The 115,343-nt window shown below is 25.4% G+C and carries 101 protein-coding genes, 1 other RNA gene, 1 pseudogene and 1 CRISPR repeat array (2 of these 104 cut by a window edge); of the genes and pseudogenes, 41 read left to right on the top strand and 62 right to left on the bottom strand.

What is annotated here, in order from left to right; all coding sequences use genetic code 4:
- From pyrG to LT335_RS02150, 13 genes are all read right to left on the bottom strand, one after another.
- Nucleotides 1-189 carry the 5' portion of a CTP synthase gene (gene pyrG, locus LT335_RS02210; protein WP_249728334.1) on the bottom strand. The gene continues 1,413 nt to the left of window position 1, outside the view, so the window shows 189 of its 1,602 coding nt (coding positions 1-189); it begins with the start codon at nucleotides 187-189; its stop codon lies beyond the left edge, outside the window.
- 23 nt (nucleotides 190-212) lie between these two features.
- Nucleotides 213-662, bottom strand: coding sequence for a DNA-directed RNA polymerase subunit delta (gene rpoE / locus LT335_RS02205; RefSeq protein ID WP_249728332.1), 450 nt, complete (start codon nucleotides 660-662; stop codon nucleotides 213-215).
- 27 nt (nucleotides 663-689) lie between these two features.
- Nucleotides 690-2,348, bottom strand: a complete 1,659-nt coding sequence (gene argS, locus LT335_RS02200; RefSeq protein ID WP_249728331.1) for an arginine--tRNA ligase — start codon at nucleotides 2,346-2,348, stop codon at nucleotides 690-692.
- 45 nt (nucleotides 2,349-2,393) lie between these two features.
- On the bottom strand, nucleotides 2,394-3,536 hold the full coding sequence (locus tag LT335_RS02195) for a HEPN domain-containing protein (RefSeq protein ID WP_249728330.1): 1,143 nt from the start codon (nucleotides 3,534-3,536) through the stop codon (nucleotides 2,394-2,396).
- Nucleotides 3,537-3,629: 93 nt separating this feature from the next.
- Nucleotides 3,630-4,817: an HD domain-containing protein gene (locus LT335_RS02190; RefSeq protein ID WP_249728328.1), complete on the bottom strand. Its 1,188-nt coding sequence runs from the start codon at nucleotides 4,815-4,817 to the stop codon at nucleotides 3,630-3,632.
- Nucleotides 4,818-4,826: 9 nt separating this feature from the next.
- Nucleotides 4,827-6,278: a glutamate--tRNA ligase gene (gene gltX, locus LT335_RS02185; RefSeq protein ID WP_249728327.1), complete on the bottom strand. Its 1,452-nt coding sequence runs from the start codon at nucleotides 6,276-6,278 to the stop codon at nucleotides 4,827-4,829.
- A gap of 14 nt (nucleotides 6,279-6,292) precedes the next feature.
- Nucleotides 6,293-7,030, bottom strand: a complete 738-nt coding sequence (locus tag LT335_RS02180) for a hypothetical protein (RefSeq protein WP_249728326.1) — start codon at nucleotides 7,028-7,030, stop codon at nucleotides 6,293-6,295.
- Nucleotides 7,031-7,094: 64 nt separating this feature from the next.
- On the bottom strand, nucleotides 7,095-7,712 hold the full coding sequence (locus tag LT335_RS02175; protein WP_249728325.1) for a hypothetical protein: 618 nt from the start codon (nucleotides 7,710-7,712) through the stop codon (nucleotides 7,095-7,097).
- Between the two features lie 11 nt (nucleotides 7,713-7,723).
- A complete protein-coding gene (locus LT335_RS02170) occupies nucleotides 7,724-8,221 on the bottom strand; it encodes a hypothetical protein (RefSeq protein ID WP_249728323.1) in 498 nt (165 codons plus the stop codon).
- A 102-nt stretch (nucleotides 8,222-8,323) separates the two neighbouring features.
- Nucleotides 8,324-9,421, bottom strand: coding sequence for a redox-regulated ATPase YchF (ychF, locus tag LT335_RS02165; protein ID WP_249728321.1), 1,098 nt, complete (start codon nucleotides 9,419-9,421; stop codon nucleotides 8,324-8,326).
- A gap of 235 nt (nucleotides 9,422-9,656) precedes the next feature.
- The gene (locus LT335_RS04535; protein ID WP_249728319.1) at nucleotides 9,657-11,690 is read right to left on the bottom strand and encodes an SNF2-related protein; all 2,034 of its coding nucleotides are present in this window, start codon (nucleotides 11,688-11,690) and stop codon (nucleotides 9,657-9,659) included.
- A 1-nt stretch (nucleotide 11,691) separates the two neighbouring features.
- Nucleotides 11,692-12,984 carry a hypothetical protein gene (locus LT335_RS02155; protein WP_249728317.1) on the bottom strand — a complete coding sequence of 431 codons (1,293 nt, stop codon included), beginning with the start codon at nucleotides 12,982-12,984 and terminating at the stop codon, nucleotides 11,692-11,694.
- 27 nt (nucleotides 12,985-13,011) lie between these two features.
- Nucleotides 13,012-14,412: a Sau3AI family type II restriction endonuclease gene (locus LT335_RS02150; protein ID WP_249728315.1), complete on the bottom strand. Its 1,401-nt coding sequence runs from the start codon at nucleotides 14,410-14,412 to the stop codon at nucleotides 13,012-13,014.
- A gap of 139 nt (nucleotides 14,413-14,551) precedes the next feature.
- Here LT335_RS02150 and dcm point away from each other — a divergent pair, with 139 nt between their 5' ends.
- Nucleotides 14,552-15,838 carry a DNA (cytosine-5-)-methyltransferase gene (gene dcm / locus LT335_RS02145; protein WP_249728314.1) on the top strand — a complete coding sequence of 429 codons (1,287 nt, stop codon included), beginning with the start codon at nucleotides 14,552-14,554 and terminating at the stop codon, nucleotides 15,836-15,838.
- A gap of 2 nt (nucleotides 15,839-15,840) precedes the next feature.
- Here the strand turns inward: dcm and LT335_RS02140 are convergent, their stop codons facing one another.
- From LT335_RS02140 to LT335_RS02000, 29 genes and pseudogenes are all read right to left on the bottom strand, one after another.
- Nucleotides 15,841-16,731, bottom strand: coding sequence for a ParB/RepB/Spo0J family partition protein (locus LT335_RS02140; RefSeq protein ID WP_249728312.1), 891 nt, complete (start codon nucleotides 16,729-16,731; stop codon nucleotides 15,841-15,843).
- Nucleotides 16,724-17,488 (bottom strand): ParA family protein, encoded by a 765-nt coding sequence (locus LT335_RS02135; RefSeq protein WP_249728310.1) that lies wholly within the window; start codon nucleotides 17,486-17,488, stop codon nucleotides 16,724-16,726. Before LT335_RS02135 ends, LT335_RS02140 begins: the two co-directional genes overlap by 8 nt.
- Nucleotides 17,489-17,548: 60 nt before the next feature.
- Nucleotides 17,549-18,244 (bottom strand): 16S rRNA (guanine(527)-N(7))-methyltransferase RsmG, encoded by a 696-nt coding sequence (gene rsmG, locus LT335_RS02130; RefSeq protein ID WP_249728309.1) that lies wholly within the window; start codon nucleotides 18,242-18,244, stop codon nucleotides 17,549-17,551.
- A gap of 346 nt (nucleotides 18,245-18,590) precedes the next feature.
- On the bottom strand, nucleotides 18,591-20,483 hold the full coding sequence (mnmG, locus tag LT335_RS02125; RefSeq protein WP_374982212.1) for a tRNA uridine-5-carboxymethylaminomethyl(34) synthesis enzyme MnmG: 1,893 nt from the start codon (nucleotides 20,481-20,483) through the stop codon (nucleotides 18,591-18,593).
- A 206-nt stretch (nucleotides 20,484-20,689) separates the two neighbouring features.
- A pseudogene (gene secA / locus LT335_RS02120) lies at nucleotides 20,690-22,984 on the bottom strand (preprotein translocase subunit SecA); the annotation flags it as partial.
- 182 nt (nucleotides 22,985-23,166) lie between these two features.
- Entirely contained in the window at nucleotides 23,167-25,251 is a 2,085-nt protein-coding gene (locus tag LT335_RS04530; protein ID WP_249728304.1) for a PTS transporter subunit EIIC, read from the bottom strand.
- Between the two features lie 121 nt (nucleotides 25,252-25,372).
- Entirely contained in the window at nucleotides 25,373-26,554 is a 1,182-nt protein-coding gene (locus LT335_RS02110) for a hypothetical protein (protein ID WP_249728302.1), read from the bottom strand.
- Between the two features lie 370 nt (nucleotides 26,555-26,924).
- The gene (locus LT335_RS02105; RefSeq protein ID WP_249728301.1) at nucleotides 26,925-27,152 is read right to left on the bottom strand and encodes a hypothetical protein; all 228 of its coding nucleotides are present in this window, start codon (nucleotides 27,150-27,152) and stop codon (nucleotides 26,925-26,927) included.
- 11 nt (nucleotides 27,153-27,163) lie between these two features.
- Nucleotides 27,164-27,481 (bottom strand): hypothetical protein, encoded by a 318-nt coding sequence (locus tag LT335_RS02100; RefSeq protein ID WP_249728299.1) that lies wholly within the window; start codon nucleotides 27,479-27,481, stop codon nucleotides 27,164-27,166.
- A 28-nt stretch (nucleotides 27,482-27,509) separates the two neighbouring features.
- Nucleotides 27,510-28,991, bottom strand: a complete 1,482-nt coding sequence (atpD, locus tag LT335_RS02095; RefSeq protein WP_249728298.1) for a F0F1 ATP synthase subunit beta — start codon at nucleotides 28,989-28,991, stop codon at nucleotides 27,510-27,512.
- Between the two features lie 28 nt (nucleotides 28,992-29,019).
- Nucleotides 29,020-29,871, bottom strand: a complete 852-nt coding sequence (atpG, locus tag LT335_RS02090; protein WP_249728296.1) for an ATP synthase F1 subunit gamma — start codon at nucleotides 29,869-29,871, stop codon at nucleotides 29,020-29,022.
- A gap of 59 nt (nucleotides 29,872-29,930) precedes the next feature.
- The gene (gene atpA, locus LT335_RS02085; protein ID WP_249728294.1) at nucleotides 29,931-31,517 is read right to left on the bottom strand and encodes a F0F1 ATP synthase subunit alpha; all 1,587 of its coding nucleotides are present in this window, start codon (nucleotides 31,515-31,517) and stop codon (nucleotides 29,931-29,933) included.
- 10 nt (nucleotides 31,518-31,527) lie between these two features.
- Nucleotides 31,528-32,073 carry a F0F1 ATP synthase subunit delta gene (locus LT335_RS02080; RefSeq protein ID WP_249728293.1) on the bottom strand — a complete coding sequence of 182 codons (546 nt, stop codon included), beginning with the start codon at nucleotides 32,071-32,073 and terminating at the stop codon, nucleotides 31,528-31,530.
- A gap of 26 nt (nucleotides 32,074-32,099) precedes the next feature.
- Complete coding sequence (gene atpF / locus LT335_RS02075) at nucleotides 32,100-32,630, bottom strand: F0F1 ATP synthase subunit B (RefSeq protein WP_249728290.1); 531 nt, start codon at nucleotides 32,628-32,630, stop codon at nucleotides 32,100-32,102.
- A gap of 40 nt (nucleotides 32,631-32,670) precedes the next feature.
- Nucleotides 32,671-32,946: an ATP synthase F0 subunit C gene (atpE, locus tag LT335_RS02070; RefSeq protein WP_349665633.1), complete on the bottom strand. Its 276-nt coding sequence runs from the start codon at nucleotides 32,944-32,946 to the stop codon at nucleotides 32,671-32,673.
- A gap of 129 nt (nucleotides 32,947-33,075) precedes the next feature.
- Nucleotides 33,076-33,894: a F0F1 ATP synthase subunit A gene (locus LT335_RS02065; protein ID WP_249728287.1), complete on the bottom strand. Its 819-nt coding sequence runs from the start codon at nucleotides 33,892-33,894 to the stop codon at nucleotides 33,076-33,078.
- On the bottom strand, nucleotides 33,888-34,337 hold the full coding sequence (locus tag LT335_RS02060) for a hypothetical protein (RefSeq protein WP_249728285.1): 450 nt from the start codon (nucleotides 34,335-34,337) through the stop codon (nucleotides 33,888-33,890). The genes LT335_RS02065 and LT335_RS02060 overlap by 7 nt, the downstream gene beginning before the upstream one ends.
- Nucleotides 34,312-34,974, bottom strand: a complete 663-nt coding sequence (upp, locus tag LT335_RS02055) for a uracil phosphoribosyltransferase (RefSeq protein ID WP_283778544.1) — start codon at nucleotides 34,972-34,974, stop codon at nucleotides 34,312-34,314. Before upp ends, LT335_RS02060 begins: the two co-directional genes overlap by 26 nt.
- A gap of 133 nt (nucleotides 34,975-35,107) precedes the next feature.
- Entirely contained in the window at nucleotides 35,108-35,659 is a 552-nt protein-coding gene (locus LT335_RS02050) for an L-threonylcarbamoyladenylate synthase (protein WP_249728283.1), read from the bottom strand.
- Nucleotides 35,660-35,785: 126 nt separating this feature from the next.
- The gene (locus LT335_RS04525; RefSeq protein ID WP_249728282.1) at nucleotides 35,786-37,693 is read right to left on the bottom strand and encodes an HTH domain-containing protein; all 1,908 of its coding nucleotides are present in this window, start codon (nucleotides 37,691-37,693) and stop codon (nucleotides 35,786-35,788) included.
- A gap of 116 nt (nucleotides 37,694-37,809) precedes the next feature.
- On the bottom strand, nucleotides 37,810-38,652 hold the full coding sequence (prmC, locus tag LT335_RS02040; protein WP_249728280.1) for a peptide chain release factor N(5)-glutamine methyltransferase: 843 nt from the start codon (nucleotides 38,650-38,652) through the stop codon (nucleotides 37,810-37,812).
- 11 nt (nucleotides 38,653-38,663) lie between these two features.
- The gene (locus tag LT335_RS02035; protein WP_249728278.1) at nucleotides 38,664-38,879 is read right to left on the bottom strand and encodes a hypothetical protein; all 216 of its coding nucleotides are present in this window, start codon (nucleotides 38,877-38,879) and stop codon (nucleotides 38,664-38,666) included.
- 44 nt (nucleotides 38,880-38,923) lie between these two features.
- On the bottom strand, nucleotides 38,924-40,027 hold the full coding sequence (gene prfA, locus LT335_RS02030) for a peptide chain release factor 1 (protein WP_249728277.1): 1,104 nt from the start codon (nucleotides 40,025-40,027) through the stop codon (nucleotides 38,924-38,926).
- Nucleotides 40,028-40,046: 19 nt separating this feature from the next.
- A complete protein-coding gene (locus tag LT335_RS02025) occupies nucleotides 40,047-40,640 on the bottom strand; it encodes a thymidine kinase (protein ID WP_249728275.1) in 594 nt (197 codons plus the stop codon).
- 28 nt (nucleotides 40,641-40,668) lie between these two features.
- A complete protein-coding gene (locus LT335_RS02020; protein WP_249728273.1) occupies nucleotides 40,669-41,697 on the bottom strand; it encodes a DHH family phosphoesterase in 1,029 nt (342 codons plus the stop codon).
- 16 nt (nucleotides 41,698-41,713) lie between these two features.
- Nucleotides 41,714-43,678 carry an ATP-binding cassette domain-containing protein gene (locus LT335_RS02015; protein ID WP_249728271.1) on the bottom strand — a complete coding sequence of 655 codons (1,965 nt, stop codon included), beginning with the start codon at nucleotides 43,676-43,678 and terminating at the stop codon, nucleotides 41,714-41,716.
- A 168-nt stretch (nucleotides 43,679-43,846) separates the two neighbouring features.
- The gene (gene rpmE / locus LT335_RS04670; RefSeq protein WP_349665629.1) at nucleotides 43,847-44,185 is read right to left on the bottom strand and encodes a 50S ribosomal protein L31; all 339 of its coding nucleotides are present in this window, start codon (nucleotides 44,183-44,185) and stop codon (nucleotides 43,847-43,849) included.
- Nucleotides 44,186-44,324: 139 nt separating this feature from the next.
- Nucleotides 44,325-45,530, bottom strand: coding sequence for a hypothetical protein (locus tag LT335_RS02005; protein WP_249728269.1), 1,206 nt, complete (start codon nucleotides 45,528-45,530; stop codon nucleotides 44,325-44,327).
- 98 nt (nucleotides 45,531-45,628) lie between these two features.
- The gene (locus LT335_RS02000) at nucleotides 45,629-47,269 is read right to left on the bottom strand and encodes a lysine--tRNA ligase (RefSeq protein ID WP_249728268.1); all 1,641 of its coding nucleotides are present in this window, start codon (nucleotides 47,267-47,269) and stop codon (nucleotides 45,629-45,631) included.
- A gap of 345 nt (nucleotides 47,270-47,614) precedes the next feature.
- Between LT335_RS02000 and cas9 the strand changes: the two genes are divergently transcribed.
- From cas9 to LT335_RS01975, 5 genes are all read left to right on the top strand, one after another.
- Nucleotides 47,615-50,947: a type II CRISPR RNA-guided endonuclease Cas9 gene (cas9, locus tag LT335_RS01995; RefSeq protein WP_249728266.1), complete on the top strand. Its 3,333-nt coding sequence runs from the start codon at nucleotides 47,615-47,617 to the stop codon at nucleotides 50,945-50,947.
- A 108-nt stretch (nucleotides 50,948-51,055) separates the two neighbouring features.
- Nucleotides 51,056-56,380: direct repeats of the CRISPR family, unit length 36 nt; unit sequence GTTTTAGTCCGCTGACATTTTTGTGTAAAATTAAAC.
- A gap of 232 nt (nucleotides 56,381-56,612) precedes the next feature.
- Nucleotides 56,613-57,557, top strand: coding sequence for a type II CRISPR-associated endonuclease Cas1 (gene cas1 / locus LT335_RS01990; RefSeq protein WP_249728264.1), 945 nt, complete (start codon nucleotides 56,613-56,615; stop codon nucleotides 57,555-57,557).
- A complete protein-coding gene (gene cas2 / locus LT335_RS01985; protein WP_249728262.1) occupies nucleotides 57,538-57,870 on the top strand; it encodes a CRISPR-associated endonuclease Cas2 in 333 nt (110 codons plus the stop codon). Before cas1 ends, cas2 begins: the two co-directional genes overlap by 20 nt.
- Nucleotides 57,871-57,888: 18 nt before the next feature.
- Nucleotides 57,889-59,070: an ATP-binding cassette domain-containing protein gene (locus LT335_RS01980; protein ID WP_249728261.1), complete on the top strand. Its 1,182-nt coding sequence runs from the start codon at nucleotides 57,889-57,891 to the stop codon at nucleotides 59,068-59,070.
- 236 nt (nucleotides 59,071-59,306) lie between these two features.
- Nucleotides 59,307-59,705, top strand: coding sequence for a hypothetical protein (locus LT335_RS01975; protein WP_249728259.1), 399 nt, complete (start codon nucleotides 59,307-59,309; stop codon nucleotides 59,703-59,705).
- A 224-nt stretch (nucleotides 59,706-59,929) separates the two neighbouring features.
- Here LT335_RS01975 and LT335_RS04520 read toward each other — a convergent pair whose 3' ends face one another.
- From LT335_RS04520 to LT335_RS04515, 15 genes are all read right to left on the bottom strand, one after another.
- Complete coding sequence (locus tag LT335_RS04520) at nucleotides 59,930-63,121, bottom strand: ABC transporter permease (protein ID WP_249728257.1); 3,192 nt, start codon at nucleotides 63,119-63,121, stop codon at nucleotides 59,930-59,932.
- Between the two features lie 87 nt (nucleotides 63,122-63,208).
- Nucleotides 63,209-63,781 carry a hypoxanthine phosphoribosyltransferase gene (gene hpt, locus LT335_RS01965; RefSeq protein ID WP_249728256.1) on the bottom strand — a complete coding sequence of 191 codons (573 nt, stop codon included), beginning with the start codon at nucleotides 63,779-63,781 and terminating at the stop codon, nucleotides 63,209-63,211.
- Between the two features lie 82 nt (nucleotides 63,782-63,863).
- Complete coding sequence (ftsH, locus tag LT335_RS01960) at nucleotides 63,864-65,867, bottom strand: ATP-dependent zinc metalloprotease FtsH (RefSeq protein ID WP_249728254.1); 2,004 nt, start codon at nucleotides 65,865-65,867, stop codon at nucleotides 63,864-63,866.
- Nucleotides 65,868-66,041: 174 nt separating this feature from the next.
- Complete coding sequence (tilS, locus tag LT335_RS01955) at nucleotides 66,042-67,325, bottom strand: tRNA lysidine(34) synthetase TilS (protein WP_249728253.1); 1,284 nt, start codon at nucleotides 67,323-67,325, stop codon at nucleotides 66,042-66,044.
- An 11-nt stretch (nucleotides 67,326-67,336) separates the two neighbouring features.
- Entirely contained in the window at nucleotides 67,337-68,080 is a 744-nt protein-coding gene (locus tag LT335_RS01950; RefSeq protein ID WP_249728251.1) for a tRNA1(Val) (adenine(37)-N6)-methyltransferase, read from the bottom strand.
- Nucleotides 68,067-68,975, bottom strand: a complete 909-nt coding sequence (locus LT335_RS01945) for a DNA polymerase III delta subunit-related protein (RefSeq protein WP_249728250.1) — start codon at nucleotides 68,973-68,975, stop codon at nucleotides 68,067-68,069. The genes LT335_RS01950 and LT335_RS01945 overlap by 14 nt, the downstream gene beginning before the upstream one ends.
- Nucleotides 68,976-68,996: 21 nt before the next feature.
- Nucleotides 68,997-69,626 carry a dTMP kinase gene (tmk, locus tag LT335_RS01940; protein ID WP_249728248.1) on the bottom strand — a complete coding sequence of 210 codons (630 nt, stop codon included), beginning with the start codon at nucleotides 69,624-69,626 and terminating at the stop codon, nucleotides 68,997-68,999.
- Nucleotides 69,627-69,641: 15 nt separating this feature from the next.
- On the bottom strand, nucleotides 69,642-69,917 hold the full coding sequence (locus LT335_RS01935; RefSeq protein ID WP_249728247.1) for a YbaB/EbfC family nucleoid-associated protein: 276 nt from the start codon (nucleotides 69,915-69,917) through the stop codon (nucleotides 69,642-69,644).
- A 50-nt stretch (nucleotides 69,918-69,967) separates the two neighbouring features.
- Nucleotides 69,968-71,683: a DNA polymerase III subunit gamma/tau gene (dnaX, locus tag LT335_RS01930; RefSeq protein ID WP_249728246.1), complete on the bottom strand. Its 1,716-nt coding sequence runs from the start codon at nucleotides 71,681-71,683 to the stop codon at nucleotides 69,968-69,970.
- An 18-nt stretch (nucleotides 71,684-71,701) separates the two neighbouring features.
- Nucleotides 71,702-72,166: a nucleoside deaminase gene (locus tag LT335_RS01925; RefSeq protein WP_249728244.1), complete on the bottom strand. Its 465-nt coding sequence runs from the start codon at nucleotides 72,164-72,166 to the stop codon at nucleotides 71,702-71,704.
- Nucleotides 72,167-72,256: 90 nt separating this feature from the next.
- An RNA gene (ffs, locus tag LT335_RS01920) (signal recognition particle sRNA small type) lies at nucleotides 72,257-72,353 on the bottom strand.
- A 129-nt stretch (nucleotides 72,354-72,482) separates the two neighbouring features.
- Nucleotides 72,483-73,772, bottom strand: coding sequence for a serine--tRNA ligase (gene serS / locus LT335_RS01915; protein ID WP_249728243.1), 1,290 nt, complete (start codon nucleotides 73,770-73,772; stop codon nucleotides 72,483-72,485).
- A 20-nt stretch (nucleotides 73,773-73,792) separates the two neighbouring features.
- Nucleotides 73,793-76,297, bottom strand: a complete 2,505-nt coding sequence (gyrA, locus tag LT335_RS01910; protein ID WP_249728242.1) for a DNA topoisomerase (ATP-hydrolyzing) subunit A — start codon at nucleotides 76,295-76,297, stop codon at nucleotides 73,793-73,795.
- Nucleotides 76,298-76,314: 17 nt separating this feature from the next.
- Nucleotides 76,315-78,243 carry a DNA topoisomerase (ATP-hydrolyzing) subunit B gene (gene gyrB, locus LT335_RS01905; RefSeq protein ID WP_284069513.1) on the bottom strand — a complete coding sequence of 643 codons (1,929 nt, stop codon included), beginning with the start codon at nucleotides 78,241-78,243 and terminating at the stop codon, nucleotides 76,315-76,317.
- Nucleotides 78,244-78,445: 202 nt separating this feature from the next.
- Complete coding sequence (locus LT335_RS04515) at nucleotides 78,446-79,990, bottom strand: ABC-F family ATP-binding cassette domain-containing protein (RefSeq protein WP_249728239.1); 1,545 nt, start codon at nucleotides 79,988-79,990, stop codon at nucleotides 78,446-78,448.
- A gap of 241 nt (nucleotides 79,991-80,231) precedes the next feature.
- Here LT335_RS04515 and LT335_RS01895 point away from each other — a divergent pair, with 241 nt between their 5' ends.
- A complete protein-coding gene (locus LT335_RS01895) occupies nucleotides 80,232-80,894 on the top strand; it encodes an FMN-dependent NADH-azoreductase (RefSeq protein WP_249728238.1) in 663 nt (220 codons plus the stop codon).
- Nucleotides 80,895-80,985: 91 nt separating this feature from the next.
- Here LT335_RS01895 and dnaN read toward each other — a convergent pair whose 3' ends face one another.
- The 3 genes from dnaN to LT335_RS01880 form a co-directional block, all read right to left on the bottom strand.
- Nucleotides 80,986-82,260, bottom strand: a complete 1,275-nt coding sequence (dnaN, locus tag LT335_RS01890) for a DNA polymerase III subunit beta (RefSeq protein WP_249728236.1) — start codon at nucleotides 82,258-82,260, stop codon at nucleotides 80,986-80,988.
- Between the two features lie 195 nt (nucleotides 82,261-82,455).
- On the bottom strand, nucleotides 82,456-83,817 hold the full coding sequence (gene dnaA, locus LT335_RS01885) for a chromosomal replication initiator protein DnaA (protein WP_249728235.1): 1,362 nt from the start codon (nucleotides 83,815-83,817) through the stop codon (nucleotides 82,456-82,458).
- 150 nt (nucleotides 83,818-83,967) lie between these two features.
- Nucleotides 83,968-84,150 (bottom strand): hypothetical protein, encoded by a 183-nt coding sequence (locus LT335_RS01880; RefSeq protein ID WP_249728234.1) that lies wholly within the window; start codon nucleotides 84,148-84,150, stop codon nucleotides 83,968-83,970.
- Between the two features lie 688 nt (nucleotides 84,151-84,838).
- Here LT335_RS01880 and rpmH point away from each other — a divergent pair.
- The 19 genes from rpmH (at nucleotide 84,839) to LT335_RS01785 (ending at nucleotide 100,447) form a co-directional block, all read left to right on the top strand.
- The gene (gene rpmH, locus LT335_RS01875) at nucleotides 84,839-84,973 is read left to right on the top strand and encodes a 50S ribosomal protein L34 (RefSeq protein WP_249728233.1); all 135 of its coding nucleotides are present in this window, start codon (nucleotides 84,839-84,841) and stop codon (nucleotides 84,971-84,973) included.
- A gap of 17 nt (nucleotides 84,974-84,990) precedes the next feature.
- Nucleotides 84,991-85,329 carry a ribonuclease P protein component gene (gene rnpA, locus LT335_RS01870; RefSeq protein ID WP_249728231.1) on the top strand — a complete coding sequence of 113 codons (339 nt, stop codon included), beginning with the start codon at nucleotides 84,991-84,993 and terminating at the stop codon, nucleotides 85,327-85,329.
- Between the two features lie 16 nt (nucleotides 85,330-85,345).
- Nucleotides 85,346-86,518 (top strand): membrane protein insertase YidC, encoded by a 1,173-nt coding sequence (gene yidC / locus LT335_RS01865; RefSeq protein ID WP_249728230.1) that lies wholly within the window; start codon nucleotides 85,346-85,348, stop codon nucleotides 86,516-86,518.
- Nucleotides 86,519-86,567: 49 nt separating this feature from the next.
- Nucleotides 86,568-87,167 carry a R3H domain-containing nucleic acid-binding protein gene (locus LT335_RS01860; RefSeq protein ID WP_249728229.1) on the top strand — a complete coding sequence of 200 codons (600 nt, stop codon included), beginning with the start codon at nucleotides 86,568-86,570 and terminating at the stop codon, nucleotides 87,165-87,167.
- A 44-nt stretch (nucleotides 87,168-87,211) separates the two neighbouring features.
- Nucleotides 87,212-88,558 (top strand): tRNA uridine-5-carboxymethylaminomethyl(34) synthesis GTPase MnmE, encoded by a 1,347-nt coding sequence (gene mnmE, locus LT335_RS01855; protein WP_249728227.1) that lies wholly within the window; start codon nucleotides 87,212-87,214, stop codon nucleotides 88,556-88,558.
- Between the two features lie 35 nt (nucleotides 88,559-88,593).
- Entirely contained in the window at nucleotides 88,594-89,418 is an 825-nt protein-coding gene (locus LT335_RS01850) for a TatD family hydrolase (protein ID WP_249728226.1), read from the top strand.
- Nucleotides 89,419-89,427: 9 nt separating this feature from the next.
- Nucleotides 89,428-89,982 carry a DJ-1 family glyoxalase III gene (locus LT335_RS01845; protein WP_249728225.1) on the top strand — a complete coding sequence of 185 codons (555 nt, stop codon included), beginning with the start codon at nucleotides 89,428-89,430 and terminating at the stop codon, nucleotides 89,980-89,982.
- Between the two features lie 31 nt (nucleotides 89,983-90,013).
- Nucleotides 90,014-90,331 (top strand): hypothetical protein, encoded by a 318-nt coding sequence (locus LT335_RS01840; RefSeq protein WP_249728223.1) that lies wholly within the window; start codon nucleotides 90,014-90,016, stop codon nucleotides 90,329-90,331.
- A gap of 97 nt (nucleotides 90,332-90,428) precedes the next feature.
- Nucleotides 90,429-91,268, top strand: a complete 840-nt coding sequence (gene rsmA, locus LT335_RS01835) for a 16S rRNA (adenine(1518)-N(6)/adenine(1519)-N(6))-dimethyltransferase RsmA (protein ID WP_249728222.1) — start codon at nucleotides 90,429-90,431, stop codon at nucleotides 91,266-91,268.
- Nucleotides 91,269-91,382: 114 nt separating this feature from the next.
- Nucleotides 91,383-92,384, top strand: coding sequence for a ribose-phosphate diphosphokinase (locus tag LT335_RS01830; protein WP_374982211.1), 1,002 nt, complete (start codon nucleotides 91,383-91,385; stop codon nucleotides 92,382-92,384).
- A 13-nt stretch (nucleotides 92,385-92,397) separates the two neighbouring features.
- The gene (pth, locus tag LT335_RS01825) at nucleotides 92,398-92,967 is read left to right on the top strand and encodes an aminoacyl-tRNA hydrolase (RefSeq protein WP_249728220.1); all 570 of its coding nucleotides are present in this window, start codon (nucleotides 92,398-92,400) and stop codon (nucleotides 92,965-92,967) included.
- A 36-nt stretch (nucleotides 92,968-93,003) separates the two neighbouring features.
- Nucleotides 93,004-94,311 carry an adenylosuccinate synthase gene (locus tag LT335_RS01820; protein WP_249728218.1) on the top strand — a complete coding sequence of 436 codons (1,308 nt, stop codon included), beginning with the start codon at nucleotides 93,004-93,006 and terminating at the stop codon, nucleotides 94,309-94,311.
- A 5-nt stretch (nucleotides 94,312-94,316) separates the two neighbouring features.
- A complete protein-coding gene (gene purB, locus LT335_RS04510; RefSeq protein ID WP_249728215.1) occupies nucleotides 94,317-95,612 on the top strand; it encodes an adenylosuccinate lyase in 1,296 nt (431 codons plus the stop codon).
- Nucleotides 95,613-95,626: 14 nt separating this feature from the next.
- Nucleotides 95,627-97,213, top strand: a complete 1,587-nt coding sequence (gene metG / locus LT335_RS01810; RefSeq protein WP_249728213.1) for a methionine--tRNA ligase — start codon at nucleotides 95,627-95,629, stop codon at nucleotides 97,211-97,213.
- Nucleotides 97,214-97,321: 108 nt separating this feature from the next.
- Nucleotides 97,322-97,849, top strand: coding sequence for a Panacea domain-containing protein (locus LT335_RS01805; RefSeq protein ID WP_249728211.1), 528 nt, complete (start codon nucleotides 97,322-97,324; stop codon nucleotides 97,847-97,849).
- Between the two features lie 202 nt (nucleotides 97,850-98,051).
- Nucleotides 98,052-98,591: a Panacea domain-containing protein gene (locus LT335_RS01800; RefSeq protein ID WP_249728209.1), complete on the top strand. Its 540-nt coding sequence runs from the start codon at nucleotides 98,052-98,054 to the stop codon at nucleotides 98,589-98,591.
- The gene (locus LT335_RS01795; RefSeq protein ID WP_249728207.1) at nucleotides 98,584-99,186 is read left to right on the top strand and encodes a hypothetical protein; all 603 of its coding nucleotides are present in this window, start codon (nucleotides 98,584-98,586) and stop codon (nucleotides 99,184-99,186) included. Before LT335_RS01800 ends, LT335_RS01795 begins: the two co-directional genes overlap by 8 nt.
- A gap of 131 nt (nucleotides 99,187-99,317) precedes the next feature.
- On the top strand, nucleotides 99,318-99,845 hold the full coding sequence (locus LT335_RS01790; RefSeq protein ID WP_249728205.1) for a Panacea domain-containing protein: 528 nt from the start codon (nucleotides 99,318-99,320) through the stop codon (nucleotides 99,843-99,845).
- Between the two features lie 2 nt (nucleotides 99,846-99,847).
- A complete protein-coding gene (locus tag LT335_RS01785) occupies nucleotides 99,848-100,447 on the top strand; it encodes a hypothetical protein (protein WP_249728203.1) in 600 nt (199 codons plus the stop codon).
- 64 nt (nucleotides 100,448-100,511) lie between these two features.
- On the opposite strand, the gene LT335_RS01780 is transcribed toward LT335_RS01785, so the two are convergent.
- Nucleotides 100,512-103,043: a vitamin B12-dependent ribonucleotide reductase gene (locus tag LT335_RS01780; RefSeq protein WP_249728202.1), complete on the bottom strand. Its 2,532-nt coding sequence runs from the start codon at nucleotides 103,041-103,043 to the stop codon at nucleotides 100,512-100,514.
- Between the two features lie 201 nt (nucleotides 103,044-103,244).
- Between LT335_RS01780 and LT335_RS01775 the strand changes: the two genes are divergently transcribed.
- From LT335_RS01775 to rpsR, 5 genes are all read left to right on the top strand, one after another.
- Nucleotides 103,245-103,847: a deoxynucleoside kinase gene (locus LT335_RS01775; protein WP_249728200.1), complete on the top strand. Its 603-nt coding sequence runs from the start codon at nucleotides 103,245-103,247 to the stop codon at nucleotides 103,845-103,847.
- Between the two features lie 114 nt (nucleotides 103,848-103,961).
- The gene (locus tag LT335_RS01770; protein ID WP_249728198.1) at nucleotides 103,962-104,375 is read left to right on the top strand and encodes a hypothetical protein; all 414 of its coding nucleotides are present in this window, start codon (nucleotides 103,962-103,964) and stop codon (nucleotides 104,373-104,375) included.
- Between the two features lie 198 nt (nucleotides 104,376-104,573).
- On the top strand, nucleotides 104,574-105,095 hold the full coding sequence (gene rpsF, locus LT335_RS01765) for a 30S ribosomal protein S6 (protein WP_249728197.1): 522 nt from the start codon (nucleotides 104,574-104,576) through the stop codon (nucleotides 105,093-105,095).
- A 9-nt stretch (nucleotides 105,096-105,104) separates the two neighbouring features.
- Entirely contained in the window at nucleotides 105,105-105,611 is a 507-nt protein-coding gene (locus LT335_RS01760; protein ID WP_249728195.1) for a single-stranded DNA-binding protein, read from the top strand.
- A gap of 16 nt (nucleotides 105,612-105,627) precedes the next feature.
- A complete protein-coding gene (gene rpsR, locus LT335_RS01755; RefSeq protein ID WP_249728193.1) occupies nucleotides 105,628-105,852 on the top strand; it encodes a 30S ribosomal protein S18 in 225 nt (74 codons plus the stop codon).
- Between the two features lie 72 nt (nucleotides 105,853-105,924).
- Here the strand turns inward: rpsR and LT335_RS01750 are convergent, their stop codons facing one another.
- Nucleotides 105,925-106,389, bottom strand: a complete 465-nt coding sequence (locus tag LT335_RS01750) for a hypothetical protein (protein WP_249728190.1) — start codon at nucleotides 106,387-106,389, stop codon at nucleotides 105,925-105,927.
- 510 nt (nucleotides 106,390-106,899) lie between these two features.
- Here LT335_RS01750 and LT335_RS04505 point away from each other — a divergent pair.
- The 10 genes from LT335_RS04505 to LT335_RS01700 form a co-directional block, all read left to right on the top strand.
- Nucleotides 106,900-108,897 (top strand): GGDEF domain-containing protein, encoded by a 1,998-nt coding sequence (locus LT335_RS04505; RefSeq protein ID WP_249728188.1) that lies wholly within the window; start codon nucleotides 106,900-106,902, stop codon nucleotides 108,895-108,897.
- A complete protein-coding gene (gene rplI, locus LT335_RS01740; protein WP_249728187.1) occupies nucleotides 108,869-109,312 on the top strand; it encodes a 50S ribosomal protein L9 in 444 nt (147 codons plus the stop codon). Before LT335_RS04505 ends, rplI begins: the two co-directional genes overlap by 29 nt.
- A gap of 11 nt (nucleotides 109,313-109,323) precedes the next feature.
- Nucleotides 109,324-110,676, top strand: a complete 1,353-nt coding sequence (dnaB, locus tag LT335_RS01735; protein WP_249728185.1) for a replicative DNA helicase — start codon at nucleotides 109,324-109,326, stop codon at nucleotides 110,674-110,676.
- Nucleotides 110,677-110,781: 105 nt separating this feature from the next.
- Nucleotides 110,782-111,585 carry a hypothetical protein gene (locus LT335_RS01730; protein WP_249728183.1) on the top strand — a complete coding sequence of 268 codons (804 nt, stop codon included), beginning with the start codon at nucleotides 110,782-110,784 and terminating at the stop codon, nucleotides 111,583-111,585.
- Between the two features lie 5 nt (nucleotides 111,586-111,590).
- The gene (locus LT335_RS01725) at nucleotides 111,591-112,067 is read left to right on the top strand and encodes a 23S rRNA (pseudouridine(1915)-N(3))-methyltransferase RlmH (RefSeq protein WP_249728182.1); all 477 of its coding nucleotides are present in this window, start codon (nucleotides 111,591-111,593) and stop codon (nucleotides 112,065-112,067) included.
- 27 nt (nucleotides 112,068-112,094) lie between these two features.
- Complete coding sequence (locus LT335_RS01720; protein WP_249728180.1) at nucleotides 112,095-112,319, top strand: hypothetical protein; 225 nt, start codon at nucleotides 112,095-112,097, stop codon at nucleotides 112,317-112,319.
- A 53-nt stretch (nucleotides 112,320-112,372) separates the two neighbouring features.
- Entirely contained in the window at nucleotides 112,373-113,065 is a 693-nt protein-coding gene (locus tag LT335_RS01715; protein WP_249728178.1) for a uracil-DNA glycosylase, read from the top strand.
- A gap of 90 nt (nucleotides 113,066-113,155) precedes the next feature.
- The gene (locus tag LT335_RS01710) at nucleotides 113,156-114,082 is read left to right on the top strand and encodes a hypothetical protein (RefSeq protein WP_249728177.1); all 927 of its coding nucleotides are present in this window, start codon (nucleotides 113,156-113,158) and stop codon (nucleotides 114,080-114,082) included.
- Nucleotides 114,083-114,110: 28 nt separating this feature from the next.
- Complete coding sequence (locus LT335_RS01705) at nucleotides 114,111-115,226, top strand: Mur ligase family protein (RefSeq protein ID WP_249728175.1); 1,116 nt, start codon at nucleotides 114,111-114,113, stop codon at nucleotides 115,224-115,226.
- An 11-nt stretch (nucleotides 115,227-115,237) separates the two neighbouring features.
- Nucleotides 115,238-115,343: the beginning of a folate family ECF transporter S component gene (locus tag LT335_RS01700; protein WP_249728174.1), read on the top strand. The gene runs 611 nt beyond the window's last position; the window shows 106 of its 717 coding nt (coding positions 1-106); the start codon lies at nucleotides 115,238-115,240; its stop codon lies beyond the right edge, outside the window.

The following is a 115,343-nucleotide window of genomic DNA, read 5'->3' as shown; positions in this document are numbered from 1 at the left end:
AGTAACAAAAACTTCACCATGTTGATATGGACTCATTGTCCCTGGATCAATATTAATATAAGGATCAATTTTTTGCATAAAAACTTTTAATTTTTTTTGTTTTAAAATTCGGCCAACTGACGCAGCAATAATTCCTTTTCCTAAAGATGATACAACACCACCAGTAATAAAAATATATTTAGTATCCATAATTCTGTACCTAACTTTTAATTTTAAAAATCTTCTTCTTGTAAGATTCTTTTATTTAAATCTAAATCAAGAGTTTCAACGTCTCCATCGCCATAATTATCTTCAGCAATAAAGATTTCATCTTCATCATCATCTGAATCTTCTTCTTTTTCTGAAAAGATTTCTGTTTCTTCTGTAATTTCTTCTGATAAATCAAATTCATCATCAGTATCATCACTAGTAATTGATGTTACTTGTGATTTAATTTCTTCTAAAGAAATCTCATTTCTTGGATATCATAATTTATCACTTTTCAAGAAGAATTTAGTATCTAAAATCATCCCTGTATAAAGATTACCAATTGCTTTTTCTTCATATTGTGAAGAAATATTTAATTCTTTTTTAACATACTTTCAAATATCATTGAAACTTGCTTTCTTATGTTTCATTAAATATTGATAGGCTACTTCAAGCAACCTAGTACGATTTTCCATTCCTTTTCACCTCAAATTTATTGCGTTTTACATTTTGTCTGGCGCATTAACACCTATTAATTTTAAACCATTAAATAATAAATACTTAATTGTTAAAACTAAACTTAATCTTTGATCAGTTAACTTCTGATTATCAATGTTAATAATTTTACACTCATTATAATAAGAGTGAAAAGATTTTGCTAATCTTTGTAAATAATTTGCCATTAAATGCGGTTGTAAAGTTGTAACAATCCGATTCAAAACAAAATTATATTCATCAATTAAGATTAATAATTCTTTTTCTTTTTTATTTGTTAATAAATTAATTGTTTTTATAGCATTAAATTTTTCTGCTTGACTAAAAATTTGATTAATTCGAGCATGAGCATATTGTAAATAAAATACTGGATTATCTTGATTTTTCTTTGTTGCAATATCAATATCAATATCTAAATGACTTTCAGAAGCACGAGAAATCATATAATATCGCAAAACATCTTTGCCAACAATTGCTAATAATTCTTTCATTGTAATTGAAGTTCCTGCTCGTTTTGACATTTTTTGCTCAACACCATTTCTTATCAAACGAACTAATTGCGTTGGAACAATAATTAATTTATTAGGATCATCATTTAAAGCAGCCATTCCTGATTTAATTCGAGCAATATAACCAGAATGGTCAGCACCTCAAATATTAATTAATAAATCACTACGATGATATTTAATATCGTGATAAGTTAAATCAGGTAGCATATAAGTATAAGAACCATCAGATTTAATAATTACTCGATCTTTATCATCACCAAAACTAGTACTTTTTAATCAAGTAGCACCTTCTGATTGATAACTATTACCATTTTCTTTTAACTTTGTTAAAACTTTTTTAATTGCTCCTGTTTGATAAAGACTTCTTTCAGAAAATCAAATTTCCATTTCAACATCAAAATTTGATAAATCATTTTTAATTTCTTGTAACATATAGTTAATTCCAAATTCAGCAAAAACTTTATGATTTTTTTCATCCAATTGCTTTTTATAAAACTTTAATTGATATTTATCTTTGAAAGCTTGTGCTGCTGAAATAATTTCAGCACCATGATAACTATCTTCTGGTAATGAAATATTAGCTCCACAAAGATTTTGATAACGAACAAAAATTGAATTAACTAAAATATTAATTTGATTACCCGCATCATTAATATAATATTCACGAATAACATGATAGCCACGATGCTCTAAAATATTAGCAAGTGTTGAACCGATTGCAGCATTTCTTGCATGCCCTAAATGTAATAATCCTGTTGGATTAGCACTAACAAACTCAACATTATATTTTAAATTATTTGGTTTTAATTTCGCATAATTTTCTTTTTGACTTAAAACTGCTTTTAAAATTGGATAAAAAGCATCAATTTTAATTGTAAAATTAATAAATCCTGGTCCTAAAATTGTAATCTTTTCAATTAAATCTTTTTTAACGATTTTATCAACAATTTCTTTAGCAATTAAGTTAGGCTTTTTTTGATATTTCTTCGCTAATTGTAAAGCAAGATTTGATCAATAATCGCCAAAATCATTTTTTTGTTGATTAAATTCGACACTAATACTTGCTTCATTAATTTGATAATCAGTCTTTTTTACAGCAACAATAAGAATTTGTTTTAATTGATCAGTAATATAACTATTCTCTTTTTTTTCCTGCACTATTGTTCTCCTTTTAATAAATTTTTTTCATTTTGTTTGAGATAATTAATCTTTAATTAAAATATTTTGTTCTTGATCATTTTTATTAGTTAAAAATTGATTAATAATTTGATTAACATATTGAATAAAACCAATCCGAATGAAAAAACGTAAATTAACTAACTCTTGATAACTTAAATTAATTAATTCTTGATAATCACCAAAAATTTCTTGATCTAATAAATTTCGGAATTTACTATCAATTTGATTATTATCATCAAAATCATTAGCACCTATTAGATTAATTAAACTTTTATCTAATTGTAAATGCTCTAAATTCTCATTTTTAATATTTTTATTATCATATATTTTAATTAATTTTAAATATAATTTTTGTAACAAACTCAAAGCATGAACAAAGTTATCTAATAATTCCTTTTCATTAATAACTAAATAACTATTTTCATTAAAATAACTATTGTTAGGTCCTGCTTCATACCTTGCTGCTTGACCACCAGGATTAATTTTTTCAAAATATCGTAAATATTCTCGTAAATCCTTTAAAATAATTACCAATTCTTCATCATCAATCCGATTAATACTAATTAATTTAATTAAACGAATTAAATTATGAAAATTAATTTGTTTTTTTTGAGCTGTTGGTTCACTACTAATGTATTTTTTTAAACAGTGTTTTAACTTCAATTCTAAAGATTGATAAACCATAAATAAAGTAATATGAAAATTATCAAAACCAATTCCTCTTTTAATATTTAACAAAGCATTTACGGCAAACATATTGGCACGATCGTTATCATTTCCTAAAACACTAGTTAAGTCAACTCTACGATAATAATTACTAATTAATTTTCTTAAAGTTTCAACAAATAATTTATGTTCTTGTTCTGCTAATTCAATAGTAAGGTTATTAATTTCATCAAGATCATTATATTTATCACCAATAAAAAGATAAGTAAAAATCGCAAAATCAATAATAACTTTTTCACGAAGGTTGTTTTCTTGTAAATTCAATTTTATTTTAACATCATCAATTGCAACTTTATTTAAAAGTATTCCTAAAATTACAATACTTTCATCATAATCAAAATTATATTTTGTCATTTCTTGATAAAAATCATTTACTGACATATTTAAAATTTGTTCTTCATGATAAGTTAAAACTTTTTTAAGTGGTGAAAAAATATTCATTGGTATTCCTCATTAAAAATAAAAAAATCTTAATTTTAATAACTTTTAACATAATATTAAAATTAAGGCAACCTTTTACCTTGAATTCAAAAACTATTTTTTTATTAAAGAATAATAAAGGATATGTTCTTTTGTTGAACTGTTTAAAATTTTCGAAACTTTTTCTAAAGGTAAGATTTTATTATTGTTAAGTTTAATCATAATTGGTTCTTTTGTCACATCATAAATAACATTTTTTATTACTTGCGATTGATTTGAAGTACTAGATTTTTCATTTTCTAAAGTTAACTTATATTGTTCTTGATTAAATAAAATTGCTTTTGCTCAAATAATTAAAGTTTCATCAGTTTCATAAAAAATAATATCTTGGACTAGTTTAAGAATTGTTGCATCATTAAGCTTTAAATATTCATTAACACTAATCATTTCTTGTTTTAAAATTGGAATAATTATCGCAATATTAATTTTTCATTGATAGTTTTCTTGCAATAATTTTCTTAATTGACTAAATAATTTTTGCAATTTTAAATCAAAAAAAATACTGCTTTTATGGAAATAAACTTGAAAATACATATGAAATCTTGTTACTAAATAATTTTCAATTGCCCAGAGTGCTTTATAATTAAAAACAATTCCATGTTTTTGATCAATAATCATATTACTAATTACTCAATCTAAATCAATTGAACCATAATCAACACCAGTAAAATAACAATCACGAATTAAATAATCAATTCGGTCACAATCAAGTTGTGATGAAATTAATTGAATTTGATATTTCGAACATTTTTTGTGATCTTTTTTTATAATATTAATAATGTCATTAGCATTAATATGATATTTTTTTAAAATTTGATTAACTTCAGTCGTTTCATCACCAATAATAGCACAAGTATAAAATTCATGATTAAACTGATACTTACTATCATTATTAAAATTAGTAACTCCTTCAAAACTATGAGAAAAAGGACCATGTCCTAAATCATGTAATAAGCCAGCAATTTTAATAATTAACTTTTCTTTATCACTAATTAATTCATTATTACCAATTTGGTTAAGAACACGAGTTAAAACATGATAAACTCCTAAACTATGAGTAAATCTTGTATGCGTAGCACTAGGAAAAGCAATTTGTGCACCACCTAATTGACTAATTCATCGTAATCTTTGAAATTCTTTACTATCAATTAGTGCTTTAATCACCGGTTCGTTAATATTAATATTCTTATGAATTGCGTCACGGATAAAAATTTGCTGATTTAAACTTTCATTTTGCTTCATAATTAACCCCTAAAATTTTAAATCTTTAATATTTGTTAAAATATTCTTTTTCCCTAATAATTTAATTGTCTTTGGTAATTCTGGACCACTTGTTTGTCGAGAACAAGCAATCCGAATTGTCATAAATAATAATTTACCAGAAATCTTTGTTTCACTTTTAACTTGATTAATAACATCATGAATCTTTTCTTCATTTCAATCATCAAGTTGGTTAATCTTTTGACTAAAAACTTTTATTACAAGTTGTGATGAAGTAGAATTATTTTTCAAAAATTCTTGACTATCTTTTGTTAAAGTTGTTTTATCTTCTAAAAAGAATTTAATTAGCTGAGTAATTTCAGCACCATACATTAATTGTTTTTGGTAAATCAATAGTAATTCTTTTCATCAAGTTTCAGGTCTACTATTTCAATCATACGCTTTTTTAACAAAAGGAGTAACTAAATCTAAATATTTTGCTTCAGAAAGTTCTTTAATATAATGATTATTAACTCATAATAATTTTTTAATATCAAACATTCCTGGTGACTTACTAAAATAATCACTATTAAAAATCTTAATTAATTCTGCTTTAGAAAAGATTTCCCGTTCTTCATGAGGATTTCACCCTAATAAACTAATAAAATTGAATAGCGCTTCTGGTAAATATCCTTCATTACGGTATTGTTCAATAAATTGCATTAAACTACCATCTCGTTTTGATAATTTTTTGCCTTCTTGATTAGTAATTAAAGTTAAATGACCAAATTTTGGTGCACTTCATTTAAAATAATCATAAACAATTAATTGTCTTGGTGTATTTGACAAGTGCTCAGCACCACGAAAAACATGACTAATTTTCATTAAATAATCATCAATAACAACAGCAAAATTATATGTTGCGATACCATTAGTTTTAATAATAACAAAATCGCCAATATCTTTACTATTAAAACTTACTTCACCACGAACAATATCATTAACAATAAAAGTTCTATGTTTTGGTGATTTTAACCGAATTGCAAAAGCAACTTTACTTTGTAATTTTTTATTAACTTCAGAAGGTGATAATTTAGCACAACGACCATCATATTTAAAGGCAGGAACCTTTGCTTTTTCTTGCGCTTTTTTCATTGCTTCTAAAATTTTTGGCGTACAAAAACAATGATAAGCATGATTTTCATCAATTAATTTATTAGCATAATGACGATAAATATCTAATCTTTCAGTTTGTTGATAAGGGCCATATTTGCTACCTTTAGTATCAATTGTTTCATCAATTTCTAAACCTAATCAGCGTAAATTATTTAATTGTGAAGCAATACCATCAGCAACATTTCTTGCTATATCAGTATCTTCAATTCGCACGATAAATTTACCATTATTATGTTTGGCAAATAAGTAATTAAAAATTGCGGTTCTTGCTCCACCAATATGTAAATACCCTGTTGGGCTTGGAGCATATCTAACACGAATTTCCATTTTTCATCCATTCTTTATTTATTTTTTTTAAGTTTTTTTATTCTTTGTTTCTTTTTCTTTCGTGCCATTATTTTATCAGTAGTATCAAGATTCAAAGTAATAGTTTGCGTTTCATTTGGATCAAATTCACTATTACTTGGAAAGGGAGCAGTAATTTCTAAATTTAATTCTTCTTTTTGATTAGCATTATTATGTCTTGTTCAATCAAGATTTTTTTGGTGTAATTTAAGAATTAAAAAAATCGAAAGAATTAATAAAATTAAGAAAATGGCAAAAACTGATCAAATTTCAATAATATTAAGTCAATTTTGATAAAAATGATTAGCATTATAAGTTATTCCACTTGAATTTTCAACAATCTTTATTGCACTATTATTTCATTGATAATAAAATAATTGAGAAATAAAACCAAAATAAAACCCAACAATAACTAATGTAAAACCAACAATTAAACCAACTAACTTTTTTCTTGGTGTATCTGCGATTGAAACTAATGTTTGACTAAGAATTGCACCTAAAATACCAAAAAAAGCAAAAACCGTTCCAATTGTTATTAGACCATAAATCGCAAAAGAACTAGCACTTGATATTTTGTCACCATTATTACCAATTACCTTAAATCCTTGAGAATACAATCTAAGTAATTCATGGTTCTCTCAAATTATAACTAAAAATATTAAATTATAAATACCAAATAAAAATAAAATAATATAAAAAATTGAAAATCAAGCAATTCTACTTTTATTTTCCATATTTATTCTCCCATCTTAGAATAAATATATCATTTTATTAAGAATTACTTGTTGATTTAGATTTTTACTTTTTTAATTTATTTTGTTTTTTTAATGCTTTTTTAGCTTTCTTATCAATTGATCTTTGTCGATAAATTTCATAATCACTCGGCATAAAAGAAAATTTATGACGCATAATTCAAAAAAAGATTTGCAAAAAAAACATGGCAAATATCATTAAAACAACTAGAACAATTAAGACACTACGATTAATTCAATGATAAAATCCTGTATCTAAATACTGATTAGAATATGTTATTTGTAATTGACTATTCAAAAGAACACTAACTACTAAAAATCAGAAACTGAAATAAAGCATAATAAGACTACTTTTTGGATTATGATAAATTTTGTGTGGTGCAAAAAATAATAAAATTCAAGAAAAAGTAACTAAAACCATATTAAGAATTGGTGTACAAAAAATATTAATGTCTTTCATACTGCCACTAATTTGATATTTATTATTAACTGCTAAATTAACAATGATAAAAAGACTAAAAGCAAAAACTAAAATTCCAAAGAATCAAAATAAACCAGAATAAGCAAAATAAGCTGTTCTAATTTTATCTTGATAAGGAACAAAGCGATGTTTTTTAATATTTTCGCTTGCTTTAGAATTTAAAAAAAGTTTTTGGTTTTCCATCATTTCACCTTTTAATTAGGAAGTGCTTCAACTACTAAAATTAAAAATATTGCAGATACTACTTGGAATGCTCAAGCAATTAAAGTAATTATTGAATAAAATAATAAAGTTGGTGTTCCTCAAAAAACAAAAGAGCCACTAAGAATTAAAGTTGAAAGAATTAAAGTTAAAATAGCAATAATTCGGAAATAATTCTTTTTCTTTGCTTTTCTAGCTGGTAAAAGAAAAGCTAAAATATCAATTAAAACTGAAATACCAACATAACATAAAGCTAAAATTGTTTGATATTTAGTTAATCCAAGAATTGTTAATTCTTTACCAGAAATTAAACCTACTAATAGTAAGATTAAGAAAACAGCACAAGCTCCAAGATGAACAATTGATGAAATAAATAGCATCATTCGTCCTTGTTTTAATTTTTTAAAGACTGGATCTTTCAACTTAGTATCGTGAGGAACATAAGCTTCACGCTCTTTATTATATTCAATTTGATTATTTTTGTTCGACATTTACATATTACTCCTTTATATTATTTTTTTGAAAAAAATAAATTATTTACTATATTTTATAACAATTATTAAAATTGACAAAAAAATCTTTTTTTAATTTAATTAAACATTGAAACGGAAATAGCATATATCACCATCTTGCATTTCATAAGTTTTACCTTCAACTCTTAATTTACCACCATCTTTAACTTTTTTTTCATTACCAAAAGCAATTAAATCTTGATAATTATAAACTTCAACACGAATAAAACCTTTCATAAAATCAGTATGAATAATTCCAGCACACTCTGGTGCTTTCATTCCCTGAATAAAAGTTCATGCGTGAACTTCTTTTGGTCCTGCCGTAAAAAAAGTTGCTAAATTAAGTAATTTATAAGTCGCTAAGACAATTTGATCAATACCAGACATTGGAACATTCAACATTGCTAAATATTCTTTTTTTTCTGCTTCATCAAATTCTGAAATTTCACTCTCAACTTTAGCACAAACAGCAATTACTGCTAAATTTTTTTTCTTAGCATAAGCTTTTAAAGTTTCAAGATAATGATTTTCTTTTTTATTTAAATCACTTTCAGCAATATTAGCAATTAAAATTAACGGTTTAATTGTTAAAAAGTTAAATGGTTTAATAATTAATTTTTCTGCTTCATCTAATTTTTGATCACGAACAGCAATTCCCTGATCTAATGATTGATTAATTTTCTTTAATAAAGCAATTTCTGCTAAAAGTATTTTATCATTAATAGACTTGGCTTTTTTTTCAACTCGTTCTAAACGATTTTTAATTACTTCTTGGTCAGCAAAAATTAATTCTAATTCAATTACTTCAAAGTCAGCAACAGAATCAATCTTATTGGCAACATGAGTAATGTTATTATCTTCAAAGCAACGAATTACTTGGCAAATGGCATCAACTTCTCTAATATTAGCTAAAAATTGATTACCCAAACCTTGACCTTTACTTGCTCCCTTTACTAAACCAGCAATATCATGTAACTCTAAAACTGTTGGTACTACTTTTGTTGGTTGAAAAATTGTAACTAAATCATTAATTCTTGGATCATTAACAATACAAGTTGCAATATTTGGTTTAATTGTCGCAAAAGGATAATTTTCAATTAGCACTTGGGAATTAGTAAGCGCTTTAAAAAGTGTTGACTTACCAACATTAGGTAAACCAACAATACCTGCTTTTAACATTTGTACTCCTTTAATATATTTACTTATACTATGCTAACATAAAAAGCGAAAATAAAAAAGAGATGTTTGCATCTCTTTTCGCCTATAATAGCCCCGCAACACATGCAGGTTAGATCGTCGGATTTAAACCAAATCGCGTTTTATAGGTCTTTCATAATAAATTCTATAATAACTATAAAATATTAGCAATAATTTGTCTCAAATATCTCTGTTATCTTACATAATAAAATTTTTATTATTGCTTTTCTTCTTTTAATGTTTCTTTTATATCTTCAATATTTGGCATAAAATTATTAAAGTCACTATCTTTAAAGTTAAATAAATTATTATTCTTATCTAAAAAATTATTCATTGCTTGTTCTTTTTTTTGAATATGATTAAGAACATTTTCTTCCATAGAATCTTTAGATAATAAATAATAATATGTCACTTGCTCTTTACCTTCTGGCATACCAACTCTATGAATTCTATCTTTTGATTGAAAATGATTAGTAACATTATAATTAATATCAAAATAAATAGCATTTTGACAAACTTTATGCAAAGAAATTGATTCTCCAACAGAAGCTGGATTAGCCACTAAAACCATTAATTCACGACTATTTTTATTAAAAGTTTCAATATATTCTTCACGTTTATCATATGAAACGCCACCATATAATAAACCATAATCAATTCCCTCTTTATTTAAAAGAATTGAAATTTCTTTAATACAATAAATTCAACTAGATCAAATTACAACTTTTTCATTATGTTTTATTAACTCTTTTACTTTAGATAATAATTCAATGTATTTATCAGGAATCTTACCTTCCTTATTATATTTTTCAATTGCATTTTTAATTTCTGAAGTATTAATACTTAATTTTAATTCCTTCATATCTGCATCAAAAGATTTTTTTTCTAAAGTTTCTTTTAATTTATTATTTGCTTCTTCTAAAAAATCATCTGAATTGGAATCATTTAATTGTAAAATAATATCATTAACAGGCCTTAAAATCATTCTAATATCAGTTTGAATTTGTAATAATCTAATGATTTTACTTCGATAAAATTCCAAATTTATTTTTTGATCAGCATCATGAATTCAATATTCAAATAAACGTTGTCTGATAGTATTAAATAATTTTGATTGAAAATTTTCCATTTGACAATAAATTTTTATATAATCAGGCTCTTTAAAGTTTCCCATATCTTTTTTTCGCAATGAATAAAAAAATGGTGCAACTTGTTGAAAAACTTCATCAATTTCATTTTCATCATCATTTTTGATTTTTTTAAGCTCTTCATAACTTTTAGAAAGAATTGGTAGTTCATCTCTTTTTGTTAAATCAAAATAAGAATACAAATTTTCATAACCATTAGGGATTGGAGTTCCAGTTAAAATTATTTGATAAGAAATATCTACTTCATTATTATTTATAATTTCAGACAAATAATTAGTTCTCTGAGATTTCGGATTTTTAATTCTATGTGCTTCATCTAACACTAATAAAATTTTTCATTTTTTAAAAAAATTAATTAATTCCTTTTTACAAGATTTTACTTTTTCATAATTTAAAAAATAAATTATATCTTTTGTATTATGAGGATTAGCAATATTAAGCTCTCTTCTAAAAGTTTTTAAATTAAAATCAGTCGAACTAGGAGTTCGCCCAAAACATTCTTGATATTCATGTTTTCAAGAAAGTAAAGAAGAAACTGGTCCAATAATAAATATTGCATCTACTTCATTTCTTTTATTTTTTAATCAACTAAATAAAGTATAAACTATTGTTGTTTTACCTGTACCAGGTGCAGAGAAATTACAAGATTTTTCCATTTTTAAGTGAAAAAAAGCACTTTTAATTTGATTTTCATATGGAATATGATTTTGTGGAAAACTAACTTCACAAAATTTCTTAAATTCATTATATTCTAATTCAAATTCTTCTGAAATATTCTGTCCTATTTTTAGATTACTACCAATTTTTCTTAAATCATTTAATTTTTTTTCATCATTTTTTAATTGCTTTTTAAAATTTGAAATATTTTTATCAAATTCAAAATCATTAATATTTTGCTTTTGAAGATATTTTTCAAGTTGATTAAGAGATTTATTTAAACTTTCAGCTGAAAAAGATATTTCATTTTCTGTTCTTTTAACATTTTGAAAAATATTTGAATCTAATTGTAAAAAGCTAAATAATTTTTTTTCATCATTTTTAGATAAAACTTTAATATTTCCAATAACAATATAATTTCCATCACTTTGACTAATAGTAAGCATCCTAATTTTCTCCCTGTAAAAGTTTTTCATCAATTTCTACTATTAATTCCTTAATTTTTTTAAAATTTTTCTTAAAATTAGGTGTAATATTAGTTTCTTCAAAAATTTCATTTATTTGGTTAATATACTCATAGGCTGTATGCATCAAATCTTCGCCTTTAAAACGTTTACTAGTAATCGATAAAATATTAGTTTCCAATTCTAAATAATTATCAAAATCTGTATGAGTTTCTTTTTTATAACATTCTTCTATATCTTTTTTATCTATTAAATCACTTCTTTGAGTAATAATTTTTTCTGCTCGATCATTAAGATCTTTAATAACTTTACTAAATTCATTTCAACTTTTTTCATTTGAAAATAAAGACTTTTTTGTTCCTTTAGTTCTTGGATTCGGTGTTCCTAATAATTTTCGAAATTTCTTACCTTCATATCCAATTCTAATATAATTAAATGCAATATTTTGAAATTCATATACATCTGTTAAATCATATTTTCAATCACTTTGATATTTATTACTTTTCATTGCTTCTAATGTTGCGCTTAAATTAATAAAATGGTCTTCAGATTTTCTAATAAAATGAAATTGATTAGGTGCTTCAATATAATTTAAATAATTTTCCATTAAAGAAAATATTTTTTTGTAATTTTCAATATCTTTTACTTTTTTCTTCATTAAAGCAGCAATTTCTTCTTCTTTAAAGCCTTTTTGTAATAATTTATTAACTTTTAAATACTTTTCAATTGCTTGATAATCTAACTTTTCATCTTGTCCCATTTGAATTGCTGTTTCTAATCTCATAATTTCAATTTCAGAAAAAGAATCATCAAGAACAATAGTTTTTAATTTATTAAAAAAATCAATATTAGAAGATTGATAATTTAATTCAGAACATATTTTTCTTAGTATACAAAGACGGCGATTACCATCAATTACTAAACCATTTTTATTAATAATCGCAAAAGTATGCTGTTTATTTTGCTTAATATCATCCTCAGTTTTTTTATTATTTATAATATCTGATTCTCATAAAAAATCAGAAATAATTGTTTGTCCTTTTTCTGAAAGTCAATCCATATCAAAATGACTATTTTCAAATTCATAACTTTTAATATATGAAGCTATCCGATCATTATATGGATTAAATTTTAAAAATTCTAAAGGTACTTCATAAACATCAAAAGTTTTATTTGGAAAAACTTGAACAGTTATTCCAGTTTGAATAGGCTTATTATTAAATAATATGTTTTCTATATTTTCTCTTGCTTTAAAAATATAATTTTCTTTTTCCATTTTATCCCCCTATTTATCCAAAAATTTTTAATTTAATTCTTCGGTTAAATCTTTAAAATATTTTTGAACAAACTCTTTATTTAATCAATAACATTGTCTAGTAATTTTTTTGCCACAAGGTATTAAATATTGATTATTTCTATCTTGTGCTTTTGGTCTAATATGACCAATATATCCATCTTTTTTAGAAATTAAATTATTAATTGTTTTAAGTTTTCCATTTTTAGTTTTTTTTATACTTATAACAATATCGCCTTGAAATTTTTTTCTTGTATCTTCTCATAATAATTTTAAATCATTAATATTTGTTTCAGGAAATTCAAAAGATGATATTTTTGAAATATAAGTATTATTTTCATCTTTTTTAAAGCCAATAAAAATAAATTTAGTATTAATAAAATAGTTATATAGTTCAGAATCATAAAAAGAAATTTCATTATTATTTTCAAATTCATATGGATTTACTAAATTAAAAGGAAATTCTTCTTGAATTGTATTATTAGATTTAATCGTATAAGTGCGAATTTTAATATTTTCTTTTAAGAATTCTTCAATATAATTAAAATTTTTAACATTAAAAATACTTTTTAAAAGTGCATAATTAACATCTTTCCTTTTATAATTTATATTAAATTTTTTGCATAATTCTTTAACATTTAAATTAATAAAGGGAACAATTTTTTGAAAAACAAAATTAATTACACTTTTATTTTCAATAATATTCAATCTTGGTAATTTATCTTTATATTCGTCTTTTATTAGTAAATATTTCAAATAATGAGGTTTAAAACTATAAGCTCGCCTCATAGCTTTAATATCAGAAAAAGGTTGATTAATTAAACTATCATTTTTTGTATTACCTTTTGGACAAGCTCCTAAATACTTAGTTAATCTTTCAGATAATTGATGTGCTTTGCCCATTTTAATTTTATTTGCAATTATCTGCCAATCGTTTTTAATAATATTTAAATCATTTAAAGGAATCTTTGATAAATCATGGTAAATAAAATTATGAATAAAATAATCTTTATCTAAAATTTCATCATTAAATAAATAATAAACCATTAAAATCTTTTTATTTTTTTTAAAGAAAGAAGATTGATAAAAATCATTTAAATTTTCTTGATTAAAATTAATAATATTTAAAACCATCCGTTCTTTTATCGAAAAATCTTCTTTATTTTTTAATTTTTTAAGTGGCGTAGACTTTATTTCAATTCCCAAATGATGCAAATCTGGTTTACTAAAGTTATTCCTTTTAATACCAAAATAACTTTCTATAATATTTCCTACATAACCCTTATTTTCTAAATTAACATCATTATCAATTCATTTTATTTCTTTAATAATCTGATTTACTGATTTATTTTTTAAAGATTCAGCCATTTTAATAACTTGTTCTTCTGTTTCCAATTCCATTAATGCCATATCCTTGATCTTTCCATAAAATTATTTATAATTAAATTATATTTAAATTTCCCTTGATCTTTTATACTGAATTTATTAATATTATAATATAAATAAAAAAAATAAACAAATAGTCTTAAAGAAAGGTATTCATTGATTTATGAAAGAAATTAAAGTAGTAGAACTATTCGCTGGTGTTGGAGGATTTCGATTAGGTTTAGAAAAATCTTCAAAAGCTACATTTAAAACAATTTGAGCTAATCAATGAGAACCTCATAAACAAAAACAACATGCATTCAATTGTTATAATGAACATTTTGGTTATAGTAAAAATCATATTAATCAAGATATTGCAAGTGCTAAATTTAATATTCCAAATAATATTGATTTATTAGTCGGGGGATTCCCATGTCAAGATTATTCAGTAGCTAGAACTCAAGCTGCTGGAATTAATGGTGAAAAAGGTGTTCTTTGATGAGAAATTAGTTGAATTATTAAGGAAAAAAAACCAAAAATGATTTTATTAGAAAATGTTGATCGTTTATTAAAATCACCTAAATTACAAAAAGGTCGAGATTTTGGATTAATTTTGAGAAATTTATATGATAATGGTTATTATGTTGAATGAAGAGTAATCAATGCTGCAGAATATGGCTTTTTACAAAAAAGAAGACGAACTTTTATATTTGCTTATAAAAAAAATCTTAATTTTTTAAAAATTAAAAATAATGATATTTCAACAGCTATTAATCTAATGCAAGAAAAAGGATTTTTTGCAAAAAATTTTGCAATTAATAATAAACTGAATCCAGAAGATATTAAAACAATAGATATAAAAGAAAAATATGATAATTTATCAGATATATCTAAAAATTTTCAATTTGATTTCGAAAATAGCGGTTGTATGATTGATTCAAAAATTTTTACAACCAAAAGCATTCCAAATATTGATAATAAAAAAATAAAATTATTAAAAGATATTATCATTAAAACTAAAGTTGATAAAAAATATTTTTTAAATGATAAACAATATGAAAAAATTAAGTTATTAAAAGATAGAAAACAAATTGAAAGAAAAAAACCTAATGGAGAAAAATATTATTATTCAGAAGGACAAATGTCATTTCCTGATAGAATTGATGCACCTGCAAGAACAATGTTAACAAGTGAAGGTACAATTAATCGCTCTTCACATATAATAAATGATTCATTAAATAAAAAGATAAGATTTTTAACTCCAATTGAAACAGAAAGAATTAATGGTTTTCCAGATAATTGAACAAATACTAATATGCCAGAAAGATTTAGATATTTTTGTATGGGTAATGCGTTGGTAGTTGATTTAGTTAAAACCATGGGTAATACAATTCAAGAATTATGAAATCAAAAATACAATAAATCTAAAATAAATAAAAAAATTAGTATTATAAGTGAAACTCACTTATAATACTAATCAATCAACTTCAATAATTCTAATAAACGATTTAAATCTTGATTATTATGATAACTAATAATCATTTTTTTATCTTTAATCTTTACTTTCGTACTTAACTTACGACTTAAATTATTTTCTAAATCATTTAAATAAATATCATTTGGTTTTAAATTAGGTTTCTTTTTTGAATTTAATAATTGCTGAGCTTTAATCATATCTTCAACTTTACGAACAGTTCATTTTTCTTCAAAAGCACGATGAGCTAAATTAACAATTAAAATACTATTTGGTGTTAATTGTAATAATGGTTTCACATGACCCATGGTTAACTTATCATCTTTAACCATTTTTAATACTTCAGCTGGCAAATCTAAAATTCTCATTGTATTAGTAACATGAGATCTTGATTTGTTAACTTTTTTCGCTAACTCTTCATGAGTTCATTTCATTTTATCAATTAAAGTTCGATAAGCTTGTGCTTCTTCAAAAGCATTTAAATCAACTCTTTGAATATTTTCAATTAAAGCAAATTCCATAATTTGTTGATCTGTTGCTTCAATTATTACTGCTTTAATTGTTTTTAATCCTGCAAGTTCTGAAGCTTTCTTTCTTCGTTCACCAGCAATTAATTGATAAAATTCACTATCTTTAATTTTTGCAATAATAACTGGTTGAATTAAACCATGAGTCTTAATTGATTGACTCAATTCTTCTAATTCTTGAGAATTAAAATGCTTTCTTGGTTGATGAGGATTTGGAATAATTTTATTTAAAGCAACTTCTTGCGATAAACTTTCTTGAACTTCAGGTGACTTTTCAATATTATCAACTAAATCATTAAGACCATCACCAAAAATTGTTTCTAATCCTTTAATTCCTAATCTACTTTTCTTATTATTAGCCATTATTTAAAACCTCACTAACTAAATTGCGATAAGCAACGGCTCCACGACATTTTGGTCGGTAATCAAAAATATTTTTTCCGTGTGACGGAGCTTCACTTAAAGTAATATTTCGCGGAATATAATTACGATAAACTCTTTCTTTGAAATTTTTCTTAATTTCTTTAATTACTTCAACCGAAGCATTAGTATGAATATTAACCATTGTTAGTAAAATGCCTTCAATTTTTAAATTCGGATTAAATAATTGTTGAATTCACCGAATTGTTGATAATAATTGCACTAATCCACCCAAAGCATAAAATTCAGCTTGTAACGGAATAATTACTGAATCAGAAGCAGACAAAGCATTACGATTAATTAAACCTAAACTTGGTGGGCAATCAATAATAATATAATCATACTTATTGCGAACTGGAGCAAGTTTTTCTAATAAAACATTTTTTTTCGTTTTTGAATGTTCTAAAAGGAAAATTTCAGCACCTGCTAAAGAAATTGTTGCTGGTACTAAATCAACACCTTTGCAAACATTAGGTTTAATTACTTCTTCAATCGTTGTTTCATTAACAATAACATCATAAATATCTTTATTAAGATTATTAAAATTAAATCCCATCGAAATTGTCGCACTTCCTTGAGCATCCAAATCAATTAGTAAGACCTTTTTATTTTCCAAGCCAAGTCCGGCTGCTAAATTTGTGGCGGTAGTTGTTTTACCAACTCCACCTTTTTGATTGGCAATGGCAATTATTTTACTCATATTTTTTCACCTTAATCATTTTCTATCATACATTACATTTTAAATTTTAGCAAATTTAAATTATAAAGGTTTATTCTTGATTTGTTGGTACGGTCTAGGATATTTTAATGGTGTTAATTTTTGCTTTTGAAAAATTAATAAATTTCTTGTTCCATAATTATTTGGTAATTGATAAGAATTCTGATTAATTAAAGTTGCACCTAATAATGATAAACCAGAATTGATATTATTTAATTCAGAATTAACATTCAAAGCTTTATAAGCAATAAACTTTCCAGAAATTCTTACTAATGGCAAACAAATTTCATTAAGAATATTTAATGGTGCAACTGCTCTTGCAACAACTAAATCAAAAATTTCTCGGTATTCATGAGCAAATACTTCCACTCTTTGATTAATAATGTGAACATCTTGTAATTTTAAATTATCAGTAACTACTTTTAAAAATTGACATTTCTTTTGATTAGCTTCAACAATTGATAATTTTAAGTTTGGAAAACAAATTTTTAAAACAATTCCAGGTACACCAAGACCAGAACCAACATCACAAAGACTTTGATCATTAAGTTTAATCACATTTGTCATTAATAAAGCATCATAAAAATGTTTATTATAAACTTCATCTTCTTCAGTAATTGTTGTTAAGTTAAACTTTTGATTATATTCAATAATTAATTGATAATATCTTTGTAAATTTGCTTCAATTTCTTTAGTTAATTGAAAATCTTTTAAACCTACTATTCATTTAGAATTCATAAATTATTCCTTTATTTAAAATTGATTGATTAAAGTAAATTATATTATATAATTATATTATGATACTAATCATTAAATGCCCTTTTAAGGAGTTACATTTTGTAAATTTGATTAGTTTACTCTAAAAAAATCTATCTACATTAGCATTTAAATGTAGTACAAAAGATTTAAAGTTGTTTTTAAAAAACAACTTTTTTTAATAAGTCATTTCACATTCATCAAATTGGTCTAAAACAAAATCATTACTCACAATAACAAAAAACCTTTTTAACAATTTTATCATAATTTTTCTTTAACTTTATCGGTTCTTTCTTTAGATTTTTAATAAAAAATGCTAATTAAAGATCTAATTAGCATTCAAGTATGGGTATTTATTTTTTAAAAAGAATAATAACATTTGAATATCAGAGGGGCTAATCCCTGGAATTCTTGTTGCGTGAGCAATTGTTAAAGGTCTAATTAATTGTAGTTTTTCTTTTGCTGCCAAAGTAATGTTTTCAACTAAATTATAATCAATATCTTTTGGAATTTGTTTTGCTTCTCAACTTAACATTTGTTGGGCATTTTTTTCTTGTTGTTTAATGTAACCAGCAAACTTAATTGAAATTTCTAATTCTAATAATTGATGATAGTCTAAATCATTAATTTCTGAAATTACTGTTTTAAAATATTCTAATTTAATTTCTGGTCGTTTTAATAACTCATAACAACTAATACTATTATCAGGAATAAATGATTGATATTTTTCTGTTAAAAGTTGTCCAAAGTCACTATTTCTAGTAATTTTAATTGTTTGTAATTTTTCGGCAATAACTTTACTTAATGCTTGTTGTTGCTGAAATTGCTTTCATTGATTTTCAGTAACTAAATTGGCATCATAACCATATTTAATTAAACGAGTTTGAGCATTATCATTTCGTAATAATAAACGATGTTCTGCTAATGAAGTTAATAACCGATAAGGTTCATAACCATTACCTTTGGTTGTTAAATCATCAATTAAAACGCCAATATATCCTTCATCACGTTTTAAAATTAATGGTTCTCTATTAGTTAATTTTAGATGAGCATTAATCGCTGCCATTAATCCCTGACAAGCAGCTTCTTCATAACCACTTGTACCATTAATTTGACCAGCAGTAAAAAAGTTTTTAATAAGTTTCGTTTCTAAACTTGGTCATAATTGTCGTGGATCAATTGCATCATATTCAATCGCATAAGCTCATTTTAATACTTGACAATTTTCTAAACCTGGTAAAGTTCTTAAAATTTGATCTTGTTGTTCAATTGCTAAAGAAGTTGATAATCCTTGCACATAAATACTTGATAATTGTTTTGATTCTGGTTCTAAAAAGATTTGATGTCTTGGTTTATCAGCAAAACGAACAACCTTATCTTCAATACTTGGACAATATCTTGGTCCATTAGCAGTAATTGTGCCATTATACATTGGTGATTTATCTAAATTATTATTAATAATTTCATGAGTTTTATCATTAGTATAAATTAAATAACAAGGTAATTGTTCGGTAATTGGTAAAAATTTCTTTGTTTGATGACTAAATGCCAATGGTAAATCACTACCCAATTCAACTTTTGTTTGTGAAAAATCAATACTACTACGAAGCAATCTTGGTGGGGTTCCTGTTTTTAAACGAACTAATTGAAATCCAAGATTTGCTAATTGATCAGAAATACCATTACTTGTTCTTTGTTGATCTGGACCTTCATTTTTTTTGTCAAAACCTCTTAAAGTTACAGATTTCATATAAGTTCCTGTTGTTAAAATCACAATTTTGCTGAAGAAAGTTCTTCCTGATTCTGCTTTAACACCATAAACTTCGTTATTAGCATTAACTAATATTGATTCAATCATTATTTCAATAATTGTTAAATTTTCTTGTTCTTCAAGCACATTCTTCATATATTGTGAATAAGCAATTTTATCTGATTGTGCTCGCATTGCTCAGACAGCAGGACCACGAGAATTATTTAATAATTTCATTTGCAGTGCTGTAGCATCAGCAGCTTTTGCCATTTCGCCACCTAAAGCATCAATTTCGCGAACAACAATTCCTTTTGCTGAACCACCAATTGAAGGATTACATGGCATTAAAGCGATTTTATTTTTATCTAGGGTTATAATTGCAGTTTTGTGGCCAGTTCGTGCTGAGGCAAGAGCGGCTTCAACACCGGCATGACCGGCACCGATGACAATAACATCAAAATCATATTTAATTTGCTTCATTTTCTGACCTCCTAACTAGTTAATAATTTTTTAGCATTAACAATTGTATCATAAAAATTGCAAATAAAAAGTTCATAATCTAATATGAACCTTAATTTTCGTTATTTTTAACCAATTTTTGTCTTTGTTTCAGGATTAGCAGCTAAAATTGTATCTAAAATTTCTCTTTCGCCACGAACTTGCATTTGATTTGGATCAATACTATGTAACATAATAATTACTTGATGAGCAATATTGATTGTCATACGATTAAACATTTTTGAAGCTTCTTCAATATAAGCTTGGAGTGGATTTAGCTGAGCATAACCTCGTAAATGAATTCCTGCTCTTAATTTACTTAAAGCATCAATATGTTCTGTTCAGTATTTATCAAAAACTTGTAATAAAGTTGAGTATTCAATTTGTTCAGCAATTACTTCATTTAAGTTTGCTCGTTTTTCTAAATAAAATTCATAAGATTTGGCACTAATTAAATTAATTACTGCTTCAGATTCCATTTTTTTTAATACTTTTAATTCTAAAGTTTCTGGTTTAAGAATTTTATTTTCAATTGCTTTAATTAAATCTTGATAATCAATATATTGTTCTCTTCCTTGAATTTTAGTAAAAATTCTTAATAAATCACGAGCAACTGTTTTATGCATTGTTTCTAAAATTGGTAAAACATTTGTTGATTGTAAAATTTTATCTCTTTGACGATACATTGCTTCTCGATGTTGTGCAATAACATTATCATAATCTAATAAATTTTTTCGAGCATCAAAGTTTAAACCTTCAATTTTTTGTTGCGCTCTTGTAATTGCTCTTGTTAGCATTTTTGATTTAATATAATCTTCACCTAAACTAGCAAAAGCTCTTTTTAATTTTTCGCCACCAAAACGCATAATTAATTCATCTTCAATTGAAACATAAAATCGTGAAAATCCAGGGTCACCTTGTCGACCTGCTCTTCCTCTTAATTGGTTATCAATTCTTCTGGCTTCGTTTCTTTCGGTTCCTAAAACAGCTAAACCACCTAATTCTCTAACACCTTTTGCTAATTTAATATCAGTACCACGACCTGCCATATTAGTTGCCAAAGTAACAGCATGCAACTCTCCTGCTTTAGCAATAATTTCAGCTTCACGAGCATGGTTTTTCGCATTTAAAATCTCGTGTCTAATACCTTCTAATCGCAACATATTAGATATTCGTTCTGAAACATCAACATTAGCAGTTCCAATTAAAATTGGTTGACCTTTAGCATTTCGTTCTTTTACTTCTTTAAGCAATGATTTAAACTTGGCATTTAAAGTAGCAAAAACAAAATCAGGTTTATCTTCTCGAATGATTGGCTTATTAGTTGGAATTGAAATAACTCGCATATTATAAATCTTAACAAATTCTTCTTCTTCAGTTTTTGCAGTTCCTGTCATACCACTTAATTTATTATATAATCGAAAGAAATTTTGATAAGTAATTGTGGCAACAGTTGTTGTTTCTTGTTGAATATTTACTTTTTCTTTTGCTTGAATTGCTTGATGTAAACCATCACTATAAACTCTTCCTGCCATTAAACGACCAGTAAATTGATCAACTAAAACAATTTCGCCATCTCGAACAACATATTCAACATCTAATTTAAAAATATAATTTGCTCTTAAAGCATTCGAAATATGATGAAATAACTCTGAATTTTCAATGTCAAAGAGATTTTTTAATTTAAAATAATTTTGTGCTTTTCTAACACCAGATGCAGTTAAAGCAATTTGTTTACTTTCTCAATCAATCTTATAATCATTTGGAACTAAAGATTTAGCAAAGGCATCAGTTGCTTGATATAATGGTGTTCGATTTTTTGCGCCACCAGAAATAATTAATGGTGTTCTTGCTTCATCAATTAAAACTGAATCAGCTTCATCAATAATGGCAAAGTTTAATGGTCTTTGTACTTTATCAGCAAAACTACGAACCATATTATCACGAAGGTAATCAAAACCTAATTCAGCATTAGTTGTATAAGTAATATCTTTATTATAAGCTTCTCGTTTTAAATAAGGTGTATACTCTCTTAAATTAACACCGATTGTAATTCCTAAAAAATCAAAAATTGGTTGATTTGACTCAGCATCTCTTTGTGCTAAATATTCATTAACGGTAATAATATGAACCCCTTTACCACTTAAAGCATTTAAGTAAATTGGCATTACAGCTGTTAAAGTTTTCCCTTCACCTGTTTTCATTTCGGCAACATCACCATTATGTAAAACAATACCACCAATTAATTGTACTGGGTAAGGATGTAAACCTGTTACTCTTCGTGATGCTTCTCGGGCAACAGCAAAAGCCTCAACTAATATATCATCTAAAGTTTCATCTTTCATTAATCTTTGACGAAATTCTTCAGTTTTAACTGTTAGTTGAGAATCTGATAAGTGTTTCATTTCTGATTCTAAAGCAATTATTTCTTTTACTTGTTTTCTAATTTTGCGTAGAATTTTACTATCTCACATTAATTAAATCACCATCAATTGTTTCCTAATTGATTATTTCTTCGTTCTAAATTAAAGAAACAAAAAATAACCTTTCAGCATAATTATATATTTAATTATTTTTTTTGCAAACTTTAATTTATTACTCTAATTAAAAGAAAAATAAAAAAAGGCTTTTATTACTAAAAGCCTTTTCAGATTAATTAAACTTTTCAAATTGCTGCTAAATCATTTTTAATATTCGGAACATCAAGACCATAAATTACTTGGACAGCAGTTCCTTTTTTAACAACAGCAATTGCACCTGTTGATTTAAGAATATCATCATTAACTTTTGTTAGGTCAATAACAGTAACTCGTAAACGAGTAGCACAATTATCTAAGACAGTAATATTATCACGACCACCCAAACCTTCAAAAATTGCTTCTAAACGATTAAGATCAGTTTTCATTTTTTTATTAGTTGGGTTATTTTGATTAGATACTGGCGCTTGTTGAATTTTTGCTTGTAATTGATTAACTACTGATTGAGCACCATTAAGATAAGTAATTAACACTTTTTTATCTTCAATTTTAATAGTTTTTGTATCACTTAAACGAATTGCTGCTTTTGAAATTTTAGTTACATCAACTAATGTTGCTTGTAAAATTTGACCTTCAGCAATGACATCAACAATATTATCTTTGCCACCTAAACCGTTAAGTAAATTAGTAATTTTATCAACAGCATCTTTAGTATTCTTTTCTAAAGATGATTTTGTTGCTTGCATTGCTAAATTAGTAGCTTCTTGACTATTTTCACGGCCAAGTGTTTGATATTTCTTTCATTTAATAATGTAGTAGAATCCAAAGTAATAACTAGGCATCATTAAGGCACCAGCAACAAATATTCAATAGAATCCTGTTTTCATTCCCATTACATGCGGCACAATTCCAAAGAATGTAAAGTCAATAAATCCGGCTGCAAAACCTTGTCCAACAACGACATTAAATAAATATGCCATCATAAAACTAATTCCCGCCATAAATGCATCAAAGACATAAGCTCAAGGAGCAACAAATAAGAATGAGAATAAAATTGGTTCAGTAATTCCTGTTAAGAATGAAGTTAACGCTGCAGAACCTAATACTCCAGCAACCATTTTACGATTTTCTGGTCGTGAAAGTTTTCACATTGCTAAAGCAGCAAATGGATAACCATATTGCATAAAAGCAAATCGACCTGACATAAACATTGTTCCCGGTGTTTGATCTGCATGACCTAGTAACCCTGAACCAAATTGACCAAAGAAGATTGAATAAGCACCACTAAAAGCAGCACCATCAGAATTCATTCAGTGACCACCAACATCAGTAAATCAAAATGGTGTATATTGCACATGATGTAAACCTGTTGGAATTAATAATCTTTCAGTAATTCCAAAGAACATAGCAATAAATGCTCCTCCTGCAGTTGGTTTAAAATTAGCACCATTTAATGCTCCATCTTTAAGAGTATTTAAATTCATACCTTTACCCATACCAGTACCGATTGCTTGGAATGCTTTAATTAATGCTGGTCAAGCAAAAAACATTACAGTACCCATACCAATTCCTAAAAATACAGCAAGAATTGGAACAAAACGTTCTCCAGCAAAGAATGCTAGAACTTTTGGCATTTTAACATTATAAAAACGATTATGAACAACTGCTACTAATCATCCAACTAACATTCCACCTAATACTGATGCATCAAGAGTGTTAGGAATTCCTAAAACATTTTTAAAAATTCCAGAATTAGCGATTTCATTATCATCAAATGGTTTATGGTCAGTTAAATTTCAAGGATCAAAACGAGCAATTAAATGTTCTTTACCATCAGTACCAGTAATACTATGAGGAATAAATAATGCTGCAATCAATGCTGACATAACTGCAAATGTAATAAAACCAGATAATGCCGCAACACCTTTACTTTGCTTAGCAAATCCAAAAGCAATTGAGACGGCAAAAATAACACCTAAATTGGCAAAAATAATATCGCCACCAGCTTTAAGAACATTGAAAAAACCAATTGCACCAACAGCACCTGGATGTTGAGTAGTAAGAATACCAGCAACACCACCACCAATACCAAGTAACAATCCGGCAACAGGTAAAACCGCAATTGGAAACACAATTGCTCGAGCTAAATTTTGGGTTTTACCAAATAATTTGCTACCAAAATTACTAAAACGCAATTTGAAATTGATTTTTTCATTTTCTTGGTTTTGTGAATTATCAACTTTTTTGTGAAAAAGTTTATTCATCGTACCCCACCTTTCTTTTCAATTATTTTATTATTGTTAATAACAATTCAATTATAAACGATTATTTTTCCAAAACTATAAAAAATTTAGAAAAAAATATCTTTTTTAATTATTTTTTATTTTAAGCAAGATAAATATAAGGAACAATAATCGTTCCAAATAATTTCATTCCAATAAATCTTGGATCAAGTGGTTCATAATTACCATAATCAACACCAGAAATCGATTTATAAGTCATACTATAAATTGAACCTAGAGTATTTATACTAAGTGATCGATTAATATCAAGCCCTGAACTTAATATTAAATTAGAATCCAAAGCAACTCATGAATCTGAATATCATGTCATAACTACTGCTAAAGTAAAAAATCAAGTTCCATTTGAGACATGAACAATTTTTCCACCAACATAAGTTTGAACAATCATTGGAATAAATTTAAAAAGTGAATTATTTATATCTTTTTGTTTTGACTTATTTTTTAACTCACTATCTACACTGCTTAAACCCGATACTTTAGACTCATTTGCTAAAGTAAAACTAGAAGATTTAACAATTGTACTATTCTTGATTTCAGCACTAAGTTTATTATTATCTCTTGGCATTTTCAAAAAAGTATATTGATCATTTGTAAAGCTTGCTAAAGCAGCATGATTAAAAATACTTCCTAGAGCTCAATGATATCAAACACCTAATTCTCAATTAAGATTTAAAATATTACCATTTCAAGAACTATTTAAAATGAATCTTACCTTTTCATTACCCTTATGTTTTTTATCTGTATCTTGAAATACTTCATTTTTTTCGTCATTTGCTTTTAAATTCAAAATATAAATTCCTGGTAAAATTGATGGTTTTTTTTGATATAAATTAGTTCAACCTTGTAAACCATTTCAAAAATTATCCATATATGAATAATTAATATTAACTGAGTTATATCTATTTAAAAACTCAGTTTTATTAGCAGCATATTTTGTAATATCTAATGATAAAGCAGAAAATAATTTATTATATCACTTATCTTTTTTACCTTTTCCAATAATATAATCATCTCTGTTATCTTGTTCTGGCAGAGTTTTATCTTTATTAGAACTCATATAAATTCGATGAGTTGTATCATAATAATTACCATTAACTACAAAAGAATCTTGGTTTTCAACTAATTTTTGTTTCTTATTATCTAAATAAATAGTTTTATTAACATAAGTAATATTATTTCTTACTACTTGTGAACCTACTACTATTGATATTACACCACTAGAAATTGGAATTATTGTTAATAAAGCAAGTAAAAATTTCTTCACTCTTCTACACCTCTCTTTTCTCATTTATTATAATTCTTTTTTTAAAATTATTACAATTCACTTTACTTTTAATTACTTTTTATCAAAAAATGAAAATAGTAGTCATATTGCTATAACTACTATCATTTATATTTTATTTTCATTTAAAGTTTAACGACCAAATTTTATACATAAATAAATATAATAAACCCTTTTTGCTCTGTACTCTTGTATCACAATAGTATGAATAATTTATATTAATTAAACTCATAAACAAAAATAATTAAATTAATAAAATTTAATAATTTTAATAAATCTATACCATTTTTATTATACATCAATAAAAATCAAAGATTATATTTATTAAGAATAAATTTTAAAAAATATTCAACTATTTACTAGGAAATCAAATATCTAAACCAATAAAATTAGTAATTAAACCACCAATACAAAAAGTAAACACTAATACTGTTAAAATATACAAAATTCAAGCTTCTTTAACTTTACTATGATCTAAAAATTTATGAAACGGAATTGCTTTAATTGCAACTGCACTAATAATAAAACTAAATATATAAACGCTAATTTCAATTATATATTTTAAAATACTATTATCCATAATTACCTCGACTAATCTTCAGTTCCTAATCGTTTCTTGATTTCAGGATCATTTCTTTCAAGTTCTTTAGTACCTGGCCGATTTTGAATTGTATCACTAATAACTCTTACTTCATGAAGGGTACTAATTAAAATCCCTCCAGCAATACTTAAATAATGAGGGTGTCCATTAATACGATACATCATTGGTGCAATGGCAATATTAGCAATCAATGGTGTTCGTCATTCTAAAAGCGTAATATAACCTTCAGTTGTTTTAATATTAACACTATCAACAGGACCATTAAAAAATATTCCATCTGGTGTAATAATTTTTAAATTTAAAGCCATATAATCACCAACTTATAATTTTAATAATTTATTTTAATGTTTTTGCCTTTTGTCTTGCTTCATCAATTGAGCCAACATATAAAAATGCTTGTTCTGGTAAATCATCACAACTACCATTTAAAATTGCTTTAAAACTAGCAATTGTTGTTGCAACAGGAACATAAATTCCTTTCACTCCAGAAAACTTTTCAGCAACATGGAATGGTTGTGAAAAGAAATTACGAATTCGTCTTGCACGAGAAACTATCTTTTTGTCTTCTTCACTTAATTCATCCATTCCCAAAATCGCAATAATTGGTTCTAATTCAGAAAATCGTTGTAATATTTGTTGTACTTTTCTCGCAACATCATAATGTTCTTGACCAACAATTTCTGGATCTAACATTCTTGAAGCAGAAGCCAATGGATCAACAGCAGGATAAATTCCCAAAGCCGCAATATTTCGTTCTAAAACAGTTTTAGAATCTAAGTGAGCAAATGTTGTTGCTGGAGCAGGGTCAGTTAAATCATCGGCTGGAACATAAACAGCTTGAATTGAAGTAATTGAACCTTTTTTTGTTGAAACAATTCGTTCTTGTAATGCTCCCATTTCTGTTGCCAATGTTGGTTGATAACCAACAGCAGAAGGCATTCGACCTAATAAAGCAGACACTTCACTACCAGCTTGAGTAAATCGGAAAATATTATCAATAAATAATAAAACATCTTGTTGTTTTTCATCACGGAAATATTCAGCAATTGTTAAACCTGTTAAAGCAACACGCATTCTAGCACCTGGCGGTTCAGACATTTGACCAAAAACTAAAGCAGTTTTATCAATAACTCCTGCTTCAATCATTTCGTAGTATAAATCATTTCCTTCTCTCGTTCTTTCACCAACTCCAGTGAACACAGAAATACCACCATGTTCAATCGCAACGTTATTAATTAATTCTTGAACTAAAACTGTTTTACCAACACCAGCACCACCAAATAAACCAATTTTCCCACCTCTAGGATAAGGAACTAACAAATCAATAACTTTAATTCCAGTTTCTAAAATTTCAGACTTAGTTTGTAATTCTTCAAAAGTTGGAGCTAAACGATGAATTGGTAAAGTAACACTAGCTTTAACTGGACCTTTTTCATCAATTGGTTGACCTAAAACATTAAAAATTCTTCCTAATGTTACTTCTCCAACAGGAACAGTAATCGGATGTCCTAAATCAGTTGCTGGTAAACCTCGCGTTAAACCTTCAGTTGGTCCCATTGAAATACAACGAACAACATCATCACCAATATGTTGTGAAGCTTCAACAATTAGTTCTTGTTTATCGTTAGTAATTTTAATCGCATTATACAAATTGGGTAAATGACCATCACTAAATCTAATATCAATTACCGGTCCAGCAATTTGTAAAATTTTACCAATATGACTTACTTGTGATTTTTTCACTGGTTCTTTTTTAATTGCTGGTTGTTTTACTTGGGTTTTTTCAGGTTTACTTGTTTTAGTTTTTGTTGTTGCCATTTTTTTCTCCTTATTACTTCTTATCAGTTTATTGTTGTGCTTCTGCTCCACCAATAATTTCTGAAATTTCTTGCGTAATTGCTCCTTGTCTTGCTCTGTTATAACTAATTAATAAACTATTTTTCATATCACTAGCATTATTTGAAGCATTTTCCATTGCTAATCTTCTTGAAGCTTGCTCTGCTACTTGTGATTCAATTAAAGCACCATAAATAATTGCTCCAACATATAAAGGAATTGCTGACTCAATTACAGTTTTAACATCTGGTTCAAAATCAGTTAGAACCATACTTTCACTTTTAGCATTTTTATTACTAGTAATAATTGGTAATAAATCAATTACTGTTGGTTCAAATGTTACAGTATTGATATATTTTGTATAAGCAACTTTAATACTATCAATACTTTTATTGTTAAATTTAGAAACTAGGTTTAAAGTTAATGCTTGAGAATCAGGATAATTAACATTAATATCGAAACTATTATATTCTTCAATTACTTTTTTGTGATGATTTTTAAAAAATGCGGCACCTTTACTACCAACGGCAATAATTTCATCTTCTTCATGCATTTGTTCTAAAGCTAATTTACTAATATTAGTATTAAAACCACCACACAAACCTAAATTAGAAGTAAAAACTACTCATAATGTTTTCTTTGCGACAATTGGTTCATTTCTAAGATAAAACGAATTTTCTAATTTCGGTAATAATTGATGAAATGCATCATAAATTTCAGAATAATAAGGCTGAATGTGTTCAATTCTTTTCCCAATTCGTTTTAATTTTGCTGTTGCAACTAATTGTGTCGCTTTTGTTACTTTATGACTAACATCAACAACTTTAAATCTTTGACGAATATGTTCAATTCCTTGTGCCATCAATTTTACCTCCTTAAACTTAATTTTTTAGATAAATAATACTAGTAAACTAAAAGATTCTAGTCTCTAACAGAACTAGTTAGTGCTTTTCAATCTTCTAAATTACCATATCTTTTAGCATCATAACTAGAAATTTTCTTAGTTAAATTAATAACAACTTTATCAATACCATGACTAATGTGTTTCATTAGTTCATCATCAAAAGCTAAATTAGTTTCTAATTTTTGATAATCTTTTCTTTGATTTTTAGGAAAATAAGCAATTAATTCTTTTTTCAATTCTTCCATCATTTCCACAGGTAATCATTTAATAGTTTTATTTTTAATTGCTAATAAAATAATTGCTTGATCAATTTGATTTAAAGGATTATTTTGTTTTTGCTTTAATAATTCAATTACTCGTTTCCCATGTTCAATTACGGTTTTAGTAGCATCATCTAAGTCTGAACCAAATTGAGCAAAAGATTGTAATTCACGAAACTGTGCTAATTCTAATTTCAAACTACCTGATACTTGTTTAATTGCTTTAATTTGAGCGGCTGAACCAACTCGAGAAACTGACAACCCAACATCAACAGCTGGTCTTACTCCTGAATTAAATAATTCACTCATTAAGAAAATTTGTCCATCAGTAATTGAAATAACATTTGTTGGAATATAAGCTGAAATATCACCCGCTTGTGTTTCAACAATTGGTAAAGCAGTAATGCTTCCGCCATGATATTTTTCATTTAATTTAGCAGCTCGTTCTAATAAACGAGAATGTAAATAAAAAACATCACCTGGATAAGCTTCTCTTCCCGGAGGTCTTCTTAAAAGTAAAGAAATTGAACGATAGGCAACAGCATGTTTACTTAAATCATCGTAAATAATTAAAACATCTTTGCCTTGTTCCATTCATTCTTCAGCAATTGTTACACCTGTATATGGTGCTAAGTACTGTAATGGTGCTAATTCACTTGCTGTTGCACTAACAATTGTTGTGTATTGAATTGCCCCTAATTGCGTTAATTTTTCAACAATTTGAGCAACTGTTGAAGTCTTTTGACCAATAGCAACATAAACACAATAAACATTTTTATTCTTTTGATTAATAATTGTATCAATCGCAATCGTTGTTTTTCCAGTTTGACGGTCACCAATAATTAACTCTCTTTGACCTTTACCAATTGGAATCATCGCATCAATTGCTAATAAACCAGTACTTAATGGCTCAGAAACTGACTTTCTTGTCATAACTCCTAAAGCAATTCTTTCAACTGGTCGAGTTTTATTACTTTTAATTGGTCCCTTACCATCAATCGGTTGCCCTAGAGCATTAACAACTCTTCCCAAAAGTGGATTACCAACAACAGTTTCAACAACATTACCTGTTCTTTCAACAATATCATTTTCTTTTACTGAAGCATCACTGCCCATTAAAACAACACCAACAGCATTTTCTTCTAAATTTAGTACCATACCGTAAGTATTAGATTTAGGAAAAAAAACTAATTCACCATTCATTGCTTTATCTAAACCATTAATTAAAGCAATTCCATCTCCAACTGTCAGAACAGTTCCTTCTTCATTAGAAACAATTTTTTCGCCATAATTTTTAATTTGGGCTTTAATAATTTTTGCAATTTCGTCAATATTTAAGGGCACCTTATTACCTCTATTCTTGATTATTTTTTAATAATTTAGATTTAAATTGATCCATTTGTCCTTTAACTGAGCCATCAAAGACTTGATTTTTAACTTTGACTCTAACACCAGCTATTAAACTTTTATCAATTTTATTTACTAGTTCAACATTGTTATTAACAATATCACTAATTTTATGTTCTAATTTTTTAAGTTGTTTTGGTGATAACTCAACAACTGAGTAAGCAACACCATATTCAATACCTTCATAAGTATTACATAGTTTACGAAATTCTTTTAAGATTAATAATGAATAACGAAAATAACCTTCTTGTGCTAGTAATAAAAAGAAATTAACCATATAACGAGAAAACTTACTAAATGTTGTTTTAATAATTGTACTCTTTTCCGTAAATGGTAAAACAGAACTACTAACAACATCGAGGAATTCAGGATATTTAGTGAATAAATCAATTAAAATTCCTGCTTCACTACGATATTGCTTAACTTCTTTATCTTCAACTGCTAACTGAAAAAAAGCATTACTTCAGTGGCTAACTATTGTATCATCAATCATAATTTCCACAACCTTTAACTTTTAACTTAAATTTTATCAATAAAATCGTCAATAAATTTTTGATGTTTTTTTGCATCAATTTCAGAATTCAAAATTACTTTTGCCAATTCCAAAGAAACTGCCTCAATTTCAGCTTTAATTTCCTTTTCAGCTGCTTTTTTTTGCTTAGCAATATCATGTTTTGATTGGTTAGTAATTCGCATTGCTTCAACATGAGCTTGATCAAGAATTTCTTTTCTTTCATCATAAGCTTTAGTTTTAGCATCATTAACGATAACATCAGCTTCAACTTTAGCACTATTTAGCATTTCTAAAGCGTGACTACGATCTTGATTTGCTAGTGCTTGTTTAACTGCTGCATCATCTAACTTACCTTTAATATTTAAATGACGATTATGCAATAATGTTCGAAATGGCTTATAAACTCATCGTCAAAGTACCAGCAACAAAATTAGTGTTGCAAATACATGGGCAATTAACATTGGAATATTTGGAAATAATTGGTTAATAATATCATCACCATTAATTGCTTTGCCTGCTAATATATTTCAATTCATAAATTTCACAACCTTTAATATTTCTTTTATTTTTGTTTACCTAAGCAACAAAAATTAAAATTAAAGAAATAACCAAACCATAAATCGCACCAGATTCAGAGATGGCAGCACCAATAATAAACATTGTTCGAACCTTAGATTCAACTTCTGGATTTCTAGCAATGGCTTCAACGGCTTTTCCAGCAGCGTAACCTTGACCAATTCCGGCTCCAAAACAAGTAATTGTGGCAACACCGGCTCCTAAAAATTTTAATCCATCAGAAATGCTACCAGTCATTGCTAAAAGATTTCAAATGTGACTGAAAAATGTTGTCATAACATTTAGATGAGTAGTATCAGCAAAAATGCTCATAATTTATATTCTCCTTTTGATTGCTTTATTTTTTTATTAATATCATTTTATTAAAAAATTTAAAATAGCAAAAGATATTTAATTTATTTTATCTTATTTTCTTTTTAAAAGACGATCTAATAATAATCGTTCTTGATGAGTAATATCATCAATATTTTGTTCTTGTTCTTGTCTTTTTTTAATCTTCTTCGGTATTTTAAGTTCTTTTTCTGGTTTAGAATCTCCTTCCATTTGTAATTTTCAGTATACCATAGTTAACATACCGAAAATTAATGCTTGAATCGAGCCAGCAAATAAATCAAAATACATATGCAAGAACGGTGCAACAGTACCGATTAAAAAGTTAACTTGACCAACTACAGGAATTTTTCCTCAAATATTTCCAGTAAGCAAATAAAGTAACGACATAATAATTGAACCACCAATAATATTACCAAATAGACGGAAAGATAAAGAAATCAATGGTGCAAATTGTGTAATTAATTCCAAAGGATTAGTAAGAAACTTTTTAAAGAATAATAATTTTTGAAATTTAATTCCAAGATAATAAATTCCAATAAAAGTTACTAAAGATAATGATAAGGTTACTGTATAAACTGATGCTTGAGAATCAATTCCAATGATTGATAATCAGTTACCAATTAAAATATAAAGCATTAAATATAATAAATAAACTGTAACATTTTTATATTTTGCTCCTAAAACATCAACAACAATCCCTTCAACATATGTTATAACTAATTCAACAGCAAGAACGATACCACGAGGATCATCATCAGCCGCCATTTTTTTAACTTTTCTTTGATAAATGAAACTAATACTAACAATAATAATTGTCGTAATTGCAATTGTTATTAATTGCGGCATAATCGCTCAATAATTTCAATTTTTTAAACTTGCTGAAATTAACATTGTTCTGTATCCTTCATATTATTTTTTCTTTTCTTTAATCCTAAAAATTCATTAGTGAAAACTGCAATTAATAATAATGAGAAGCCAGCAATTAAACTAAATAAATTTGAAAATTTAAAGTAAATTACTAAGCCAATAACCGTACCATATAATAAAACACGAAATAAAAAAATTAAAAACGCTAAAGCTTGTTTATAAGCGACTTTACTAAAAAACCAATCACTTGTTTTTGCTAAAATAAAAAAACCTAATAAACTACTAAAAAAACCTAAATTAAAACCAATAATAATTTTCCAATCATAATTAAATAAATTAATTAAACTTAATAAAATTGGATTAATTAGTAATCAATAACCAATCATAACAATAATAATTCGTAAATTATTATTATTCTTAACTTTAATCAACCAAGAAGCTTTATTTTGTGCCGAAAATTCGATCACCAGCATCTCCTAATCCAGGAATAATAAAACCATTTTCATTTAACTTTTCATCTAAAGCAGCTAAATAAATTTTAACATCTTTATGTTCTTTATGAATTTTATTAATTGCTGCTTGAACACCAACAATGCCAATAAAAGTAATATTTTTAACACCAACTGCTTTTAATTTATTAATTGCCGCTAAAGTACTACCACCAGTAGCTAACATTGGATCTAAAATATAAACTAAATTTTCTTCATGATTTTCAACATTAGGATATTTGAAAAAATATTCTTGTGGTTGTAATGTTGATTCATCACGATATAAACCAATATGACTAACAATTGCATTAGGTAATAAATGTTCAAGACCACTAACCATACCCAACCCTGCTCTTAAAATCGGACAAATAATAATTGTTTTTGTTAAATTTTTCCCTTTGGTTTTTCCAATTGGTGTTTCAATTGTAATATCATCTAAAGGAATATCTTTAAAAACTTCATAAGCCATTAAACTAACAATTTCTGTTAAATTTTCTTGAAAGTCTTTTTTTTCTGTTTTTTTATTTCTAATTCTTGTTAACTTATCTAAAATCAACGGATGATTAATAATAAAAACATTTTCTTTAGCCATCTTTTTATCTATGATATCTGTCATTAATAAAACTACTCCTTTAAATTATTTGACTTTTTATTAAGTTTTTATAATTATACTAATAAAAAATTTTACGCCCTTTATTTAGATAATTCAACTATAAAATCAAAAGATTAAAAAATTAAAAATCATAACCTTATTTACGAATAATCTCTTTTGTCAAACTGTTATAAACTGCAGACGCTTTACCATTAATTATTTTGCCATTAACAATATAATCTAAATTTGCTAAATTAATTTTACTTGCTTCATTAATTGGTGCTTTTTCAGCAAGATTACAACTACTTGCAGCTAATGGACCAACAATATTAATAATTTTTTGAATAAATGGCGAAGCGCTAACTCTAATTGCAATATTATCTCATTGTTTTCAATATTCATTTTGACTTATTATTGCCATTGGTTTAACAATTACTGTAACTTTCCCTGGAGCAAATTTTTTTTCTAAATCATTAATTAATTGATTATCAATTACTGCCAATTTTTTAGCTTGTTTTCAATCTGCTACTAAAATTTGTAATGGTTTTGCTTCAGGTCGTTGTTTAATTTGATAAATTTTTTTAACTGCCGTTATTTGATCAAATTTACAAACAAGACCATAAACAGTATCAGTTGGCAAAGCAATAACATTACCATTTTCAATGATTTTAATAATTTCTGTTAATTGTGTTGGTTCAAACATAACCATTTTAAACTCCTATAATTACAGTAAAATCTGAAAAAAATTATATCATTTGTAATAAAAAAATTAAACTCTTATAGGTTTTTCAGACTGTAATCAATTAAAAGTAAAAACCTAAAGTCAAGGCTTACTTTAGGTTTTTATATTATTATTTATTATTTGATATAAGCTCTTAATACTATGAACTGGGGGAGTAAAGTTCGTTTTTGCAATATCAATATAAGAAACTAGTCCTTGATATTTATATAAAGTATCAGAGCTATTGATTGAAATGAAGATAAAATTAATTGGGAACTTTTTATGAAATGTTAATGGATGTTTTAAATAAATTAAGATAATAGGTAAGACAACATTAGTTTTTGTTACTAGTTTATGAATAATTAAAATTTTATTTAACAAATAATTGCTATTAATAAAACCATCTTTTAATTGTAAATTAATTGAGTTTAATTTAAATTTTCTAATTAACGCTTCTTGTAAATAGGCTAAACAATTTTTTATGCCCGAAAATCTTTGTCTAAAAAAGAATTGAAAAACTAAAATCGAACTACGAATCTTATCAATCAACATATTTTTTAAAACAAAATCAAGATTTTGTCTTAATTGCTGATTTGATTGACTATTATTAATAAGAACTAATTTTCGACTTGGCAATAAAATATTATCAAACTGATGATCAACTAAAATTGCATAATTTTTATTTAAAAAATTCTTTTTATAATAAATATTATCTATATTTATGGATTTTGAAATAATATTCTTATAATTATTTTCAATAAACAAAATTACTTTTTTATTTTGCTGAGAAAACTTATTATCAAATTGATAATAAAGAGAAACTACTCAGTTTTTATTATTACTTTCCAAGTAAAAATTATTAAAGATCATTAAAAAGTAGTCATCAACTAAGAAACGAAATTTAACATTAATATCAAATTTTTTTAAAACAAAAACAATTATATTAAGGATTTCTCAACCATATCAATAAGAAGCATTTAATAGATAGTAATGATTATTAACATTTTCTAATTTGAAATCTTGATAGAAGTTGAATAATAACTTTAAAAGATTTTCTTTTAAAAATTCACTAAGGGTCATTTTGAATTCTTTAATAGTTAATAAAAGCTGATATTCTTTAATTAATAAACGACTAACAAAATTATTAATTGATAAAATTAAATTTGCTAAAAAATCATTACTAAAGTTTTTTTGATTGAGCAACATTACAGATTTTAAATAAACTGTTTCATAATAATCAAATTTCAAACTAAATTGTGCTTCCAAAATACTAGATAACTTAATAAAGTTATTTGTAATAACACGATCATTAAGTAACATTTCTAAAAGCAAAGGTTGTAATGAACTATTTAATAATCGATTAAGTTTTATTCTTTTAATTATAATAACTAAAAATCATAGTATTTCTTTTGTGAAAGAATTGTAAAACTGATTATTAAGTAAAATTGTTGCTACTTGATTTTGTAGATGTACTAAACTAGTATCTAAATAATTGTTAGGATGTAATGGGCTGCTCACTTCACTAATTAAGACTTTTGTCGCAAGTAACCTTAAATCTGATTCTGAACCTTCTAAAACCCAACCTTGTTTTGTTTTAAATTTTAACTTAAGATTTAAATCATAATAATTAAGGCAATTATTAATTGAATTTACTTCTTGTTTTAAATCATAAAATACACCGTTAGTGAAATTAAATAATTTATTGTTCGTTAAAGGTTGGTCTTCTCAAATTTGATAGAAGATTAATTGATATCATTTTACACTAGGATTGTAATCAGATACTTTTAATATCTTTCTTAACAATTTATCAATTGCAATTTTTGGTTCACTTCCAACAATTACTAGCTTATCTTTACTTTTAATAATCTTACAATTACTAACTGATGCTAATAAGCGATTAATTCTTGCAATGTCCCTTTGTAAAGTTCTAATAGTTAGAGAAAACTTCTTTACTAAATAAGTTAGTGAAACAAATTTTGGATTATTTTGAAACATTTTTAATATTTCAATAATTCGCCTCATTAAAGTATTGCCCTCCATTATCCTAATTTAGAGAATATGGGGCAATTTCCTTTTTAAAAATAAAAAATATCATTACTTTAATGAAAAAAATAATGATATTTAAATTCAAATTTATGTTATAATTGGCGACTACTAATAAATAAAAATCTTCAATGATTACTATAATCTTTTTCAAATCAATAAAAATAATTTTGAAAATTCTCAGTTAAGATTGATTCTAATTCTGACTTTTGATCAAAACCAATTTCGAAAGAAATTAAAAAATCTTTATTCGTAAAATTTAAAATTGACTTTAGAATTCTTTGATAATATCCTAAGCCGAAATTATCGGCAAATAAAGCTAATTCTGGTTCATATTTTAAATTATTAACTTGATAATTTTTTTTACTTTTATCAATATAAGGCGGATTACTAATAACAATATCAAATTTTTCGTCCACCAAATTACTAAATAAATCGCTTTTTACTAAATTAAGCCGATCTAAGTGATAAAACTCTTTATTTAATTTTGCAATTTTTAACGCTTTATCACTAATATCACTAGCAAAAACTTCTCATTCTGGATTTTTTAAGGCTAAACTAATAGCAATACATCCACTGCCTGTTCCTAAATCTAATACTTTTAATGGTACAAGATTAAATAGTTTTTGGCTTCAATATAAAGTACGAGAAACCAAAAGTTCTGTTTCATTTCGCGGAATTAAGACATTTTTATTAATAAAAATTTTGTAATTATAGAAAAAAACATGACCTGAAAGATAAGCAAAAGGAAAACCACTAGCATATTTTTTTACTAAAGATAAATACTTTCGTAAAAAATTTTTGTCAGTATTAACCATATTTAAATTAGCATAAATTCAAGTTAAATCCTTTTTTAATAAATTAGCTAAAATTAATTTATTAATGTTATCGTTTTGATTAATTTTTCTAGCAAGGCTTAAAAATTGATAATATTTCATATTTAATAACTTTAAAATTGACCGCTATTAAATGAACCGTCGTCATTTCCCATGTTGTCATCAGAAGATCCGTTAGAATCATCATCTTTTTTCTTAGCCGGCTTTTTACTTTTTTTCTTAGCAGCAAAAAATACATTAGATAATGCATCAGCTAGTTTTGAAGACATAAGACCATCTGTTAGGAAAAATAACATATTAATACGTTGATTTAAAGAAATAAAATTCATAAAACACCTCCTCTATTTCCTTACTTTAAATTATAAAGAAATTTTTAAATTAAACTGGAAATATCATTTTCAAGGGTTTCCAATTTCTTTCTTTGTTCATCACTTATTAATGCTAGAATAATTTCATCTAAATTACCTTCCATAATTTGGTCTAATTTATTTAAAGATAAACCAATTCGATGATCAGTAACTCGATTTTGTGGATAATTGTAAGTGCGAATTTTTTCAGATCTTTCTCCTGAACCAACAGCACTTTTTCTTAAACTACCAATTTCACCTTGTTGTTGTGACAATTGAAATTCATATATTTTTGCTCGCAATACTTGCATTGCCTTATCTTTATTATCATGCTGACTACGACCATCTTGTGAAGTAACAACAATTCCTGATGGTAAATGAGTAATTCTTACAGCTGAATCAGTTGTATTAACATGCTGTCCACCAGCACCACTAGAACGATAAGTATCAATTTTTAAATCAGTTGGATTAATATTAACTTCAATATCATTAACTTCTGGTAAAACAGCAACTGTAGCAATTGAAGTATGAACGCGACCTTGTGATTCAGTTTTTGGTACTCTTTGAACACGATGAGCACCAGCTTCAAATTTTAATTTAGCAAAAACTTGTTTACCTTTAATAATAAAACTAATATAAGTAAAACCACCACTTGTTGACTCTTTAGCTTCAATCATTTCTACTTTTCAATTTTGATTTTCACAATACTTTAAATACATTCGGTATAAATCACCAGCAAAAATATTGGCTTCTTCACCACCAACTGCTCCGCGAATTTCAAAAATAACATTTTTACTATCATTAACATCTTTAGGAATTAAAATTAATTTTAATTTTTCTTCAACATCAACTAACTTTTGTTCATCACTTTTAATTTCAGATTTTAACATTTCAATCATTTCTGAATCTTTTTCAGTTTCTAAATAATGTTTTGCTTCATTAATTGTTTTAATTAATTTTTGATAAACTAAAAATTGATTAATAATTGGTTCTAATCTTTTTTGCTCTTTAGTTAATTCAGTATATTTTTCTCGTTGTTTTTTAACATCTAAAGCTAACAATTGCTCTTCAATCTTTTGATATTTTTGATAAAGTAATGTTAATTGTTGTAATATTTTTTCATTAACCATTTAAATAAGGACCTAACTTTTATTTTAAAACTTTATGATGTTTACGACATCTTGCTTCATATTTTTCTTGTGCACCAATTTCAATAATTGGATCATTATATCGCGCTTCTTTACCATTAATAATTCTTTGTGTTCTTGTTGCAGCAGCACCGCATATCACACAAATTGCATCTAATTTTGTTACAAACTCTGCTCTTGGTAAAATTTCTGACATAATCGGAAAAGGTTCAGCACGAAAGTCTTGATCTAAGCCAGCAACAATTACTTGCTTATTATTATTCGCTAATTCTGTTAAAATTTCAACAATTTTTTTATTAAAAAATTGCACTTCATCAACTGCGACAGCAACAACATCTTGATTTTCTTTTGCTTTCAAAATTTTCAAAATTTCTTCTGGTTTATTAACATCAATCAAAATTGCCTGAATTGATATTCCTTTATGTGTCACAACTTTAGTAGCACTATAACGAACATCAATACTTGGTTTAAAAACTAAAACTTTCCGTTTAGCATATTGCAGACGAATGATTCTGCGAATAAATTCTTCAGTCTTCCCGGCAAACATACATCCTGTTATTACTTCAATTCAACCATCATTATAGCGGTTATACATTATTATTATCCTCTTTTCTTTTTATTTATTATTTAATATTTGGTGCTAAACTTGCTAAATTATCTAAATCATGTAATAAATTTTCAACAATTTTTAAACTTTTAACTTTTGCTCCAGCGGCATTTTTATGACCACCACCGCCAAATTTTGCAACTAATTCATTAATTACTCAGCGTGAACTACGAACACTAATTTTGAATTCATCATCAGAATCATTTTGACAGGCAATGAATCAAATTTTAATTGTTGCCAAATTAGACATTAAATTAACTTGACTAGTAATATCTTCACGATCAATTGTTATTTTTGTTTTTTGATTTAATTGTTGACTAATTTGTGTTTCTAACTTTGTAACATCTTCTTTAGTAAGAATAATATAACCAACACCATTTTTACTAATCTGAAAATTATTTAAAATATAACCTTTAATTCGTGCTGTTTTTACATCTTGTAAATATAATTTTTCATATAAATCTAAAAGACTAAAGTTAGTTGCACTTAAATAACTAGCAACATCAAATGTTTCATTATTAACTGAACGATATAAAAATCGTCCTGAATCAGTAACTAAGCCAAAAAATAAATATTGCGCTGCAGCTTTTGATAATCTTAATTTCATAGTTTTTGCTCATTTAGCAACTACTTGACAAGCAGCAGAAGCAGAACTATTAACTAAACTAACCGTACCATAATTATCAACTTCAGGATGATGATCAATTTTAATAATATTTTTTGCTTCTTGCCAAAATTGACCACTAATTCTTTCACGATTTGCTGTATCAGTAATAATAACTAAAGCATTTTGATAATCTTTACTATTAACTATCATTGCTGGTGGAAAAAATTTAATCATATATTCAGTCATATCACCAGGTACTAAAACCTTTTTATTAGGAAAATTTTCTTCAATAATTGTTTTTAACCCTCATTGTGAACCTAATGCATCACCATCAGGATTAATATGACGATGAATAATGATTGGATTGCTTTTTTTAATTAAATTAAAAATTTCTTTTGCATTTTTTAAAAAAATTTTTTCTTGTTTCATTTCTTTCATTAAAATTTAACTCTTTCTATCAAGTACCAATTAAATGGTTTGTTTTAGGATCAAAAATATAAATTGTATTTTTAACAATTGATAATCAACCTTTTGTTCCAATTTTAAAAGCATTATTATCAACAAAAACTTGAAATAAAGTATTATCAAAAGCTTGAAAACTTAAAATTGAATACTTATCATTAAACTTTGTAATATTTTTAACTTCACCATTAATAGTAATTAATTTACGAAATGCAGTAAAAAATGGTTTTTTATAACTAAAAGCTACATCATTAAATTTTAAAGCAACAATTGGAGTTTCAAGCAAGTTAGGAAAAGAACCAATTTTTCGATCATAAAAAAATAACTCTGGTTTTTCTCAATGACCTTTAAAAACATTTACTTGTTGTTTATTCATTTCTTTTAATAAGTTTAAAGATAGTGGTTTCGATGCCATTTCTTTAGTTTTACCTTGCTGAATAACAACTTGATTTTCAATAACACAAATCTTAGAAGCTAATAAATTAATATCTTGATTTTCTTTTGATGAAAAAATAATAACAATTCTTAACTTTAAAGATAATACTTTTAATCACATTGCTAATTTCTTTTTATCTTCTTGCTCTAACAATTGAAAAGGATTTTCTAAAAGTAAAATTTTAGTAGGAACAACTAGTTTTTGAGCAATATTAGCAAATCTTCGTTCTAAAAAAGAAAGTTGTGTAAATCCTCTTGTTAAAACTTCTGTTTCATTTATTGTTTGAAAAATTTTTAAAATATTATCATTAATTAAATCGTTAGCATCAATTAAACTATCTTCTAATGTTTTTAATTTTTGATCATAAACTTCTTGACTTGAAAATTTCTGATCTGTTAAAAGTTTATTATGATAAATTTTAATTTGTTCTTGAATTCGTTGTAATAATAATTGCATTTCATCAGGTAATAATTGCATTGCAATAAAATCTTGCTTCATATTAAATTGAACTCGTTGCGTTTCTGCTAAATCAACTCATGCATCAATAATTTGATCAATTTCTGCTCGTGAAATTTTAATTGTTTTAAAGAGTAATGCTTGATTTAATTCATTACTAAAAATTTGATTATGATTATTACAACTTTTTAATGTTGTCCGAATTGCTTTTCTTGTTTCAAAAATCTTTTCGTCTAAATAATTATTAATTTCAGCAATAATATAAGGAATTTCTTTTAATCGAAATTCTTTTTTTCGCATTTTGGGAGGTTTGCACCCACAAAAACATTCACCAGTTAAACTTTCTAAACTAGAAATTCGATCTTGTAAAGACTGATAAAATATTAAATCATTATTAACAATAATATTTTCTTCTTCAGCATTAAACTTTCTAACTAAAATGGCTGCTAGTTCACTAGAACCAGGAAAATTAAAATTTTCTTTTGCATATTCTTGATGAAAATGATTAGTCGTTGTTTCATATTCTTTAATTAATGAATTTCTTGATTTTTGTGTTTCATTAATAAATTCTTTAATTAATGTAATTATCTTATTTTTAAATTCTTCAGTATTTAAATTTAAACCAGTATTTTTTAAATTAGCAATTGTTGTTTTAATTTTAATATTATGATTACTAATTGCTTGTAAATAAGATTTATTTTTCTTAGCAATTTTAAATAAATTATATTTTAAAGAAAAAAGTTTATTCCAATTTTGTTGTTGATTAGGCAAATATGAAATTTGTCTTTCTCAGCCCAAAATATTATAAGTAGCATCTTGATTATTTAAAATAATATTTCCTGAAAAAATATTATCAATTCCAGCAATAGCTTTTAAAATATTATTTAAATTATCTTCTTCATTACTAAATAATGCCAAAATTTCGGGAGAAGTACAGGCAAAATTCCAATTTTTAACACCATTTTTAATCGTTAATCCTTTAATTTCTAACTTTAACTGATAATCATTAGAATCATTATATTTAAGATTTTGATTAAGATTTCAATCAAGTAATTGTTCTTTCATATATTCACCTAACTTTCCAATTGTCAAAATAAAGTGTTTTTTATATAAGTAATTTTAACTGAAATTTTTAAAAAAATACCTTTGATAAAATAAAAAATAATTTATTAAAAAAATGGAAAATACACTTTTTATGAAGCGATTTTCCACTTTAAATTAACTTCTTTTTAATTATTTTGCTTTCTTATCAGAATTATTAGTTTTTTCTGATTTTTTTTCTACTCTAAAATTATCTAAACTAATTACTTTAGAACTTTGATGTTCTACTTTTGGTTTAGTTTTCTTTTCAATTTTAGTTTCAGTTTTCTTACTTGCTTTATTTAAGAAGCGTTCAACTCTTCCCTTAGCTGCAACAAATGTTTGCTTTCCAGTATAAAAAGGATGACATTTATAACAACTATCAACACGAATCTCTGGACCTTTTGTTGAACCACTTTTAAAGTGATTATTACATGTTATGCAAGTAATTTCAGTCACAAAATATTTAGGATGAATGTTAGCTTGAGCCATAATAGGCACCTCACTTTAAATTTACTAAATTTATTTATTAATCTTATTTTTTTATATTTTCAAAAATAAAAATCACTTATAAATATTACCATTATCAAAGTAAAAAAGCAAATTTTTCTGAATAAAAGATTGAGTAAAATTAAGATACTAAAGGATTTTCTTTTAAAAAAGTAAGACAATTTGCAACTTCATTTTCACTCAAAGGGCAAGTACTAAAATCAACAACCTTATCTAAATATTTTTCATCTAATTTATTATCTTTAATATCTGCCCATATTTCATTAGGATTTTCAATTGTTAAATATTTACCTTGTGAAATATTACAATAAGTACAAATATTAACAACAAAAGTTTGATTAAGATTTTCACTGTAACGATCAACAACTGTTTGATAATTATGCTTTAAATACTGATCAAGGGTTGGAAATAATCCTGGTCCACCAAAATGAAAATTGAAGTCTTTTAAAACTTGTCTTAATTGATAACTAGGAAAATAACCATAAACATTAATTGGTTTTTCACATTTTCAACATAATTGTGTTCATTGATAAATTTTAATACCATTTTCTTGAAAAAAATTAAAAATAAAATTTGTTAACGGCATAAAATATTGACATTCTGAATAATTACTACATTTTACTACCATCATATCTGCGTCATGCTTAATTTCTAAGAACCCATTTTGACATAAGTGACATTTAACTAATGGTACTATTTCATTTATTTCTTGATAACCTCAGCGATTTTCATTTCTCAATAAACGAGCAATACCTCGTTTTAATAAAATTATTACTAGAATCGTTGCGACAATAAATCAAATTAAATAAAGCGCTATTGCAATAAAAGTACCCATTTTAATAAAAAGCATTGCTAATCAATAAGGGCTAGTAACAAAGTCAAAGATGGGAACCAAAGTCATAATAATTAAATATCCCGGTGTTTCAAGACTTTTGAAATTATCCAACATTTTTAAACTTGAACCTAACATCATTAATAACAATCCTGCTAACATTAAAGTTTCAATAATTAAATAATAAGTATATTTAGTTATTCATTTATCATGATTAAAAATTACTTTAATAAAATGAATATTAAAATAAAATCAAAAAATTAAATAAAAACTACAAATAATTCAAAATGTTCCTATAATTCATAAATTAATATCAGAATTAAGATAATTAAATAAAACCGGAAAAATTTTTGCAAAAGCAAATAAGTTTAATGATTTATTAACAAATAAAACACTAGATACATCAACCAAAAATGGTAAAATCAAAATAAAAAATAAAGACATTAAAATCAAATCAATTATTGTATAAATTGAAACATGCAATTTCTTTGACATTTTATACTCCCTATCAATAACCCTTATGTTTTTATTATACAAAAAAAAGCACTTTTTATACATAGAATAAATAAAAAAATCATTGCTTAAAACAATGATTAATTATTTATCTTTTTTAATTGTGGGAAAAATAAAACATCTTTAATACTATCCTGACCTGTAATTAACATTACTAAACGATCAATACCAATTCCTAAACCAGCCGTTGGTGGCATCCCATATTCTAAAGCAGTAACATAATCGATATCAATTTCTGAAGCAGCTTCATCATTACCTTGTGCTTTTTCAGCAACTTGTTCTTGAAATCGTTGATATTGTTGAATTGGATTATTTAATTCAGAATAAGCATTGGCATATTCACGACCATTAATAAAAAGTTCTAAACGATCAGTAAAATTAACACTATCTTTACTTAATTTTGCTAAAGGTGAAATTTCAACTGGATAATGATAAATAAAAGTTGGTTCAACTAAAGTTTCTTCAACAAAATGTTCAAAAAATAAATTAATAATATGTCCAACACCAGTATGATGTTTATCAACTTTAATTTGATATTTTTTTGCTAAAGCAACTGCTAATTTATAAGCTTGTGCTTTTTGTTTTACAACTAATTTTTCATTGTCATTTTTATCATATTGTTCAATTAAGTGAACAATTTTATTAAATTCTTGAGTAAATTTTTTATCATCAACTTGTTTAATAGCATCAATCATTTTAATTCTTTTTCACGGTTTAGAAAAATCTAACGATACTTCTTCAATTGCATCATTAGTAACTTTTTTTGCCGTAATTGTTAAATTTTTATTAACTTTGTTAATAATATATTTAATCGTATTTTCAATTAAAGGAAAGAGAAAATTAATATCTTGATAAGCAATATAAGCTTCAACAGTAGTAAATTCTGGATTATGTTTTGGACTAATTCCTTCATTTCTAAATAAACGACCAATTTCATAAACACCTTCAAAACCACCAACAATTAAACGTTTTAAATGTAACTCAGTAGCAATTCTTAAGTAAAAATTAGTATTTAAAGCATTATGGAAAGTAACAAAAGGTTTTGCTGTTGCACCACCATAAATATCTTGTAAAATTGGTGTTTCTACTTCTAAATACCCTTGTTGATTAAAATATTCTCGTAAAGCATTAATAATTGCTGTTCGCTTAATAAAAACATCTTTAACTTCATGATTAATAATTAAATCAAGATAACGATGACGATAGCGGTCTTCAATATTTTTAATCCCATGTCATTTATCAGGTAATGGTCGCAGTGCTTTAGTCAACATTACTAACTTCAATACTTTAACAGTTAACTCACCTGTTTTGGTACGCATAATTTGCCCTTCGATACCAAAAAAATCACCAATGTCACCATAATCAGCAAATAAATTAAACTCTTTATGATTTAGATTATTCGTATTTAAGTAAATTTGAAAACGACCATATTGATCTTGTAAATCAGCAAAAATTGAATTCTTACCCATTGCTCTTTTTGTCATTAATCTTCCAGCAATTTTAATTTGATCAGTTTTAGCTTTATGAGCAAGTTTTTCTAATTGTTCTTTGTCCTTATTATTGAATTCTTGATTTAAAGTTGAACTATTATAGTTTCTCTGTCAATTACGACCATAAACATCGTAATGTTCTTTTTCTAATTCTAACAATTTTTGATAACGATTTTCTTCTTGTTCTTTGAAAACTCGACCGTTGATTAATTGTTCTTGTTTTTGTTCCATTAATTTCAATCCTTTGTACTAAATATTATTGATATTATTTTATCTAATTATTATTAACAAATAAATATAAATAATTAAAATTTCTAATTCTTTCCCGAAAAAAACTAAAAAATTATTTACAATCAATTTTTTATTTGTTATTATGTAAATGTCTTTGGTTGCCAAAGGCTTTTACACAAAAATGTTAGCGGAGTAAGATAAAGGTCTTAGTCCCTGAGCGGTAAGGTATCCGTAAAGCCTAAGCGAGGTAATTCTTTTTAAGGATTACCTCTTTTATATTTCTTGAAAAATTAATATAATGATGACAATCATTTGAAATGAAATTAAAATTAGGAGGAAAAATGTATGAATAATAAAAAATATTATCTTGGTCTTGATCTTGGTATCTCTTCTGTCGGGTGAGCAGTTATGACTAAAGATGAAGATGACTATTATATTGATGATTTTGGTGTCAGACTCTTTGATTGTGCTGAAAGTCCAAAAGATGGAACAACTAATGCTGAAGAAAGAAGAAAATTTCGTAGTGCTAGAAGACTAAACCGTCGTAGAAAACAAAGAATCAATGAATTAAAAAATTTCTTAGAAAAAAATCAAATTATCTCAAAATCTGAAATTGCTGATTTTTTTAGTAATTTTAAAATTACTAACAATATTCAATATGATGATACAAAATATTTTAATCCCTATACAATTAGAGTAAAAGCTTTAACCGAAAAGTTAACACCACAAGAACTAGCAGTAGCATTAATTAATATTGCTAATCATCGTGGTTATAATGATAAATTTTCTTTTGGTGAAGAAAAAGAAAATAAAAAAAGTAAATTAAGTGAATCAATTAGTAAAGGTGAAAAGATTGTTAAAAATTATCAAACAATCGCTCAAGCTATTTTAAATGAACAAGATTTTAAAAACTCAAAAAATCAAGGAACTTTGGGTTTAATTCATAATAAAATTAAAAAATCTAATGATAAACAAATTACTAATGAAAACAATCAAGAACAAACAAAAACTCCGGTTTCTAACTATCGTTATTTATTTGCTCGTGAAGATTACAAAAAAGAATTAGAATTAATTTTAACAACTCAAGGCAAATTTTATCCGCAACTAGCAAATGAAAGTAATCGTAATAAAATTATTAATGATATTATTTTACGACAACGAGATTTTGAAGAAGGACCAGGACCGAAAAATAAGGAAAAATATGACTTATGAGCAAAAAATATGCCAAGTCATCGTCTTTTTCAACCATTTTTAGAAACCGAAGGTAAATGTTCATTTTATCCTAACGAACCAAGAGCTTATCGTTGTTCTTTAACATTTGAACTATTCCGTTTTATTTCTGATTTATCAACTTTTACTGTTAAAAGCCTTGATGAAGGAACAACTAGTAACATTGCCAAAATATTCTTTGATAATCTTAAACAAGGAATAATTCCCAGTAAAAATGATTTAAAAAAAATTATTAAAGAAAACACTGAACTTAGTGAAACTGACTTTACTAATAATCCAGCATGAAAAAATATTAAATCTGTTAATTTTAATTATTTAAAATTATTAAAAGAACTAATTCCAAATGAATTTAAAACAATAGATATTAGTAGTTTAAATAATCATTTATTTAACAAACTAGGTAAAATTCTTCATGAAAATATCACTCCGCAAAGAAGAAAAGATAACTTAATCTTATTTTTCAAGGAAAATAAAATTGATTTAACTGAAAAACAAATTGAAGAAAAATTTTTAGGCTTACCTTCTTCTATTAGTACAAGTACAGGAAACACTTCTTTTAAATACATGGAAGAAGCAATTAATGCTTTTGCTAAAGGGATTTCATATGGTAATTTTCAAGCTGATTTTGTTGAAAAGAATGAAGAAAAAATGTTTAATTTTAAAATTAGTAATAAGTTATTTCAACCAATTAATGATCCAGACTTACAAAAGAATGCTGTCGTATTTAGAGCAATTAATCAAACAAGAAAAATTATTAATGCTCTACATCAAGAATATGGTTGATTTGAAATAATTAATGTTGAAGTAGCAAGAGAATTAATGAAATCTTTTGAACAAAGAAAAGAAATCAAAAAATCTAATGACCTTCGTTTTGACGAAAAATTAAAAATTCAACATGAATTAGATAATAATAATATTGACCCAAAAGAAATTAATATTAAAAAATATCGGTTATGAAAACAACAAGAACAAAAATGTATTTATTGTCAAAATCATCATGAAATTACTTTAGATGACTTTAAAAATAGCAATGCCTTACAGATTGATCATATTATTCCACAATCAAAAATAGCCGATGATTCATTTAACAATTTAGTTTTAGTTTGTAGTAAAGCTAATCAAGAAAAAACAAATCAAACACCATTGCAATGATTAGCAACTAATAAAGAGCATAAAACTTCATACTTAAACTTTATTAATAAAGTTATTAGAAAAAATCTTTCTGATAAAAAATACCAATATCTAATAACTAAAGATTTAGATTCTGAAATGATTGATGAATTTGCTTCAAGAAACTTAAATGATACTAGATACATTACTCGTTATGTTGCCAATTGATTAAATTCACAATTTAAAAATTGAACAGAAATCACTGGTGAAGTAATTCCAACAAAAGTACAAACAATTAACGGTGGTGTTACTTCAAGATTTCGCCGCACTTGACTTAATAATAGTCCTTGAGGCTTAGATGAAAAAGTAAGAGAAATAACTCCATTCCATCATGCCGTTGATGCAATGATTTTAACCCAATTTATTTCTGTAACTTATGTAAACTTTGCTACTGATAGTGCTAATATTATTAATTTAAAAAGAAGTTTATCTAAAGGTTTCATAAATCAATCACAATACAAAAATCATTGTGACGAAATTTTAAAAAAATGAACAATTGGAAAATTACGAGATGATTTAGGTAGACGCTTAGAAAAGTTAATTAACAAAGAAATTAGTAACTTTAAAGTAATGGCACCTCTAGTAAAAAACTTGCAAGAAATTATTGAAACTAGAATTCCTGTGAGTTTAAAAATTAAAAAAGAAAACAAAGAATTTAAACTAAAAAACTCTCAAGATACAGTTTTTAAACCAATTAAAACTCCAAAATTTGTTGAAGTTTTAAATCAAGAAAGTTATTATGACAAACTTAAAGAACTAAACTTAAAAGGTAATATTCATTATCCTTTCATTTCTTATAAAATTGACTATAAACTTTCAGGTGGTTTTACTTCAAGTCAATTACCTGTATCACATGATAAAATTAAAAAAGACATTAATAGTGAATCTTATTTTAAAGATAAAAATAATACACTATGAGAAATTAATAGCTATTATGGTGTTATATTTGATCAACAACATAACTTCAAACCAATTTGAATTAGAAGAATTAACGCTACAAAAGAAGAATTAAATAAATATAAAAAACAAAATATTTTAGTACTTAGAACTTTAGTTGAATATTATGATAAGAAAACTAATAGAAAAGTTATTAAATTATTTAATGGTAGAATGGGTGCGTCTGTTTATGCAAATTTATTAGGTACAACTAATATTCAAAACTTAAATAAAAATAAAGAAATATTTGGTAATCCTAATTATTATGATAGTATAAATAACTGACAACAAGAATTTAAAATAGTAAAACCTAATATTTTAGGAAAATTAGTTACAAATTAGTTATAAAGGTAGATATATTTAAGAAATTAAATATATCTACTTTTCATTTGAAATAAAAAATAAAATTAATTTATAAACTACTTTATTTTTTGATAAAATTATTTTGAGGTTTTAGTCCGCTGACATTTTTGTGTAAAATTAAACAAATTTAAATTCGCTTCAAAAGTCATTTTTGTTTTAGTCCGCTGACATTTTTGTGTAAAATTAAACGAAAAAAACAACTTAACAACGCGCAGAGAAGTTTTAGTCCGCTGACATTTTTGTGTAAAATTAAACAAATAAAAAGAGCATATTTTCATACGGTATGTTTTAGTCCGCTGACATTTTTGTGTAAAATTAAACTTAGTTTCAGGCTTAAAGCTTAAGCTTTCAGTTTTAGTCCGCTGACATTTTTGTGTAAAATTAAACGGCAAGGTAAGTAGCATTGCTATTAGTAGCGTTTTAGTCCGCTGACATTTTTGTGTAAAATTAAACGCTTTTTTATTTATACCAAAATAATTATCAGTTTTAGTCCGCTGACATTTTTGTGTAAAATTAAACATTTATTTTTACAAAGATTTAAAGCGATTTGTTTTAGTCCGCTGACATTTTTGTGTAAAATTAAACGAAAACGGAGACTTTAAAAAATGAATTTTGGTTTTAGTCCGCTGACATTTTTGTGTAAAATTAAACTAATGTAATTTCGCTTGCTTTTCGCATTTTGTTTTAGTCCGCTGACATTTTTGTGTAAAATTAAACTAATTACATATGTCAGCATTTTTTAAAGGCGTTTTAGTCCGCTGACATTTTTGTGTAAAATTAAACCTTTATTTTTTTTCTTCTTTTTTTATGCCTGTTTTAGTCCGCTGACATTTTTGTGTAAAATTAAACGGACCCTTTACCAACCCCCCCCCCCCGAAAATCGGGTTTTAGTCCGCTGACATTTTTGTGTAAAATTAAACAAATATACTTACTGGAGCAATGACTGACTTGTTTTAGTCCGCTGACATTTTTGTGTAAAATTAAACGTAATATTTACCTATCAGCAGGAAGAACTGGTTTTAGTCCGCTGACATTTTTGTGTAAAATTAAACAAGTTTTTATCAGAATGAAATAACAAATACGTTTTAGTCCGCTGACATTTTTGTGTAAAATTAAACCGCCAGACGACGCAAAAATCGACCCCCAGCGTTTTAGTCCGCTGACATTTTTGTGTAAAATTAAACGGGACCTTTTACTAACCACCCCCCCCCTTTGTTTTAGTCCGCTGACATTTTTGTGTAAAATTAAACCCTGTTTTAAAAGTAAACTTTGCATTTCCGGTTTTAGTCCGCTGACATTTTTGTGTAAAATTAAACTACAAGCACAAATTGACCGCTTGAGTTTTTAGTTTTAGTCCGCTGACATTTTTGTGTAAAATTAAACTTTTACTAACCACCCCCCCTCCGAAAATCGTTTTAGTCCGCTGACATTTTTGTGTAAAATTAAACAATGCTTGGTGGGTAACCGTAAATGCTCCCGTTTTAGTCCGCTGACATTTTTGTGTAAAATTAAACGATGAAATGAAAGTCTGTCGATTTGTGCTTGTTTTAGTCCGCTGACATTTTTGTGTAAAATTAAACTGGAATTGAATTAATTCCAGTAAAAATTAAGTTTTAGTCCGCTGACATTTTTGTGTAAAATTAAACGGAACGGGAAGCAATGACTACAAAAGACAAGTTTTAGTCCGCTGACATTTTTGTGTAAAATTAAACCAATTGATTGAAAAGACCAACCAACTAAAAGTTTTAGTCCGCTGACATTTTTGTGTAAAATTAAACGAAGCGGGAAATGTAAGTAACGATATCAAGGTTTTAGTCCGCTGACATTTTTGTGTAAAATTAAACGTATTTAATGATACAACTTTTAAATCAATAGTTTTAGTCCGCTGACATTTTTGTGTAAAATTAAACAACAAACAGGGTCGGTATTGACTCACTTGGGTTTTAGTCCGCTGACATTTTTGTGTAAAATTAAACGACATCAAGCGAAAAGAAAAACTGGACTTCGTTTTAGTCCGCTGACATTTTTGTGTAAAATTAAACAAAAAAAATGAACTTTGACGAAAAAATAAAGTTTTAGTCCGCTGACATTTTTGTGTAAAATTAAACAGACATTTATGTCTATAATTACATATGTCAGTTTTAGTCCGCTGACATTTTTGTGTAAAATTAAACTCCCGTTTTATGACAACGGAACCGAGCGGGGTTTTAGTCCGCTGACATTTTTGTGTAAAATTAAACAGTTTGAAGCGGGAAATGTAAGCAACGACAGTTTTAGTCCGCTGACATTTTTGTGTAAAATTAAACGAAAAATTAAACTTTCTAAAAGTGGCGAAAGTTTTAGTCCGCTGACATTTTTGTGTAAAATTAAACAAAAAAAGAGGTATTTTAAAATGAACTTTGGTTTTAGTCCGCTGACATTTTTGTGTAAAATTAAACATTAAGAGTTAGCAAGTGAGCGAGAACATAGTTTTAGTCCGCTGACATTTTTGTGTAAAATTAAACACCCAGCAGACAAACCAACAGCGGAAGAAAGTTTTAGTCCGCTGACATTTTTGTGTAAAATTAAACAACGAAATCACCAATACGGGAAATCAACGAGTTTTAGTCCGCTGACATTTTTGTGTAAAATTAAACAATTAAGGGACCTTTTACAAACCACCCCCCGTTTTAGTCCGCTGACATTTTTGTGTAAAATTAAACTTATTTAACAACTACCGGGACTTAATAAAAGTTTTAGTCCGCTGACATTTTTGTGTAAAATTAAACATTGATCGCATAAATATCTGGAGGGTAACCGTTTTAGTCCGCTGACATTTTTGTGTAAAATTAAACATTGATCGCATAAATATCTGGAGGGTAACCGTTTTAGTCCGCTGACATTTTTGTGTAAAATTAAACCCGTTTTTTATTCAGAATTTTAACTTTTTAGTTTTAGTCCGCTGACATTTTTGTGTAAAATTAAACACCGGCATCGTTATTCCAATAGTCGTATATGTTTTAGTCCGCTGACATTTTTGTGTAAAATTAAACTCTATTTCAGAGAATCTATATTCGTTATAAGTTTTAGTCCGCTGACATTTTTGTGTAAAATTAAACAAAAAGAAAGGCGGCCGGCGGCCGACAAAGGTTTTAGTCCGCTGACATTTTTGTGTAAAATTAAACTTGATTGTTTTGGAAGTATTTAGCGGAGTTGTTTTAGTCCGCTGACATTTTTGTGTAAAATTAAACTTAAACCTTTAGAAATAATTAATAATGAAAGTTTTAGTCCGCTGACATTTTTGTGTAAAATTAAACATAAACCAAAGAAAAAAGAAAATAATTATTGTTTTAGTCCGCTGACATTTTTGTGTAAAATTAAACTAATTGCAGCTAATTTCAAATTTTCACATTGTTTTAGTCCGCTGACATTTTTGTGTAAAATTAAACTTTCAGATTCTAAAGAATCATTTTTATATAGTTTTAGTCCGCTGACATTTTTGTGTAAAATTAAACAATTTTTTAAAAAATAAAAACTTTGATTTTGTTTTAGTCCGCTGACATTTTTGTGTAAAATTAAACGACAATCACGATCATATGTTATTTTTTGCAGTTTTAGTCCGCTGACATTTTTGTGTAAAATTAAACAAAAAGATAAAATATTAGATTTTGATGAAAGTTTTAGTCCGCTGACATTTTTGTGTAAAATTAAACTGTGGAAGTCAGTTAAAATGTGGTTTATAAGTTTTAGTCCGCTGACATTTTTGTGTAAAATTAAACAAAAAAGATCGTAATATCTTTTTAGGCAGGGTTTTAGTCCGCTGACATTTTTGTGTAAAATTAAACGGTTCATAATTGTAATAGAACTTGGAATACGTTTTAGTCCGCTGACATTTTTGTGTAAAATTAAACTATTAGACATCAAGATACATTAATTGAAGTGTTTTAGTCCGCTGACATTTTTGTGTAAAATTAAACTCATAATTTTTTTTCTTTCTCAATATATTTGTTTTAGTCCGCTGACATTTTTGTGTAAAATTAAACCTGATTATCGGTCTTATTGGTTGCCGACAAGTTTTAGTCCGCTGACATTTTTGTGTAAAATTAAACAGGTCCTCACAGGGAACCGGAACCCGCCTAGTTTTAGTCCGCTGACATTTTTGTGTAAAATTAAACCCTTTTTTTTTATATAAGCTGTTCCGTTTGTTTTAGTCCGCTGACATTTTTGTGTAAAATTAAACTAAGGGACCTTTTACTACCCCCCCCCCCCCAATCGGTTTTAGTCCGCTGACATTTTTGTGTAAAATTAAACAAATTAATTGTATAAATATATTGAATGAAAGTTTTAGTCCGCTGACATTTTTGTGTAAAATTAAACATTTTCTCACTCCATAATCGCTTGTCTAAAGTTTTAGTCCGCTGACATTTTTGTGTAAAATTAAACGCAGGTAATAATACTTGGACACTGCTTAAAGTTTTAGTCCGCTGACATTTTTGTGTAAAATTAAACTATCTCCAGAAGCAGAACTATTAGGTAATCGTTTTAGTCCGCTGACATTTTTGTGTAAAATTAAACCTTGTTAATAATAATTCATATGGGAATTCAGTTTTAGTCCGCTGACATTTTTGTGTAAAATTAAACTTCAGCCATTATCGCCCAGAAAACCAGCCAGTTTTAGTCCGCTGACATTTTTGTGTAAAATTAAACTTTTCATTTTCTCACTCCATAATTGCTTCTGTTTTAGTCCGCTGACATTTTTGTGTAAAATTAAACCAACAAACAAGAAAGGATGTGAGAAATCGCGTTTTAGTCCGCTGACATTTTTGTGTAAAATTAAACCAAGCACGCAAAGAAGCATCTGCGAACATCGTTTTAGTCCGCTGACATTTTTGTGTAAAATTAAACCGCCAGACGACGCAAAAATCGACCCCCAGCGTTTTAGTCCGCTGACATTTTTGTGTAAAATTAAACCGCGTGTTTATTTTTCGACATACAGAACATGTTTTAGTCCGCTGACATTTTTGTGTAAAATTAAACTCACAATCGGCCGAAGGGTAAGGTTCTTTTGTTTTAGTCCGCTGACATTTTTGTGTAAAATTAAACTACAAAAAGAATATTGAAGTTAAACCTTCGGTTTTAGTCCGCTGACATTTTTGTGTAAAATTAAACGATAATAATGTTTCTTTTTCTGTAGAAACAGTTTTAGTCCGCTGACATTTTTGTGTAAAATTAAACAAGCATCAGTTTCTTATAATCATAAATTTAGTTTTAGTCCGCTGACATTTTTGTGTAAAATTAAACCGAAAAAGGCGCAGTAATATATACGCGCTAGTTTTAGTCCGCTGACATTTTTGTGTAAAATTAAACGTTTGGTTAAAGTATTAAAACAAAATATGAGTTTTAGTCCGCTGACATTTTTATGGAAATTTATATAAAATAAAAATATTTTTATGTTAATATTATTTATATAAAATTAATAATCCGTTAATATCTTTGTGTAAAATTAAAATTAATTAGTAATAAAAGTCAAGGAGGGGATTTTAGTCCACCGACATTTTTGTGTAATTATTATTCTACAACTTGATATAACACTAAATATTTAATAAAATATTTGTGAGTAAATGAAAGAGTTAAATCTTTCATTTTTTTTATTTAAAAATAGGAGGTGAAAATCATTTCATGAAAATCAATAATTATTAAAAAATCAGATAAAATATCATTAAAACAAAATCAACTATGTGTAACAACACTAGAGAAAGAAGCATTATTTAGTTTAAATGATCTTAATTGCATAATTTTAGAAAACAACTATACCTTTATCACAACACAAATCTTAGCTAAATTAGTTACTAATGATGTATTTATCATTATTTGTGATGATAAATATGACCCAGTTGGTATAACTTTATCATTAAACCAACACTGACAACCGCTATTAGTTTTTGAAAAACAATTCAATTTCACAGAAAATGAAAAATTAATTTTAAAAACTGAAATTATTAAATATAAACTAAAAAATACCCTGCTAGTTATGCAAACTTTAAAATGTCGTGAAAAAAGTATTGAAACAATTGAGAGATTTATTAAAACTTTAGCTTTTGGTGATGAAACAAATCGTGAAGGATTAGTTGCTAAAGTATTTTTTCGTGAATTATATGGATCTAATTTTATTAGATTTAGTGATGATGGAATTAATAATGCTTTAAATTATGGTTATAAAATATTAACAGGTGCAATTTCTAGAACAATAAGCAAATATGGTCTTAACAACTATTTAGGACTTTTTCATATTGGTAAAACTAATCCTTATAATTTAGCATGTGATTTTATCGAACCTTTACGACCTTTAGTAGATTATTGAGTAACTAAAAATATTGAAACAATAACAGAACATGTTTCTTATGATCATCGTTTAAAACTAATTGATTATTTATTAAATTCCAAAGTCATTATTAATAAGAAATATGTCACAATAACTAAAGCGATTGATTATATGATTCGTTCTTATATAACAGTTTTAAATGAGAATAATACTAATAAATTAGAGCTACCAGTACTAGATTTTAATCCAATTGAAGAAGAAAATTCTGATGAACAAGATGAGATTTAGACACATGCGACTATTTATTATGTTTGACTTACCAGTTAAGACAAAAAAAGATGTTCAAAATTACAATAAATTTCGAAGAAAACTATTAAATCTAGGATTTTATATGGTACAACTTTCAATTTATGCAAAATTATGTATTAACCATGATGAAGTAGCAAAAAATAATGAAATAATTAATAAAAATTTACCACCAAAAGGAAATATTCGTTGCTTAACTGTTACTGAAAAACAATATGAAATGATGAAAGTACTTATTGGTACAAAATCATATCAAGAAGAAATTACAACGAATAAATATCTAATTGAACTTTAAAGATTGGAAAAAAGTAAAATGAAACAAATACAATTTTCTAATAGTTTTTTTACTGAACAAACTATTCAACTTCATAATAATATGGCAATAATTATTGGTGATAATGGTGTTGGAAAAACATCTTTATTAAATACCTTAGAAAAAGGTTTTAAGGGAAAAAATAATAAATTTACCATTGATAATGAACCAGTAGCAACTGACAATTATCAAGTTATTTATTTAAAAGAATATTTTAATTTAAAAGAACATTTAAAATTAACTAAAACTTCATCATTTCGTAATGATTTAATTCAGAATCTCAATCAAGCATTAATCACAACAAAAGATGATCAATATAAAGATTTATCAAAAAACTTGGAAAAAATTGAAAATGACTTTTTAGGATTATTAAATAAATTATATTTTTGAAATGCTGATAATAATATTAAAAATCATTTAATTTTAAAACCAAAAATAGAATCTTTTTCAATTAGTAATTTAGTTGATAAAATGTTAAAAATTGAAATTTATGATAAAAATATTGAAAACATTATTGATGAAGAAAATTATAGTCATTTATTTTTAAGAATTCTATTATTTAATATTTTAAATAATGTTTCACGACAAAAAGATAAGTTAAGACCAACAGTAATTTTATTTGATTTACCAGAATTATATGGCACACCAAAATTACTTAATCAAATTAATAATTATTTAAAAAAAATCAATCAAGAAAGCAATACAATCATTATTATTGTTTCTAACAGTCCCGAATATTTAAAATTATTGAAACCAAGTTTATTAGCTATAAATTTAGTAACAGAAAAAGAAATCTTTTTTATTAGAAATCTTGAAAAAATTATTCGCGAATCAATCATTAGCTTTTCTTTTTGCGATAGTGACATTAAAGATTTATCTATTTATAAAAGTGATTTAAATCATTTAATTGATCAAGAAGATATTACAAAAGAAATAAATTATATTGAAAATTATCTTTATGAAAAAATTATTAATAGTTTATTTGCTGATGAAATTGAATTATGGTTTAAAGAAGCAGTAAAAACTAGTAGTGAACAATATATTGTTCAATGCGAAGGAATTTTTAAAGATTTAGTCTTTATTTATAATCTTCTTTTTACTGGTTTTAATCTACTTTGCCAATGAAAAAATAGTAACCAAATTGCAAATTTTATTAAATTAACTCCATATTTAAATAATTAATATTTAAAAAAGATATGGAAATATTCTTGTTCATGCTATCATTATTATATAAAATATTTTTTTAATTAGGAGGGGGTAAAAAAAATTAAAAAATAAAAAAAACACCTAATCTCATAAGAGACTAGGAGAAGACGATTCCTAAAGAACCTTGCACAATTTTAAATTGCACTCACATATAAATTATATTAAAATTATAAAATTTGTCAATAAAATAAAAAATAAAGGAGATTTTTGTAATGACAAATATTAATTATAAAGAATTTAAAAAAGGAATGGGAGTTTACATAAAAAATCCTGATGATAAAGATATAAACGGAAATCAAAAATATAGACCAGGAATTATAATAAAATCATTTCCTAGTCATTTAGAATTACAATTATTATCAACTACAAAAAATAATAAACATACATATCACTCATTAATAATTAATAATCAAAAACAATATATTAGACCAATTTATTATAGAACCATCTCTTGAGATCAAGTAGTAAATAAGTGAATTATTAATAAAAAAATAGTATATTTAAGTAAAAATAATCCTCTATTTTTAAAAATTACTGAAAATAAAATTCAACAATTAACTGATAATCAAATCAAAACTTTATTAGCAAGTTTTGGTCTTAAAAGTGGTTAATGTTTCAATCAATTAAAAAGAAATAATATTTAAAAAAATCTTGGAACTAAAACAACTAGAAAATTAAATTATATAAATATAGTATCATTTAATTCTAAACCCTATCTGTAAACTTATGACATAATGAAATCTAACCGTATATTTTAAGTACGGAACTCAGTAGGCTTTCTTAATATTTTTCAAAGAAACAAAATATTATAATTTAGACTTTTGGTTCTTTTAATTTAATCTGACTGTAATAAATTAGTTATTGGTTTAAATTTAATAAAATATAAACCAATCATATAACCAATCGCAATGATAAGAAAAATTAAAGCAAAAGTTAATAAAATCGTAACAAAACTAATTGGCAAAAGAAAAGTCATATTAACTATTTTAGCAACAAAAATTAAAATAATTCACCAAGTAAGGTAACCCAAAACAGTACCAACAACAAAAGCTAAAACTAAAGTCAAAATATAAGCGCCAATAATTAAACTATTAATTTCACTAATACGATAACCCGATGCTTTCATCATTGCAATAATAATCAGGTTATTATCTAAAATCATACTAACAATAATAAATAAAACAAAGCCTAAAGCAACAATTGTTATTCATTTAGTAATACTAACAATATCTTGCACTGAATGAAACATGTCTATTAATTGATCTTTCATTAATGGAAAAACAATTCTATCACGATCAATTAATTTTCAATTATTTTGTAAACTAGCAAACGAATAATTATTATCTGATTGAACAATATTAATATTATTTAATGGTAAGAATGTTTTATTTTTTGAATAATAGTTATTAAATGAATCTTTAATTGGTATACCAGTAAATTCACCGTTAGATGTATAACCAATTACTCTCCTTAAGTCATCAATTTGTGTATAAAACTGTGAACTATCTAAATTTGTTGTAATAATTCCTTTAATATCAAAAACTATTGGCAGAAAATTAGCATTAGCATTAAGAATCATTAAAACTTGATCATTAACTTTATACTTATTTAAAACTGCAAGTGACTTAGAAATAACTGCTGGAATAACATAAGCATTTTGATTTTTCTCTTGACCAAAACTATCAATATAGCTAACTTGTTCGGTTTTTAAATTATGGGAACTATTAAAAACTTCATCAATATTTAATTTTTGTTCTGCTTTCAAATTAAATCAATTTTTTCATGCTAATAAATTATCTTCATTATTATATAAAGTAACAACTTGATTTGATTTTGACAATAATGATCCTTGATTATGATCAATTCATTTTGTTGGACTATTAACTACAAATTCTAAATTTGGATAGTAGTTACTATTAATAATAACTTGGCCAATTGAAATCCCTGGTAAAGATTGAAATTCAAAATCAATGCCACTAGAAGCAATTAATAAATCAAAAAAATTTGTTAGATTTTCATATAATGTTTCTGCCATTGTTGCTGAAATGAAATTAGTTCCTAGTGGTCTAATATATGCAACACCTTGATTGTTAATCTTGTTGTATAATAAATTCATTTCTTCGCTTTTAATATAGAAATCGCGAAAATCATCAGCAAGGATTATTTTTGTTAAATCAGAAAATTTCTTTTCACTATCAATTTGAAATTTATTTGCTTTTATTTCTTTTTCTAAGTCTAAATTTTTTTCAAAAACTCAATCATAAACTTGCGTTGTAATTTTGTTTTGATTATCAAATTTATACATATTAAAAGTATTTGCAGATAAATAGACTTCAGAATTAACATAACTTTGTAAATTATTAATTTTACTAGTAAAAATATCATCAATAATCGTTTGAAAGAGTAAAAGAAAACTAACAAAAATAAAAAGTAAAAAAATCAAAATTAATTTTCCGCCTGATTTTAAAGCAAAAGAAACTGCTAAGCGTGGTTTAAAATTTCAATGATTAAAAGGTTTTTTAAATAATGTTAATCATTTTGTACTAACATTAGAAGGGCGATTATAAATTAAAACTAATGGATTTTTAGTTAAAATACTTCAAGATTGTAAATAGCTAGCAAAAGTAAAAATAATCGTTGATAGTACGACTGCAACAAGAAAAGCAAGAAAACTAAAGTGAATGGTTGGTAAAGGTAAAACATAATTAACAGTACTTAAATTATTAAAATATTCTTGTAAAGGCAAACTTAAGGCAAAGCCAATAATCGTTGAAAAGATGGAAATTAAAAAGATTAAAAAAGTAAAACCAAAAACAATTTCATAATTGTTATAGCCTAAACCCTTAATTAAACCCAATTGTTTTTTTTGTAAATTAACTTCTTTTTTAACATATGATAAAACAATAAAAATTGCTGCTAACATAACAATAAAACTAATTGCTGAATAAACTATTTTCCCCAATTCAAATGTTTGTTTTAAAAAACCACTACGATAATCACTCTTATCATTAATAATTAAGCTACCATAATTAAAATTAAATGTTTGATTAAAAATATTTTCAATTTTACTTGAAAAAGAATTATCTTTATTATTTACTTTTAAGAAAAAATTAGTTGTTATTTTTGCTTGTTCATTACTATTATTAATTAAATAATGATTAAGCCATTCTCTTGTTGTAAAAACTTGCGTTGTATTTTCAGGTAAAGGTGAAATATTATCAATCGAAGGTTCGTTAAGAATTCCTCAATAACTATAACCAAAGCCAACTACCTTTAATTTTTCATTAGATAAAAATGTAAATTGATCATTTAATGCAATTTTGTGTTTTTTAGCAAAAATTGGATTAACGACTACTTCATTTTCATTTTGAGGTTTTTTGCCTTCACTAATATATACTTGATTAAAACTATTACGATAAGGTGAAAAATCAAATCTAAGATTTTTATCTAACAATCATGGTGGTGTTTCTTGAAGATAAAAAGCATCTTCAAACGAAAAAAAGATTTTTTTTGCTTGATTACTATCAAATGATTTTAAAAATGATTTTTTAATTTGATAATTACTAGTTTCGGGATTATTTTTAATTTCATTATTTAAAATATCATTAATTAATAATGATTGATAATTAATTCCTCAATTTAATAAAAAATCTCTTAAATTATCATCAAGATTATCAATACTAGGTAATAAATTATTTTCAATATCATTATTTGTTATCTTATCAATTTGATTAATAATAGTATTATAATTAACTAAATCTTTTTCGAAATTGTTTTTTAAAATTGTTTTAGTTCGATTTAAAACATTATCAATTTCTTTATAACTATTTAATTTTTCAATTTGAATTCGATAATCATAAGTTCCACTGTTTTGTGCAACAGCAGAAAAACCAAAACTAAGTCGTTCAGAATTACTGTATAAAGCTGACATCGCTGCAACAATAAGAATTAATAAAATAATAATTGAAAAATATTGAAATATTCTTCGTTTTACTCCGCGCAAAACATTTTTTACTAAACTAAACATTATTCACCTTAAACTAAAAAATAATATTTATTAATAAATATTATTTTAACACATTCAATTTTAAGCAAAATTAAAAATGAGTTAATCTTAACTCATTTTTTTTGATTCTAATGCTTTAATTTTTTCTAAATTTGCAATTGCAATATAAGGTAAGTTTCGTAATTGCTCTTGATAATCTAAACCATAACCAATTAAGAAATTATCTGGAACCTCAAAACCAAACCAATCAGCTTCAATTTTAACTTCTCTTTTAATTTTTTTATCTAAAAGCGTTAAAATTTTAACTGATTTTGGTGCTTTTAATTTTAAATGTTCAACTAATTTAACTAAAGTTTTTCCTGAATCAATAATATCTTCAACAATTAAAACATCATGATCTTTAATATTAGTAAAGATATCTAACTTAATCTTTGGTTCAAAAGTTCTAGTCTTTTGACCAGCATAAGATTCAACATACATAAAATCAACAGCACAAGCTAAATCTAATTCCATCATAAAATCTGATAAAAAGAACAAGCAACCTCTTAAAATCCCAATTAATACTAAAGGTTTTTTAAGATTTGAATAATGGTTTTTAATTTCTACTGCCAATTCACTAATTCGTTTTTTAATTTCAGTTTCAGAAATTAAAATTTCTTTTACTAAATCATGTTTAATCATTATTATCTCCTAAAATTACTATTAAATAAAATTTAACAAAACCTACAAAAGCAAGAATTGTTAAATTTACTTATTTTGAAAATTACTTTTTCTTTGGAGTTACTGAAATTGTTTCATCAGATTCGTGTTCACTACCATCATGAGCACTTTCATCTGTATCATCTGATGAATTTTTTTTACTTTCACCTTTTTTAAAGTCTTTTTGTCTTTCTAATACTTCTTGCGGTAACTTATCATGTTCATTAATATATTCAATTTGTTCTGCAGTAATTGTTTCTAATGTCATTAAAGAAGTAGCAATTAAATCTAAAGTTTTACGATTTGCTTTAATTAACTTAATTGCTTCTTGATAACATTGATCTAACATTTGTTTTACTTCATCATCAATTTTATTAGCAATATTATTAGAAATTGTACTTTGAGCAAATGGATTTCCAGATTCAGCTGGATTTTCAAATTGTGCCAATCCTAAATTATCCGACATTCCATACTCAGTAATCATTCTTCTTGCAATTGTTGTTGCTTTTTGCAAGTCATCATGAGCACCAGTAGTTACATTAGGTTTACCAAAAATTATTTCTTCTGAGGCTCTACCGCCTAAGTAACCAGTAACTGTGGCAATTAAATGTGTCTTAGAATAAAACATTGTTTCTTCTTTTGGCGTCATAATTGTATATCCACCAGCTTGACCTCGTGGAATAATTGTTACTTTTTGAACCTTTGAAGCATATTCTAATCTTAATCCAATTAAAGCATGTCCAGCTTCATGGTAAGAAACAATTTTCTTATCATTTTTTGTAATAACTCTTGAAGTTTTAGCAGGCCCACCAACAACACGATCAATCGCTTCATCAATTTCTACTAAACCAATAACATTCTTATGGTGTCTTACAGCAAGCAAAGTTGCTTCATTTAAAACATTTTCTAATTGAGCACCACTAAATCCTGGTGTTCTTTCAGCAATTCTTTCAAAATTAACTTTAGGTGAAATATTTTTGTTTCGCGCATGTAATCTTAAAATTGCTTCTCGTTCTTTAATATCAGGTAAACTTAAACTAATTTCACGGTCAAATCTTCCCGGTCTTAATAAAGCTTCATCAAGCACATCACGTCTGTTAGTTGCTGCCATAATGATAATTCCAACATTTGTTTCAAAACCATCCATTTCAACTAACAATTGATTTAAAGTTTGTTCATTTGCTGTTGTTGCTGCTGAAGCTCGTTTTCTTCCTACAGCATCAATTTCATCAATAAAAATAATACAAGGAGCAGATTTTTTTGCAGCAGTAAACATTTCTCTTACTCTTGAAGCACCAACTCCAACAAAAACTTCTTCAAATTCAGCACCTGAGATTGAAAAGAATGGTACTCCAGCTTCACCAGCTACTGCTTTCGCAAGTAATGTTTTACCTGTTCCAGGAGGTCCAACTAAAAGAACTCCTTTAGGGGTTCTTGCACCCATTTGAGAATAACGCTGTGGAAACTTTAAATAATCAACAATTTCTTCTAATTCTAATTTTTCTTCTTTAATTCCAGCAACATCACTAAATTTTGTTTCTGATTTTTGAGTTCTGGCACGATTTTTCCCCATTGAAAAAGGATTCATACCACCAGCACTAGATTTACTTAATCTTGATAGTAATCAGAATGAACCAAAAATTAAAATTAATACTGGTAATAAATTAACTAAGAGATTTTTTCAAATTGAAACAGCTTGATTATCAGAGACTCAATAATTTATACCGATAACTTTTGAACCTGAGCCACTCTCAAATAATGGCATAATTTTACTTTCTCAAAATCCTGTATATAATGTTGCAGCATAATGAATAATCTTACCATCATCCGTTTTTAAATAACCATCTAAATGAACGGTACTTGGATCAAAAGCAACAGAAAAACCATTACTAATTATAATACCCTTTAAACTATTTAATTCACCAGCTTGAAATAAAGTAAGTAATTGATTTTCTGTTAATTTAACAACATTACCTTTAAGAAAATATCAAATTAAAAAACCAACAAAGGCCAAAAATAAAATAAATACAAGAATGACCATTCAATTAATTTTCATTTTTGGTTGCATTATAAAATTTCACCTATTTTAATTTCTTTCCATATTTTTTAACTATGTATAATAATATAACTTAAAATAATAAAAATGTCACTCTTTTATTATTTAATTTCATTAACTATAATGATTATAAACTAATTATTAGTAAACTTAATAAAATAAACAAATAACAAACAAATTAAAAAATTATTTAATAATAAAAATATTTGGTTCTGAATCAAGATGATCTTTACTAATCGCCAAACCAGGAACCGAAATAATTTGATTTTGAGCATTAACAATTACTGGCCAAGTTTGTCTTTGACGATAAGGAATTTTATTATCAATGAATAAACGATTAATCTTTTTTGTTCCAAAACTAACAATAATTTGTTCTTTACCACTATTATTTTTAATCGTTAAAGGAAACTCTTCTTTATTAACATGTAATGCTTGAAATTTACCTGAAGTTGGTACATTTTTAAAAATTTTAATCTCATTAAAATCATAATCAGCAATTTTTTTAATAGTGTATTGATAATCTTTAACTGAAGTTTTTTCATTAATATAAACATAATTATATTCTTTAATTAAACTAATATTGTGAGTTAAACTAATAGTAATATTTGGTCGTTTTGATTTTGTTAAAACTCTAACAATTTCTTTAATTTTAGCCTTCTTTAATCTTAAAACTAAATCTTCACTATAATTAAATAAAAATTCATAAACAATCATTTGTTGTAAACGAAAATTATCATTATATTTATGAAATTCATTAACTGACAAAGTATCATCAGCAACAATAACTGAGTTATAAATTACTTCTAATTGATCTTTTAATAACTCTTGTTCGCTATTTAATTCTTTAATTTCACTTAACATTAAATTAATGTCAAGATCTGTTAACTTATTAATTGTTTGTTGACGAATTTTATTTCTTTCATAAATTTCTAATTCATTTGTTTCATCAAAACCATATTTAACTCGATACAATGTTAAATAATCAATTATGTCTTCTTTTTTTAATTCTAGCATTGGACGATAAATTGACAAACTTTTATAAGTACTTTTAAATTTTAATCCATAATAAGAAACAATCGCTTTTCTTTGTTTTTGAATTAAATAAGTTTCCAGCAAATCATAAACATGATGAGCCACAACCAAATTGTAAATTTGATATTTTTGAGCAATCTCATTAAAAAAATCATAACGAATTACTCGTGCTTGATCTTGGAAATTTCCCTTAGTATACTCAGAAGCTTTAACATTTTTAATTTCTAATCTGATATTATGTTCTTTACAATAATCTTCAATAATTTTTTGATCAACATTACTACTTCATCTTTTATGATAATTTACATGACAAACAACAATATCAAAATTATTCTTTACTAAATTATCTAGTAAAAACATACTATCAGGTCCACCAGATACGGCAACAAGATAATTTAAATTTTTATTTAATTTTCCTAATCAAGTAAGATAAACCATGAAAATATTCCTTATTCATTATTGTTTTTATTATATCATTTTGCTATTTCACTAACGTAACTATTATTATCATTATGGCAAATTAATGGCGGTTCAATAATCAAACCATCATTAGTATTAAAAACCGCTTCAATTAATACACTACTAGCATTTTTATTAATTTTTGGATAAACCATTTGCATTCTTTTAATTGAAAAATTATTTTGTTTTAAAGTAATTAATAATTGATCAAGTCTAAAAGCAGGATAAATTATAAAAAATTTACCTTTAACTTTTAATAATTTTGCTGCACTTGCAACAATTGTTGCTAAGTCAATATATAATTCATGTCTTGCTGCTGCTTTCAATGGTTCAAACTTAAGATTAGTTTTTTCTAATAAAGGAAAAAATGGTGGATTGCAAACAATAATATCAACTTTCTGATTAAAATTTTCATCAGCATAAACTTTAATATCTTGCTGAATAATTGTTACTTGTTTTGTTAAATCATTTTTAACAACATTTTCCAGTGCTAAAGTAACCGCCTCTTTTTGGATTTCAATGCCGATAATCTTAATTGGATATTTCTTAGCTAATAAAATTGCAATGGCACCATTGTTAGTTCCAAAATCAATTAAAGTTTTAGTTTGATTTTTAATTTTAATAAAATTAATTAACAAAACTGTATCTAAAGATATACAAAACATATCTTTTCTTTGTAAAATTGTGATATTTTCATTTGCTATTTTTAATTTTAAAGTTTTATAATTTGTCATTTTCTAATCCTTGGTAAATATTAATAAAAAAAGCATTTAATAATAAGTTTCAATTAAGATTATTAACATTATTAATTTTATTAATAGTTTCAATTAAGACTTTAATTAAATTTTTCAAAAATAATTGATCTTGATTATTTCAACTACTAGTAAAATCATTAATTAACTGATTGTTTAATGATGTTATATTATTTAATTTCATAATTTTATCTTCTGTTATTGTTAATAATAATTGAAAAAATAAAATCAAGTTTTCTTTTAAACTAAGGATTTTTTTAATTAAAAAAAAATTTTCAGTAAAATTACCTTCATTATCATAATTAATAAAGCTTGTTACCAAGTTTAATATTAATTCTTGTTGTTCTTTTTCAATTTTTTCTCAATTTAAAAAATTAGATTTATTATTTTTTATTTTAGGTATATTAAAAATCTGACAGCGAGAAATAATTGTTGGTAATATTTTCTCAATTTTAGTTGTTGTTAAAATTAAAAATGTATTATTAGGAACAGTTTCTAAAAATTTCAAAAAACTATTACTTGCTTCTAAAGAATTATATTCAATTCCTTCAAGTAAACAAATTTTCGGATTACCTGTTTCTAAACTTTGTAAGGATAATTTATTAATAATACTAATAACATCTTGTTTTTTCATTGAATTTGTTTTATTAAATTGATATTTAGTTAAATCCAAATAAGAATTATTAATTATTTTTTGACAATTATTACAAAGTTGTTTATCAGAACAAATTTCTTTCTGACAAACAATTTTTTTCAATAAACTATTAATTGCAAATTGAAAAGAATTATCTTTTGACGATAAAAGGATAACTTGTGGAATAAATTTTAAATCTAAAAAAAAATTAAAATTTTGATTTTCTTGATTACTTTCGTTCATAATTAACCTCAATTAATTATATTATTTAGTAATAAATTGCTTAATAATTTGATAAGTTTCTGTTAATACTTGTTCAAAACTTTTACTGGCATCAATTACCTTAATTCGATCTTGATTATTTTTTGCGATTTCTTGATACCCTTGATAAACTAATTGATGAAATGATAAATCTTCATTATCCAAACGATTTTGTTCACTTTTACTGCGTTCTTTAATTCGTTGCAATCCAATTTCTGGTTTAACATTAAATAAAATTGTTAAATTTGGTTTAAAATTATCAAACGCAATATCTTGAATTGTATTAATTTTTTTAATATCTAATTTCCGACCATAACCTTGATACGCTAATGTTGAATCAGAAAACCGATCACAGATAATAATTTTCTTGCTATTTTTTTCTGGAAAAATTTTTTCAACCAGATGCTGTCTTCTTGCTGCAATGTATAATAAAACCTCAGTTCAAGCATCCATTAAAGTGTTTGTTTCATTTAAAATTATTTTTCTAATTTGCTCGGAAATAATACTGCCACCTGGTTCTCTTGTGGTAGTTATTTCAATTCCTTCATTTGAAAATCGTTCTTTTAATTTAGCAAGAACACTGCTCTTTCCAGAACCTTCTGGACCTTCAAAACTAATAAATATCATCGTCATTAAAATTTATTAATGCTACATAACATTAATAATTTTGCTTTCCATCTTTTTAACTTCAGAAATTGCTTCGTTAACTGCTACTTGAATCATATCATTTAACATTTCATAATCATTTTCTACCATTATTAAAAGTTCTTGAAAATTAATTTTTAAATCAACTTTATAAGAACCAGAAACAATAATCTTAATTAAATCTCCTTGTTTTGAGAATTTAAATTCCTCTTTTTTAAATTGTTCATGTTTTTTTTGTGCCATTTTTGCTTGATTTAACATTTGTTGAAAATTATTCATTTTTTCACCTCATTTTTAATTTTAACTAATTTCCCTAAAATTTTAAAAATTTATATTTCTTCAATTTCGCCAAAAATATTTTGTAAAAAAACTAATGTTTCATTTTTAGGTACTATCTTTTCTTTTATTATCACTTCAGGAAGGATAATTGGTTTTGCTGCAGGTAATTTATTATCTTTTAATAAAGTTTGATATTTTTCTCCAACAACTTTTCATTGTTTACGATCAAGAGCATAAATCATATACTCTTTTTGCAAAACAAAATTTAAAAAATTTCGATGTTCTTGATCAGAAAAATTCTTATTAATCAAATCTGCTTGAATAATATTATCACAAATAATAACAACCGCGTTAGCACTGGCAGCACTAATAAGAGTATTTAAATAAGTTTTACTAAAATCATGAAACTTATGGTTTTCAGTTAATTGGTCAATTTTTATTCAATAATTTTTTAATTCTTTTCTAATTTCTTTATTAGCTTGAATAATAACATTAAGAACATTATTAAATAATTCTCGATCAATTTTAACATCATTATTAATAGAACTATTACTAATTTGTGGTTTTTCCTTTATTGGCAATGATTCTAATTCATTACTTACTATTTTTTCTCTTATTTCCTGCTCTTCAGATTCAGACTTTACTACTACTTTTAAAGTATCGTCTTGTTGATAAGATAAATCATATTTAGCTACTTGATCAAATAATGTTAAAATTTTTGTCACTAATAAAACTTTTAAACTTTCATCATCAAAATTTAACATCATAATTGTTTCAAAAAGATTTAAAATTTGCTTTAAATCTTGCTCAGTAACATTATTAAAGACATTTATTATTTCTAAAGTTAAATATTTACTAATTTTAATATTATTAGTTAAGCGATAAATTAATAAATCTTGAACAATATAAGTCATTTCAATTAAAAACTTTTTAAAATTAGTTAAATAATTATTAATATTCTCAAGACTTAAAACTATTTTATTAATATCTTGATTTAAAATATCTATCAAAAAATTAATCTTTTGTTCTAATGACAGAACATTGTAAAGTTTATTAACACTTAAAAGTGTAATATTATTAGAAAAGTTAAAAACTTTTTCTAAACTATTAATTCCATCTCGTAATGATCCTTGACTAAACAATGCTAATTGATTTAAAGCTGGTATTTCAAAAACAATTTTTTCTTTAGTTAAAATATCTTGAAAAATTTTAACCAAATCAGAATTATTAATTTTTTCAAACTGAAATCATTGGCAACGAGAAATAATTGTATCAGGAATCTTATATGGTTCAGTTGTTGCAAGAATAAAAATAATATGAGTTGGCGGTTCTTCTAAAGTTTTTAATAATGCATTAAAAGCAGAAGTAGTTAACATATGAACTTCATCAATAATATAAACTTTATATTTTAAATTCATTGGTAGCAAATTGATATTATTACGGATTCTTCTTACTTCTTCAACACCATTATTAGAAGCACCATCAATTTCTAAAATATCAATTTCATCACCATTATTATTAATAAATTTACAATTATCACATTGATCGCATGCTTCACCAGCAACATTATTTTGACAATTAATTGTTTTTGCTAAAATTTTAGCAACTGATGTCTTTCCAACTCCTTTTGGACCAGAAAATAAATAAGCATGAGCAAAAGATTTATTAATAATAGAATTTTTTAAGATTGTTACAATATCAGTTTGACCAATTACTTCATTAAACTTACTTGGCCGATATTTACGATATAAAGCTTTATAATCCATAGTTAACCTCCAATTTAATTATATAATATCATTTTGATTACGTAATTTATTAAAAAAAGATTGTAACATTTCTCTACTGAATAATGTTAAATCATAACTATAATTAATTGAATGATTAAAATCTTTATTATTTTTCAATTTATCTAAAAGATTAATACATCCAAATTTTTCTGAAACTAAACCAAAAACAATTAAACTAATTCGTGATTCTAAAATTGCACCTAAACACATCAAACAAGGTTCTAAAGTTGAATAAATAGTACAATCTTCTAACCTTCAACTGCCATTCTTTTTACAGGCATTGCTAATAGCAATAATTTCGGCATGTTTAATTGAATCTTGGTCTTTTTCCTTTTTGTTATAACCTTTACCTAAAATGTTACCATTTTTATCAACAACAATCGCACCAACAGGAATATCACGATTAGTTTCAGCTTTTTTTGCTAAATCTAGAGCTATTTTCATATATTTTTGATTATTCATTAGATATTTTATTACCTTGTCTTTCATATTCTTTCAAATAGTATTTTACAATGTTTCACGTGAAACATTTTCATATTTATTTTAAAATTTCAATATATAAAAACCACTACACACAATTCTTAGTCTTATGGCTGCTACTTTTCAGTCCTGACCAGGTTCGAATGTAATTGTTGTAATGGCATATATATTATAACAATTTTTTATAAAAAAGTTATAAACAATTACTTTTTTATAAATATTTTCAACAATTCTATTAATGTTTCACGTGAAACATTAATAGGAGATATTGCGATAATAGTTATCTTATCTGAAATTATTATTTTTCTTCATTTAATTTAATTGCTTGCAAATTATTAAGATAAGGTCTTAAAGCATTTGGAATAACAATTAGATCTTTTTTTTCATCATAATAATTTTCTAAAATGGCTGCCAAGACTCTTTCAATCGCCAATCCTGAACCATTTAAAGTATGTGGGATAATTTTCTTTTCATTTTCATCAATTGCTCGTAAATTCATTCTTCGTGCTTGAAAATCTTCACAATTACTACATGAAGAAACTTCACGATAACGACCCTGACTTGGCAATCATAACTCAATATCATAAGTTTTAGCAGCACTAAAACCTAAGTCACCACCACACAAAGTAACAACACGATAGGGAATTTTTAATAATTTTAAAATATTTTCTGCATCTTGAGTTAAATTTTCCAAAGCTTGATAAGAATCTTCTGGTTTAACTATTTGTACTAATTCAACTTTATTAAATTGATGAAGTCTAATAATACCACGAGTATCCTTTCCTGATGAGCCTGCCTCTAAACGAAAACATGGCGTATAAGCACACATTTTTAATGGTAAAGTATCATATTTAATAATTTCATCGCGATAAATATTAGTTAAAGGAACTTCAGCTGTTGGAATTAAATACTGATCACGATTTTCAATTTTAAACTGATCATCTTTAAATTTTGGTAATTGTCCTGTTCCTTGCAAAACATTACTATTAACAATTAATGGTGGCAAGTGTTCAATATAATCATTTTTACTATGCTGGTCAAGCATAAAATTAAATAAAGCCCGAACTAATTTAGCACCGTGATTAGTATATAAAATAAAGCGAGAACCACTAAGTTTAGTTGCACGAGAAAAATCAATTAACTTAAATTTTTCAGCAATTTCTCAATGTGGTTTATTAGTTTTTTTAGTAATTTTACCTCAACTTCTAATCTTTTTATTATCATCTTCATCTTTACCTTTTGGTACTGATTTATTAGGAATATTAGGCAAGCTTAATAATTCTTGATCAATACTCTTTTCAAGTTCAGCAATTAATTGATTATTTTTTTCAATCGTAACTTTTAAAGTACTAACAAGTTTTTTAATTTTCTTTACTTCTTCGAGATTTTTTTCCTTAATCAATTGACCAATTAATTTAGAATTCTGATTGCGTTTAGCTTCTAATACTTGAGTTTTTGTTTTTAAATCTCTTCATTTTTGATCTAATACAACAATTTTCTTCAAATTAATAGAAAAATCCTGATTTCGAATTTTTAATAATTTAACTATGTCGTGATAATTTTCACGAATTTTTTTAATATCAATCACTATCACACCCCATTATTAAACTAAATTCTAGATTGGTCTAAATTATTAATATTACTATCAGCTATCGGAGTAATAATTTCAACTGCACCAATACTATCTTCTTGATTTTTTAATTTAATTAATTTAACTCCTCTAGTATTTCTACCTGTAATTCTAATATCACCTAAAGAAAAACGAATTGTTAAACCTTTTAAAGTAACCATTAATAATTCTGTACTACTATAAGAGTTATTTAATGTTTTTATTGTAATTAATTTTCCAGTTTTTTCATTGGTTTTCATAGTAAGCACTCCTTTAGATCCACGATTTAATAAACGATAATCTTCAAAAGCACTAATTTTTCCAAAGCCTTTTTCACTAATTGAAAGCACCAAATTAGCATTTTCATTAGAACAAATCCCAATTACATAACTTCCTGAAACATTCATTCCCTTAATTCCCGTTGCTTCACGAGACATTAAACGAATTTGAGTTTCATTAATTCTAACTGCACGACCATTAGCAGCAGCAATAATTAATTGATTATTACCATCAGTTTTAATTACTTCTACTAACTCATCTTCTGGTTTAATATTAATCGCTTTTTTACCATTACTTCTAATTGAATTAAAGTGTGTTAAACTAGAACGCTTAATAATTCCTTTTTTGGTAATAAATACTAAATTTTCTTTATCACTATATTCGGAAATATTAATAACAGTCTTAATCTTTTCATCTTTTTCAATACCAATTAAATTGATAATTGGCATTCCTTTAACAGTTTTTGATTTAAACATTGGAATTTTATGAGCACGAAGACGATAAACTTTACCTTTTGAAGTGAAAAATAAAATATCACTATGGTTTGAAGCAACTAAAAGTTTATCAATATCATCTTCTTCATTAATTGAATTTGAAGCTTTAACACCAACACCACCACGATTTTGAGTACGATAAACTTCTAAAGGTAGACTTTTAATATAGTTATTTTTTGATAACATAATTGCAATTGGTTCTTCTTTAATTCATGATTCATCATCAATATCTGTTTCATCAAAATCAGTAATGATTTCAGTTCTTCTTTCATCACCATAATTTTTCTTAATTTGATTTAAACGATCAATTAATAACTTAACTTTTTCTTCTTCATTATCTAATAAAAACTTTAGATTTTTAATTTGCAATTCAAGCGCAACTAACTCTTGAGTTAATTTAACTTTTTCTAAACCTGTCAAGCGTTGTAGCTTCATTTCTAAAATGGCTTTAGCTTGTTCTAAACTTAACTCATATTTTTCTTGTAAACCACTAATCGCTTCATTTGTACTTTGTGCTTTTTTAATTAAAGCAATTACAGCATCAATATTTTCTAATGCTTTAACTAAACCACTAATAATATGATATTGTCTTTCAGCTTTCTTTAATTCAAAAATTGCTTTATTAGTAATCATAACAATCTGATGATCAAGATAAGCAATAATTAATTCTTTTAAATTCATTGTTTTTGGAACTGATTGATCTAATGCTGTTAAATTAATAATAAAAGAAGTTTGAACTGAAGTGAATTTATAAAGTTGATTTAAAACAACTTCACGATAACTTTCATCTTTCAATTCTAAAACAATTCTAATTCCTTGATAATCAGATTCATCTCTTAAATCAGTCACATATTCAATCTTTTTTTCTTTAACTGCATCAACAATTGAATTAATTAAATTAGTTTTATTTACTTGATAAGGTATCTCTTCAATAATAATTGCATGTTTCTTATTGTTCAATTTTTCAAATGAAGTTTTGCTTCTAACTTTAATAACTGCTCGACCAGTAGCATAACCTTTTCTTAAGTTACTTGTTCCTAAAATAATTGCTCCGGTTGGAAAATCTGGTCCTTTAATAATATCTAATAGTTCTAAAACATCACAATCACGGTTACGAGAAACATAAGTAATCGCATCAATTACTTCATTTAAATTATGAGGTGGAATACTTGTCGCCATAGCAACAGCAATTCCCATTGTTCCATTTGCTAATAAATTAGGAAAATATGCAGGTAAAACAACAGGTTCTTTTTCGGTAGCATCAAAATTAGGAATAAAGTTAACAGTTTCCTTATCTAAATCTTTAACTAATTCACTAGCAATTTTACTAACTCGTGATTCAGTATAACGCATCGCAGCGGGACCATCACCATCAATTGAACCAAAGTTACCATGACCATCAATTAACGGATAACGATAAGAGAAATTTTGTGCCATTCTAACCATTGATTCATAAACTGCTGTATCACCATGAGGGTGATATTTACCAATTACTTCACCAACAATTCTTGCCGATTTTTTATAGGGTTTATCATGAGTTATTCCTAAATTAAACATACTATATAAAATACGACGATGAACTGGCTTTAAACCATCTCTTGCATCAGGTAGTGCACGAGCAGTAATAACTGAAACAGCGTATCATAAATAGTCTTTTCTTACTTGTTCAGAAATATTAGCTGCTTCATTAACTAATGCTTCTTGTTCAGTTTTTTTTAAATTATCTTCCATAATTACTTAATTCCTTTTTAAATGTCAATATCTTTAACATATTTAGCATTTTCTTGAATAAATTCTTTTCTTGAAGTAACGCTTTTACCCATAAATGTTTCAAAAACTTCATCAGCTTCTGCTGCATCATCAATAGTTATTTGTGCTACCACACGATTTTCTGGGTCCATTGTTGTCTCTCATAATTGTAGAGCATTCATTTCTCCTAAACCTTTATATCGTTGAATATTATAATTTTTACCATCATATTCTGTTCTTAATTGTTCTAATTCTTCATCATTATAAGCATATTTAATTAATTTATTAATTTGAAATTTATATAATGGTGGTTTAGCAATATAAATATAACCAGCATCAAGTAAAGGACGCATAAAACGATAGAAAAATGTTAATAACAATGTTCTAATATGTGCTCCATCAGCATCAGCATCAGTCATAATAATAACTTTATGATATCTAATTTTACTAATATTAAATTCACTACCAATTCCACAACCTAAAGAAATGATTAAATTTTTAACTTCTTGATCAGCAAAAACTTTTGTAAAATATGCTTTTTCAACATTAAGAATTTTTCCCTTTAATGGTAAAATTGCTTGAAAATCTCTTCTTCGACCAAGTTTTGCTGTTCCACCAGCAGAATCACCTTCAACTAAAAAAATCTCTGCTTGTTCTGGATTTTTCACAGAGCAGTCTGCTAACTTTCCTGGTAAAATTGAAAATTGTAACGGATTTTTTCGATTAGTAATAACTGTTTCACGAGCTTTTTTAGCTGCTAATCTAGCACTTAAAGACAACATAACTTTATTAATAATAATTTTTGCTTCAGCTGGGTTTTCTAATAAGAACTGATTCAAAATCTTACCAGTAACATTTGAAAGAATTCTTCTTACTTCTGAGTTACCTAACTTTGTTTTAGTTTGTCCTTCGTATTGTGGATTTGGATGTCTCACTGAAATAATAACAACCAATCCTTCTTTAACATCGTCTGCTAAAAAACTTTCATCACTACTTTTTAACATTTTATGTTCACGAGCATAATTATTTAATTCTCTTACTAAAGCTAAGCGAAAACCATCTTCATGAGTTCCACCTTCTGGTGTATTAATGTTATTACAAAATGAAAGAATTTGACTTTCTTCACCATCATTGTATTGTAAAGCAATTTCACTAAAAATATCTTGATTTTCTGATTCACCATAAATAATTTCATGTTTTAATGGTTCAAATTTTTGATTTAAAAAACCAACATACTCTTTAATTCCACCTTGATAAAAAAAAGTATCTTGTTTTGGTTTTGCTTCTCGCTCATCAGTAAGGATTATCGTTGTTGCTTTATTTAAAAATGCTAATTGTCGTAATCTAGTTTTAATAATTTGATAATTAAAATTAGTTGTTTCAGTAAAAACTTCTGAATCAGGTTTAAATAAAACTTCAGTACCAGTTTGATTTGTTGTCCCAATTTCTTTTAATGGTGTTTCTACTTTACCACCATTAATAAATCTTTGAAAATAAATTTTATTATCATTATAAACCGTAACTTCTAAATATTCACTTAAAGCATTAACAACCGAAGCACCAACACCATGAAGTCCACCAGAAACTTTATATGTTCCATTTCCAAATTTACCACCAGCATGTAATACAGTAAAAACAGTTTCAACCGTTGAAACTTTAGTTTTTTTATGAATTCCGGTTGGAATGCCACGACCATTATCTTTAACAATTATTTCATTATTTTTTGTAATAGTTACTTCAATTCGATCACAATAACCAGCTAATACTTCATCAATTGAGTTATCAACAATTTCTCAAACCAAATGATGTAAACCACGTTCACTAGTTGAACCAATATACATACCTGGACGTTTTCGAACGGCTTCTAATCCTTCTAAAACTTGAATTGATGCAGCATCATAATTATCTTTTTTATTTTTATTCAATATTCTTACTCCATTCTAAAAACTAATCAAAAATAAAAAAAAGACTAATAATTTTCTAGTTTTAATTAATTTTTTTCTATATAAATTATACCTTTTTTTACTAATAAAAACAAGGAAGATTAGCGGTTAATTTCCACAACAAACAATAGAAACTTAAAGTCATTACCAAGGATATTTAACTAATAAAAAACAGGAAAAACTCCTATTATTTTGTAATTATTCAATCAGAAAAATTTAAAGTATGATTAGCTCATGTTTGATCAAAATTAAGATCATGAGTCGTTAAAATTATTGCTCCAGAAAATTTATTAATCGCATTAAGTAAAGCGATTTTCGCACTACTATCTAAGTGATTAGTTGGCTCATCCATAATTAATAAATGATATTGTTTTGTCGATAAAGCAGCTAACTGAACTTTTGTTTGTTCACCGCCTGATAAAGTTTTAATTGATTGAAACATTAACCCACCTTTAAGACCAAAACTTGCTAATAAAGTTTTGATTTGATTATCAGCTAATTGCTGATTTAATTCTTGCAAATATTGAATTGGTGTTAAATCTTGTAAATTAATAATTTGTTGAAAATATCCAATTAAAAGATTATCAGCAAGAATAACCTTGCCACTAAGAGGTTTAAGATAACTAGTAATTGTTTGTAATAATGTAGTTTTTCCAACACCATTATCACCTTTAATTAATCATTTTTCGTTAGCTTTAATTGTAAAATTAAGTGGATTAATTAATGGTTTTTGATAACCAATTATTAAATTATTACTATTAAGAATAACATTACTAGTAGTTTTCTTTGTTTGAAAGTGAAAATTAGGTGGTAATTGTATCGTCTGAGGTTTAGTTAAAATTTCCATTTTTGCTAATTGTTTTACTCGTGATTGAGCACTTTTGGCCTTGCTAGCTTTAGCTTTATTTTTAGCAATAAATTCTTCCATTTTCTTAATATGTCCTTGTTGAACTTTATATTTTTTTGTATATTGCTTTTGATTTGTATCCTTTAAAGTTAAATAATTATCATAATTACCAACATAACGATTAAAAGTTAAATTATCAATTTCATAAATAATATTAGCAACTTGATTAACAAACTTTTGATCATGAGAAACAACAATAAAGGCTTTTTGATAATTTTGTAAAAAATTAGCTAATCAATTAATTTGTTTAATATCTAAAAAATTAGTTGGTTCATCTAACAATAATAAATCGTAATTTGATAATAAAAGTTTCGCCAATAAAATTTTATTTTTTTGACCACCACTAATAGTAACTAATTTTTGATTTAATAACATTTTATTAATGCTTAAACCAGTAATTAAACTATTAATTGTTTTATTAATGGTATTAAAATTACTAATATCTAATTCATGTTGAATTTTTAAAGCTTGTTCTAACATTGATTCTTGATAATCTTCTGCCATTTTTTGATATAAATCATTCATTTTTGTTTCTTTATCAAATAGACTTTGATAATTAGTTTTTAAATATTGATCAACAGTTAAATTATTGTCAACTATTAAATGTTGATCTAAATAACCAATTTTGACATTAACAGAAAAATTAATTATTCCTTGGTCTGATTTAATATTTTGATTAATAATATTTAATAAAGTAGTTTTTCCAGTGCCATTAGCACCAATTAAAGCAATATGTTCACCTTTATTTATTTTAAAACTAGCATTTTGATATAACTTTTTAGTACTTGTTTCATATGATAAATTTTCAATTGTTACTAAACTCATTCAAGATCGCTCCAAAATTATTGTTGCCGTAACAAAAGAAAAATTTGAATTACTAAAAATTCAATAATTATAATGTTAAAATACAATAATTTTATTTTTATAATTTTTTTAATACTTAATTCAAAAATATTTTAACATGTATTATTTTAAATAAATATTTAAAATTTTTTTGATTTTTTTAATGTTATTAATTATGTTAAAATCAAATTAATATTAAACATTAAAGTTTAAGGAGAAAAAAATGGCAAATAAAGTTTTAGTAATAAATTCTTCAATGATTGATGAAAAAGCATCTTTTTCAGTCGCTTTAACAAAAACTTTTGTTAAATTTTATCAAGAAGCTAATCCTAAAGATGAAATTATTCATTTAAATCTTAATGATTTACCAATGGCTTCAATAACATTAACAACTCGTAATTTTAATAACTTTTTCAATCAAGAAGATAGTGATAAATATATTGATCAACTAAAATCAGTTAATAAATTAATTTTTGTAACACCTATGACTAATTTTAATGTTACAAGTATGACAAAAAATTATTTAGATCATGTTTTAGTTGCAAATAAAACTTTTTCTTACAAATATAGTAAACAAGGTGATGCAGTTGGATTATTAACAAAACTAAAAGTTCAAATTTTAGCAACACAAGGTGCACCATACGGTTGATACTTATGAGGAAATCATGCTAAATATTTAGAAGAAACTTGAAAATTTACTGGTGCTACTGTAGCACCATCAATTCTTGTTTGTGGTACAAAAGTTAAAGAACCGCACGACAATGATGTTAAATTAGTTATTGGTACTCAATCACTAGAAAAAGGTGATAGTTTAGTTGATTTAGGACCTGAAAAAACAATGAAAAAATTTGAAAAATATATTAAAGAAGCAGCAAAAAAGTTTTAAAATTTAACTTAATATTCTTAACTATTAATTGTATTAAATGGAAAAAAATCCTAACAATAATAGTAAATAAAAGCTATTTTAAATAGCTTTTTTAATTTTTAATAATAGGTAATACTAATTGAGTTAAAGTTGGTTCTTCTTCGCTAGTAATTATTGTATGACAATTATAATTACTAATAATATTTAAAGTAACTTGTTTACATTTGATGAAAGTTTTTAAAGCATAAGTTAATAAATAATAATTAAAAACAATTTTAAATTTATCTTCTTGTTCTTGTTTTAAAATCGTTAGACTACTAGATTGTTCTTGCAATCCATCAATATTATTATTTCTAGCATTAACAGTTATAAATTCTTCTTGTTTTGCTGCTTTTGTTAAGAAAGTTACATTATTAAATTGTTCATGTACTTCACCAAAACTATTATTATTAGAAATACAAATAATTTCAATTTTTTTATTTGTTTTATCAAAAAGTAATTGTATTAAAGGAATTATTTCTTTTTTTGCTAAAACTACTGCTAATTCAATTGTATTCAAAAAAGTTTTTAAATCATTAATAACAATAATTTCCTTATTATTTGAATTTAAATACTGTTGAATAACATTTTGAATTTTTGGATATTGTCCTTCAATTAACCGACCTTTAAATAAAAAATTATCAATTTCAATAATTAAAGTTTGATCATCATTTAAGTAAAAATAATAATTACTATCAATATCATTAGCAATCTTTTCAATATCATTTAATAAGAAAATTGGAATTGTTATATCTTGATTAAAAGTTTCATTTTTAATTTGAAATTTTTTCTGTGCCATTGAGACACGATCAGTACCAGTAATTAATAAACTATCTTTACTAAAACTAAAGTTAATTCCTCGTAAAATATTATTTGAATTATTAGTGTTAATAACAAAATTAATTTGATTATTAATTTCTTCAATAATTTTCTTTGTAATACTGATTGGATTGTTACTTTTATTAAAATCCAAATTTGGAAAATTATTAATGTCTAATGTATTTAATTTAAAAGTGAAATTATTATCTTTATCAAAATTATTAATAACTAATGAATTAATTTTTATTTCAAAAAGAATTCATTCATCTTTTAATTTGTTAATAATTTCATAAAGGATTTTAAGATTAATTAAAAATTTTCCTGTTTCATAAACTTCTAATTTTTCTTCTTCAGTTAAAATGAAAAAATTTAAAAATCCTTTTTCATTTAAGCTGGAAAAAGTAATTTTGTTCGTTTCAACTTCAACTTTTAAATTTTTATGAATTTCATTAATTGGATTAGATGGTGATATTTTAATAATTCTTTTAATGTTTGTTAATAATAGTTGACTTTTAATTTTAAACTTCATGGCTTTTTTCCCTTTAGTTTTTCTTAATTAATTAATATTATATTAGATTATTATTAATTATATTATTAATTATTATTAATATTAAGACCTTAATAGATGTGAATAAGTTATTTTCTTTGATTTTTATTAATAAATATTACTTTTTATAATGTGGAAAACTTGTGGATAAAAAAGGGAATAAAAAAAATAGTAACTTTAATTACTATTTTTAGTACATTCTTTTTTTAATCCTTCAATTGTTTTTTTAAATTCATAATTTTTTTCAATGTTTTTCTTGATTTTATTATAAGCACTAATTACTGTTGTATGATCTTTACCACCAAATTCGTTGCCAATATTAACAAAAGATTCACTAAGTAATTCTTTAATTAAATACATAGCAACATGCCTAGCAGTGGTAATTGATTTTACTCTAGTATTGCTAACTAAGATTTTTATTGGAATATTATAATACTCAGAGACAACTTTTTTAATTTTTCTAGCTGTTAGTTTATCTTTTGATAAATTAATATTATTTTTAAATGCTTTCATGACATCTTCAATTGTAATCATTTGATTTGGTTTTATATATAAAATACTATAAAAAATTAAACGATTTAACGCACCTTCTAATTGTCTAACATCATTATTAAAATTTTGAGCAATGAAATTTAAAGTTTCTTCAGTAAAAATACTTGGATCATAATTTAATCATTTAATTTTAGTTTTTAAGATTATTAATGCTGTTTCAAAATCAGGTGAAACGATACCAACACTTAAACCACTTTGAAAACGAGAAATATTTCGCTCTTCAAAACCATATAAATCATTAGGACTTTTATCAGAGGTAATAACAATTTGTTTTTGTTTATTAACAAAAGCATTAAAAATATGAAAAAATATTTCATTAGTTTTGTTACGATTAGCTAAAAATTGAATGTCATCAACTAAAAGAACATCATAATCATTGAAAGAATTTTTAAATTTCTCAATATCATTAGTATTATTTTGTTGTAAAATTTCTGGGATCATGCGACCAAATTCTTCTGATGATAAACAAAGAATTTTTTTCTTGTTTTTATATTTTCTAATAATTTGATTTTCAATTGCATGTAATAAATGAGTTTTTCCTAATCCAGAATTACCATAAATAAATAAAGGATTTCAATATTTTCCTAATTCAATCGTAATTGCTAAAGCTGCTTGATAAGCTTCATTATTAGATTCACCTTTAATGAAATTTTCAAATAAGAAATTATTTTTATTTTGTGAAATTGGTTTATCATTTTTGCTTGCTTCAATTTTTTCTTTTTCAATGTCGCTTAATTCAAGAAAAGTAACTTTAATTTGATTTTTATTAATTTTTTCTAAAATGTTTTCAATTTTATTAGTTAGATTTTTAGTTAAAATTTCTTTTGCAAAAATTGAATTAACAATAATTTGACATTGATTTTTACTAATATTTGAAATATAAGCATTTTTAACATAATTGTTGAAAATAACAGGATCGATTGTTTCGTCATATTGTAAAAATTGTTTTACTTTATTTCAAATTTCTTGATAATTACTTTCAAACATAATATATATTACCTACCTAATTTATATGTGAATAAAATGTGGATAAATGTTAATAACTTTTTAAAAATATTATATCTAAATTATTTTACAAAAGTTAAATAAACTTTTGTTATAAATAAATTAATTATTCTAATTAATTTATCATAAATATTATTTTTTAGATTGTAAAAAAGCAGTTCCTTTTACTCTATTATCTTTTTTAACAATAATATTTTGTTTTTCGTTAAAAAAAGTATTTTTGTTTACAAGCTTTCATTGATTATTATTAATATTTTTTTTAACAAAAGTGTCAAAATTATTACTATTTGTCCGATAAAGGGTGTTTTCTTCCATTCAAAACCTCCTATCTAGACTTTTTAAGGTTTATTTTCATAATTAAATTTTTGACAAAATATTAACAATTATTGCTATGACTGATTTTGATGAAATATTAAAACATATGAATCTACTAAAAAGTTAATTGCTCATATTTATACGAATAACTTATTTATAGTAGGTAATAATAAATATTAAAATGTTATTTGTCCTTAAATCTAATTCGTTATAAGAAAATAATAAATTATTAGTATATGAATTTAGTTAAGGTTTTTTGGCAAATATTTGTCAGAATTATTTATTTTTAAAAATAAATTTTAATGTTATAATAGCTGAATTTAAAATTAGAAAATTATGAAAATATCAATGAATGATTTTTTTATTGTTTTTATTAAAAATCATTTTGAGATTGTTTATTTTTAGTTTAGCCAAAGATTGTTTTTAAATCTCTTTTTTACTCTTATAGATATTTTATTACCTTATTAGGTAATTTAAAATATAAAATACTAAAAAAGTATTGAATTATTGCAATTAACTTTATAAAATTAATTGTAAAATCTTTTTAAAGAGGATTTTTTTTGTTAAACTTATTATTATTTAAAATAACTTTTATTAGTTGTTGTTTTAAATTATTACAATAAATTTAATTATCTAGAATTTTAAAAAAGTTTTGAAAATTAATTAAGATTAAAAATGAGGTGAAAAAATGAAACCAACATATAATCCGAGTAAAATTAAACACAAAAGAACGCACGGTTTTTTTGCTCGTATGAAATCTACAACTGGACAAAATTTAATTAGTCGCAGAAGAAGAAAAGGTAGAAAAAGACTAACAGCTTAATAAAATTAGGTGAAGTAATGAAAAGAAAATATCGCTTATTAAAAAATTATCAATTTGAAAAATTAATTGTTAATGGTAAACATGTTAATAACCGTGAATTTTTTCTTTATTATTCTTATCGTAATGATTCAGGTACAATCCGAATTGGAATATCAGTACCTAAAAGACTTGTTAATAAAGCCTTTATTCGCAACAAGATTAAACGGCAAATTAAAAATATGTTAGTTGATGTTAAAAAAGATTGATCAATTGATATTGTGCTTATTGTTAAAAAAAATTATTTAAATAATGATTATAATACTAATAAAACTTCTTTAGATAATCTTTTAAATAAGATATCAACTAAAAAGATGTAAAAGGAAAATAAAGCAAATGAGATATAAACAATTTTTATTTCCTGAAGAAACGAAAAATAAACAGTGGTTGAAACTAACTTGAAAATGAACAAAAATTATTTTGGGAACATTTTTGATAGTTTCAACAATTTGAGGTTGTGGACAAATGATGGGTGATGCTAATGTTGCATCAGGTAAAATTAGTTCACTTTATGATTTTAAAAATCATAATATTGCTGCAGTATTTTTTGAATTGTTAATTGGAAATAATAATGTTTCTAAACACCATATTTTTCATTTGAATGGTAATACTATTTATGAATATTCTTTTAATGGTATTAATAGTTGAGGACAAGCCTGATCAGTAACTAAATCACCATTTTATGGTTTATTTGTTTATCCAATTGCCTGAATTTTAGTTAGTTTAGCTAAAGGTTTTGGTGGTGGTGGCGTCGGCATTATTTTTGCAATTTTCTTTACAACTTTATTTATTAAATTAATTACTTTGGTATTTACTTTTAAAGCACAACGAAATCAAGAGCGGATGCAAGCTGTACAACTAAAAACAGCAGAAGTTCAAGCAAAATATAAGCAATCTCGTGATCCATATGCAAAGCAAAAAATGCAAATGGAATTAATGGCAATATATAAAAAAGAAGGAATTAACCCAATTTCATCTTTTATTCCAATGTTTCTTTCAATTCCATTTTTGACAGCGATGTTTACGGTAATGAGATCAACTAATTTATTAAAAACTGCTCAAATTGGACTAATTAAATTAATTGAAACTCCTTGATCAATGATTAATCAAGGACATTGAATTTATTTAGTAATTGTTATTGTTTATTTACCAATTCAATTAACTTCAATGTTATTACCAATGTTTTTAAATCGATCACGACAAAAAGTAAAAACAAAGGAATCAAAAAAAGCGTTAAAAAAACAATTTATTATGCAAACAATATTTATTGTTGTATTTACTTTCTTTGTTTTTGGAACTCCTGCTGGAGTAGGAATTTACTGAATTATTTCTGGAGGATTGCAAATTCTTCAAACTGTTGCCTTTCATTATTATAATAAGCATCAACGATATAATAGTAAAAGAAAAGGAACAATTAAAACTTCATTTGTTGCTAAAATTAAAAATAAATTTCCTAAAAGAAATCAAGAATACAAACCTAAAAAAGCTAAAATTAGTTTAAAATATTAATATTAAAAATTAATATCTATTAATATTTTAAATGACGGGTGTGTAAGTTATGACAATCGAAATTTTTAAAAAACAACAAGAACTAGATAATTTTATTAATAATTTAAAATCTGATCAATTTTATCGAATTTTAGAGACTGAAAAAAAATTAGTTAGAACTATAACTAAAGTTTTATTTTTCAGTTCTGAAGATGTTATTCAATATTTAACAACACATCTAAATTTAATTTTAGAAATGTTTGCTGTTAAAGATTTTCAAGAAAAAATTTATCTCAATGATAAAAGAATTTATATAAAAATTACATGTGAAAATCAAAATTCACTTTTATTACAGAAATATGGTTTTATTGTTAGTGCAATTCAAAATTTATTAGTTAGTTATCTATTTAGTAAATTTGGTAAATGATATCAAATTAGCATTAATATTAATAATCATTTACATAATCAAAAGTATTTTTTAAAAAAACAAATTTACTTTGCAATTAAAAATATTAAAGAAAAAAATAAGCCATTTCATTTTAAACCAATGCCTAATGATCAAAGAAAATTAGTTCATAATTTGGTTCAAGAAATTGATGGTTTTACAAGTTTTTCAGAAGGAAAAGGGTTTCTGCGTCATATTGTTATTAAAGCAGAAGAAAATAATTAAAAATGCCTAAGGATTTCCTTAGGCTTTAATTTGGTGAAATATTTATGAAATATATTAATGATACAATTGTTGCTAATGCTTCAGCTTTAACTACTCAAGCAATTAGCATTATTAGAGTTTCTGGTGATGCAACTTATCAATCAGTTAATCAAGTTTTTAGCAAAGATATTTTGCAACAAAAAGGATATACTCTAGTTAAAGGCTATCTTCATGATTTAGACGGTAATAAAATTGATGAAGTAATTTTAGCATGCTATCGTAATCCAAAATCATTTACAGGTGAAGATATCATTGAAATTAATTGTCATGGTGGTGTTTTAGTTACTCAAAAAATTATTAAATTATTACTTAGTCTTGGAATGAGAATGGCTTTGCCAGGTGAATTTACTCGTCGAGCATTTTTAAATAATAAAGTTAATTTAGTCCAAGCAGAAGCTATTAATGATTTAATTTTTGCTGAAAATGATGCAACCTTAAAGACAGCTATTAATAATTTAGGAACACATACAACTAATTTAATTAATCAATTGTCTGAACAATTATTAACTTTAATTGCTAATGTTAATGTTAATATTGATTATCCAGAATATGATGGTGTTGAGCAAATTACTAATCAAATAATGATTAATGAAGTCGCTAATTTTTTACATGAAATTAAAAAAATTAAAGAACATAGTCAAATTACTCAGATTATTAAAAATGGAATTAATACGGTAATTATTGGTAAACCTAATGTTGGTAAATCTTCATTGTTAAATGCTTTGTTAAAAGAAGATAAAGCAATTGTTTCAGAAATCCAAGGAACAACAAGAGATTTAGTTGAAGGAAAAATTAATTTAGGAGATATTAGTTTAAATTTAGTTGATACTGCTGGTATTAGAACAACAAAAAATGAAATTGAAAAGATTGGCATTGCTAAAAGTAAAGCAATGCTTGAAAAAGCACAATTAGTAATTTTAGTTTTAGATGGTTCTAAGCCGTTAACAAAAGAAGATTATCAATTAATAAATTTAATTAAAGATAAAAACTATATTATTGTTGCTAATAAAAATGATTTAACGTCAAAATTACAAATAACTGATACAATTAAAATTAGTGCTTTAAATCAAGATATTAGTTCTTTAATTGAAGCAATTAAACAAAAAACTTTAACAACTAAAATTGACTTTAATAATGAATTACTTTTAACTAATACTAGACAATTAGAATATTTTGAGCAAATTGAAACTAATATTAGTAAAGCTGTTACAGAATTAAAACAAGGTGTTCCAGTTGATTTAGTGGTAATCTATTTACAAAATGCTTGAAATTTATTATTATCAATTCAAGGTAAAGATTATCAAATTGATTTAGTTGATGAAATCTTTAAAAGATTTTGTTTAGGAAAATAACGAAAACAAAAAAACTAATATTATAAGGGGGAACCATGGTAAATAATGGAATCTTTGATAGTCATTGTCATTTAATGTCAAGACATTATCAAAATGAAGAGTTAGATAACTTATTAAATAATGCTTTTGTTGCTGGTGTTGGAAACATTTTAAATGTTGGTTTTAATTTAGCAACTAGTAATCAAGCAGTTTCACAAGCTTATCAATATGCTAGCAATAACAATGTTCCAAAAATTTTTGCTGCAGTTGGTATTCACCCAACAGAAGTAGGTAAAGCTAATTCAAAAGCGATGGCAGAGTTAGTAAAATTTATTCAAACTGGTAAAGTTATTGCCATTGGTGAAATTGGTTTAGATTATTTTCATCAAGATACTCCGGTTGAATTACAAAAGAAATGATTTACTGAACAATTAAAAATTGCTAAAAAATATGATTTGCCAGTTTTATTACATATTAGAAATGCTTTTAATGATGCTTATGAAATTGTTAAAGAACAAGGTATTACTAAAGGAATTTTACATTGCTTTACAGGTACTAAAGAAATTGCTGAAAAATTCTTAAAATTAGGTTTTTACATTTCTTTTGCTGGTAATCTAACTTATAAAAATGCTAAAGAATTACAAGCAGTTATTAAAGAAATTCCTAATAATCGTATTTTAGTTGAAACTGATGCACCATATTTAACACCAGAACCATTACGAGGTAAAAAACCAAATAAATCTGGCTTGACAGTTAATTTTCCGGTTAATATTGTTTTTACTGTGAGAAAGATTGCTGAGTTGAAAAAAATACCTGAACAAACTGTTCGCAAAATGGTTAATGATAACGCGATAAGTTTGTTTAATTTAAATAAAAATTAGGTGAAAATTATGAATAAAATTAAAGCGGCAATATTTTTAGCTCATGGATTTCAAACAAGTGAAGCAACTATTACAATTGATTTGTTACGAAGAGCAAATATTGAAGTTGATATTGTTAGTTTATCATCAGAATTATTAGTAAGATCAAGTCATAATGTTAATATTAATTGTGAAAAAGAAATTAAAAAGATTAATTTTAATGATTATAAAATTTTGATTTTACCAGGTGGTAACTTAGGTGTTGCAAATTTAAATAAAAATGAATTGTTAAAAAAACAATTAGTAGCATTTGCTCATGATCAAAATAAGTTTGTTGCAGCAATTTGTGCAGCACCACAAATTTTAGGACAATTAAATTTGTTGAATAATAAAAAAATAACTTTTTACCCTGGTTGTGATAAAGGTTTAGCTTCAGCAATCAAAACAAATCAACCTGCTGTTGTCAGTGGTAATATTATTACTGGTAAATCAATTGGTTGTGCCTTTCAATTTGCTTTGCAAATTATTACTACTTTGTTAGGGCAAGAAGCAGCTGATAAAGTAAAAACAACATTAGAATTTTAAAATTATTAAAAAATGAAAGTAAAATAAATTTATGGCATTGAATGTTAAAAAATTAAGAATTGCAGCAATTTTAGCAATGATTATTTCAATTGCTATTGTATTATTGACAATTATTTATCCGTTTGTTAATAAAGTATCTGATTTTTGAATTAATTTTTTCATTGCTTTAGCATTAATTGAAGGTCTTACTTTTTTAAATTCAGTTTTATTTTGTTTAAATCCAAAAAAACGAGTATTTATTAGTGGCATTATTAGTTTATTTGCTTTACTAATTCCAGGGATAATAATTTTATTTATTTATTTTGATGCTCAAAAATCTGTTAAAAATAGGATACAAATAACATCTTAAGATAATTTTTAGTTGAAATTCAAGTTTGAGTTTCAATTTTTAATTTATTAACAATTTTACAATGATATAATTTAATTAGCATTATAGGTGATTTTGAATGAAAGAAATTAAAACAACTTTAATAGACAATAATTTGCATCCTGTTAAAAGTCTTGGACAAAATTTTTTATTTGATCAAAATATTATTAAAAAGATTGCTAATGTTGTTAATATTGAAAATAAAAATGTTTTAGAAATTGGTACAGGTTTAGGTCATTTAACAAAAACTTTAGTTAGCAACGCAAAAAAAGTTGTGACAATTGAAGTTGATAAGAAATTGATTCCATATTTAAATGAAGAATTTAAAGATACTAATAATTTAAAAATTATTAATCAAGATTTTTTAAAAATTGACTTAGCAAACTTAATTACTAAAGAATTTGCAAATGATAATCAGGTTATTGTGATTGCTAATTTACCATATTATCTAACTTCACCAATTATTTTAAAGTTATTGGAAAATGTTAAATTTTTTTCTGCTTTTGTTTTAATGATGCAAAAAGAAGTTTCACAAAGATTAAATGCTAAAGTAAATACTAAAGCTTATAGTAATTTATCAGTAATGTGTCAGTTTTATTGTCAAGTAAAAGTTGTTTTTGATGTTAAACCACAATCTTTTTTTCCTGCACCTAAAGTTACTAGTAGTGTTGTTTTATTTCAAGTGAAAGATGATATTAATTTAGATGATGAAAAGCAATTTTGAATTTTTGTTCGTTCTTGTTTTGCCAGCAAAAGAAAAACTTTAGTTAATAATTTAACAAAATATTTAACAAAAGAAGCAGCAAATGAATTAATAAAATCATTAAAATGATTACCAACAATTCGAGCTGAGAATTTAACTTTTGTAATGTTTCAAGAGTTATTTTTGATTTTAAAACAAGAAAAGAAATTAAAATAACGATAAAAATTTGATTTAAATTTATTTTAAATGTTAATAATTATTTTTTTATTAGTATATTTATTAGTATAATGAAAATAGCAAGTTAATTGAGAAAGGAAAGTAGTGAATAGCGTGCTTGATAAAAATGATGTTGTAATTTTGGGTTTAAGTGCTAGTAAAGAATTTAGTAAATTAGTATGTCAAAAAATTAATTTAAAACCAGGAGAAATTGAAGTAAGTCGCTTTGCTGATGGTGAATTTAATGTTCAATTGAAAACATCAGTGCGAGGAAAAGAGGTTTATTTAATTCAATCGACAGCACCGCCAGTTAATGAGAATTTAATGGAATTATTAATAACCCTTGATGCTTTAATGAGAGCATCAGCTGCTAAAATTCATGTTGTAATTCCTTATTTTGGTTATGCAAGACAAGATCGCAAAATGTTAGGAAGACAGCCAATAACATGTAAATTAGTTGCTAATTTATTAGTCACAGCAGGAATGGAGCGATTAATTACTGTTGATTTACATTCTTCACAAGAACAAGGATTTTTTGATATTCCTGTTGATGATTTGCGGGCAACTCATGATTTGGCTACTTATATAATTGATCAAGAAATTTCCAATCCAGTTGTTGTTTCACCTGATCATGGTGGTGTTGTTCGTGCTCGAAGATTAGCTGATTTACTTGGTTGTTCATTAGCAGTAATTGATAAAAGAAGAAGTAAACCAAATCAAAGTGAAGTGAAATTTGTTTTAGGTGATGTTAAGGATAAAAATGCCATCATTATTGACGATATGATTGATACAGGTGGGACAATTCTTAATGCAGCAAAAGCAATTAGAGAACATGGTGCTAAATCAGTTTATATTGTTGCAACTCATGGTCTTTTTAGTCTTGATGCTGTTGATAGATTTAATCAAGCAATTAAAGATGAAGTAATTACTGAAGTAGTTGTTACTGATACGATTGCATTGCCAAAAGAAAAGCAATTTAAAGGTTTAAAAGTTATTTCAATTACTGATTTTATTGCTAATATGATTAGTGCTTCAATCAAAAATAAATCTTTAACTGAAGTTTATGATAATAAAACTGACTTATTACTTAAAAAAGTAAAAAAAGCAATTAAATAAAAGAGAAAATAAAATGAAATTAATTGTTGGTTTAGGTAATCCAGGAATACAATATCAGTGAACAAGACATAATGCTGGTTTTATAATAATTGATAATTTAGCAAAAGCATTAAATCTTACTAACAAAGAAACAAAATTTAGCGGTGAATTTATTAAAACTAAATATCAAAATCAAGATATCATTTTATTAAAACCTTTAACATTTATGAATTTATCAGGTATTTGTGTTGCTAATTTTATTAATTTTTTTAAGATAAAATTAGAAGATGTTTTAATTATTCATGATGAAATTGATTTAGATTTTGGTCGAATTCAATTTAAAAATACTGGTTCTGCTGCTGGTCATAATGGTTTAAAAGATATCTTTGCAAAAACTAATACTAATAATTTTGCTCGTTTAAGAATTGGTGTTGGCAGAAATCCCAATTTTAGTACTGTTAATTGAGTTTTAAGTAAATTTACTAGTGAAGAATTAGCAAGAATTAATAATAATTCAGAACTTTTTTTTAACGCAATTTTGAGTTGAGTTGATAATAATAATCTTAATAATTTAATGAATAAATTTAATAATCAAAAATTTTAATTAATGCAAAATGCAAAATAAGAAGGAGTCAAAATAATGTTAAATCAGAAATTTCAAACAACTGCAGTAATTGGAAGTCAATGAGGTGATGAAGGTAAAGGTAAAGTTACCGATTATTTTGCTCAAGATGCTGATATTATTGTTCGTTGAAGTGGTGGCAATAATGCCGGTCATACAATTGTTTTTGATCAAAAAAAGTTTAAATTAAGTGTTATTCCTTCAGGAATTTTCAATCAAAAAGTTACTTGTGTTATTGCTAATGGCTGTGTTATTAATTTAGAAAAGTTAATTGAAGAAATTAATTATTTAAAAGAAAATGGTTATAATTGTAATAATTTGAAAATCTCTGATCGTGCTCATATTATTTTTCCATATCATTTAGCATTAGATGAAAGCGAAGAAAAAATTAAAAAAGAACAAGCAATTGGCACAACTAAAAAGGGCATTGGTCCTTGTTATTCTGATAAAATTAATCGTGTTGGAATTCGAATTGGTGATTTATTAGAACAAGAGCAATTTATGAAAAAATTAATAGCAAATGTTGCTGTTAAAAATCAAATTTTAACTAAAATTTATCATTATGAAAAAACTTTTAATGCTGAAGAAATTGCTGAAAGAATTTTTAAGCACTTATTACCACAATTCAAACAATACATTACTGATACAAGAGTTTTGTTATATGAAAATTTACAACTAGAAAAGAAGATTTTATTTGAAGGAGCACAAGGAACATTACTAGATTTAGATCATGGTACTTATCCGTTTGTTACTTCTTCACATCCAATTGCTAGTTCAATTGCTGTTGGAACAGGATTGCCTTTAAAAGCAGTAACTAATATTGTTGGTATTACTAAAGCTTATAATACTAGAGTTGGAGCTGGCGTTTTTCCAACTGAATTTGAAGATGAAATTGCCAAAAAAATTAGAGAAGTTGGTAATGAGTATGGAACGGTTTCAAAAAGACCGCGCCGAATTGGTTGATTTGATGCTGTAATTGCCAAGTATAGTGCTGAAATTAATGGCTTTACTGGTTTGGCAATAACATTATTGGATGTTTTAACTGGTGTTAAGCAATTAAAAGTTTGTACGAGTTATGTATTAAATGGTCAAGAAATTAACTATGTTCCTAGTCAAATTAATAATTTTAATCTTTGTCAGCCAAAATATATTACTTTACCAGGATGAAAAGAAGATATTACTAAAGTCACTAGTTTTGAACAATTGCCAATTAATGCGAAAAAGTATTTAGCAAAGATTAGTGAATTAGTTGGAGTCCCAATTACAATGTTTTCAGTTGGACCAAATCGTAAACAAACGATAATTGTTAAAAATATGAAGGAGTAATTTTTATGATTGAGCGTTATCAAACCGAAGCAATGAACAAAATTTGAAATGATGAAAATCGTTTTAATTTATGATTACAATTTCAAATTGATGTTGCTGAAGCATTAAGTCAATTAAATTATTTTCCAAAAAGTGATTTTTTAAAAATTAAAAATCATGCTAAATTAAATTTACCATTAATGAAAAAACTTGAGATTGAAACAAAACATGATGTTGTTGCTTTTACAAGAATGCTAAGTGCAAGTTTAAAAAATGAAAGTCGTTGAATTCATTATGGCTTAACTTCAACTGATATGGTTGATAGTGTTCAAAATTATCAAATCAAGCAAGCTAATGTCATTATTAGTAATGATATTTTAGATTTACAAAAAAAGTTAAAAGAATTAGCAATTAGATATAAAAATCAACCAATTATTGCTCGTACGCATGGGATTTTTGCTGAACCTACTAGTTTAGGTTTAAAGTTTGCTTTATGATATGATGAATTAAATCGACAATTAGCAAGATTAGACTTGGCAAAAACACAAATTGAAGTAGTTAAAATTACTGGTTCAGTTGGTAATTTTGCTCATGTATCACCAAAAGTTAGTGAAATTGTTGCTAAAAAATGAAAAATGGCTGTTGATAGTTGTGCTACACAAGTAGTACAAAGAGATCGTCATAGTTTTTTATTAACAACTTTAGCAAATATTGCTTCAACAATTGAAAAAATTGCTTTAGAAATTAGATTAAGTCAACGTAGTGAAGTTAATGAGTTAGCAGAAGGTTTTGCTTTGAATCAAAAAGGTTCAAGTTCAATGCCACATAAAAAAAATCCGATTGCCAGTGAGAATATTGTTGGTTTATCACGGTTAATTCGCACTTATGTTAATGTTAGTTTTGAAAATAATTTGTTATGATATGAAAGAGATATTTCTCATAGTTCTAATGAGCGAGTTATTTTTCCTGATGTTTATCATGCTTTAGACTTTATTGGAAAAAGAATGGTAAATGTTTTAGAAAATTTAGTTGTTAATACTCGAGTAATTAATGAAAATTTACGAAAAGCAAATGATCTTTATTTTTCACAACCAGTACTTTTAGCAATAATTAAAAATAATCCGAAATTAACAAGAGAAGCAGCTTATGATTTTATTCAAAATGCGTCATTAATTGCTCAAAAAGAAAATAAAAATTTTAAAGATGTTTTACAAGCGAATAAAATTGATAAGTACTTAACACAAGAACAGTTAATAAAATGTTATGATGAAAAGCAATTCTTAGTAAATGTTGATTATATTTTTAACAAAGTTTTTAAATAAAAAAAGAGAAGAAAATGATGGCAAAATATTTTTATATTACAACTCCAATTTATTATCCAAGCAATATTTTGCATTTAGGACATGCTTATACAACAACAATTGCTGATGTTTTAGCACGATATAAAAGAAGTCAAGGTTATCAAGTTTTCTTTTTAACTGGTTCTGATGAACACGGACAAAAAATTGCCAAAGCAGCTTCAGTAAAAAAGTTAACACCAAAGAAATTTGTTGATGAAATTGTTCTTGAATTTAAAGATTTATGAAAAAAATTAAAAATTGATTATGATTATTTTATTAGAACAACTGATGAAAGTCATATTAGTACTGTCCAAAAAATCTTTACAAAATTATTAAATCAAGGTGATATTTATTTAGGTAAATATGAAGGATGATATTGTGTTTCTGATGAAGAATTTGTGACGGAAACACAAATTAACAAAAGTAATAATACTTGTAAAATTTGTGGTGGTGAATTAATTAATTTGTCAGAAGATTCATACTTTTTTAAAATGAATCATTATAGTAATAAGTTATTAGATTATTATCAAGAACATCCCAATTTTATTTTTCCTGAAAGCAGAAAAAATGAAATGGTTAATAATTTTCTTAAACCAGGTTTAACTGATTTGAGTGTTACTAGAACTAGTTTTTCATGAGGAATTCCTGTTTTAGAAAACAAAAAACATACAATTTATGTTTGAATTGATGCTTTAAGTAATTACTTATCAGCATTAGGATATTTACAAACAAATGATAAAAAATTTAAAACATTTTGAGAAAACAAAGATTGTGAAATTGTTCAATTATTAGGAAAAGAAATTACACGCTTTCATGCAATTTACTGACCAATTTTATTGATGTCGTTAAAGTTAAGACAACCAACTCAACTTTTAGTTCATGGTTGAATTACTAATGATCAAGGTAAGATGTCAAAATCAAAAGGTAATGTTATTGATCCAAGAATTTTAATTAATCGTTATAGTTCAGATGCGCTTCGTTGTTTTTTAATTAAAGAAATTCAATTTGGTGCTGATGGTAAATATAATCATGAAATGTTTTTAAAATTTTTTAATGCTTATTTAGTTAATGATTTAGGAAATTTATTATCAAGAGTAACAACAATGATTATTAAATATAATGATAGTAAAATTCCCAATTTTAATAATAAAGAAATCAAGCCTTATCACGACCATTTAATTTTTGATTTTCGAGCAACAATTGCTGATTTTCAAACAACGATTGAAAAATATCAAGTAACTAATGCGGTTAATATTGTTTGAGCTTTAATTGATAAGTTGAATAAATTAATTGACGAAACAAAACCTTGAGATTTATTTAAAAATCAACAAACTATACAATTAAATAATTTGTTAAATTTATTTGCTAATGGTTTATTTATTATTAGTGTTTTGTTATCACCAGTTTTAGTTGATAGTTTTGTTAAGATTCAACATCAATTAGGAATTAAAGCAACAACAAAGATTGATTTAGATTTTAATTTGAATGATTTAGCTAATAATAAGGTTAATAAAAGTGAACTTTTATTTAAACGATTAGATGTTGAACAGGAATTAAAATATTTAAATCAAATAACTAAATAAAGGAAATCATACTAATATGATTTCCTTTATTTTTTTGTTTTAGAGTTGGTATTTGGTTATATAATTAGTTTAAACCAAAATATCATTTAGAAAGGGGTTGAAAATGATATGAAAAATTTAGATATTGATATCAAAGTATTTAGTGAGTATGCCGTCAATTTTATTCATGATATTAACGAATATAATAATCAACAAGATAAAGAAATTACACCATTTAAATTACAAAAATTATTATATTTTGTTTATGCTTATGCTTTAGTAGTTTTAGAAATGAAATTATGAAATGATAGCTTTGAAAAGTGATCAATTGGACCAATTTTGCCAGAAGTATTTTTTCACTATGGCCAATATGGTAACAAACAAATTGATAAAACTAATAATGATATTAAGTTTGAAACATTGCCAAATTGAGAAAGGTTAGATTTAGATGCCTTAATGTTAGAAGTGCATCAGAAGTTTACTGATTTTGAATTAGTGGCAATTGCTTGTTCTGAACCGTGAAAAAAAACACCAGATAATGCCAAAATTAGTGATCAAGATATTATTGATTATTATTCTCAGAATAATGTTAATGATCGATTACTGAATGAAATAATCTATCGACCATCAGAAAACGATTTTAGTTTTTTGGATTAAATATGGACAAAAATCCTGGTCTTAAACCTGGAAAAATTATTCTTATTTGTAAACCTTTTAGAAGTCATGATGGTTTTTAATTAAAATCTTAGATAAAGAAAATTGATATAATTTCCTTTATTTTTTTGTTTTGGGATTGGAATTTCGGTATATAATTATTTTAGACCAAAATATCATTTTGTAGAAAGGGGTTGAAAATGATATGAAAAACTTAGATATTGATATCAAAGTATTTAGTGAGTATGCCGTCAATTTTATTCATGATATTAACGAATATAATAATCAACAAGATAAAGAAATTACGCCATTTAAATTACAAAAATTATTATATTTTGTTTATGCTTATGCTCTAGTAACTTGAGAAATAAAATTATGAAATGATAGTTTTGAAAAGTGATCAATTGGACCAATTTTGCCAGAAGTGTTTTTTCACTATGATCAATATGGTAATAAACAAATTCCTAAAACTAATAATGAGATTAGTTTTTTTGATAAATTAAAAACTATGAAAAGATTAGATTTAGATGCCTTAATGTTAGAAGTGCATCAGAAGTTTACTGATTTTGAATTAGTACCAATTGCTTGTTCTGAACCGTGAAAAAAAACACCAGATAATGCCAAAATTAGTGATCAAGATATTATTGATTATTATTCTCAGAATAATGTTAATGATCGATTACTGAATGAAATAATTTATCGACAATCAAAAGTTAACTTTGATTTTTTAACTCAAAATGAGTAAAGATGCCAGTTTAAGACCTGGAAGAATAATTTTTATTAATAGACAATTTAGAAGTCATGATGGTTTTCTTTTAATTGAACGATTTATGTGTGTTTTGAAAATTGAAGCAGATAATATTTTGTTGTTGCCAATGTCAACATTTCATAGTGAAACGATAAGAAAGCGAAAATTAACTTATAAAAATGTTTTTGAATATTCAAAAAGTCATGGTAATACTCGTGACGCTTACATTAAATGTGATCAAATATATAGTTTAAATATAAAAGAATTTGATGATTCCGAAGGAATAAAAATGAAACATCAAATGAATGAAGAACATTTAGAAAAGTTAGAATTTCATGTTCGAAATTTACAAAAAGATAATAAAACTAAGTTTTTATTCAAAGAAATTATTTTTGAAGATTCATTGGATTTAAAACAAAAAGACCAAGACTCTGAAACTATTTTTACTAATGATGAATTAGCGAGAATCGAAAAAGATGAACAAAAATTTATCGAACGATTTAAAAAAGCTGAAGCGGCTTTAAAAAAATCACAGCAAGTAGTACAAGAAGCAGAAGATAGCGATAATGAATTTGACGGTTATGAACGCTAGTTAAATAAAATTTTAAATAAAGGAAGTTATATTAGTATGATTTCCTTTATTTTTTTGTTTTGGAGTTGGTATTTGGTTATATAATTAGTTTAGGCCAAAATATCATTTTATAGAAAGGGGTTGAAAATGATATGAAAAACTTAGATATTGATATCAAAGTATTTAGTGAGTATGCCGTCAATTTTATTCATGATATTAACGAATATAATAATCAACAAGATAAAGAAATTACACCATTTAAATTACAAAAATTATTATATTTTGTTTATGCTTATGCTTTAGTAGTTTTAGAAATGAAATTATGAAATGATAGCTTTGAAAAATGATCAATTGGACCAATTTTGCCAGAAGTGTTTTTTCACTATAGTCCATATGGTAACAAGCAAATTGATAAAACTAATAATGAGATTGAATTTGAAACTTTGCCAGATTGAGAAAGAGTAGAATTAGAATGCTTAATGTTAGAGGTGCATCAGAAGTTTACTGATTTTGAATTAGTGCCAATTGCTTGTTCTGAGCCATGAAAAAAAACAGCAGATAATGCCAAAATTAGTGATCAAGATATTATTAATTATTATTCTCAGAATAATGTTAATGATCGATTACTGAATGAAATAATCTATCGACCATCAGAAAACGATTTTAGCTTTTTGGATTAAATATGAATAAAAAGCCTGGTTTAAAACCTGGTAAAATAATTTTTATTAGTAAACCTTTTAGAAGTCATGATGGTTTTCTTTTAATTGAACGATTTATGTGTGTTTTGAAAATTGAAACAGATAATATTTTATTGTTACCAATGTCAACATTTCATAGTGAAGCGATAAGAAAGCGAAAACTAACTTATAAAAATGTTTTTGAATATGCAAAAAGTCACGGTAATACTCGTGACGCTTACATTAAATGTGATCAAATCTATAGTTTAAGTATAGATGATTTTAATGGTAAAGGAATAAAACCAAAACATCAAATGGATAAAGAGCATTTTAAAAAATTAAAAAATCAAATTAGAAATTTACAAAAAGATAGTAAAATTAAGTTTTTATTCAAAGAAATTGTTTTTGAAGATTCATTGGATTTAAAACAAAAAGACCAAAACTCTGAAACTATTTTTACTAATGATGAATTAGCGAGAATGGAAAAAGATGAAGAAAAATTTATTGAACGATTGAAAAAAGCTGAAGCGGCTTTAAAAAAATCACAGCAAGTGGTACAAGAAGCAGAAGATAGCGATAATGAATTTGACGGTTATGAACGCTAAATTAAATACAAAATAAAAGGGATGTATTGTATTGAATATATCCCTTTATAATATTTATTAAAATTTATAATCCACATTTAGTTTGCATTCCGCAATTATTACAAGTAAAACAACCAGATGATAGAACTAAAATTCCTTCTTTACACATTTGACATAAGTCACCTAAGTTATTACCAATTTTGCGATCTTGACGATCACTTCTTCAGCCTGGTTTAATTGGTTTAACTGTTTCTTCATATTCCATTGTTAAAGACTCTGTTAAACCTAATTGAGTTAAACTAACTTGGTCTTGTTGTTGATTATCATCATATAATGATAGTACTTGGCTATCACGAGAACCATCAACATAAACAGTTCCACCTTTAGCGCCTCCAAGATATAAGTTGTGATAGATTTTTTCTACTTGTTTAACTGAATAACCTTTTGGAGCATTAACAGTTTTAGAAATTGATGAATCAACTCAGCGTTGAATAATGCATTGAACTTGAGCGTGTTCTTCTGGTTCTAATTGCATTGCTGAAACAAAAATATCTGGTAGTGTTTTTTCTTTAAATTCTGGATGATATTCTAATCACTCTTTAACAATGTTAGCTTTAACTTCCATAAACTTTCCTAATCTGCCACTTCTAAAGTAAGAAAAAGCAAAGTATGGTTCTAATCCAGTTGAAACACCAACCATTGTTCCAGTTGAACCTGTTGGTGCGACTGTTAGTAAGTGTGAATTACGAATTCCATATTTTAAGATGTCAGCTCTAATATCTTCTGGTAATGTTTTAACAAAACCAGTATTAGTAAATGCTTCACGACTTTCTAAGAAAGGAAATGATCCTTTTTCTTTAGCTAATGCAATTGAAGTACGATAAGCACTAAGACAAATTGTTTCAAAAACTTTATCAGTTACTTTATTAGCGGTTTCTGATCCATATTTCAAATTAGCTCAAATTAATAAGTCGTGTAGACCCATTACTCCTAATCCAATTCTTCTTTCGCCAAGCGCTTGTTTTTTATTATCTTCTAAGAAATAAGGAGTAGCATCAATAACATTATCTTGTAAACGAACACAAGTGCTAACAGTTTTACTTAATTTGTCATATAACACTTCGTTAGTTTCTTTATTAACAAAGTTAGCTAAGTTAATAGCTGCTAAATTACAAACTGAATAAGGTGCTAAAGGTTGTTCGCCACAAGGATTAGTTGCAACAACTTTCATGCCATATGCCCGAGCATTTGTCATTTCATTGGCACGATCAACAAAGAAAATTCCTGGTTCAGCTGAATATGTTGCACAAAAATTAATTAAGTCTCATAAATCATTAGCTTTAATTGTTTGATAAGTTTTAATTTGATAACCCATTTTTTCTCATTCATGAATATCACCAATTTTATTTCAGTTTTCATCATAAGCTTGTTTTTGAGTGACAGTGTAATTATCTAAATCAGGAAATCTTAAATCTCAGTTGCCATTATTAGCAACAGCTTCCATAAATTCATCAGTAAGAGTTACTGAAATATTAGTTCCTGTTAAAAAGTCTTTTCTTAAAACTTGTCATTCGCCACCTAAAGTTAATTTTTGTTTTGCAGATTCAACAGTAGAACTAGCAAATAAAGTTTCATTATTTAAAATTGTTTGATAAGTTTCTGCTTCTTGTTCAGTTAAAGGTTCAAATTTTAATTTTTTTCTTGCTTCTTCACGAACAATTTCTGATTTTGAATTTTCTTTTAATCATAATAAAATTTTTGGATTTTGCATTTTTGAAATAATAAACTCAATAATATCAGGATGTCAATCAGCAAGCATAATCATTTGGGCTCCACGACGAGAACCACCTTGTTCAACTAAGTGAGTTAAAGTTGATAAATCGTTTAATCAAGAAACAGCTCCTGATGATTTACCACCAACTGCTTTAGCAATTGTTCCTTTTGGTCTTAAAGTTGAACCATTTGATCCAACACCACCACCATGAGACATAATTTCCATTACTTGTTGGCGATGAGTAGCAATTCCTTGTCTTGAATCACGAATGAAAGGCATAACAAAACAGTTAAAGAATGTCACATCAGAACCACTTCCTGCGCCATATAAAACTCTTCCAGCTGGAATAATATTTAAATTTTTTAATTCATGATAAAAATTATTTTGATATTCTTTTTCTTTTGCTTCTGTCAGTTCTTTGCTAGCTAATTTTTTGCTAACACGATAAGCAATTTGTTCATAAAATAGTTCTAATGGTTTTTCTAATTCAAATTTTTGTTTGTGAACAACTCCTGCTTTACCAGATATTTCGATTAAACTTGGATCAATTGATGATGTATATTCATCTTCAATTACGATTGAATAAATATCATTTTTAATTTGTTCAACAATATGTCCAATTGCTCGTGTTGGAAAAACAGGATCTTCTTTAATTACAGTTATAACTAAATCTCCAGGTTTTAGACTAACTAAATTTTTATCCTTTTGTGAGTAACGATCAAGCATTACCATTCTTGATACACCTTCATGAGTTATGTGGTAATCTTTTTCAATTGTTTTAATATGAGAAAAATGATTTTTTATGTCATTATTGATTGATGTTATTAGTTCTTTGGAATACATCTTTATGCTACCCTTCCTTTATCTAATGATTTTTACGTAAAAGAATTTTAGCACAATTGTATTACATTTTGAGGTTTAAAATTTCTCAGAAAGATAAATTATTTTTTTAATTAAACCTAATAAGAAATAAAATGAAAGATTTTTTTTCAATAAAAAATGCTAAGTGTTATACTTTTAAATAGAAAATTTTTGGAGGAAAATATGAAAATAATTTTAGCTGGAGTAGTAGGAGTAGGGAAAAGCACTATTAGTGAAATGCTTGCAAAAAAATTAAATTTTAAATTAATGCAAGAACCTGTCGCATGTAATCCTTATCTTGAAGATTTTTATAGTAAACCAAAAGATTTTGCTTTTAAAATGCAAATTTTTATGTTAATGGCACGAAGTAAACAATTAAAAGATGCAATTGACGAAGAAAATGTTATTTTTGATCGTAGCATTTTAGAAGATCCAATTTTTGTTGAAGTTTTAAAAGCACAAAATAATATTAATAATGTTGATTATCAAGTTTATTATGATTTTTATAATAATGTTATTGTTTCATCTTTATATTTTGATCCAAAAATTAAACCAGATTTAATTATTTATTTACGAGTTACAACTGAAAATGCTATTAAAAGAATTAATCAAAGAGGGAGAAATGCTGAAAAAGATGTTCCTGCTAGCTATTGAAAGTTATTAAATGAAAAATATGAAGAATGGTATTTAAAAAATAATGATAAATTACCTTTTTTTGTTATTGATACAAATAAAAAAAATCCTGAAACAATTGTGAGTGATATTTTGCAGCAAATTAAAAAATAATAACCTTATTTATTTAGTTTTGTTATTTTGCTTTAAATTACACTTAGATAATTATTAAGGTATTATTAAAGATATGAGTAGTTACAAATTAAAAATGAAAGGAGCTTAGAGATTATGAATAATTATGGACGAGCAGGAGCTATTTTAACAATTATTGGATCATTAGTTATGTTTACTGCTAGTATTATTTTCTTAACAGGAAGCGGATTTTCATTAGTTTTATCACTTGAATCAGGAGCATTTTATTTTTTAACTGTTGCAGCTATTATTCTTAGTGTTGTTAATATTGTTTTATCAGGATTATTTTTATCTGGCAGAACAAATTTATTCAAAGTTTCTGGAATTCTTGCTCTTATTTCAATTGGATTTGCTTGAATAGTTTGATTTTTTCCACTAATTATTTTATTAATTGGTGGAATTTTATTCTTATTTAACGCTCAAGAACAAGTTAAAGAAGAAAATGTTATTATCAATCATAATAAAAAAATGATTAAAAATCTTAATGATACAGCAGAATTAGAATATTAATTAAAAGTAATCATAATAATTAAAAATTCACTTATAAAAAGTGAATTTTTTTATATTTTCTGCTGGTTTTCTTTACTAAGTTAGAAAATAATTATATAATTATTAAACGAGTTAATTATTAATATTAAATTAAAAAAGTAAATATATTTGATTAACTCCTTGCTCGTAAGAGCCATAAGTCCACAAGGAGGTTTTCTCATGGTAGAAACTAAGTTCAACAATTATGAAATTATGTACATTGTTGATGATCAAAATCCAGAAAAAGCAAACTCAGTTAAAAAAGAGTTTCTTGAAATTTTAACTAAGAATGATGGTAAACTTGTTGAAGAAAAAGATTTTGTTCAGCAATTTGCTTATAAAATTAATCATAAAGATAAAGGTCATTATTTTGTTTTAAAATTAAAAACAACAGCACAAAACATTGCTGATTTTAGTAGAATTTTTTCAATTAAGCAAAAACAAGGCGAAGTAATTAGAAAATTAATCATTAATTTAGATGATGAAAAAATTAATACTTTTAAAGTAAGAAAAGAAAATCCTAAAAAACCAGAATTTAATCGTGAACATAATCATGATTCAAGAGTTAGATTTTTAGATTCTAATAGAACAACAAGACCAGAATCAGAAAAAGCAAAAATAACAATAACTAAAAGTAATAAAACAGAAGATACAAAAGTTACTTCAGAAACTAAAAAGTCAAAAACTTCTGAAGCAAAATAGGGGGCACTTATGAATCAAGTAACATTAGTTGGTAGAATTACTCATAATTTAGTTTTAAGAGAAACTAAAAGTGGTAAAAATTATGTTTTTTTTACAGTTGCAGTTAATGACCTTAATAATCGAGCAAACTTTATTAATTGTATTGCTTGAAATATTGTTGCTGAAAATATGACAAAATATATTGGTAAAGGATCACTTGTTGCCGTAGTTGGTCGTTTAACAACAAGAAAAGATAATAAAGACCAAAATATTATGGAAGTTCAAGCAAGTAATGTTAGTTTTCTAGATAATAAAAAAAGAGACTTTGATAATAAACAAATTAAAAATTTATCACATAACGAACATGTTAATGATTTAGAGCAACCAAAAACTAATCTTCAAAAAAATTCTCAAGTAAATATTGATGAAGCATTTCAAACTCAAAATACTGAAAATTATGATACTGAAATTAGTTTTGTTAATAATAATAGTTTAGATACTGATGATTCAGATGATGAAGCTATTATTTGAGATTAAATTATAAGGAGGAACTATGAATAGAAATCGTATTCATTCAAGAAAAAAATATTGTTATATTACTAAAAATAATATTAAGTATATTGATTATAAAGATATAGAATTATTAAAGAAATTTATATCTAATAATAATAAAATTTTACCTGCAAGAACAACTGGAACAAAACCAAAATATCAACGTCAAATTGCCACAGCAATTAAACGAGCTCAAATTATGGCTTTGTTACCTTATTCAAGATAAGTTTAAATTCTAAGGATAAAATGCAAAAAAGGTAGTTAAATAAATTTATTTAACTACCTTTTTTATTTTCTTTTAATTTCAATCATAAGTTGATTCTGTTACTTTTGTTGGTGCAACTCAAGCACCAAATCTAATAAGAATACCGTTTCCTTTATCAGCATTTTTAAGAACAGGTTTACCTAATTTTAAAATTGCATCCGTAATATTAACAGCAGATCCAATTTTATCATTTAAACTTGGAATTTTTTCAATAGCATCAGAAACTACTTCTAAAACATCACTTGTTTTTGCAGCACCAGAAATAATATCTTGTGTTAATTCATGATTAAGGTCTAATCTTCAAACTCCACCAACTTTTTCAAGTGTTGTTCTTGGTCCTTCTGCATTAACTTTTCAGTTTTCTTTGTTATTAATATTAATTAAAGCATTAATACTTGTTGTTGATATGTTATGATTTACTGAATTTGCAATTGCTGCTGCAGTAGCACCAGATGTTATTAAGATAGCAGCACCTCAAATACTTAATGTTTTTTTCATAAAAACCTCCCTATTAAGTCTTGCTTTCATTATACTCTTTAATTTTTTAAGTTAATATGTTTTTTTCTGCTTCATTAACAAAGGCAAAAAATTTATTAATTAAAATGTTAATTATGATGCTAATGTTTGGATTAGTATTTATTGTTTTACGATTAATTTCTGTAAAATACTTTCGATTCTCAATTCATTTACAAAGATGAGCATGTGTTCTTAAATAATTAATAAAATAAATTAATAGTTTAAAGTCATAGTTTGTTTGATCTTTTTTATCTTTTAATTTTTTTATTTTTTTCTGATATTTTTTTTGTTGATACTGAAAATAATATTATTTATTCAAATCTAACCACTAAATTTATACGGCCAAGTTATTTCCATTTAAATTAAAGCGATAAAAGATATTTATGTGGTAAGGTTAATTACATTTTACATGTTATGATAATTTTAGTTATAGTATTAGTTATAGTATAATTAAAATAGTAATTCAGACAGTAATAATGTAGGAAGTGTAATGTGTTTAAATCCTTGCGAAATTATCATTTGATTATTATCATTTGATTAGCAATTGAAATTTTAGTTGGGCTAACTTATTTTATTATTAATATTCATAATAAAATTGATGTCCCTTCAGTTATCATTATTTTGACTTTAGTAATTGGTAATTTTTTAATTATTTGTCTTTATATTTTTCTTTTTAGTTTATGAATTAGAAGAAGATATATTAGTACTGCTGAAGTTCTTAAGTTGAATAATACTCAAGCTTTAACCTTTGGTAGTGTTGGGATGATTATTTTAGATTCTGACTTGAATATTATGTGAATTAGTGAATTTTTAGAAGATAAAAGTCTTGGTAAATTAGTTGGAAAATCAGTTGTTAAGTTATCAAAAGATTTTGAACAATTAACGAATAGTAATATTAATAAAATTACTTTAAAAATTGAAGATATGTTATATGATGCAATTTATTTAACACAAACACGAACAATTTTATTACAAGAAACAACAAGATATCATTTACTATATGATAAATTACAAAAAGAAAAGTTAGTTTTTGCTGTTATTAATGTTGATAATTTTTATAATTCTTTACAAAAATTACGAGTTGAAAATCAAATTAAAGTTGAAGCTTTCATTAAAACGGAATTAAATAACTTTGCTGATCAATATTCAGGTTTATTATTAGGAAATATTGAAGATGGTTATATTGTTTTACTTTATCAAAGTGAATTTGAAAAAGCTAAAGCTGATAATTTTCCTTTAATTCAAAATGTTCGGGAAGGAGTTAAGAAATTTAAAGCTGATATTACATTATCAGCTGGATTTGCTTATGGTAATGTTGTTAGTAAAGACTTATATGAGTTAGCACTTGAAGCAAAAGAATTAGCAGTTTATCGTGGTGGTGATCAAGTTGTAATTCGTGAATCTGGTGGTAATACAATCTTTATTGGTGGAACAATTGAAGCAAAACAATCAGAATCAAAAATTAACATTAGAATGTTTGCTCAATCATTAATTAATGAAATTAGATTAGCAGGTAATGTTTTAGTTATGGGACATCGGATGGCTGATTTTGATAGTATTTCATCGGGAGTTGCAATTGTTGAAATTGCTAAAAGTTTAAATCGCCAAGCACATTATGTTGTTACTCAAAATGAACTTGATGAAAAAACAAAAGAAGTTTTAGATATTTTGGTTCCTGAATCATATATTAGTCGTAAATTTGTTAATAGTAAGCAAGCATTAAAATTATTACAAAGTAATACTTTATTAGTTATTGTTGATACTCATAATCCTGATCGGGTTGATAGTCCAGAAGTTTTAAATAAAGCAACAAAGATTATTGTTATTGACCATCATCGTGTTTCTGATGAAGTAATTTATAATACTGTTATTTCTTATATTGATGCTGGTACTTCTTCAACTGCTGAATCATTAGCCGAAATTATGTATTATAATGATTTTACTAATATTGAAAATGATTTTTTATGAAATTTAATGTTAGCAGGAATTTTAATTGACACTAATAATTTCCAAGTTAGAACAACAAGAAGAACTTTTGAGGCTTGTGGTTTATTAATTGATTGAGGAGCTTCAATTTCCAGAGTTAAAGGGTTATTAAAAAATAGTTTAAATGAATTGATTAGTAAGTTTGCTTTAGTTAGCAAAGCCAAAGAAATTAAAAAAGGTTTTTTAGCTGCTGTTGGTGATGAAAATGAAGACTTTCATGTAACATTTTTGGCACAAATTTCTGAAATGTTGCTTGATTTGAAAGATTGTAAAGTTGCATTTGCTATTGGTTATGATAAACAAAAGCGAGCTTGTATGTCTGCAAGAAGTAATGGTGAAGTTAATGTCCAAATTATTTGTGAAAGTTTAGGTGGTGGTGGTCATTTTAGTGCTGCTGGTGTTCAAAGTAGTAAGTTTTCAATTGAAGAATTATATGAAAAATTAGTTGATTTAGTCGAGAAAGGGGTTTATCAAAGTGAAAGTAATACTCTTAAACGAAGTTAAAAATTTAGGAAAAGTTAATCAAATCGTAGAGGTTAATGATGGATATGCGAAAAATTATTTATTTCCTAATAATCTTGCAATTATTGCAACTGATGATGCGTTGAAAGTTAATCAAAATATTAAAAATCAAGAAAAAAATGTTGCTTTAGAAAAACTTAAATATTATCAAAATATGAAAAAAGATTTAGAAAGTTTAACTTTAGAATTTCATTTATTAACAAACAATGGTAAAGTAACTAATGCCATTTCAACAAAGCAAATTTGTGCTTATTTGCATTATAATTATGGTATTGAACTTGATAAACATAAGTTTATCAATTTTAGACCAATTAAAACAATTGGGATGACTGAAATAGTAGTTAAATTATATTCAGATATTGTTGCTAAAGTTAAAATTAAAGTCATTGCTAAATAAAGGAGTTAATCATGACTGAAAATCAAGAACATATTAATGAGGTTGAAATTAATATTTTAGGTGCAATGATTCAATCTTCAAGGGCTTGTGAAACTGCTTTAGAAATTTTAAAAGACCAAGATTTTACAATTAAAAATAATCAGTTAATTTTTAATACAATTGTTGATTTATTTAACAATAATGTTGGTATTGATATGACAACAATTAGTGAATCTTTGGTTAAAAAAAATGCTTTAGATAAAATTGGTGGCATTAATTATTTATCTTATTTAATTCAAAATTATATTAGCGATGCTAATATCAAAGAACATATTAATATTCTGGTTGAAAGAACAACAAAAAGACAATTATCGCAAGCATTGAAAAAAATTAATCAAGACTTACAAGGTGATAAAAAAATTACTGATATTTTAAGTGCTGCTGAAAAAGAAATTATTGAAGTATCTAATGAAAGAAATAGCCAGGAATTAACACCAATTGCTAATTCAATTGATGATGTTGTTGAGAAAATTGAAAAACTGCAAAAATCAAATCAAACATTAACTGGTGTTGCTTCGGGAATTAATAATCTTGATGCTTTAACTAGTGGTTTTCAACCTGGTGATTTTATTATTTTAGCTGCTCGACCATCAATGGGTAAAACAGCATTAGCTTTAAATTTTGCTTTAAATGCTGCTGCAACTTTAAAACAATCTAATCAAGCTGTCTTAGTTTTTTCTTTAGAAATGCCAAAAGATCAATTAATTACAAGAATGATTTCTTGTCAAGGTAATTTTGATGCTCATAAACTAAGAAATAAGTTTAAATTAACAAATGATGATTGAAGAAGAATTAGTACAACTGCTGAGGCTTTAAAACAAAAAACAATTATTATTGATGATAGTCCTGGGTTAAGAATTCTAGAATTGCAAACAAAAGTTCGAAAATTAGTTCGTGAATATGACATTAAGTTAGTTATTATTGATTATTTACAATTATTAACTAGTTCAAGTAGCAGTGAATCGCGACAACAAGAAGTTTCAAATATTTCTCGTAGTTTAAAGGTTTTAGCAAGAGAGTTAAATATTCCAATTATTTGTTTATCACAATTATCAAGATTAGTTGAAAGACGAGAAGAAAAACGCCCTTTGATGTCAGATTTAAGAGAATCAGGAGCAATTGAACAAGATGCTGATTTAATTATGTTTTTATATCGTGATGATTATTATAAAGAAAAAAATGCTGAATCAGAAGAAGTCAAAGAAACACAAGATAACCATATTGCTGAAATTATTATTTCTAAACATCGTAATGGTCCAACTGGTAAAGTTTTAACTGTTTTTATTCCAAAATGAGGGAAGTTTGAAAACTATCAAAGCTCTTAATAAGAGTTCATTTTAATAAATGGACTTTTTTGCTTTTTTAATTAAAATAAGTTAATATTAACAATATTATATTTAGTAAAAATTAAAAGGAGAAATAATAAATCAATGAAAAAATTAATTGCCTTTTTTTCAGCAATTACATTTTTAGGAACTTCAACTTTAGCAGTTAGTGCTTGTGGAGTTTCTAAAGGACAAGAAATTAAAGTTGAAATTAATAATGTACCAAAAAAAGCTGAAGATGGTCAAGATCCACTTAAGGATTATGTTTACAATAATACATATAATTATAATGCTAGTTATGTTATTTATCTGACAGCACTTGCTGCTCAATTAGCTTCTGACAAAATTTACTACGATGATGGTAAAACTCTTAATGGTGATAATTGAAAACAATTTTATGCTTCAACAGAATGAAGAACAAAATCTTTTTCAAGTTTTAATTATGCCGATAGTGAAAATAGTCAAGGTTTTTCTTATCAAGATAGTGCTGGGACTGATTTCATTTATCAAATTAATAAAAATGATGCATCAGTTGATGCTAATAAGTTAAGAATGTATTGATTTATTACTAGTGCTACTCCTTGAAGTGCCGATAGTTCGTATCAACCAACAAAAAATAATATTACAATTCCAAGTATTGATGATTTTAAAACTGATAAAGAGATAATTCAAAAACAAGGTTATGTTCATTTTTATTTAATAATGGGAAATTATCAAATTGATTTTAGTGTTCAAATTACTTTTTATTTTGGTAAAATTATTGATAAAAATAAGCAACCAACTGTTGTTTTAAATTTAGATACTTTTTCTAAACCATTAGGTAATATTAAATTTGATGATCGTGAAACAGCAGCTAATGACAAGATTGTTAATCTTACTTTATCGCCAAAACCAGCAACATCAAGCTAAGAAAAATGTTAAATATTATTATCATTGCTGTTGGTAAACTTGATACAAACTATTGAAGTTCAGCTTTTCAGGAATATTATAAGAGATTAAAAAATTCTGCCAAGATTACTACTCATACAATTAATGAAATAACTACTAATAAAAATATTGCGATTAATCTCAAATTAGAAGCAAGTAAAATTAATCTTTTGCTAGATAAATATCATGATTACCAATCTTTTTTATTAGATTTGAATGGTGATTTAATTACAAGTGAAGAATTAGCAAAAATAATTATTACTAATCAAAATTTTCATCAAGGAAAATTATTATTTATTATTGGTAGCAGTAATGGTGTTGCTACTGAAATTAAAAATAATCCTAAAATTAGAAAACTTGCTTTTGGTCGTATTACTTTATTACATCAGTTAGCACAAGTAATTTTAATTGAACAATTATATCGAGCAGTTCAAATTATTAATAATAAACCTTATCATAAGTAAAATAATGTGAAAAGGAATTAAGAAAATATGGAAGTTTGTTATAAATGTAAATTAATAATTAAAGAAAATGAACAATATATTAATGTACCTTGAGGTTTAAAAAATAAAGTTAAAATGCATGTAGAATGTTATAATAAAAATAAAAAAGAAAGCAAAAGAAGTTCTTGATCGATTTTTGGAATTATTGTTTTGATTTTGGTTGTTTCAACTATTGTTTTCTTTTTAGTTTTATTATATTTTTTTATCAATTAAGATTTGTAATACAATTGAATTATTATTTAAAATTAATTCAAGGAGGGTATAAAATGGCTAGTAAATTATTAGTAGATAACTCTTGAAATGAGTTTTTCACATTTGAACAAAAACAAGAATATTTTCCGGAATTATTGAATAATATTAAAAAGGAATATCAAACTCATCGTTGTTTTCCAAAATGAGATAATATCTTTCAAGTTTTTTCATTAATAAGTCTTGATAAAGTAAAAGTTATTATTCTTGGTCAAGATCCTTATCATCAACCAAATCAGGCTCATGGTCTTGCTTTTAGTGTTTTACCTAAAGTGCCATTGCCACCAAGTTTAAGAAATATTTTCCAAGAGTTAAAAGATGATTTAGGTGTTGATAATGGAGAAAATGGTTATTTAATTGACTGAGCAAAACAAGGAGTTTTTTTATTAAATACTGCTTTAACAGTTAGATATAATAATGCTAACAGTCATAGTATTTATAATTGACATATTTTTACTGATAATGTATTGCGTTATTTAAATGAAAAACGAGAAAATTTAGTATTTATCTTATGAGGTAATAATGCTAGATTGAAAAAGCAATTAATTGATCAAAATAAGCATTTAATTATTGAAAGTCCTCATCCCTCATTTTTTAGTGCTAACAGAGGTTTTTTTGGTTCTAAACCTTTTAGTAGAACTAATGATTGGTTAATTAAAACTGGACAAGAACCAATTAATTGAAAATTATCACAAGATTATTTAAACTAATTAACATTTAAAATAGAATTATAGAAATTAATAAAAACCGTATGATATACTTGTTTTAACTTACTGTGTAATAAAGAAAGGTAACCAAAGATGCTTTTGAAACTTAATGCTGTAACTAGTAACTTTTCTTTATTTACCAATACAACTGCTCGTTATTTAATTCTTGCTTTTACAATAGTAATGGTTCTTTATGTTTTAATTAGTATTTTTTGAAGATGATTAAAAAAAGATAAATATCAAGGATCAAGATTTACAACAAAAAATATTGCTTACATAACAATGTTAACTTCAGTTTCAGTTGTTATGACAATTCTTGTTTCAGTAACAATTCCGATTACAGTTTTACCACCTGTTCGCTTAGCAATTGAAGGTTTAATGATTAAGATTACTGGTTATTTATTTGGTCCAATCATTGGTATTATTTCAGGAACAATAACTGATATGTTAGTCATGCTTTTTGTTCCTTCTTATATTAATCCGGTTTATATTTTTTGTATTATTCTAACAGGATTTTTTGCTGGAATTGGTGGCGTTGCCAAGTTTAAACTAAAAAATCATCCTTGAACTATGTTTATTTTAGTTAATTTATTAATGTTATTTTTTATTGGTGGTGGTTCTTATCTTGTTTGACAATATCCAGCTAATAACATCCCTTTATCAGCAGGTATTGTGATGAATAAATATGCTGTTGTTGCTATTATTGCTGGTGGTGGAGTTTTTACTTTATTAGTTATTTATCTTGTTTTATTTTATTATTTAATAACTAAGAAAAAAGAAAGAATTAATGAAGTTCTGCCAATTATTCTTTTAACAATTTTAGTTGAATATGTTGTTACTGTTTTGATTGCCTCCTATGCTGATATGAGTTTTTTATCGTCATCATCAACAAAAGATTATGGTTTAACGATGATTGCCCGACTTGTGGCAGCACCAATCCAAATTATTTTTAATGTTATTATTATTTATGTAACTTGAAGAACAGTTAGTCCGTTAATTAATATTGATAATCTCAATTAATTTGTAATTTGAGTAGAGGATATATAATATGAATGATAATTTTTGAACTTGATTAAATAAATATCCAGGAGTTAATAGTTTAGCGAAACTAAACATTTTAAAGGATAAATATTTAAATAATAATATTAAATATATTCATATAACTGGGACAAATGGTAAGGGTTCAGTTGCTCGTTATTTACATGCAGTTTTAAGTCAAAATTTGAATTTAAAAGTTGGTTTATTTACTTCACCTCATATTCTGGTAATTAATGAAAGAATAATAATTAATAATCAAATGATTAGTGATCAAGACTTTTTAAGAATTAAAACTTTAATTTTAGATGATGTTAATAAATATCAATTAGGATTTTTTGCAATTTTAACTTTAATTGCTTTAATTTATTTTCAAGAACAAAAAGTTTCTTGAGCTGTCATTGAAGTTGGTATTGGTGGTTTGTTTGATGCTACTAATATTATTAAAAGTGATTATGCTGTTTTAACTTCATTAGCTAAAGATCATTCTGAAATTTTGGGTAATAATTTATTATTAATTCTAAACCAAAAGTTAGGTATTATTAAACCAACAACCAAAAAATTTTTTGTTTCGGGAAATATTAAAGAATCTTTGAAACAAATTATTGCTAATCAAATTAAAACTGAAATTTATTTTTCAAAAAAAATTATTAATCAAGGATATTTTTTAGAAAATCAAACTTTAACTCTTTTAATTATTAATACTTTGTTTCCTAATTTAGATGATAAAGCAATCTGAGAAACAATCAATCAAACTGAGGTGTTATTACGCTTTCAAATGATTAAGATTTTTAATCGAACAATTTATTTTGATGTTGCTCATAATGTTGCCGGTGTCAATGCCTTAATTAAAATTTTAAAATTAAATAAAATTGCAATTGATCAAATTATTTTTTCAGCTTTAAAGGTGAAGCAACCAAATTTGCTAATTGAAAAATTAAGTAGTAATTTAACAAGTAATATTATTGTTTGTGAAAATCATCATCATTTAAGTATTATTGGAGAAAAGTTTGATTTAGATAAAATGATTTTAAATGTAAAAGAAAATAGTACAATATTGGTAACAGGTTCTTGTTATTTTGCTGCTTTAGTTTATCAAGAAATCTTATTAAAAGAGAAAGATATTTAAAAAATAAAAATATGGTTTTATTATGATTAAATTTAATTTCAGGATTAATTATTGTTGTTATTTGCTTATTAATTATTATTTGAGATTGAAAGAATTCTAAATTAGAATTACAAAATA

Source organism: Spiroplasma attinicola, from assembly GCF_023509825.1.
GTDB classification, from domain to species: domain Bacteria; phylum Bacillota_I; class Bacilli_A; order Mycoplasmatales; family VBWQ01; genus Spiroplasma_D; species Spiroplasma_D attinicola.
Note: the sequence above shows the minus strand (reverse complement) of the source record. Positions and strands in the feature narration are given on the sequence as shown.